Raw genomic sequence first — 115,343 nt, 5'->3', positions numbered from 1 at the left:
TTATCACTGAGATTTTGATCTTGGTTATATTTCAGATTGTATTTTCGATACTTTCGCTTTGTTCTCCAGTTTATGAAAACGAAAAGCAAGAGTGCTGCAGCGACTGGTGAAAAAAGAATAAGCCAAATCATGACAAACACCTCCTAAAGATTTATAGTGCTGTAGTAAACCTATGAAGTTAGTTTTCAGATATGCTTATAAAGTAGCAGGTCATCCACATAACGGCCGTTTAAGCAAAACTCTTTAACGAGTCGTCCTTGTTCTACAAACCCGCATTTTTTGTAAAACAGAATGGCTTTTTTATTTGTAGATAGCACGCGAAGAGAAAGCTTTGTTTTTCCGTTGTCGCGTGCGAGCTGCTCAACTGCACGCATCAGTTCTGAACCGATGTTCTGTCTATGAAAGTCAGGGTGAACGGCCATCGCTACATCTGCTACATGCTGATTGGAGGGGACGGGAATCACATCTTGGTAAAAAATGTACCCGCATACTTTCCCGTTACAGCGCGCCACAATTTGTGTGCCAGCAGGAAACTTTCTGCCGTATGCCTCTGGTGAATCCCAGCGAATGTCAGGTGCTGGTGTTGTTTCTATATTCCAGACAAGATGATCAATTTCAACAAGACCCTCATAATCTGCTGGTGTTGATAATGAAATTTCCATTGTCGTTTTCTCCATGTAACACACTCCTCACATTGGAAAATTCCATAAACAGACATAAAACTCCTTTATTTTTTCGTTGTGAATTGTTTGAGAATTGAAGGGGGTCTGTCCCCGGGACAGACCCCCTTCAATTTAGACACAATTTAAACACATGTCTGCTGCAGTTACCGCTTTGCTTTTTAATGCTTGAATCACTATAATATATAAGAAGGAATCGACCGAAGCAGTCCATGTAACGGGCTGTTTTTTATAGTTATACAGAGGGCGATTCATGTTAAAACTTTTAAGAGAAGTCAAATGACGAAGGTGAAACAAATGAAACGAGCTAGACTTATATATAATCCGAGTTCAGGAAGAGAAACGGTAAAAAAGCAGCTTCCCTATATACTGGACAGACTAGAGAACGCAGGGTACGAAACATCGTGTCACGCGACGACTCCTGAAGAGGGGTGCGCTACACGTGCGGCACGCCAAGCTGGAGAGAGAGGTTTTGACCTTGTAATAGCAGCTGGTGGAGACGGGACCATTTATGAGGTCGTAAACGGACTTGCAGGATTAGAGAGTCGTCCGATGCTAGGGATTATTCCTGCAGGAACGACGAACGATTTTGCCCGTGCGGTAGGAGTGCCACGTACAATTGAAGGTTCATGCGATGTGCTTTGCGGCGGCGTTCATATGCCAGTGGATATCGGTAAAGTAAACGAAAAGTTCTTCATTAACATAGCTGGCGGCGGACGTATAACAGAGCTTACATATGAAGTCCCAAGCAAGCTCAAAACGATGATTGGACAGCTTGCTTATTTCCTTAAAGGAATTGAGATGCTGCCATCGATCCGCCCGACATATGTAGAGATCGAATTTGATGACAAAGAGAAATACGAAGGCGAAATCATGCTGTTTTTAGTAGCAAACACGAATTCTGTAGGTGGTTTTGAAAAGCTGGCACCATCTTCTGAGTTCCACGATGGTCTTTTTGATGTCATCATTTTAAAGAAAACGAATCTTGCAGAGTTTGTCCGTATTGCTTCGCTTGCGATTCGCGGTGAACACATTCATGACGATCACGTAATCTACAAAAAAGCAAAACGCGTAAAAGTAACACCTCGCGAGAAGATGCAGATTAATCTTGACGGAGAACTAGGCGGTATACTGCCGGGTGAATTCGAAAACCTGCACCACCATTTTGAGCTGCTCGTACCAAAAGAAAGAATCAAACCAAGTTAAATAGCAAGACATATGACCTAGTCCAATATGCGGACTAGGCTTTTTTTTTGTCGAAATCGTTATACTACCATAGGCCATTCACAGTACTTGTTTTTATCCCTTTGCATGATTGAAGCTTCATTCATTTTGTTAGAAAATTAAAACAATACACAAAAATAGGAAGCGGAGGTATAACGATGAGAAAAATACTATCCATGAGTTTAGCAGTTATGTTAGCTGCTGCCTTTTTCTTACCACAGCAAGGTGCAAAAGCCGTTGAAGGTATAGAAGTGGACAAACAGCTCACAAAAGTACTTGGAGATCTTACATCCAACACACTAGTTGAAGCGGTTGTCACATATGACTCCCTGCCAAGTTCATCTGATGTGGCAGCATTAAAGAATTTAGGATTAGAGACGAAAACGTTCAGCAAGCTGCCAATGGTAGCCGTTAAAGGGACAAAACTTGAAGTGACGTCACTATTAACAAGCAGTTTGGATGTGGTTTCTGTTTACCACAATAAGAAGCTGGACTACTTGATGAAGGAAAGCCGCAAGTTGATTGGGGCTGAGAGAGTTTGGAATGAATTAGGCTATACAGGAAAAGGAACAACCGTCGCTGTTATCGATAGCGGCATTGATGCCACTCATCCTGATCTTCCGTTTGGGGAAGAAAAAGTGGTGCAGAACGTAAAGTTTTTACTTGGGGACTTTTTCTCAAACCAGCCACTCTATCTTGAAAATGTTGCAAACACGGACACTTCTTCCGGTCATGGAACACATGTGGCGGGAACGATCGCAGGACTTGGAACAGCGAGTGAAGGATTATATACAGGCGTTGCCCCTGACGCCAAACTTGTTGGTCTAGGAACAGGTGAGGGAATCAACATTTTTTGGGCACTTGAAGCATTTAACTATGTTTTAGAAAATCAACAGGAATACGGAATCAATGTCATCTCAAACAGCTGGGGAACTAGCGGTGATTATTCTGCAAAGGACCCAATCAACGTAGCAAGTAAAGAAGCGCATGATGCTGGTATGGTTGTCGCGTTTGCAGCAGGTAACGAAGGGCCTGGCGACAATACGTTAAACCCTTATTCAGCAGCACCTTGGGTCATTTCAGTTGCAGCTGGCACAAAGGACAAGAAACTAGCTAGCTTCTCATCTCGAGGAGTTGAAGGAGATAATCTGTTACACCCAGACATTACAGCGCCAGGAGTGGACATCGTTTCTACAAAATCAAAAACAGGTGTTGTGATGAACACACTTGGAACGTTAAGTGATACAGAATATATTGCACCAGAACATTTGGCGAACTACACAACGGCAAGCGGAACAAGTATGGCAACTCCTCACATTTCAGGGGTAGCGGCATTAATGCTTGAGGCTAATCCGAACTTGACACCAGACCAAGTTCTTCAAAAGCTCGAATCCACTGCTGATCCAATGCCAAGCTACAAGCTTCATGAAGTTGGAGCAGGGTATGTGAATGCATATGAAGCGGTAAGAGCGGCAGGAAAATAAAAAAAACGAAGGAACAGACTTTTTACAGGTCTGTTCTTTTTTTGCCATTTGGTGTCCACATGCAGTTGTGCTACAATCAGAAAAGCATATTGGACAAAAAGGGACGATGAAAATGACAAAGGCTGTTTTGCCTGTTCATAAGAATGAAAGTTATGAAGTAGATATAGTGGACTTAACTCATGAAGGCGCTGGAGTAGCACGTGTTAATGGATTTACTTTGTTCGTACCGAACACCTTGCCAGGAGAACGAGCAAAAGTAAAGGTAGTTGGCATAAAAAAAGGCTTCGGATTTGGAAGGCTAGAGGAGCTTATTGAAGAAAGTCCTGAACGAGTTGAGGCGCCATGCCCAATCTATAAATGGTGTGGAGGCTGCCAGCTGCAGCACTTATCCTATGAAGGGCAGCTTGCATATAAACGAAAGCAAGTAGAAGATGTCCTCACTCGAATCGGTAAACTAGAAAACGTTCCCGTCCTGCCGACACTTGGTATGGGAGAAGAACCATGGCGCTACCGGAACAAAACCCAAGTACCCGTTGGTGAGCGTGAAGGTCGAATCATCACAGGCTTTTATCAAAAACGCAGCCACGAAATCGTAGAGATGGACAGCTGCATCATTACAGGTGACACGAACGATGACGCCGTACAAGCAGTAAAAGAGATTGTGAATAAATACAATATCACCGCATACGACGAACAAAAGCATAAAGGCATGCTGCGTCATATTATCGCCCGTTACGGAAAAACAACAGGTGATTTAATGATTGTCCTTGTAACGAACGGAAAAGACTTACCAAAACGGAAAAAGATTGTTGAAGACATAACAGCAGCTCTTCCAGAGATCAAATCGATCGTACAGAACGTGAACACAAAACGCACAAATGTGATTTTTGGAGACGAAACCCGAGTGCTATGGGGCGCAGAGTACATTCATGATTACATCGGTGACATTAAGTTTGCCATCTCAGCCCGATCGTTTTATCAGATTAATCCTGATCAAACGAAAGTGCTTTATGATCAAGCGTTAAAATATGCTGAACTAAACGGTGATGAAACCGTCATTGATGCGTATTGCGGAATCGGGACTATCTCTCTGTTTCTTGCTCAAAAAGCGAAGAAAGTGTACGGAGTTGAAATTGTACCGGAAGCCATTGAAGATGCGAGACGTAATGCGGAACTGAACAACATCACAAATGCTGAGTTTGCCGTTGGTAAATCAGAAGAAGTGATTCCAGAGTGGAAAAAACAAGGCATCACACCAGACGTCATTGTTGTCGATCCACCACGAAAAGGGTGCGACGAAGAACTGCTTAAAACGATCATTGAAATGAAACCAAAACGCGTTGTGTATGTAAGCTGCAACCCAGCAACACTCGCACGCGACCTTCGGGTATTGGAAGACGGTGGATTCCAAACAGTGGAAGTGCAACCCGTGGATATGTTTCCGCAGACGACGCACGTGGAGGCAGTTGCGAAACTTGTACTCCTATGACTATAAGAGCCTTATTCCTTGGTGGATAAGGCTTTTTAGTTTACTTTTTACACAAAAATTACAGGTATAAAGCGATTGCGTGTTTAGAGTTATGCTCTTAATAATGATTTTCCATAAATTATAAATGTACAGAGTTTGATAATCAGTTAGTAGACATGATATAAGTGTAAAAGAATAATTTGTAGTAGTATCCATAGTGAGAGGAATTGAGCTTGAAATGATAGATAATTTTTGGCGTGATTTACCACGTCCATTTTTTGTACTTGCACCAATGGAAGATGTGACAGACGTTGTTTTTCGTCACGTTGTAAGTAAAGCTGGCCGGCCGGATGTGTTTTTCACAGAGTTTACAAACTCAGATAGCTATTGTCACCCAGAAGGCAAGAATAGTGTCCGCGGCCGTTTAATGTTTACAGAAGATGAACAGCCAATGGTGGCACATATTTGGGGAGATAATCCCGAATATTTCCGTCAAATGAGTATTGGTATGAAAGAGATGGGTTTTAAAGGCATCGATATTAATATGGGCTGCCCTGTACCGAATGTCGCATCGAGAGGAAAAGGGAGTGGCCTTATCCTGCGTCCTGACGTTGCGGCAGAACTGATTCAAGCAGCAAAAGCGGGTGGTCTGCCTGTCAGCGTGAAAACACGACTTGGCTTTAAAGAGGTAAATGAGTGGGAGGATTGGCTTGCGCATATTTTAAAACAAGATATAGCAAACCTTTCTATTCATTTACGTACAAGAGAGGAAATGAGCCTAGTAGATGCGCACTGGGAGCTTATTCCAGAAATCAAAAAATTACGTGACCGTATCGCACCAAATACGCTGTTAACGATCAATGGAGACATCCCTGACCGTCAAGTCGGGCTGCAGCTTGCAGAAAAATACGGGATTGATGGCGTTATGATCGGACGAGGGATCTTTAAAAATCCTTTTGCTTTTGAAAAAGAGCCAAAAGAACACAGCAGTAAAGAATACCTTGATCTTTTAAAACTGCAGCTTGACCTTCAGGATCAATATGCGGAAGCAGTGCCCCGTTCAATCACAGGACTTCATCGCTTTTTCAAAATCTATGTCAAAGGATTCCCAGGAGCTGCTGAGTTGCGAAATCAATTGATGAACACGAAATCAACAGATGAAGTGCGTGCATTGCTTGATAAGTTTGAAAAAAATATGGATGGGACGGGACAGTGAAATGATGTAATCGTCACGTTCCTTTGCAACCGAAAGATTTACGAAAAGAAGAGAAATCAGGACAAAAAAAGATCCTATCCACCAAGCGTAATGCTAGGTGGATTTTGTTTTTTAGGTGAATAACAGATGTAATGATTCAGCGCACATCTAATGTGGAAGCGTCCGTGTTGTAAGTAAAGATAATAACTGATGTAATTGTAAGAAAGAGCTTTTCAATTGGAAGGCTCGTTTATTTATACTATAAAAGGTTCCTACTCATAAAAATAAACGTTAAAAATTATTTTGAAATAATAGTTTGCAGAAGATTTGTGTCCATTCTAATGAAGGCTTCTAAAAAGAACGAAAATTAAAATAATTAAAACATCTTTAAATAAATTGTAATTCGTCGAAAGACTCACTATAATACTATTTATTAGAAGAACAGTTGTCTTTACCAGGTGGAATAATTAGATGAACTTCCATTATTCCACTGGGAAAAGATTTTATTATATTACAGGTTATTAAGAATAAACAGCAATACAATTCTAACTTAGGTTGGTGATGACATCTATGGAAAGTATACTGAAAAAGTGGAATCAGTTGAGTCTTGTTAAACAGATTATTATAGGATTAATTGTTGGTATTATCCTAGCAGTAGCGATTCCACAAGCAGCAAAACCTGTTGTTATATTTGGTTCTTTATTCGTAGGTGCTTTGAAAGCTATTGCACCTGTGTTGGTATTATTCTTAGTCATGTCGGCTATCGCCCAACATAAGGCGGGCCATCAAACGAACATGAAATCGATTATCTTCCTCTACCTTTTAGGAACATTCTTAGCAGGGTTAACAGCTGTCTTTGCAAGTTTTATTTTCCCTGTAGATTTGACCCTTGGAAAAGGCGCGGAAGGTGTAACGCCTCCAGGTGGTGTTGTAGAAGTTCTCAAGTCATTATTGATGAACGTGGTTGATAACCCTGTTAACGCCCTTGTAAATGCAAACTACATCGGTATTTTGGCTTGGGCAGTACTTTTGGGTCTTGCTTTAAGAAGTGCGAAGGACACGACTAAAACGATGATCTCTAATGTTTCAGATGCTGTCTCTAAAATCGTTACTTGGATAATTAAATTTGCACCATTAGGAATTATGGGATTAGTATTTGAGTCGATTACGGCAAACGGTATAGATTCGTTATTAAGCTATGGTAAGTTACTTGGGTTATTGATTGGTTGTATGGCTATCGTAGCGTTAGTTGTCAATCCTATCATTGTGTTCCTAGCGATTAAACAAAATCCTTATCCGCTTGTTTTCAAGTGTTTGAAAGAAAGTGGTATAACAGCATTTTTCACACGCAGCTCAGCTTCTAATATTCCCGTAAATATGAAGTTATGTGAGAAGCTTGGTTTGGACAAAGATAATTATTCCGTATCCATTCCATTAGGAGCGACGATCAACATGGCGGGTGCTGCGGTTACAATTTCAGTTTTGACACTTGCCGCGGTTCATACACTAGATATTCACGTGGATTTTCCTACTGCAGTTCTCCTTAGCATTTTATCAGCTGTTAGTGCTTGTGGTGCTTCAGGCGTTGCTGGCGGATCACTGTTATTGATTCCTCTAGCGTGTAGCTTGTTCGGTATCCCGGGTGACGTGGCGATGCAGGTAGTAGGTGTCGGCTTTATCATTGGAGTTTTACAAGATTCTTTTGAAACGGCGCTTAACTCATCGACAGACGTTCTTTTTACTGCAATAGCTGAATATAAAGAGTTGCGTAAAGAAGGAAAAGAAATCAATATCAAAAAAGCAGCATAAAGAAGTTTTCTTACGCTTCAAAATGAATGGCACCCCAACGACTTTAAAGTTGGTGGTGCCTTTTAATATGCCTTATTCACAAATACTCATTCGTTAAGAGGAATTGTTAGAAAGTATATGGAATGACTTTAAGTGATCATTGATTATCGAAAAAACAGGAGGTAGATTATGGGGAGATTAGTGCATTTTGAAATCCATGTGGATGATATGGAACGGGCAATGAAGTTTTATGGAGAGGTGTTCGGCTGGTCTTTTCAAGATTGGAGTGAATACGCAGGAATGCCTTACTATGGGGCAGTAACTGGGGACGATAAAGAGATGGGGATCAATGGGGCTCTGATGAAACGTCAAAGCGCACCGCCTGAACCTAATCAAGCTTTAAATGGGTATGCTTGTACGATGAGTGTAGCAAGTTATGATGAAACTGAGGCGAAAATTCTAGAGAATGGCGGCAAGGTAGCGATGCCAAAATACGCACTTCCCGGAATGGCATGGCAAGGATACTACAAAGATACAGAAGGCAATATTTTCGGAATTCATCAACCAGACGAGAATGCAAAATAAAAGAAGAAGAACTAAAAAGGCAGCGCAAGCAAATTTGGCGTTGTCTTTTAATTTCATCAAGTTTTCTGTCTGAATTCAATATGTAGGGGATAAGCTGTTGATTGAGCATATGAATTAGCAGCTTTTACTTTTATAGAAGGGGTCTGTGTTACAATCTAAATAAAAATTTTATTACCAAAGGTGTTTTTATATGAAAAAAATTATTGTGATTGGTGCAGGCATCCTAGGTGCTTCAACGGCTTATCACTTAGCGAAGTCTGGTGCAGATGTGACTTTAATTGATCGCCAAGATAGAGGTCAGGCAACGGATGCTGCAGCTGGAATCGTTTGTCCTTGGCTTTCGCAGCGGCGAAACAAAGCTTGGTATCAGCTCGCAAAAGGTGGAGCTCGTTACTATCCTGAGTTGATTGCTCAGTTAGAAGCTGACGGGGAAACAGATACCGGCTACAAACGTGTAGGAGCTATTAGTCTGCATACGGACCTTGATAAGCTTGAACAAATGGCAGAAAGAGCGCGAAAACGCCGGGAAGATGCTGCTGAAATCGGTGAGATTGCAATTCTGTCACCTGCTGAAACAAGAAAACTATTTCCGCCACTATCTGAAGAATTTGGATCCGTTTTTGTAAGCGGGGGAGCACGAGTAAACGGAAGAGCTTTACGAAATGCTCTAATCAATGCTGCTATCAAAAATGGCGCGACAATCATCCACGGGAATGCATCAATCGTCCACGAAGAAAACAGAGTCGTCGGAATAAAACGAGAAGGACAAACGCTGTTGGCAGATCAGGTAATTGCTACAGCAGGGGCATGGTCACAAGAACTTTTACAGCCTCTTGGCATAAACTTCAATGTTACTCATCAAAAAGCCCAAATCGTTCATCTTGAATTGCCTGAAATAGAAACAAACACTTGGCCTGTAGTGATGCCGCCGACGAACCGATACATCCTTGCATTCGAAGGTGGCCGGATTGTAGTTGGAGCCACACATGAAGATGAAGCCGGATTTGATAACCGTGTAACAGCGGGTGGAGTAAATGAGATTCTCACGAAAGCCTTAACCGTAGCACCTGGTTTATCCGAAAGCACAATACTGGAAACAAGAGTTGGCTTCCGCCCATTTACTCCAGGTTTTCTGCCGGTTATCGGACCATTGCCAAATTTTAAAGGCATTATGATAGCCAATGGTTTAGGCGCATCAGGTTTAACGAGCGGACCTTATCTAGGTAGAGAGCTAGCGAAACTCGCGCTTGATAAACCAACAGAGATTGACCTTGGTAGCTACGATGTTACAGGAGCCATTTAAATAGTAATAATAAGCAACTTCCTAGGAGGAGGTTGCTTTTTTGTGCCGCAAAACTATTTTTGCATATTTTGGTAATATATAGTACATTACAAGAGTAATGTACTAATGTGGTATGTCGGAGGTGATGTTCGTTTGATTTTGAATTCTGACAGTATGAAACCGATCTATGTTCAAATTGCTGAGTGGCTAGAAACTGAAATACTGATACAAGCCATTCAATGTGACGAGAAAATTTATTCTCAATACCAATTGGCTGAAATGTTTAATATCAACCCTGCAACAGCTGCAAAGGGAATTAACATTTTAGCTGAAGAAAATGTTCTTTATAAAAAGCGGGGATTAGGAATGTTTGTTGCAACGGATGCAAGACATATTATTCTAAATAAAAGAAAAAACACAAAGCTTAGGGCAATGGTCAATGAGCTGGCTAAAGAGGCTGTTCAGCTCCAGGTAAATGAAGAGGAACTTGTGGAAATGATTAGAGGCATGCATCAGAAGCTAAAGGGGGATCAGAAATGAAGGTTGTAGAATGCAAGAATCTTACTAAGCAATATGGAAGAGTAAAAGCCGTAAATGATCTGACTTTTACTCTAGCTGAAAATAAAATTACAGGCTTAGTTGGAAGAAATGGAGCAGGGAAAACGACACTGCTCAAAATGATAGCAGGTTATCTTCATCATAACTCTGGTAACATTCAGGTGTTTTCTGAGAATCCATTCAATAATTTAAAAGTATCTGCAAACACGATTTTTATAGATAACAGTATGAGTTTTTCACCTGCTTTAACACTTGGACAGTTGCTTGAAACGGCAGGGGAGTTTTATGTGAATTGGGATAAAAACCTTGCTAACCGCTTATTTAAATATTTTTCATTAAACCCTGATCAAAGTCATGTAAATCTATCAAAAGGAAATAAAAGTACGTTCAACATGATTATAGGCTTGGCTGCCCACTGTCCACTCACGATTTTCGATGAACCGACTAGCGGAATGGATGCTGGAACGAGAAAAGACTTTTACCGTGCACTTTTAAAGGATTATATTGCGCATCCTCGGACAATTATTCTATCCAGTCATCTTTTAGAGGAAATTGAAGATATTTTAGAAGATATTCTTCTGATTAAGAATGGTGAGAAATTACTTCATATCTCGGTAGCAGAACTAAAGGAATATGCGATTGGAATTACCGGGAAAACAGATCGGATAAATCAATGGCTATCAAATAGAGAAAGGATCTTCACGCATGAGATCGGAAATGACGACTCTTATGTTGTAATTAAAAATGAATGTTCTTCGAGTGAATTGGAAGAAGCGAGGGAAATAGGTATGAGAATTTCGCAGGTTTCTACAGAAGATATCTGCATGCATTTGACGAGTAAATCAAAAGGAGGGATTGATCATGTCTTTAGTAGAGGTTAATTCATGGGATATTGTTAAAAAGCAATACCGTTATAAACTGAAATCTTATCTAGGTGTCTTTTCTTCCTTAATAATCATTCAGGTTCTTGCTATTTTCTTCTCTTTAAACGGTACAGGGATGAGTGGAGGATCATCAGGGACATTCTCTTATAAAGTTAACTATTACTCAGGTGACTTAATTCTTGTGTTCATGATGTTATGGGGTTTTATTACGGCCATAATTATCACGACAAAGGCTTACAGATATGATGATACTTCTTTTGTAACCAACCGCCTTACCAGCCATTTTTCAAACATTTTATTTCTTATTTCAGCGAGTCTGTTTGCAGGACTAACGGTATTTCTTTCAAGTCATCTATTTCGTTTAATCACAAATATCATGAATGTTGATTCCATTATGGTTAACGAGCATACTCCGTTACAAATAGCTAAAGGGATAATTGGAGCAGGACTTTACATTTTCCTTTTTACAAGTATTGGTTATTTAGTCGGAATGCTGATTCAGAAAAATAAGCTGTTTAGCTTCTTTCTCCCAATAGTACTTGTAGGTGCAATGTATCTTGATGGTATGAATAACGACGTGTTAATCTTTCATTCCATTTCGCTATACTTTTTATCTGAAACGCTATTGTCTTTGTTAATTATAAAAATCATGTCGGTCTCTCTCTTGTTTTATGGTTTTGCTATAATACTCTCTGCTCGAATGGAGGTTAGAGCATGACGGCACTATTTTTCGTTTTACCCATACTTGTAATTATTGTATTGGTTGTAGGAATCAGCACATACGCGAGTAAGTCTAGTGAAAAAAGGCACAGCAGCCCCCAAAAAAAGAAATGGATTGTTGGAGGATACGTGACGGTCATAGTCGTTGCAACTGTTTTGTCATATACATTCTTTCCCGCTAAAAAGATTGATAGCACAATAATGCATAGGGAAGAAGTTAAAAAGCAAGAGGATGCTGAAATTGCTATCATTAATTCGGGAATGGCAGGAAAGCTGCTTGAAGTAGAAAGGGTATTTACGGATAAAAAGACATGGACCTTTTCTTACAATAAAAGAGATTTACTCATTCCGAACAACGACATGCAAGAATACTCTCCTAACGTCTTTGTAATCAGTAAACCTGTTGATGACAATTCTGTGGAAGTGACACATTACATGAGCAAAATGATTGTGGGTGGGATCGATTTTACGGAGGAAAAAGGCTCCCCAGAAATATTGATTAATGAGGAAACCCTAAAGATATATGCACCTGAACCTGTAGAAGTAACCTTCAATAAATTTACGGAAGGCTTTGCATTTAATCAATTTAGTGAAAGTAAAGACATGTACTCACTAAATAATTTATCCACTCATGGTAGTGAATTCCTATTAATTAAGGTTCCTAAAAGTGTAAAGGTTAGTGGCGCATTTAATTATGTAAAATGAACTTAAGTCTTTATTAAGCAGCTAAAACAATTGAATAGAGATAAAAGCTAAAAACTGGCTCAAAAGTGTGGCATTTCACATCATGAGAGTCAGTTTTTTTCCTGTCTATGAACTATAAGATAAAAAATAAACAAAAGTATAAATAAACCGCTTATTTAGGGGTGATATTTCTGATAGATTGTTTCTATGAGTGTATATGGAGATTCTGTGAGCAGAAATTCAGATTCTATGAGCAGATAATGGAAGTCTAAGAGTGGTTACTGGGAATCTAAGAGCATATTTTGACATTCTATGAGCAAATGTGTAACAGAAAAAAGAACACGTACCGTAAAACTGCCAAGTTCTCGGATATCACACCAAACCCCCTAATGTCTTCAAACTAAAATAATCCAAATACTCATTTACCTGCCGGACATCAAATATTTTTCTTTCTAAACAAAATTTGATGACTAAGTCACTCGTTTCACTTTCTGATAAAGAGTAGCCTCCTGACTGAAGCAGCTGATCAAAATCTTCTTCATTCAGCTCCAGAGCAAGACCAAGGGCGACGACTGTATGTTTTTTAGGATGATAACCTGAAATGGAACGTATTTTTGAGAAATGTTTACGGTCCAAGCCGGCTTTTTTATAAATCTCCGAATCTTTAATCCCCTTTTGATCAATAAAGCTGAACAAGACTTGCTGGAGCGTTGGTTTTCGATTTTCAATAATAAAATCATCTAACTCAACATGAACGATGTCTTCACATATACTCTTCTCTTCCAACAATTCCGAGGAATGGCATAATTCTAATTCAACAATAAAATGTTCCCTGATATATGACTCAAGTTCTAATAAAATTTTGTGATCAAGCAAATGGCCCACCTCCTAATCCTAAAATGTCGCTTTACAGGCGACCAAATTATGGATAAATAGCTCTATTATTATAGCATGACAAACATTTCGGAGGATGATGAAGATGAATAAGAATGTAACGGAGATTGTTTTTTTGCTGGATCGAAGCGGATCAATGGCTGGGCTAGAAAAGGATACGATTGGCGGTTTTAACGGATTTATACAAAGACAGTGCCAGCTAGAGGGAGAAACACGACTTACAACCGTTCTCTTTGATGATCAGTATGAAATTCTTTGGAAAAGTGAAGATGCAACGAAAGCGAGGTTAACGGGGGAAGAGTATTACGTAAGAGGGACAACAGCTTTGCTGGATGCAGTAGGGAAAACGATTTTGGATGTTGGCTACAGGCTGTCCGCAGCTTCCGAAGAACAGCGGCCAAGCAAAGTAGTTTTTGTGATTACAACAGATGGAATGGAAAATGCGAGCCGTGAATTTACGTATGAAAGAGTTAAAGAACTAATTAAACACCAGCAAGAAAAATATAGCTGGGAATTCATCTTTATGGGAGCGAATATGGATGTTGCGAAAGAAGCGGAAAGTCTAGGTATTCAAGAGGAAAATGCTTTTACCTTTGAAGCTACGCACGATGGTGTAGAGAATATGTACGCCATTATGAGTGAAAAGGTAACTGATCGAAGAAAGTAATTATACTTTTGAAGGCATTTCCCTGAATAAGGAGAATATGAAGATTATCTAAACTCTTTCTAAAGTATATTTAGGTTCAAAATAGTAAGAAATTTCATATTGAATTCGAAATATAAATAAGCTATAATTTCAATTAACGAAAGCGCTTTCGATAAAGAGGAGATAACAATGGTTACCATCTATGACATAGCGAAAAAAACGGGATATTCGACGACTACCGTTTCAAAAGCACTCAACAATTATTCTGATGTTAGTGAAAAAACAAAACAAAAAATTCTTCAGGCAGTGGAAGACATGGGATACTTGCCAAATGCGCATGCCCAATCTCTTTCAACAAAAAAGTCTTGGACAATTGGGGTTATGTTTTCAGAAGCAAATGAAGTCGGAATGAAACATCCTTTTTTCAGTGCCATTATAGAGAGTTTTAGAAAACATGCTGAACGAGAAGGGTATGACTTAATTTTTGCTTCTCGAAACCTTCGTAATCGAGATATTAGTTATTTAGAGCATTTTTCATATCGTGCAGTGGATGGCATTGTTGTTATTTGTTCAGATCCACAAGATACACAGGTACAAGAGATGATTAACAGCAACATCCCAATCGTAGTCATTGATATGAACAATCAAAACTGCAGTCTTGTGTATTCGGATAATATTGAAGGCGGAAAGCTGGCAGTCAACTATCTGCATTCACTTGGGCATACAAAAATTGCACATATAGCAGGTGATTCATCTACTGATGCTGGTGCAGAGAGAATTAAAGGTTACAAAAAGGCGATGAAGGACTTGAATTTGCCAATCTTAGAAGGCCATCTGACCAATGGTGGATTGTTTTCCATAAACGAAGGCAAAGCAGCAATGGAGAAGCTTTTATCCTTAAAAGATGTGCCCACAGCTGTATTCGTTGCAGGTGACCATATGGCTATTGGAGCAATGGAAGCAATTAAAGAGAAGGGTTTGAGGGTGCCTGAAGATATTTCTATTATCGGATATGACGATATTGAAATGGCAGCTTACGTTACCCCAAAATTAACGACAATAAAACAAGATACTGAGATGATTGGGTTTGAAGCAGCGCAATTATTAATGAAACAGATTCTTCAAAAGAAAAAGATGGTTATATCTAAAAAAATTCCAGTCGAACTTATGATTCGGAAGTCATGTTTAAAAATACAATAAAAAAAAGAAATTTTTTTTGGTAATTTCGAAAGCGGTTTCGAAATATCGTTCGCGCAAAAACGAAACCGCTTTCGTAACTATAAACCTGTAAAAGGGAAGGGGTATTCAGATGAAGAAGAAACTAAGTATTTTTATGGTTTTTGTATTGTTAGCTGGTGTTATCGCGGGATGTTCAAGCGACTCCCAAAAATCTGGCAAATCAAAAGATGATGTAGATCTAAGAATCTGGTCATTCACAGATGAGTTAAAAAAGCCGATCAAAACGTTTGAAGAGAAGAATGGTGTGAAAGTTGAGTTAACGATTGTTCCGATTGCAGACTACCCAACAAAGTTAAAACCTGTTCTTGAAAGCGGTGTTGGAGCACCTGATGTTTTTACAGGTGAAATTGCTTTCTTAAAGCAATGGATTAATGCGGGTTATTGGGAAAATTTATCGGAAAAGCCGTATAACGCTAACGAATTATCTGATAAATTTGTACCTTATGTATTTGACCTAGGTAAAGATAAAGACGGTGATGTACGTGCCCTATCTTGGCAAACAACACCAGGCGGTATTTATTATAAGCGAAGTTTGGCAAAGGAAGTACTAGGAACAGATGATCCAGCTCAAGTTGGAGAAATGATGAGCTCTATGGATAAGGTGTTTGAAGTAGCTGAAAAAATGAAAGAAAAAGGCTACAGCATGTTCCCGGATGAAGGTTCGATTCGCTGGTTTGCACAAGGGGATAACCCGCAGCCATGGGTAAATGAGAATAATGAATTAAAGCTTACAGACGAAAAGATTCAGTACATGGATTATTCAAAACAGCTTCGCGACAATAACTATACAGCACTTGCTCCTGAGTGGTCACCATCATGGTTTGAAGGAATGGATAAGCCGATTAAGGTGAAAGCGGATGGTAAAGAAAAAGAAACAAAAGTATTCTCTTATGTTCTTCCTACTTGGGGATTACACAGTGTATTAAAAACGAACGTAAAAAATTCTGTTGGAGACTGGGCTGTAACAAGTGGTCCTAGCCCATATTTCTGGGGTGGAACATGGCTTGGTGTTTACAACAAATCAGAGAATAAAGAGCTTGCATACAAATTTGTAAAAATGATGACTCAAGACGATGAATTCTTAACATCTTGGAGTAAAGAAACAGGCGATGTACTCTCGTATCTTCCTGTTACAAATGCAATTAAAGATAACTTTAGCGACAAGTTTTTAGGCGGACAAAACAATTATGAATTCTTCTTGGAACAATCCAAAGAAATTACACCAGGAATCGTAACGAAGTATGATCAGCAGCTTGATACACTTTATGGTAATGCGGTTCAACAGTATGTAACGGGAAAGAAATCAAAAGAAGCAGCGATTAAAGAATTCTACCAAAAAGCACAAAATGCATACCCAGACTTGAAAGTACCTAAAAAATAAAAACAATAAAACATGCATGTGGCGGGGGCCAGTTTCTCCGCCACTGCCTATCATTTTGAAAGGGGGATGAGAGATGAAAAATCTAAACCGTTACGGCTATGTTTTTATTGCTCCATTTTGGATCATCTTCTTGGTGTTTAGTATCTATCCAGTCGCTCTAACCTTTTATTATAGTTTTACAAATTATACAGGCAGCGGTACAGCACAAATAGTAGGACTTGCTAATTATAAACGTCTTTTAACAGATACGTATTTTGTAGAAGCTTTTTTTAACACGTGGAAAATATGGGGTATCAATTTTGCCCTTCAAATAGGACTTGCTCTATTACTTGCTCTGATTTTTTCTGATATGAGAATGAAGTTAAAAGGATTAGCTTTCTTTAGATCGATTTTTTATCTTCCGAATCTAATTACCATCAGTTCTGTGGCACTATTATTTGGTATCTTACTAGATTGGCAGCATGGATCGCTTAATATGATGCTGCTGAAGCTAGGAGTTATTTCTGATCCGATCAATTGGCTGAATGAACCAACGACCGCTCAGCTTTCTGTTTCCTTAATCTTAACGTGGATGTGGTTTGGCCACTCTTTTATCGTTGTAATGGCAGGGGTGTCAGGTATATCTCAAGACTATTACGAAGCAGCATTGATTGACGGTGCAAACCGGTGGCAGACGTTTTCTAAGATCACGATTCCACTATTGAAGCCTATCCTGCTTTATATCATGATTACATCACTCATTGGAGGTCTACAATTGTTTGATCTACCGATGCTCTTAACGGATGGAATCGGTTCACCTGATGGATCGCTCAATACGATGGTGCTCTATCTATACAATCAGGCCTTTAAATATAACAATTATGGGTACGCTGCTGCTGTAGCATATGGTTTATTTGTTATAACTCTCATATTTTCTGCTTTCATTTTCAAAGGAATGTATGGGAAAGAACGTAAACAACCAAGGCAGGTGTAAAGCATGATAGGAAAACCAGCGGTAAATAAAAGCATCACAAATTCAGTTCAAAAACCAAATGTAATAGAAACGAAGACCAAACCGAAAAGAAGCATGGCAAAACTAGTTCTGTACGTTGTTCTTAGTGTGATGGCCATTGTTTGTTTTATCCCCTTCTTAATGATGCTTGTGAACGCTACTAGGTCTAATGAAGCTATATTGTCAGGCTTCACCTTGATTCCTGGAAGTTCATTGGTGGAAAACTATCAGACGATGATGAGTTACATCAACATTTGGGCAGGTTTTAAAAATAGTCTATTCATCTCTGTTCTCGTTACTTTATTGTCGGGATACTTTTCAGCCCTAACGGCATATGGGTTTGCCTTTTATATCTTTAAAGGCAAAAACGCCATGTTCATTTTTATGTTAGTGATGATGATGGTCCCGGGGCAATTAGGCTTGATTGGGTTTTATGAATTAAGTAAAAATTTAGGCATACTCGATACGTATATTCCTTTAATCATACCGGCAGCGGCGAGTCCTTTTGTCGTGTTCTTTCTCCGTCAATATATTTTAACAACGCTTCATCCGAGTTTGATTGAAGCGGCTAGAATAGATGGCGCAGGTGAGTTTAAGATCTTCCATACGATTGCTGTTCCTATTATGATGCCAGCAATAGCAACGATGTCGATCTTTACCTTTATTGGTTCTTGGAATAACTACATCATGCCTTTAGTTATTTTGTTTTCACCTGAAAAATACACATTGCCTGTATTGATGGGATTCTTAAAAGGATCACAAGTGGCTCAAAACCTTGGATCGATGTATTTAGGTATCGCGATTTCAGTAGTACCAATCATGATCGCATTCCTATTTTTATCTAAGTATATCGTTAACAGCATTTCTGCAGGTTCTATAAAAGAATAGAGGAGAGAAATTCAATGCACTTTAATGAAAAGTTCGTTTTCGGAACAGCAACATCCTCCTATCAAATAGAGGGAGCGCGACTAGAAGGTGGCAGAACATTCTCCATTTGGGACACATTCTGTGACACTCCTGGAAAAGTTTATCAACAGCACAATGGAAGCATTGCATGTGATCACTATCACCGTTTTGAAGAAGACATCCAGCAGATCAAGAAACTTGGAGTAGAAACATACCGCTTTTCTGTTTCCTGGCCTCGTATTTTTCCTGAGAAAGGAAAGTATAATCCAGAGGGAATGGCGTTTTATAAAAAATTAACGCAACGTTTGAGAGAAGAGGGAATAAAACCAGCGATTACTCTATATCACTGGGATCTTCCTGTATGGGCTCATGAAGAAGGTGGATGGGTAAATCGGGAATCAGTTGATTGGTTTATGGAATTAGCTAAAGCGTGTTTCGAAGAGCTTGATGCTGAAGTGGATTCATGGATTACACATAATGAGCCATGGTGTGCAGGGTTCCTCGGGTATCACCAAGGATTTCATGCGCCAGGACATACGAACATGGATGAAGCTGTTCGTGCGGTACACCATATGCTTCTTTCCCACGGAAAAGCGGTTCAATTTTTAAAGAACGATCTAAAATCTAATACGCCTATCGGAATTACGTTAAACCTATCGCCAATGTATGCAAAAACCGATTCAGTCAATGACCTGCTTGCGGCTAATAATGCAGATGGTTATTGTAATAGATGGTTTTTAGATCCTGTTTTTAAAGGTCAATATCCTGTAGATATGATGAACTTATTCTCTAAATACGTGCATTCGTATGATTTTATTCAACAAGGAGATATGGAACTCATCTCAACTTCCTGTGATTTCTTTGGAATCAACTATTACAGCCGAGGCTTTGTAGAATTTTCAGGGGCAAGTGACTTCTTGCATAAAGGTGCTCACTCGGATTATGCCAAAACAGGCATGGGCTGGGATATTGCGCCAAATGAATTTAAGGATCTGATCAGAAGACTCCGAAACGAATATACAGATCTACCGATTTATATTACTGAAAACGGTGCAGCTTTCGATGATGAATTGGTTGATGGAAAAGTCCACGACAAGGAACGAGTAGAGTATATTGAAAAACACCTGAATGCTGTTTCAGAGTTGAATGATGAAGGAATGAACATTCAAGGGTATTATCTATGGTCGTTAATGGATAACTTCGAGTGGAGCTTTGGCTATGACAAGCGATTTGGGATCATCTATGTTGATTTTGATACGCAAGAAAGATTTTGGAAGGACAGTGCATATCGGTATGCGGAAATTATTCGAGACAGAAATAATTCAAGCAGCGGTAAAAACATGAATGATGAAACTGTTCGTTTAAGTTAACGTCCATTCGGTTCTTAAACAAATCAAATTAACAACCTTTTAGTATCTTTCATGCTAGAATGTGAGAATACTACAGCTACAGAGGTGTTAACATGATCACATTTTTGCAACACAATCCAACAAAACTTTATTTTGGAAAAGGTGAAGTACAGCAACTCTCAGCTGTCCTTGAAAAACATCTTAACGTTCTTGTCGTTTATGGCGGAGGCAGCATTAAACGGAATGGCGTATATGAAGATGTCATTGTGCAATTAAATAAAGCACAGGCTACCATTTTTGAGTTGTCTGGTGTGGAACCGAACCCTCGATTAACTACAGTTCATAAAGGTGTCGACATCTGTAAAACACAGGGAATTGATTTCATTCTGGCAGTGGGTGGCGGCAGTGTTATTGACTGCACGAAAGCCATCTCTGTTGGTGCCAAATATGATGGTGATACTTGGGATTTGATTACCCAAAAAGCACCAATTGAAGCTGCTCTCCCATTTGGAACAGTTCTAACGTTAGCGGCGACTGGTTCAGAGATGAATTCCGTTTCTGTAATTACGAACTGGGAAACAAAAGATAAATTAGGATGGGGTTCACCGCTTGTTTACCCAAATTTTTCCATTCTAGATCCAAGCTATACGTTCTCGGTTCCTCGAGATCAAACGGTGTACGGCATCGTGGACAGCATGTCACATGCTTTAGAGCATTATTTCCATCGTACTGAAAACACTCCCATGATTGACGGGTTTATTGAGTCATTGCTTAGAACGGCAATTGCTGCAGGACCTAAGCTGCTCGAAGACTTACAATCGTTTAAGCATCGAGAAACGATGATGTATGTTAGCACAACCGCATTTAACGGTACGCTTTCTAATGGTACGGATGGCGGTGACTGGGCAACACATCGAATTGAGCATGCGATCTCTGCGGTTTATGATATTCCACATGGCGGCGGGCTTTCGATTCTTTTCCCGAACTGGCTGGAACATGTGTTGGAGGAAGACCCTTCTCGTGTGAAGCAGTTAGCTGTTAGCGTGTTAGGCGTTTCACCAGAAAATAAATCAGACATTGAGGTCGCAAGAGAAGGTGCTAAAGCGCTTCGAGACTTCTGGAACTCTTTAGGAGCACCTAGCCAATTAAGTGATTATGATATCGACGACCGTGATTTTGATGCAATCATTGAAAAAACATTTATTAAACCTGGTGTTGGAACGTATAAAGAGATGGATCCTGATAGTGTACGTGACATATTAAAAAGATCTTTATAGAATACCAGCAATTAAGACAGAGAGTGTTATAAGCTCCCTGTCTTTTTTGATTGAAGTTATAAACTTATCCTTGTTGGGTATTATACCTAGGTAGGTATTTTAAACGTAATTAGTATAATCAACGGAATTTTAGGCGAAAGGAGAGTTTATTTTGTACTTTAAATCATTTTTTGATGAACAACTGGCACATATGTCTTACCTAATCGGCTGCCAGAAGACTGGAGAAGCCATCGTAATCGATCCGGCAAGGAATATTGAACCTTATCTTGAGGTTGCTAAAAAAGAAGGTTTAACCATAAACGCAGCAGCAGAAACCCATATTCACGCTGATTATCTTTCCGGGGCAAGAGAACTCGCTCACCACCATCATGCAAAATTGTATATGTCTGATGAAGGGGACAAGGATTGGAAGTACCTATATCTGTCTCAATATGATCATGAATTAGTAAAAGAGGGATCAACATTCTCTGTTGGTAAAGTTGTTTTTGATGTTCTTCATACACCTGGTCATACACCTGAGAGCATTTCATTGGTTCTAACGGATAAAGGCGGAGGAGCTAATGAGCCTATGGGAATATTTACAGGAGACTTTCTCTTTGTGGGTGATGTAGGACGCCCGGATTTACTTGAAAAAGCGGCCCAAGCAGCTGGAACTTCTGAAGAGGGAGCGAAAGAGCTGTATCAGTCTCTCCAAAAAGTAGAAGCATACCCTGACTTTTTGCAGGTTTGGCCAGCTCATGGTGCTGGAAGTTCGTGCGGCAAATCTTTAGGTGCAGTTCCAATGACAACTTTAGGGTATGAGAAAAGATTCAATTGGGCTTTCCAGTTGAAAGAAGAGGAATTGTTTAAGAAAGAATTGCTTGCAGGACAGCCAGAGCCCCCGAAATATTTTGCACAGATGAAGAGGTTAAACAAAACAGGACCTGAGTTGTTAACCAAAGAAAAAACGCCCAAACTGTCTTTACCTCTTAGTAATGGTGAAATTTTAGTAGACACAAGACCTGCCGGTGAATTTGAGAAGGGTCATGTTAAGGGTTCCTTGAACTTGCCGTATAACCGTTCATTCACAAACTGGGCGGGTTGGCTATTGAATTATGAACAAGATATTGTCTTAATTGTTAAGGAAGAAGAACTGTCTCATGTGAAAAAATCGTTGCAGTCCATTGGGCTCGATCAGGTAAAAGGCTTTATTTTACCGGAAGAGATAGGAAAGAACCTTGAAGGGTATGAATCGATATCCCCAAATGAGGCAAAAAAATTATTAGATAATGAAGATTTTTATCTGATTGATGTGCGGAATCAAAGTGAGTGGGAAAGCGGTCACATACCTGGTGCTCACCATCATATGCTTGGAAATTTGGAAGATGAGCTCGAATCTCTTCCGAAAGATAAAACAATCATTACCCATTGCCAGTCTGGCGTCCGTTCTGCAATTGGCACAAGTTTGCTTCAAGCAAAGGGATTTAAAGATGTTCTTAATATAAGAGGAGGTTTTTCTTCCTGGCAAAAAGAAGGATTACCGGTAAAAACAGATTGAAATTCAAACCCCTGTGCACCAGGGGTTTTTTATTGCCCTAAATTAACAGTGTAAAATATTTCCGTTTTGGGGAAGTTAACAAACATAGGAGGGATGAATGATGAAAAATAAAGAAAATGAATTTCAAGAAATAGCCGACAGTATACATCTAAATGACACAAACGAAGGTTCGGAAATAATAAAAAAAGCCAACATGATAAATGATAAAGAGCACTCACCGCTATGTAATGATGACTTTTTTTACGCAGATTTAAGAGCGATTGCAGAAGATGGTGCAAAAGAAGAATAGGTTTACTCCCTTTTTGTACGGCAGGATTTCCTCTCAGGGAATCCTTTTTTAAATGGATAAATGCAGATGTTACCTAACAGTTATCTGTTATGATTTATGTAAGAATATATGGATTACAAAAGGAGGGATCCCTTTTTGGGAGAAAAAAATCTGTTAAAAGAATCGTATAGAAAAACAAAGTACCAAATAACCGGCCATGGTATACGGAATGTTCAAGTTTTAAAAGATGCATTGGACCAAGTTGACGGCGAGCAAGAGAGTGATCTTTACGGTGAAGGTAAAGTAATTGAAGACTTTCAGGAAAAGATGGCTGAGTTTCTAGGGAAAGAATCAGCGGTGTTTTTCCCAAGTGGTACGATGGCACAGCAGATTGCCTTGCGCATATGGTGTGATCAAAAAGGAATAAACCGAGTCGCTTATCACCCACTATGTCATTTAGAAATTCACGAAGAAGAAGGATTAAAAAAACTGCATCATATAGATTCGGTTTTGCTAGCAGATAAGAACAGGGTTATTACATTAGAGGATGTTGTAAACATGAAGGAAGACGTTTCATGTGTATTGCTCGAATTGCCTCAGCGCGAAATCGGTGGTCAGCTGCCTGACTATGAGACACTTGTTGGAATTTCTGACTTTTGCAGAAGCAAAGAGATCAAACTGCATTTAGATGGCGCAAGACTTTTTGAAATTCTTCCATACTATAAAAAAACTGCTGCTGAGGTTTGTGCTCTTTTTGATAGTGTTTATGTGTCCTTCTATAAAGGGATCGGTGGAGTCGCTGGAGCAATATTAGCAGGCGAGAAATCTTTTACGAATCAATCAAAAGTTTGGAAAAGACGTCATGGCGGTGATTTGATCAGTCTGAATCCGTATATCATCAGTGCAGATACTAATTTTGATGAGCGAAAAGACAAGATGCAGAAGTATTTTGAAAATGCTATAGAACTTGCAGAACTTTTTAATCAATGCAACAGAGTTAAAACCATCCCTGAAGTACCTGTATCCAACATGTTTCATGTTCATTTCGATGAACCAAAAGAGAGAATGGATGACCTGCTTGCAGAAATATATAGAGCTACAAATATCGGTATGACCGGGAATTTAAGAGAGACTGGAAAGAATGAATGTTTTTTTGAAGCGAGTACCGGCGATAGCTATGACAGCATCCCAAAAGATAAATTACTGGAACTCTTTTCATTGCTGGATGAAAGAATAAAAGAAATGAATTTTATAATATAAGCAATAAAAGGACGATCCACCCAGTGATCGTCCTTTTTTCGTTCTGCTTGCTTTTCTATTAGTGATGTACGCGTCTAATTTGTCCGCGAATCTCACCGTTTATATTCTGTTCCGTATGAACGTTCACATACGTGCAGCCTTTTTTCATCAGCTTCACTAATTCTCTAACGGATTTAACACATGCATCATTTTTTACGATATCTTCGTCTGTAATGACACCTGTTACAATACCTTTACAAGTGGTTATGCCGTTTTGCTCAGCTAGTGTGTCCAAATCAGCTCCGAACAGGAAAGCAACGACTGGGCCGTTTACATCAGGTCCACCTACGTGAATGTGTGCTTGGATAAAGTTTTTAATATTTTCAACTTTTAATATAAATTTAATTTCTGTACAATCCTTGTTCACAAGAAATTTAGCTTCCCCTTTAGCATTTGTTTTTACAGGGGGTACTTCATTTCTTCCTCTAAGTTTTGCTTCAAATCTTTTTTTCATTGTTTCACCTCAAATTTTTAAACCAGACATTAAGATATCTTATTCAAGTTGTCCTATTTTGGTATAGGTGATTAGCACATTATCTGCTGAGATAAAAACGAAAGTCATTGTCTGAAGTCTTTACAAAACTTTATATGGCTGTAATGACCAGTTTATTATTCTTACATACAATCAGAATAGTTATCTTACATAATCAATAAAAGGAGTGGGTCTAGTGGGTTTTGAAAAATGGTTAAAAGACTTTTCTACTGAAAAAATGAACCGAAGAAATTTCCTTAAAACGTCGGGAAAATCAGCTGCTATAACGGCTATCGGTCTATCTGTTCCGGCCATCAATAGAACAGAGGATGTTGAAGCAACACCCGTGTTTTTAGATTCACCCTTTACACTTGGAGTAGCCTCAGGAGATCCATTACCTGACAGCGTTGTACTTTGGACAAGACTTGCACCAGAGCCTCTTGCAGAGGATGGAAAAGGCGGTATGGAAAATAAGTACGTTTCCGTTCAATGGGAAATGGCATATGATGAGGAATTTAGTAAAGTCGTTCTTTCAGGTAGTGAGATTGCAGCTCCAGAACTTGGCCATTCCGTGCACGCAGAAGTGTATGGTTTACAGGCTGGAAAAGAATACTATTATCGGTTTAAAGTAGGTAATGAGATAAGTCCAGTAGGAAGAACGAAAACAGCTCCAGAACGTGATGATAATGTAAAGAGCCTTTCATTTGGTATTGCTTCATGTCAGGCTTGGACAGGAGGGCATTTCTCGGCTTATCGCAACATGGTGGATGAAGATTTTGATTTTGTATTTCATTTAGGAGATTACATCTATGAAAAGGGAGATACAGAAACCCTGACAGATTACCGTCTGCTTCATGCGCAATATAAAACGTCACAGGATTTACAGGCAGCGCATGCAAAGTTTCCATTCATCGTTACATTTGACGACCATGAGGTAGATAATGATTGGTCAGATGATATTTCCGATCCTAACTATCCTGAAGGGGAACGTGAACGATTTCTACAAGTTCGTGCAGCCGCTTTTCAGGCGTATTATGAGCACATGCCTTTAAGACGCCGTTCAAAGCCAAACGGTCCAGACATGCTTCTTTATCGCAAGTTTACGTTCGGCAGTTTAATTGAGTTTAGTATTTTAGATACACGCCAATACCGAGATAATCAAGTAGGGAGCGGTTTTCCAAGTGGGCCACTTGACCCTGAGGCGTCTAATCCTAATCGAACGCTAGTAGGTTCTGAGCAAGGGGCATGGCTGTTAAAGAATCTCCGTGATTCAAGAACAAAATGGAACGTAATTGCTCAGCAGACCATGATGGCACAATACGATTATGATCCAGGAGAAGGCATAAGCGTCAATCATGATCAGTGGGATGGCTATTCAGCTGACCGAGACCGCCTTTTTACTTTTATAAAAAAATATAAGCCCTCTAATCCAATTGTGTTAAGCGGCGACTGGCATTCCAGCTGGGTAAATGATCTGAAGGAAGATTTTAATAATCCAAGCTCTAAAACGTTGGCTACAGAATTTGTGGGTACGTCAATCAGTTCAGGATGTGGATGGAAAAACCAAATCGAAGCGGCACTTCCTGTTAATCAGCATGTGAAATTCTTTGATGGTGATTATCGCGGATATGTGAGTTGTCATGTAACTCATAAATCATGGAATTCAAATTATCGCGTCGTTTCTTCTCCAAGCAGTACGGATGCTGTTGCAGTTACGCTTGCTTCTTTCACTGTAAAAAACGGAAAAGCTGGGGCTGTTCGAATGGGTGGAGTAGACATAACGGGAATGGCGGCGGATACGATGATGGCAGGGCAGCCGAATCCAGTAAAAGTAATGCTCAGTAATGGAACTGCAAAACCAGTAAAGGTAACGGTAAACATTCCTGTTCCAGATGGTTGGCAAAGTGAAGCTGTTACGAAGGTCATTGAACCATCAGCTGAATTAGAATTTTTGGTAATGGTCAACCCCCCAGCAGGAATACCTGCAGCTGAAAGACTCCGTGTTGAAGTGGATGCCGGAGAAACGGTTGTATATGGTCCGCCTCGTGACATTCAAGTCGTCTCAGCGCTTTCAGGCGATGATGCTCTGCTTGCACTAGATGGAGGTCTTAATTCAACACCCACTCTTGCAACTTACAAAAGTTTAGTTCCGGAAGATACATGGGACTCCGTAAAAGGCTATGGATGGGTTGGGACACTGCCATTTGGTAGAGACCGAAGCAATGCTGACTCTTTGCAGCGAGATTTAATTGCATCAAGAGAAAAGCTGATTATTTTTAGAGTCGCGGTTCCTGCGGGAAGCCATAACGTATACTTTCTTACGGGTGATTCGATGTATGGATCGGCAAATACGATTATCCGTTCAGATAACAAGCTATTAGCTGAAACTGGCCGTACATTAGATGCCGGTCAATTCAAATGGTTAAGCTTTGAGCTGGACGGAGGAAGCGCAGGTAAAGAGATTGACCTTGAAATTACAGGTCAGCTTGGAGATGGTGCTTGGCGATTAGTTGCTTTTGTTATGAACTCGCAGATTTAATAGAAATAGAGGTTCATGAGGTTGTATGGTCACCTCATGAACCTTTTTTACTGAAAAAAGAGTGCTCCAACTAGTGTCGGACACCCTTCGTTAAAATTATTTTAGCTTGTTCGCAAGTAAGGTTTATTTACAAACTTCTTATCCCTAATAGAGCCATATTCCAAATCCCTCATGACTTTACGGTAACTTTTTAGAGAATATAGTTTATCAGTATATGTTGCTTTGTACGTGGAATCCTCGCTGATAAACAGGATAGAGAGATAAGGAAAATACGTTTTGTTCATACGAAAACGAAGATCTTTCCACATCACGAAGTAACCTGTCTTAGATTTTTTTACAAAAGGATAGGCATACTCTGTTGAAGCAAGAAAATCTGATATGTCTCGTTCTTTCTTGCTGTCAGCGATCAGCTCAAGATACTCCTCTTTTTTCACTAGTTTGTGTTCAATTTTTATTTTTGTAGCTGTATAGCTCCCAAATATGAATTCTTCCTTTGTTTCAATTAAAAAGTCCCACGATAAAAGATCAGGTCTTGGAATGACCTTGATCCGTTTTGCAACAGGATAATAAAGTCTCAGATGCTTATGAATCCTCACCGCATAAACCGTTCGATACAGTAGGTGTAAAGAGATTGCTCCATAAATCCATAAGAAAATAATACCGGGCTCGAAGAAAAGCATAAGCACAAAACCCGTAACGTGAAGCCCTAATATGAGTGGGTCTACTAAAGGAATACAATCAAAGGACACCCACTTTGAGGAGAATGGTTTTAAACTCTGTGTTCCATACACGTTGAAAAGATCAAAACCAACATGCAAAATCACAGCAAGAAATGTCCACAAAAATAGATGCAAAAAGGAGGAATCAGGGAAAAAAGGATGGATGATTCCAGATATCGCAAGACCCCATAATGGAAGGGCAGGTAAAGAATGCGACCAGCCACGGTGGTTTCTGAAATAGCTTCCTTTTCCTTTCAGCTTATAGATGCAGTCCGAATCAGGTGCATTTGAGCCGATGACCGTTCCTAACACAACGGCAGATGAGAGTGAGCTGTTTGCTACCACAGGGTCTATCTGAGCAAGAGCACCTAATCCCAACCCGATTACAATATGTGAAGTTGTATCCATTTCTCTGCCTCCTAACGTGATAATGAGGATTGACGTTCGGTCTTGTGGATGGAGTAATCTGAAATCAGTTTTGCAGATTGAGCAATATGAATAGTATTTAGTCCTATTTTCATACGTCTTGCAACCTTTGTATCTTCTAGAATTCTTTCTACGTGTTCACATGTTTTAGCAACGGTGTAGGATGTTACGGAAGCTCCTTTGTTGTAAAAGTGTTTCGCGTTTTCAGCTTCTTGCCCAGGAACAGGACGATATAGAATTAAAGGAACTCGTAAAGCTGCCGCTTCCGTTATGGTGATGCCTCCTGGCTTAGTAATTAAACAATGAGTTATGGAAAAAACCTCATGAATCTCTTTTACATAACCAAACAGTTTAAACGTGTCTGGATAGATCAGCGTAAGCGGAAGAAGTTTTTCATAAAGTTCTTTGTTGTTTCCGCAAATGGTTACGAGTTGAGAGTCAGAGTTCTCTAGTAGGTTGAGGCAGATTTCTTTTACGTTTTTCAAAACGCCTTGTGCTCCTGCAAGGACGGTAACGACTTGTTTTTTTGGAGAAATCTTATACTTTTCATAAACGGCGTCCATATCCACATCTCGCTCAAATTTAGGCTGGATGGGGATTCCGCTTACGGTAATGCGTTTTTGATGAATGTTATGATCCTGAATCAGTCCGTCTTTTACAGCATCTGACGCAACAAAATACTGATCGATGAGTGGGTTGACCCAAAAGGGATGTGCGCAATAATCCGTAATAACGGTATACGTTGGTATCTTATATCTCGCTTTTTTTATTAAAAAGGGAGCTGAATTCAGGGGGAAGGTTGAGATAACAAATTGAGGCTGGTGTTTTGTAATAAGCTCTTGCAGCCTCTTTCTGCCAAGATAGCGGGAAAATTGGGCGATGCCTTTCGAATGTAATTTATTTGTCCCATAATACCACCACTTGTAAAAGGAATGGCCATAGGAGAAGCTCTTAATGAATAAAGATTGTGTGATTTGAGAAATACGTGGATAAGATTCTCCAAATAAATCCGAAATGATAGGATCATACCCTCTATTGCGAAGTTCACTTGCTAGTACATTTGCTACTTGGATATGACCGCTTCCGTAATGTGCAGTCAGTATTAAAGCAGTTGGACGTATCATAAGAAAACCTCCCCAGTCTTTTTTTCAGCATATCACGTGAATTTAAAGGAAATATGAACAGAGAAGCCTGATTTGTAAAGGATTTGAAAAGATTATATTTAGCTTAGGTTGTCAGCAATCTGACAGCACCCTATAATAAAAGAAGAAAGACTAACTTAATAGAACAATCCGATAATCTTGGTGTCTAGTAAAGACTTAAATGGGAATCTGGTGAAATTCCAGAGCTGTACCCGCAACTGTAAGTGCTGACGAAATAAGCAAAACCACTGTCTAAGGACGGGAAGGGCTTAAAGTAGAGTGAAGCACAAGTCAGGAGACCTGCCATTTTTATAGCGTTCATCTTCTTCGGGAGTTGGGAAGATAAGACGAGGGGTATTTTAATAGTCATTTTCTGTTAAGTATTCTTGCGTTTTTGTGACCCATCCTTTTGTGATGGTTTTTTTATTTGTCCCTCCTACCAACTCCCGAGAATAGTACAGGAGTAGTGATTGAACTCCGGAAAAGAGGAAAGGTATGGAGCAGACATTTTCATCCAACATTTCAAGAACGATTCAGACAAAGCTTGTATTACCTCCTGACACGAATCACATGGGAACCATTTTTGGAGGAACGGTATTATCGTACATTGATGAGATTGCAGCAATTGCAGCCATGAAACATAGCAAAAAGGTAGTTGTGACAGCTTCAATCGACAATGTGAACTTTCTATCTTCTGCAAAAGTGGGCGATATATTAATTCTGGAAGGCGTTGTGATATCAACGGGCAGAACCTCAATGGAGGTTTATGTAAAAGTGGAATGTCAGAACTTAGAGACGGGTAGCCGTACACTGAACACCACGTCTATTCTTACGATGGTTGCGATTGATAAGAATGGAAAGCCATCTCCCGTACCAAGTGTGATACCAGAAACAGAAGAAGAAGCTGCATTTTTTGAAAGTGCTCCGTTAAGAAAGGAGCGTCGTTTATTATATAAAAGTGTGAACGGAACCATTTAAGTTTGAAGGGGAAGGAAGTGAGAATTCCAATGAAAATCAAAAACATCATATTTGTAGGATTGGGATTTTTCTTTCTTGGTTTAGGGGTCATAGGAATCGTTTTACCATTAATTCCGACAACCCCTTTTTTACTGCTCGCTTCCTATTTTTTTGTGAAAGGCTCTAAGAAGTTTGAAGTGTGGTTTAAGGGTACTTCTATTTATAAACAGCATCTAGAGTCGTTTGTAAAGAACCGATCGTTGACACTCAAACAAAAGGTCCTCATTAACTTATTTGCAGACACGATGATTGCAGTCGCATTTATTCTAGCGGAGAGTACGATTGTAAGAACCGTACTGGTCATAATCATTTTTTATAAGTACTATTACTTCATCTATAAAATTAAAACGGCAAAAAGTGAAAGAGTTTGATCAAGGAAGGGTATCCCTTTCTTGATGTCGACTCTTTTTTTGTGCAAGTAGAGAGGAAAGACATAGTAAAAGGAGGAAGTGTAATTGCAGAAAGGACATAATAATGAAATGTTAATATCGAGAAGACACACCAAAATATTCCCACGTTAATTTGGTTTTATCAAACGTTATTCGGCATATATCCAACGTTAAATAGAATAATCCCACGTTATTTTGGATTTATCCAATTTCGACAAACACCAACACTACCAAGAAAAACAAAAGACCCACAAAGGTTTAAAAACATCTTTATGAGCCAAGTTTGACCGATTTATGAAAGGGGTTTGGAACAAAGCCACCAGTCATAACATTGAATCTCTCCTGCTTTTGCTTGCTCCGCTCGCTTATTGGCTTCTTGAATGGTACTTGCTGGCGGCACGATCAACCGGTCTCCAATAAGCTCATTTCTAGGCCAGTTTGCTGGAGTCGCGGCTTGATTGGCATCAGCGGTCTGTAAGGCTTTTACGCTCCTCAAAATTTCATGGATGTTTCGTCCGACACTTTCTGGGTAGGTTAAGATAATTCGAATTTTCCCTGTCGGATCAACGATAAAAACACTTCGAACCGTTCTTGTGCCCATTGTAGGATGAATCATTCCTAGTTTCATAGCAACTTTTCCTAAGCTATCTGCAATAATTGGAAAAGTAATCTCCACTTTAAGATTTTCTTTAATCCATTCGATCCATTTCATGTGCGAGTAGACCTGTTCAACGGATAAACCAATTAAAAAGGTATCCAGCTTCGTAAATTCAGGCATGAGTTTTTGAAAAGCTACAAACTCTGTCGTACAGACGGGTGTGAAATCACCAGGGTGACTGAATAATACGAACCAATGTCCTTGATAGCTTGTTGGAAGGACAATTTCCCCAAGGGTGGTATGAACCTTCATCTCCGGAAACAGATCTCCAATAAAAGGCATTGTGTATCCCTCTGTTTGTTCCATTCCTCTCTCTCCTTATCGTTGTGGCTTTCCCGGCATCTTACTCTTTTTTAACAGTTTAGATTCGCCTGTCTTTTCCCATCCTTCAACGAGTTCGATCGCTTCGTCAGGTGTGTACCCTTGCCCGACTAGTACACCAGAGAGGATGAATTCTTGAAAAAGGTGTGTGAGGTTGATCCCTTCTTGCGATTCTTTGAGTGCTCTTTTTACAAGCGGATCAATATACATCACCCATTGGTCAGGGGTGCTTGTGGCTTGAACTCCATCGTCTGTTTCATGGGCTCGAGATTGGTTGAGGGTATAGAGATAATTGTATTTCGCGCTATGCTTCATTTCATCTGTAATGATGTCGAACAAAATATCTCTGTAATACGTATTAGGAAGTCCTTTTCGAATTTCACGATATTTTTCAACTGCCTTAAGTTCTCCAAATAATGCTTTTGTAATGCCATCCACATATGAATCTGGTTTTTCGAAAGCAGCACCGTTTGTAGCGGGCACATCTTGATGCGTAATATCTTTGTAGATTTGTTTGAATAACTGATTATGTTTCTTTTCATCATTACGAATAGAAGCGATGATTAGTTTTTCTTCATTAGTAGATGCTACCGAAATTAAATATTCATAAAAGCGTGCATCATCTTTTTCACCCTGAATGGCTTCTCTGATAAGCCTTAATGATTGTAGCAGCGCATGTTGTTCATAATTCATTTGCGATCCGCTCGGTGCTTGTTGTGCATCCCGATAGTGGTAACTCATAAGCTTACCTCCAAAAAATAAAGTCGAAGTAGTCTATGCAAACGCCCATTTTTTGTTACTCTAAACTGATTTTTTAGACTGTTAGACATCATATACAGGCACTAGCCCAAAAAAAGAGGATGACCAATTGTCATCCTCTTTCATTTATGCACCTTTCTGCACGTATTCAGTTTTCTTGGATACTTCGTCAAATAAATAATTTTTTACAGCATTCGTTGAGAACTTCGCTTTTTTCACAAATAGCGGGTTTATAGCAACAATGGTTGCAAAGTTTGCCACAAGTCCCCAGAATCCTTCATAAATTCCGAAAGAGAAACCAGTTGAGTAAACGATAAACGTTACAGCTAATCCAACAACAAGACCGATAATGGTCGCTTCTCTCGTTTGGTTTCTCCAAAATAGACTCACGACGATGGCTGGGAAAATCTGCACCATGCCGGAGACGCCCAATAACTGAAGGGAAACGAGAGCTGTAGGGAAAACGAGTCCAAATAATAAGGCTAGTCCAATGACAACAAAGACCATGCCACGCGTAATCATGGTTAGTTTAGCTCCTTTTACTTTTGGATTGATCAAATCGCGGTAAATGTTATTCGCAAACAAATTGGATGCACCAATTGCCATAATCGAACACGGGATAAGTGAGGCAAGTGCAATTGTCGAATAAGCAAGACCTTGAGCGACACCCCCATAAGAGGTTTGAATCAACCGCAATAACGCAAAGCGTGGGTCGGTTCCATCTGGCAGTACCAAAAAGGCAATAAAGCCAAGAAAAACGACAAGAATAAGCACGATATTATATAGCGGTAAAAATAAAGCGTTCTTTCGAATGGCATCGGCACTTTTTGCGGTAAACACGCCTGTTGCTGCATGCGCCCACATGAACAATGCGAGAGCAGAAACGAGGGATGCCGTGATGAACCATGGAATGCCCTTAGGTCCCGCGTCCGGAATCGTAAGCAGATGTGGTGCTTCCGTTACCATCTTGTCGACCATCGGGTTCCAGCCGCCAAAATGGATGATCGGAAGGGAAACAACCATAAACAGCATGATTGCCCACACGAGGACATCTTTTAAAATTGCCGTATAAGTAGGCCCTTTGATTCCACTGAAAAACGTATAAAGAGCGACAAGGAAAAACGAGGTAATGACGACCACTTCCACATTGATAAAGCCTGTCCCAGCCACTTTTAGCGTATCTTGAATACCGCTTAGCTGCAGGCAGATATAAGGAATAAGCATAAGCACACCAACGATAGCGATAAGAGAAGAAAGGAGCTTCGAGTCAAAGCGCTCTCTCGCATAGTCTGCTAGAGTCGTCAGCTTATGGTGATTAGCCACTTTCCAAAGTTTTGGAAGGAAAAAATACGAGATAAAGTAGGCAAGAACAGAATAAGGAATTGCAAAAAAGGCAAGACTTCCTGCCGTATATGCGGTACTCGTTAACCCCAGGAATGTATAGGCGGTATAGAGGTCAGCTCCAACTAAAAACCAGACAAGCAGACCGCCAAAACGTCGCCCGCCGACAGACCACTCCTCAACAGAACTACGGGTAGCTTTGTCTCTGCCTGCAACAAATCCAATTAAAACAACGGTTAAAATGATAAGTATGGTGATGGACAGTGCTGTAAGGTTTCCTTGCATTTAATCCAAGCCTCCTTCTGATTTCTGTAGTTGATAAATACCAAAGGTGCAAAAAGGAGTTAAAACGATCCATAAAAACAACCAAAACTGAAAAAACGGCAGTCCTAAAATAATGGGATCGATCCGGTTTACGAATGGTAAAACAACGAGTTGTGCTAGAAAAGGTAAAACAATGAATAAGATCAAAAGAATTTTTTTCATGATGCTGCGCTCCTCCATAGGTGTTTTAGAAATAATGTTCACTATCATAACAGCTAAAAAGGGGCGTAACAAGGGGAATTATATAAATTTTTAAAATATTTACACTAATGTAAAAATGAAAGGGTTTACATGATTTTTAATGTAGTATAATCATAAAAAATATCAAACTTAGACGGGGTGAATATTGATGAGGATGACCATTGCGACGTGCCAGTTTCCTGTTTCGGCTGATATTAAGAAAAACCAAAAGTACATCATGAAACAGATGCGGCAAGCGAAAGAAAACGGAGCGGACGTAGCCCATTTTCCTGAAGCAGCACTTTCTGGTTATGCAGGGACTGACATGCCTTCACTTGAGGAGTTTGATTGGGTAATGCTTAAAAATTGTACAGTTGAGATTTTGGATTACGCCCGTGAACTTAGAATTTGGGTCGTTTTAGGAACAACACACCCGTTAAGCGGAAATCATAAACCTCACAATAGTTTATATATCATAAATGCTGAAGGAAAACTGGTAGATCGATACGATAAGATGTTTTGTGCAGGAGATGAAACAGAACAAACAGGGGATTTGGCTCATTATACAGCCGGGGATTATTTTTGCACGTATGAAATTAACGGAATTAAGTGCGGAACTCAAATCTGTCATGATTATCGCTACCCTGAACTTTACCGTGTGTATAAGAAAAAAGGTGTTCAGGTAATGTTTCATTCGTATCATGCCGCGAACATCGGACCGGAAAGATTAGAGGCTATAAAATCTGCAGTGGGGATAGAGAATTTAACGTATAACCACGGCGTAACATACCCTGAAATTACAATGCCAGCAACGATGACAAGCTATGCTGCAAACAATTTTATATGGATCAGCGCAAGCAACAGTTCAGCAAAAGAAAGCTGCTGGCCAGCCTTTTTTGTTAGAGCGGATGGAGTTACAATTGGGCGTCTGCGCCGGAATGTGGCCGGCGTATTAATAACAGAAGTAGATACGGCTGGAGATTTTTACGATTCAACAGTGGCGTGGCGTGACCGTTCGATAAATGGTGTTTATCATAGCGGGTCTCTTGTAAATGATACGAAATCATTTGATAGAAAGAGTTTTTGAATACCAATCGCGACGCTGAAAATGGTTGCCTTCGATTTTCTTGTCTCATCACTCGGCATTGAATAACCCGTTTGCTTAATGTTCGCAGCGTCCTTAACCCAATAAATATAAGTCCAACCTTTCACGTTATCAAATTCTACTACTAGATGATAAGGGTTGTATTGACGACCTATATTTCTAGTGATTTTCCATTCTTCACCTGGATACTTTTTCTCTAAGTATGCATGCAGCTGCTCTTTTTTAATGGACACTTGGTGATTAATCCAATGTGGACGAATAAGAAAAAAGGCAAGAACCATAACCGTTATCAAGCAGGCGAAATACAACCCGATGTTTCTTTTGAATTTCGGAATACGCATAGCAATAATGAATAAAGCACTAAGAAAAATGACGGTAAAAGTGATTTCTATTACTGTAATAGGGTGCAATGGCATGACAGGTTCTCTCCATTCTATATGTAGAAGTTATTACTATATTAATTCTACATATAGAGGTGTATTCTTCTTATAAAAGAAAACTCTTTTTCAAAAAGACACCGATTACAGGTAATCCAGAAAAAACAGAGTTGAATCCACAAATAATCATACTCAATCCAAAAGTTTTAACGCCGAATCCACAAATTTCAGGTCTCAATCCACAAATTCAAAAAAATGTCCTTCTGAAACGGACACGCCTTCATAAATCACAAAAAAAGCTGACCAACATCGGTCAGCTTCCATTCGATCTACCACAAATACGGTTTCACTACCATAAACCAGAGCATGATTAATAATAAAATAATATAGATCCATACCGCTTTTTTTAGCTTATCTGCCAACATGTACTTATCAGGCTCTTCTTCATTAAATTTCCTCAATGTCGGGGAAAAAGCACGAGCCAAAAAGAAAAGCGAACAGAATAGGATAAATAGTGTTGCTAACAACCAAGGAGTATCCCAAGTCCATGGACCGAAAATAACGAGAAGTATTCCTGATCCGACGAGAACATGACCGGCATGTTTGGCTAGCCACACGATAAAGCGAAAGGTAGCAAGATGGGCATCCATTTCTGCACCATCTGCCGTTCGCAGTTTTTTTACGATCGGAAACAAAATAAAAAATGGTCCAATGGATGCGATGACGCTAAGAATATGAATATATAAAAAAACTTTATATAATAATTCCATCAGGCTTCGTGAACTTAGCCCTTAACTGGACTGAATTCGTGTACCCATACTTGCATGTGCGGAAGCCAAGGCATTCCTGGGTGGTATGATAAAATAGCTTCTTTATAGGCTTCTACCGTTTCGAATCCTTCATGATTGGCATGTTCGTCTGTCAGTTCACCGAGTGATTGTCGATACACGTTTTCTACTACGAATTTATGCCCTTTTAACTCCATAATCTCACCGATATCGGCGTATCTGCCGTTTCGGCGCGTCGCTGTTTTCTTGCCGGCAATTACTTTTTCAACATCTTCAGGCATCGTTACAAGTCTTTCAATCGTACATGTTTTAGGTGGGAACGCATTGTTTTTTTCCTCATTCGTCATAATAAAAACTCCCTTCTTTTTCTCCACTTCTTAATGTATCACATTTCGATAATTGTCACTCTTACGCAAGTCTGCCGTTTTTGTGAACTCTATACCCATGAAGTGCCTTTGCTATGTTGTGATAGTACCTATATAATCAAGAGATAACGAAGCCGGAGGAGGACATACAAGTTTTGATACAAAGAGCAAAAGAGATGCTTCAGTTGCATTACGGCTACTCTTCATTCCGGAATGGACAGGAGCAGGCGATTCAATCTGTTTTGGCTAAAGAAGATACCCTTTGTGTGATGCCGACAGGCGGGGGGAAATCGATCTGTTATCAAATTCCTGCCCTAGTTTTTGAAGGAACAACGATTGTTATTTCTCCGTTAATTTCTTTAATGAAAGATCAAGTAGATACTTTGCTCCAATTGGGCATTTCTGCCGCCTATATCAACAGTTCGATAACGGCCAGTGAGACGAGAGACCGAATCGAGAAAACGAAACAAGGAAAGTATAAGCTTTTATATATTGCACCAGAAAGACTAGAATCCTATGACTTTATGGATCACCTAAAACAACTCCATATTCCTTTAGTAGCAGTGGATGAAGCGCATTGTATCTCGCAATGGGGACATGATTTTCGTCCAAGCTATCAGCGAATTCAGCGCATGATTGGAAATTTGCCAAAACGTCCGGTCGTTCTGGCACTGACGGCTACTGCCACACCAAAAGTTCGCCAGGATATTTGCTGGTCCTTGGATATCGATGAAAACAAGACTGTACTAACAGGATTTGAGAGGGAGAACCTCTCATTTTCGGTGATTAAAGGACAAGACCGTCTTTCATTTTTGAAGGATTTTATCAAAAAGAACGAAAAAGAAGCTGGGATTATATATGCGGCAACACGAAAGACCGTTGATCAATTGTACGAAAATTTAAAGAAGAACGGTATACACGTTTCTCGCTATCATGCGGGTATGAATGATCAGGAACGTATGGAACAGCAAGAACAGTTTCTGCAGGATGAATCCAGCGTAATGGTAGCCACATCCGCGTTCGGGATGGGAATCGATAAATCGAACATACGGTATGTGATCCACTATCAGCTGCCAAAAAATATGGAGAGTTATTATCAGGAAGCTGGCCGTGCTGGCCGTGACGGTCTTCCGAGTGAGTGTATCTTGCTGTATTCTTCGCAAGACGTTCAAGTGCAGCGCTTTTTAATCGACCAATCGAGTGAACAAGATCGTATCTCACAAGAATTAGAAAAACTTCAGCTAATGGTGGATTATTGCCACACCGAAAGCTGTTTGCAAACGTCGATCGTCCGTTATTTTAGCGAGGTTGAAACACCTCCATGCGGGCGCTGCGGCAACTGTACGGATTCACGTGAAAGTATCGAGGTTACAAGAGAAGCCCAGATCGTGTTGTCGTGTATTGTTCGAATGGGTCAGAAAAGGTTTGGAAAAACGATCATCGCTCAAGTGCTGACAGGATCGAAGAACAAAAAGGTGCTCGAGCTTAGGTTTCATAAGCTGCCAACGTACGGCATGATGAAAGAAAAAAGCTTAAAAGAAGTGACGGACTTTATTGAATTTTTTATTTCACAAGAACTTATTGCCGTTGAACATGGTTCTTTTCCAACCCTATATATAAAAGAAAAAGGAAAAGACGTTCTTCTTGGAAAAGAAATTGTGAAGCGAAAAGAAGCCGTTCAGACGAAGCAAGTGGCAGCAGATGATCCGTTGTTCGAAGAGCTTCGTAAAGTTCGTAAAGAAATTGCAGAAAAAGAAAACGTTCCACCGTTTGTTATTTTTGCAGATACCGCGTTAAAGGACATGTGTGTAAAACTGCCTGAGACAAAAGGTGAATTTTTGACCGTGACAGGCGTCGGTCAAAATAAACTTGAAAAATATGGCGAACATTTTATTGAAAGCATCACAGAATTTTTAGTGCAAAATCCTGAACGCAAAGAAAATGCCGTGAAGGGGTCTGTCCCGGGGACAGACCCCAAACCGAAAAAGTCGACTCCGGATTCTCATCTTGAAACGTACACGTTTTATAAAGAGGAGATGACGGTAGAAGAAATAGCCGAACACCGGGATTTGGCTCCGAGTACGGTGGAAAGTCATCTTATCCAATGCATGCAAGAAGGAATGGACGTCCATATGGAAGACTTAATTCCTGATGAATATATTCCTGAGATTGAAAACGCCATCCAGCAGGCTGGCGGAGAAAAGTTAAAGCCGATTAAAGAACTGCTTCCTGATGAAGTAAGCTATTTTATGATCAAAGTATTTTTATTACAAAATGAGAATGAGAAACGGGTGACATTATGAGAAAGAACGTCCGGTTAAAAGTGAAAACTTCATATGTGAAAGGTCTGAAAGCAGGATATCCGCTCATAACAGAGGATGCTGTTCAAAATATCAGCAATGTAAAAGAAGAAGGAACAATCATCGAGCTCTTTGATGAGAAAAATACTTTTCTTGGAAAAGGGTACTACGGCAAACAAAACAAGGGACGTGGCTGGGTACTTACCCAAAATCCACAAGAAGTGATCGACCAAAGCTTTTTCGAAAAGAAACTAAAACGAGCGATCGACCACAGAGAAAATCTTTTTAACGACTATGAAACGACGGCTTTCCGCGTTTTTAACGGTGAAGGAGACGGAATCGGCGGACTGACAATCGATCATTATAACGGATATTATGTGATCACATGGTACAGTGAAGGAATTTATGATTTTAAGAATGAAATCGTAGAATCGCTTAAAAATCTAGTTAAAGTAAAAGGGATTTACGAAAAGAAACGATTTGCAGTAAAAGGGAAATACATTGACGATGATGATTTTATGGAAGGCGAAAAAGCACCGAGTCCTTTAATCGTCCGTGAAAACGGCATTCACTTCGCGGTTTATTTAAATGATGGTGCTATGGTCGGTGTATTCTTGGACCAACGCGAAGTCCGTAAAACCATTCGTGATCAGTATGCAAAAGGAAAGACAGTATTAAATACGTTTTCCTACACAGGAGCGTTCTCGGTAGCAGCGGCACTTGGCGGAGCAACAAAAACGACGAGTGTTGACCTGGCGAACAGAAGCCGAAGCAAGACGCAAGAGCAGTTCAGCGTGAACGGTCTTAATTATGAAGATCATGACATCATCGTAGAAGATGTGTTCAACTACTTTAAGTACGCCGTTCGTAAGCAATTGTCATTTGATCTCGTCATCCTTGATCCGCCAAGTTTTGCCCGTTCCAAAAAACATACGTTCAGTGCAGGAAAAGATTATCCAGAGTTGCTCGCTCAAGCGATCCAAATTACGGAACACGACGGAGTGATTGTCGCATCGTCCAACTGCAGCACGTTTGGCATGAGAAAATTTAAAGAATTCATAGACAAAGCCTTTACCGAAACGGGAGGCGCTTATAAAATTATCGAAGAATTCAAGCTGCCACAAGATTTCAAAACGCATAAAGAATTCAAAGAAGGTAATTACCTTAAAGTTGTTTTCATTCAAAAGTTAAGTTAACTAAAAGCGCGGAGGACCTAAATGAATAACAATCGCCGCATATTAATCATGACATCTGTATCGGCAGAACGAGAAGCCATTTTACGTGGAATCGGTACTGATCCAAGGATCGACGTACGGCTAGCAGGCGTCGGACCGATCTCTGCTGGCATTCAAACAGCGAAAGCGTTAACGGCAAATAAGTATGATTTTGTTATCAATATGGGCATTGCTGGTGGTTTCGTTCAAAAAGCAGAGATTGGATCAGTCGTGATTGCAGATGAAATTCTTTGTGCAGATTTGGGAGCCGAGTCGGGTGAAGGCTTTATCCCATTGGACGAGCTCGGATTTGGTGAATCGACCCGAATGAAGGTAGATCACGAAAGCGTTCAGGTTTTAACAGATGCATTAAAACGAGCGGGATTATCGGCTCAAACCGGAACGATCCTGACACTATCCACTGTTACGGGAACGAGGGAAACCTCGTCAGAGTTGTTGGAGCGTGTACCTATGGCAGTAGCAGAAGCGATGGAAGGGTACGGAGTTGCGATGGCAGCTAAAGAGTTTGGTGTACCTGCTTTAGAAGTCCGATCTATCTCAAATCCGATCGGTCCTCGAGATCGTTCTGCTTGGCGGATTAAAGAAGCTTTAGATACACTGGAATCTGCTAGTAAAGTTATCGTGGAGGTACTGTAATGAGTAAAATGAGTATTGCCTTTTCTCCTTGTCCAAATGACACGTTCGTATTTCACGCATTGGTGCATGAACTGATTCCTGGGGCTCCTGAATTTGAGGTTACCTATGCAGATATCGATATTACGAACGGTTTAGCTGCGCGTTCTGACGAGCTGGATATTCTAAAGATCTCTTACGCAGCATTGCCGTGGGTATTGGATAAATACGCTCTTATTCCGTGCGGAGGTGCTCTGGGGCGTGGTTGTGGTCCGCTCGTTCTTGTTAACGAGTCTGGGGAAGTTAGGCCTAGCTTGTTGTCTGGAGCGAAAGTAGCTGTTCCAAGTGAACGTTCTACAGCTTATCTTTTGTTCAGATTATGGGCAGCACAAAATGTTCCTGGCGGTGTGGGCGAAATCATCGTGATGCCGTTCAATGAAATTATGCCTGCTGTAAAAGAAGGGCGTATTGACGCAGGTCTCGTCATCCACGAGGCTCGTTTTACGTACCAAAACTACGGACTTCATATGTTAGCGGATATGGGGAGCTGGTGGGAAGAAGATACAGATCTGCCGATTCCACTCGGTGCGATCATCGCCCGCCGGTCGCTAGATTTAGAGTCTATTACAAAATGGATCAAAGAATCCGTTGAATATGCTTGGCGTCATCCGGAAAAATCGAAGGAATATGTGATGCAGCATGCGAGTGAACTGTCACCAGAAGTGGCAGAGTCACATATTAATCTGTATGTAAATGATTTTACCGCTGATCTGGGTGAAAAGGGCTTTGAAGCAATCACAACATTGTTGAACAGAGCTGGGGAAGAAGGCATCGTGCCGAAGCTGAATTATGAAAATCTATTAAAATAATTAGTGGCTGGATGATTTGTTAAGGCGTTCACCAATGTTAACCACTTCTACCACAAGCGCATATCTTATCTCAAGCAGAAAATCTGTTAGGAGGAGGCGCAATATGTCTAATACGAATGTGTTAACATTGATTGGTGCTTTATTAGCTGGTTATTTTCTACTTGGTTTACCCGTTGGCGGAACATTCTTAGCTGCATTCGGTCCAGCGATTAAGATTATCGCTATTCTAACTGTTCTTGTTTTTGCAGCGGTATTGATTTATAAAGGTATATTGGACTTATTAGGAAGACATTAGTGATAAAACAAAAAAATTGAACCCGCTTCAAGGAGCGGGTTCTTCTTATTTTTATTGATAAGGCTTATTTTTGTTTCGTTGTGGCTAACCTTCCAATCTCCTGGTCTATTTGATTTTGAATGGCTTCTACCTTTGAGAAATTCATTGCCTTCACGTAATACGCTTCTAACTCATCATGCTTTCGCTTTGCTTCTGCCAAAAAGCTGATTGCTTCCTTCATTTTTTCAGAATATCGATTGCTGATTTCTCTTAGATCGTCTAAATGTTTCTCATCTGTGCCTGGGGCGATTGTCTTTTCATACATATCAATGATTGAGTCACCAGACCGTTCGGGGAAATATTCATGTGGTGCCGTACTGTCAAAGATCGCAAAGCCTAATTCTCTAACAATCACCATATCGAGACTGTTGGGATCGAACCCGCAATGATAAATTTCGACATCATACCCGGATGCTTCTGCATTTGCCGCTAGTTTCTTTAATAAGGTTGACTTTCCTGATCCAGGACGTCCTTTTATAAAAAACCTTTCCTTTAACCCATCAGTCAGGTTAGGAACAAAATCAACAGCTCCTAAAGGAGTAGCTGCTCCTAAAAAGCGGTGATAAACATTGGCTTGTTTGTTTATTTTTTTAGAGAAAAAGTTATGCATTAATTCATCTGTGAGGTTATTTGCCTTTTCGTAATCCATGTTTTCAATATAGATCTTTTCCCATTCGTCGTGGACAAGGAGAGCTTCATAAAAAATAGAATAAGCGGTTTGAAAATCTGCAGATATTTCATCGCAAAGGTGAAGAATTTCTTTTTTATTTTTGGATAATTGTTCTGAATCCCAAGCTTCGCCTAAGTTCACGTATTCCTCAACAGCTCCAGGTGCTTTTGGCTCAATAACATGAGGAGAAGTTCCGTCAACAATTCCGACCTTTAGATCGCGTAGGATGACGCCATCAATGGAACCATTATCAGAAGCACAGTGAATGTATTCTACATCATATCCTTTATCGTTCCACTTTTGTCCAATGGTCTTCATTAAGGTTGACTTTCCTGTTCCGGGTCCGCCTTTAAGAATAAAAAGACGCTCAAGACCATTTAGATTCGATTCAAACAAATTATGAAAACCCCTCGCTGTATTTCCGCCCGCATAATAATTTAGGATTTTTCCAGTCAATTAAAAAACACTCCTCTTATCATTAGTTGAGTTTCTAAAGCATACTATGAGAGAAAGGTGGAATAGGTGAAAGCCTAAAAACAACATTGAATAATTAAATTGTTGAAATATGATGAAATAAAAAGAAATTTTACGAAAGAAGAAGGATGAGAAACAAAAGTGGAATAAAATCACCTCAAATTACATAATATTGATTATTCTGAATATTTAAATAAAATTCAGAATAGGTTAATATGTAATTAACAAATGAAACACAACCTTTACAAAAGAAAGGCGCGTGATTCCAATGACGTAAGTTAGCGAAGCATATCAACATCACATCCAGGTAGAGATCGGCCAGTGAAAACTGATTTCGAGATGTGTGGATATGTGGGAACGCGCAATACACATAACGGAAAGAGGATGATTCCAATGACGTATGTGAGCGAAGCATGCTAAAATCATGTTGCAGATGGAAATAGCCGGTGAAAACTATTTTCGCAGCATGTGGGCGTGTGGGAATTTACCAGATGAAGAGTAAGGTAAGGTTGTATAAGAAGGAAAAAAAGTAAGTTTAAAGATTATCAAAATCTGAAAAGAAAAAATATGGATCTAATGCAAGGCAATTGATTGAACGAACAATTAATTGAAGTCTAGTTATGGGATAAATAACTAGCATTGTGTATTAGTAAGAAGGGAAAGAAAGTTTAAGTGAATATGGTGAGTTTAAGCTAAAGGCGCTGTTTATGTGATATATACATATTCAGCGTCTTTGTTTTGTATTAACATAGTGGAGTAGGCATAAGTCAAAGATGGAAGGTGAGGGGTAATCTTTATGGAGACTTTACTTATTTATCAAGATAAAACTTCCAATAAGTTTTGGAAGATCAGCCAAAAAGAAAATTCTTTCATGGTTACCTATGGAAAAGTAGGAACGATTGGAGCAATAAAAACAAAAACGTTTGATTCCGAAGATGAATGCCGTAAAGAAATAGATAAACTCATCCGCTCAAAGATGAAGAAAGGGTATGTCCCTGCAGATTCAGCAAACCAAATTTTAAAAGACACCACCATGACAGAACAACTGTTTTGGGAACTGATTGATACATGCAAAGAAAAAGGCGATGATGCCGAAGAGCAGATGGAATGGCTTACATACCAACTTTCCAAAAGGCCAGTAAAAGATATTGTCACTTTCGATTCTATATTAAATAAATATTATTCAAAGTCTTACACATCAGACCTATGGGCTGCGGCATACATCATAATGGGCGGCTGCTCAGACGATTGTTTTGATTATTTTAGAGCATTCCTGCTATATCTCGGAAAAGAACCTTACAAAGCTGCCATTAAAGATCCAGAGACCCTGATGCCCTATCTAAAACGGATAGAAGAGCAAGATGAAATGCCGCAGCTTGAAGAATTATTATTTGTAGCATGTGAAGCGTTTGAAGAAAAGACGGGTCAGGACGATGAAGATTATTATGATTTGTACGAAAAGTTAACGAATGATGAATATAATCAGCCAGAGCTCGAATTTGACTGGGATGAAGATGATGAAGAAGGTCTTAGAAAAAAGTTTCCGCTTTTATGGGAAGCTTATGGGAAAGCTCCGCTTGAATTCTAATTAAATTACATAGAAAATCAAAACTCACCATATTTAAAGGTGAGTTTTTTTTATAAAATACGCCTCAAGTCTTAGAACACATTACTTCCTCGTGCTATGGTTATTTTAGGAAGGTTTCTGTAAGGTAATACTAGAAAGATACTAAACGTAAACTTTTTCATTCGAAAACGAAACTCTGAAACTTGTACTTCCGTATGAATAATAAAGAGTTTATGTCAGGAGTCGATTACAATGAACGGATTATTAGCCTTTTTTATCCGCATGTTTGTTGCGATCCCATCTTCTATAGGGGTTTGGCTCGCAAGTATAGTTGGATATGACCAAACCTATCTTATGTCATCAGGTATCGCTATTGCAGGTGGCGCTGCTGCCTATTCCGCGACTTCACTCTTACAAAAACAACGATTTCTTAGTAAGCAGCAGCTAACCAGAAGAGAATATAAATACATTAGAAAAAATTTAGATGAAGCAAAACCTAAGATCTTTAGACTGCAAAAAGCATTGCTGTCTGTTAGAGAACTGCAAACGTTTAGACAGAGGGTCGAGCTGGTTCGCATCGTTAGAAAGATCCAAAGCTTAACCCGGAAAGAACCTAGACGCTTTTACGAGGCAGAATCCTTTTACTTTTCTCATTTGGATTCAGCTGTTGAGCTAACAGAAAAATATGTATTTTTATCCTCACAGCCTAAAAAAAGCAAAGAATTGACTGAGGCACTCGTTAAGACAAAACGAACGCTCGATGAACTAAAAGAGTCTATTGAGAAGGATTTGTACCAGGTGATATCAAATGATATAGAAGACCTACATTATGAGATCGATGTAGCGAAGCATTCGATCAAGTCCATTAAAGACTCCCAATTCACGAAAAAGGCAGGAGATATACATGAAAGAAAATAAGGCACCACAATTTAATCATACAGATGAACCGGTTAATCTGATGGATGATTTACTAGCTAATCCATTTGGTGAAGATAAAGAGTCCAATCTGCAAGGAAGTAAAAGTGAACATAAGCAGATCAGGCTTATCGATGTACTTCCCGAAGAAAATAAAGAAAAAGCCTATCAGCTGGCAAAGCAAATTGATCCAACCAATCACCAGACGATGATTACGTACGGAGCTCCAGCACAAGCCAAGCTGCATTCTTTTTCAAACACGATGCTTGAGCATGTGAAACGGAAAGATACAGGTCAAATTGGTGAAATCATCGGTGACTTAATGAGAAAGTTACAAGATGTAAATCCGGAAGAACTGAAATCAAATAAACCCACTTTAATCGGGCGCATGTTCGGAAAAATCTCAGGCTCTGTTCAAGAAGTACTTTCGAAGTATCAAAAGACAGGTGCTCAAATTGACCGTATTTCCGTTAAGCTAGACGGCAGCAAAAATGTGCTAATGTCAGATATCGTGATGCTCGAAAAGTTGTATGAAAACAATAAAGAATACTTCCAAGCCCTAAATGTTTACATTGCAGCGGGTGAATTAAAGCTGGATGAACTGAATCAAGTCACTATTCCTGAGATGAGGAAAGTGGCTGAACAAACAAACGATCAAATGAAGTTTCAGGACGTAAATGATATGGTTCAGTTTGCGGATCGTTTGGATAAACGTGTTCATGACTTAAAGTTGAGCCGTGAAATTACGATCCAAAGTGCTCCTCAGATCCGTTTAATTCAAAACACGAATCAGGCGCTCGTGGAAAAAATTCAGTCGTCCATCATGACAGCCATTCCTCTTTGGAAAAACCAAGTTGCCATTGCGCTGACACTTATCAGACAACGAAATGCGGTAGAAGCTCAAAAGCAAGTTTCTAAAACAACGAATGAACTTTTATTAAAAAATGCAGAGATGCTGAAAACGAACACGATCGAGACAGCAAGAGAAAATGAGCGCGGCTTGATCGATATCGAGACATTGAAGAAAACACAGGAAAATCTGCTATCAACACTTGAAGAAACACTTCGCATTCAAGAAGAAGGCCGTGTGAAGCGCAGGTTAGCAGAGGAAGAACTTGCAACGATGGAGATTGGTTTAAGGCAGAAGCTTTTGGAGATTAAAGGGGAATAGAGGGAAAGAAGTACCCGTTATTAACGGGTGCTTTTTTTTATGAAGGGTTGATTGTTTAAATGAATCCCAATACCAATCCGATTCCTATAAAGAGTATAACTACTCCTAAAACCATAAAAAGTGTAGTCCAATTCAATTGGATCCAGAATACATCTGTCAGGTGGTCTAAAAGGAGTAATGTTTTCTCTTTCCAGTTTGCTCCTTTTAATTCACGGAAGATGTAACGCATGGTAAAAAACATAATTAATACACCAACGCCGATTACCAAATAGCCTAAAAATTCCACAAAGCCATCCTCCACATGTGTTAAATAAACAATCCCATCATAACGGTGTTATAGTACTTTCCTTCAATAAGATTATCCTTTTTCATTAATCCTTCCACTTCAAAACCTAACTTCTTATAAAGGTCAATAGCTCGGATATTGTCTTCTCTTGTAACGAGACTGATCTTTTTAGTGATACCATTCTGCTTCGCCCTGTCAATGAGATCAATCATTAGAATTTTTCCTAGTCCCAGTCCGGTGTATGTCTTAGAAATTACGATCCCAAGCGTTCCAATGTGTTTCGTTCTTTCTTTTTGTGATGAATTTATGGTTGCGATACTGATAATCTCTGAATCAATCAAAGCGAGCAAGATGATGGAATTTGGCTCTTTAGAAGTAGCGGCAATATAATCCTCGTATTCTTGAAGGTCCCGTTTAAATTCATTAGCTCCAAAGGAAAGAAAATCGGTTTCACCACCAACTACATTGTAAAAATCAATCATGTTTTGGGCATCTTCTTTTGTGGCTCTTCTAATTGTCACTTCTATATTGTTTTTTAGAATAACGTTCCGCATCTGTTTTCATCCTTCTATTAATATTTTGCTTATTTCAATATAACCTACCAGTCTATTCATGGTACAACCCTATTATTCATGATTTTTTTATTAAAATTTTAACAAAAAGGTAATGCGTAACCCGTTTCTCCGCATAAGATAGGAGGATTTTATATTTCTGATGGAATAGGAGAGAAGGAATGAAAACGAAAAAAATAGTGATTGGGTTACTTGTCTTATGTTTTATGTTCTTTTTAGTGCAGCCGGCAAAAGCAGCAGCTTCTTCTTTTATTATAATAAATAAATCCACAAACGAACTGGCTTATTTTGAGAATAATGCTGTAGCGAAAGTGTTCAAGGTGGCGACTGGTAAGCTGCCTTCTTACACACCGGAAGGCAGATTTAAAATTGTAAACAAGATCACAAACAGGCCTTATTATACCGGTAATATACCAGGTGGAGATCCTCGGAACCCCCTAGGCAACAGATGGCTCGGTTTAAATGCAAGAGGAACGTGGGGAACGACTTATGCAATTCATGGGAATAACAATAGCAGCTTAATCGGTAAATATGTAAGTGCTGGGTGTATCCGTATGTACAACAACGACGTGCAATGGCTGTATGCGAGGATTGCAGTGAATACCCCAGTCATTATTACGACTTCAGGAAAATCGTTTACTGCCATCGCCTCGGCGAATGGGTATAGAGTGACAAATGGTTCAAGCATTCCGGTATATTCTATTGTGAACTTAAAAAAAGGCAGCCGGGGTGCCGAAGTGAGAGAACTGCAGACGAAACTTACGAACCTTGGGTATAGTACAAAGGGAATTGATGGCGTTTTTGGGGTAAACACCGATGCAGCTGTGCGGAAATTTCAGAAAGCAAAAAAACTAACAGTGGATGGAATTGTAGGTCCGGCGACAAAGAAGGCATTGGGAATGTTTTAATTAAACAACTGTTTAACTAAAGAGCTCATTTTGAGTTCTTTTTTATTTTATAAAACCTTTTCCAGTTTATAGGGTCTAATATATAGGTAAGGGGTCAGGAGGCGAGAAGTTGGATATAGAACAGTTAGTCATAAGAATTAATTTATATCAGATTTTCCTACTAATAATCACCCTTTTTGCGAAAAGCCCAACAACCCTCTATAATTCTAGTCAATAGCAAAAAGAGGTGAGTGCATATGCGATTGGATCATACAGGCATTGCCGTAAGAAGAATAGATGAGGCAATTGAATTTTATACAGAGGTGTTAGGCGGTAAATTGACGGAACGATATACGAGTGAAAAACCGGGAGTGGAAACGCATATCGCCGTTATAGAGCTTGAGAATCAGGTAATTGAATTGCTCGAACCGACAAGCAGGACTTCGCCCATTGAACGCTTCATCCGTCAGAACGGAAAAGGTGTGCATCATCTTGCCTATGAAGTGGATAATCTGCTAGAGACAATTAAAGACTTTGAGAGCAGAGGATATACCTTTCTAAAAGATACGTACCGCATTAATCCTTATGGTAGAAGATTAATTTATATGAACCCTGCTCATTCCCAAGGCCAAATTATCGAGCTGTGTGATTATCCTGAGGAAAATAGCTAGAGAAAGCTGACTCAAAAGTGGTTTTACAACCGCCGATGAGCCAGCTTTTGTGTTTTTTTTAGGTGTATATGACGTTGGAATACTAATGTCGTGGAAAGCGAGCAACCTGGAGCGGAAATTAACTACATTCAAAAACAACAAAGTTTACGAAAACAGCCTAAAATAAAAGAACGTACGGTACATGACACCGATCGACCCAAGTGCTACATATATAAAATATCTATTCACCTCTAAACGACCTATAAATACCACTTCCATTAGCACCCAAATTTCTTTACAATAAATTATAAGAATATTCTGTTAAGGGTGATAAGATGAAGTGGAATGATGATTTGGAACATTTTCCGTATCCTTTTAAAGGGTCTGTGTACCGTTATTCAAACAACTCCATTCCGATGAACACGCCAATCAGTATAGAGATCACCCCTGATTACAAAGATGAGATGTTGTTGAAACGGAATCTATTAACGCATCATCCTGAACGCTGTTATCAATCGCTTTCTCATACAACAACGGGCCAATGGGAAATCGTTAATCTTGTCATTGATCAACTTGTTACATATTATCCGCAACATTTTTCCGTGGAGAAGAAGGATGCGGAGTGGACGTTTCACAATAAAATTTTTGATGAAACACATAAATTCACCTTCCAAGATGAACGTACTCTGCCATGTGAACCGTTAGCGTTTATCAGTCATCATGTGCAGGAGGATCTACTTTTTATGATGCAGCGGGATGGTGATTTGTATTTGGATGCGGGTCAGCTCTGTTTTCCGGCTAACTGGTCGCTCGCGTTTAATTTAGGTATGAAGTTCAAAAGCATTCACCATCCTATTCCAGGTTTTAAAGAAGAAGGAATGGATGATCGGATTTTGCAATTTCTTATGAGGCTTGAAGCGGGGAATCCTTGGGAACGAAAAAACTGGTCGCTCATGGCGGGTGACAGGCTAGACACATCACTTGAGACCTTTGATAAATGGGGAAAGCTGAGAAAACAAGTGACGAGAGAGAATGCAGGAGAGCTTGTTCACCTTCGTGTAGAAGTACAGAAATTGTTTCGACTGCCTCGAACGAACAGTATTCTTTTTACGATTCATACGCATTTGCTTTCGCTCGAAAAACTGGCATCCAATCACGAATGGCTGAAGCAGTTTTACGACATTCTATCTGAACTGCCTGCCCACATTTTGGAGTACAAAGGAATCTCTTTATATAGAGATGAAGTGCTAAATTTTTTAAACCACCGTTTAAAAGGCGGAAAAGTGCGATGAATAAGGAAGCCGTGTTCATTCCTCATAAAAGGAAGTATTTGTTTTGCGCTGATCAACAGGGGATGAAACTCTTAAGTGATGTAATTGAGCAAGTAAAGAGAAGTGAATGCTCTTATGATTTGTTTGTATTTGAAGGAGATCCTGACTGGAAACCGTTCTTCAACTTTTTAAAGAAACAGAAGATGGGCACATATCTATATGTAGCGTTGAATAATCAAGTGTTAGGTCATGCACAAACACTTGCTGAAGAGATCGGTTTTTCTGCTGAGGAAGCACAATATGTTGTGTACGGAGAAGTAGTCAGGAAAATATTTTGCTGCAGATGTCATGGTATAAACGAAGCGAAAGAAAAAGAAATTGAAATTACGTGTGAGCAGTGTGGATTAGTCCTTTCCATATCTGATCATTACTCTACTCACCATCATGCTTTTTTAGGTTATGTGGCGAAACTTTAGGAGTGAGTGTCACTTGTATAAAGAAAAAACAATACCTGTCTATATAAAGGAAATCTACCAAGAAACAAATGACGTTAAGAGGTTTATTCTTGCTTCTGTTGAGGGAAAATTACTTCCGAGGTTCAATAGTGGCGCACATATTGCTACCTATCTTAAAAGGGAAGATGGGTTCATCATCAGGCAATACTCCTTAACTAGCAATCCAGATAAAACTGATCAATATCAAATTGCTGTTCGGTTAAGTAATGCTTCAAAGGGTGGATCTCTTTTTTGGCACGAACAGATAAAGGTTGGGGACGAGCTCCATATCAGCTACCCGAAAAATGACTTTCCATTGAGCTTTAAAGCAAAGCATCATGTGTTTTATGCGGCTGGAATCGGAATTACGCCATTTTTGTCAATGATTCAAGAACTGAGCGACAAAGGTTCGTCATTTGAGCTTCACTACGCGTCAAAATCAAAAGAGGTGTGTGCTTTTTATGATTATTTACGGAAACACTTCTCAAATCAGAGTCACTTTTACTTTTCGAAGCAACATAATCGTGTTTCCACATCCTCACTAGAAAAGCATCCGATTGGAACTCATATCTACTTTTGCGGTCCAGTTTCATTTATTCAGGAATTTACAGAGGCTGCTCTCGGCATAGGCTATCCGAAATCATCCATTCATTTGGAGCATTTTGTTCCGGTACAACCAATGAATGTAGAGCCTTTTCAAGTCATAACGAAAAACGGAGAGGTTATACAAGTTGCAAAAGAACAAACATTGTTAGAGGCGCTTCTTCACAATAATGTTGAGGCACCTTATTCATGCCGAATGGGTCGTTGTGGAACTTGTGAGATACCTGTATTAAAAGGGGAGATCGATCATTGCGATTCGTTCTTAACAGAAGATCAAAAAAACGCACAAAGAAGCATTTTAACATGTGTATCTCGAGCAAAATCAGGTAAACTAGTAATTGGAATATAACACTTTTATCAGACGAGATAACGAAAAAGGAAATGATTGCATGTACTTAACAATAAAAGAAACAGCGGAATACTTATCAATGCCAGAGACAGTGGTAGAGAGCTTAATTCAGCAGAGGAAAATACGAACAACCTTTGATGGGACTCAGCATCTCATTAATAAGGAGCAGTTCAACACACACTTTGAACAACTAGAAAAATATAAAAAACTAGTAGAAGACTATTTAAGTGAACCGATCCCGGAAGATTGGGACGCGAAGGATGAAGATTAACACCTGCCAAATAATTGTAAAAAGATTTACTGAGAGATATGATTGAGGAAGTACGTCACACAGAGAAATAGACGTTATGAAAAAGGGGTGTAAAAGATGCCAAAAAATGAAAAATTATATTCTTTTTTGATTGATAATACGTGGCGACTGACAGAGGAATGGTATGATTCTATTGATAAAAGCACGGCTTCAGGAGTCTATGCGTCTACTAACCCTAAAATCATTGCCACATTAAAGAAACAAAATCATGATTTTCATCTGCATTGTTGCGAAGTATTCATCAAAGAGGAAGAAGAGTTCTTAAAAGACTTCGAGGAATGGGTTGTAAGAGTTGCTCAAGACGAAGAACATTTAAACACCCCACTAACAGGTGTCATGCAGGAATTCTTTAGAGTAGAGAAACAATATCGTGCTCTTATAAAAGAATTTGTTGCTCTACATAAGGGCGATTATTCTGAAGAAGAAATCGATTTATGGTTTGAAACCGTTAATGATACGTTCAGTAAACTTATTTCATGGTTTGTGGAAGAACACCAAAAATTCGCTCAGCAAAAATTAAACGCACAACAAGAAATGATTGATGAATTAAGTTCACCCGTCATAGCTCTTAATGATCATATGGGCCTGCTTCCACTCATCGGAATAATTGATACCACAAGAGCGAAATTAATCGTTGAAAACACGTTAGAACAGTGTACGGAAAAAGAAATTTCACATTTATTGATCGACTTATCTGGAGTTCTTATAATTGATACGATGGTTGCGCAACAAATTTTTCAATTGATTGAAACACTTGGGCTTATCGGTGTTAAAGCGACTCTTTCCGGGATCCGTCCTGAAATCGCGCAAACGGCTGTACAGCTAGGTCTTTCTTTTGAAAATGTAGCCATTAAATCGAATCTTGCCCAAGCGATTTCTTCCAAATAACACTATACAAAACCTACAAAGATCAGGGATTGACCTGGTCTTTTTTAGTGGATAACGTTTTGTATTTACTATCTCTTAAAATGAAGATTATGGTAAATTTAAAGAGGGATGTATAAGTTGAAATTGAGTACATGGAGCTTGGTGGATTTAAACCGAAAGTGATAAGTGAAGAGCGCTTTAATAAATTGCAAGAATAATGGAGGGAATTGCCTCAAGTGAAATCGATGAAAACCATTCTTTTTGTATTAATTTTAGGAGTTATATTTTATTTTGTAATAGATGAAATGCGAAAGAAGAACGTGCCGATGCCAACGCAGCTTCATCCGATTGTTGCAGAAAAAAGAGACCAGCTGATACAAAGAGCTGCTCAAAAAGGAATAACAATCGTGATAACGGATGATTTCCGTTCAGCCGAGGAGCAGGATGAACTTTATGCGCGCGGACGGACTGAGGAAGGAACAGTTGTGACTCATGTGGAAGGTGGGGAGTCATACCATAATTATGGCCTTGCGATAGATTTCGCACTTCAGCTAAAAGACGGAACGGTTGTGTGGGACTTGAAGCGGGATGATAATAAGAATGGAAAGTCGGATTGGATGGAAGTCGTGGCAATTGCGAAGGAGCAAGGATTTTCATGGGGTGGAGATTGGTATGGCTTTAAGGACTATCCCCACCTAGAGATGGATTTCGGCTTAAGTATTCGTGAGCTGCAGTATGGGGAGAGACCACCAGTAAGATAGTGAAGAGTTTGTTCGGTTTACTTTGTCGAAAAGCCTATAAATTTATTTGAAGGATCATAAAAACTTTTGAAGGACCATAAAAAATTTTCAAGGCTCATAAACAAATTTGAAGGATCATAAATATTTTTGAAGGATCATAAAAAATTTCAAGCTCATTTCAATTATGCTCAAAAAAAAGCAGGTTCTCCTCGAGGGAACCTGCTTTTTACATATCATTAGAGCTTAAACGAACTCTTCAACGAAACAATTTGGTTAAAGACAAGCTTGTCTTTTGTAGTGTGCTTCGGATCCACGTTGAAGTAGCCGTGACGGAAGAATTGGAACTTGTCTTGTGGTTTAGCGTCCTTCATGTTGCCTTCAATAAATCCTTGTTGAACGATTAGTGAATCCTTATTTACATAATCTAAGAATGTCTTTCCTTCACTTTCGTCATCGTCGTTTTCCATATCAGCATCTAGAATAAGAGGCTCATACAGGCGGAACTCAGCTGGAACGGCTTGTGTGGCTTCGACCCAATGGAGTGTTCCTTTTACTTTGCGGCCGGTAAATCCAGTGCCAGATTTCGTTTCCACATCATACGTACAATGAAGCTCAACTACATTGCCGTCTTCATCTTTAATAAAGTCTTCGCATTTAATAAAGTAAGCATGCTTCAAACGAACTTCGTTTCCTGGGAACAAGCGGAAATACTTTTTTGGAGGATCTTCCATAAAGTCTTCACGTTCAATATAGATTTCGCGTGAAAACGGAATTTGACGTGTACCCATATCCGGATTCTCCGGGTTGATCTCAGCATCAAGCATTTCAACCTGACCTTCAGGATAGTTGGTGATGACGACCTTTAAAGGATCCACAATCCCCATCGTGCGTGGTGCCTTTACTTTTAGGTCTTCACGAATAAAATGCTCAAGCATCGCCGTATCAGCAGCACCTGACCCTTTTGAAACACCAACTGCTTTTACAAATTCAACGATTGATTCTGGTGTGTAGCCTTTTCGGCGTAAACCAGAAATCGTCGGCATGCGCGGATCATCCCATCCATCCACGTAGCCTTCTTCAACAAGTTTTCTTAATTTACGTTTACTCATAACCGTATTAATGAGTCCTAAGCGTCCAAACTCGATTTGCTGCGGCTGGCTTTCCATCTCACATTCTGCAACAACCCAGTTATAAAGGGGGCGCTGATCTTCAAACTCTGTTGTACAAAGGGAGTGAGTCACACCTTCAATCGCATCCTCGATCGGATGTGCGAATGCATACATGGGATAGATGCACCACGTGTCTCCTGTGTTGTGGTGTGTAGCATGAGATACACGGTAAATGACCGGGTCACGCAGGTTGATGTTCGGTGAACTCATATCAATCTTGGCACGAAGTACTTTAGCTCCATTTTCGAACTCGCCTTTTCTCATGCGGTCAAACAAGTCCAAGTTTTCTTCAACAGAACGGTTTCGGTATGGACTCTCTTTTCCAGGCTCAGTCAAAGTTCCGCGGTACTCTCGAATTTCGTCTGCTGTTAAATCATCAACGTATGCTTTGCCTTTTTTGATTAAAAGAACTGCGCGGTCATACATTTCTTCAAAGTAATCAGATGCAAAACGCAGGCTTTCCCACTCGTATCCAAGCCATTCTACGTCTTTCTTGATGGCATCCACGTATTCTTGATCTTCTTTTAATGGGTTCGTATCATCAAAGCGTAAATTGGTCTCCCCGCCAAATTCATCCGCTAGGCCGAAGTTGATGACAATCGATTTTGCGTGTCCGATGTGTAGATATCCGTTAGGTTCTGGAGGGAAACGTGTAACGACTTTCTTATGTTTTCCGGACTCCAGATCGCCTTGTATGATTGTTTTTATAAAATTTGAAGAGGTATTGTTATTCTCCATCCCGTATCAAGCCTTTCCTTATATGTAAACTAGATTATACTTTACATTATAACAAAAACTATTTTCAACTAAACTTATTCTTTTAATGGATAAGGAATATATTTAATTGCCTGCAATCTTTTAAAGAGTTAAGATGATCGAGATTATTTAGAAATATGAGGTGAGTTAATCAATGAATGTGATTGATTTGCATTGTGATGCATTACTGAAATTATGGGAAACAAAGGGGAAGCTGCGATTTGCGGATGCCAAAGAACTAGAAACGAGTAAGGTACGCCTTCAAAAAGGGCAAGTAAAAGTGCAGTGCTTTGCCATTTTTATAGAGCCATACATCCCTTCTGACCAAAAATTCCAGGCTGCTCTAGAGCAGATTGACTTTTTTTACAGAGAAGTACTCGGGAAAAATCCGGAGATGAAACATGTAAAAGAGTGGTCAGATTTTGATGCGTTAGCAGAGAATGAAATAGGCGCCATGCTTACACTTGAAGGGGTGGAAGCGATTGGTGATGACTTAACAAAACTTAACATTCTTCATGAACTTGGTGTTCGATCGATCGGACTTACTTGGAACCATGCAAATCTTGCTGCAGATGGAGCTCAAGAGCCTCGCGGTGCAGGATTGACGTTATTCGGCAAACAAATCGTAAAATTCAATAATGAGCACCAAATTTTGACGGATGTTTCTCATTTGTGTGAAAAAGCCTTTTGGGATGTAATGGCTATTGCGAAGTATCCGATTGCAAGTCATTCTAACGCAAGAGCGCTTTGCGATCATCCACGCAACTTGACGGATGAGCAAGCAAAAGAGATGTTCCAAAAAGGCGGACTCATCCATGTAGTATATAATCCTCCATTTACGGTAAATGAAGGTTCGGCAAATATTTCTGACTTAATTAAGCATATTGACCATTTTTGCGGACTTGGCGGAGTGAAACAAATTGGTCTCGGTTCTGATTTTGACGGAATTGCTCAATTTGTCTCTGAGCTTGAAGATGCCTCTAAAACCCAGAATTTGATTAATGAGCTGTTAAAACATTACTCAGAAGAAGAAGTGCGAGGGTTTGCTAGTGAAAATTTCATGAACAACCGGCCGAAGCAGATTACAGGAGTTTAATAAAACAAGCAGTTTCCTTATAAAAAAAGCGTTTGCCATCTTAGGCGAATGCTTTTTTTGTGTAGGATCAAGACATTTCTTCTTTTATTAAAAAGAAATGCATAGCTTGTAGGGTATAGAAGGGAAAGGAGTAAGCCTATGTATTACAGTCAGCCGACCTATCAAAATGGGAACAGTGCACAGACGTATTTACCTACAAAACAAAATCGTTTAACGGTAACGGGAGAAGGGTCCGTATTTGCGGTACCTGATCAAGCAGTGATTACGATCGGCGTCATTACAGAAGATCAAAATGTAAGTACTGCACAAAAAGAAAATGCCAATAAGATGTCTGCTGTCATCAACACCATGTTGACATTAGGAATTGCAAGAGAGGACATTCAAACCAATTCTTATCGGGTCGAACCACAATATAACTATGAAAATGGACAGCAGATTTTCAAAGGATACAAGGTAGAGCATCAGCTTCAGGTCACGATAAAAGATTTGAATAAAATGGCACAGGTGATTGACGGTGCAATCGCAAGCGGGGCAAACTTTGTATCGTCCATTCAGTTTTCGGTGACAAATCCAGACGCTTTTTATAACCAGGCACTGACCATCGCCATTCAAAACGCACAGCAAAAAGCAATCGCTATGGCGAGAGCTCTGCAAGTTACACTTCATCCAGTGCCGATTAATGTACAAGAAACTTCACAAGCATTACCCCCAAGGCCGATCCCTTTTTATGGAGCGATGCTCGCTCAAGAGAGCGGAACCCCCATTCAGCCAGGTGAAAATAAATTAACAGCGACGGTAAAAGTAGAATATACGTTTATGTAAAACTCAAAATTGACAATAGCTATCATTGAGTTATATATTTAACCAAATGGTTAAATATAATGCAGATAATTTAAACGATGTATTTTCTGTTCTGTCAGACCCGACAAGACGGAGTATAATTGAGCAGCTGTCAAAGGGAGAAAGGAGTGTGCAGGAGCTGGCTGAACCTTTTGACATGTCTCTCCCTGCTATCTCAAAGCACTTAAAGGTTCTCGAGAATGCAGGTCTTGTAGCGCAGCGGAAAGAAGGGCGTTACCGCTATTACTCTATCAAACCGGATTCAATAGATGGTGCGTGTGAATGGATGGACGCATTAAAGCAGTTGTGGTTAAGGGTTGGAGATATGTTTTGCAGCGGCAACAATACTAAAAAGAAGTGAAGATTACGTTTGGAGTGTGAAAAATGGAGTCTCAGCAAGAAATTATTTCTGTAGAGGGCTTAGTAAAACGTTATGGAGATTTCACTGCAGTTGATGGCAGTGAGTTCAAGGTACATAAAGGTGAAGTGTTCGGTTTGCTTGGTCCAAATGGAGCAGGGAAGACGACGACGCTTGAAATGTTGGTAGGCCTTCGCAAACCTGATGAAGGAACAGCGATTGTCGGTGGTTTTGATATTATGCGTGAACTAGATAAAGTGAAGGAAGTAATCGGTGTTCAGCTTCAATCCACAACGCTATTTGAATTGTTGACGGTTGATGAAATCCTTCATCTGTATGGAAGTTTCTATCGTGAACACATCTCGATTCCTGATTTAATCGAGGACATGTTGTTAAGTGAAAAAAAGAACAGCCGTATCAAGGGCATGTCAGGCGGCCAAAAGCAGCGGCTTGCAATTGCGCTCGCTCTCGTTCATGACCCTCAGATCATCTTTTTGGATGAACCGACTACAGGACTGGACCCCCAAGCACGCAGGACATTATGGGATATAATCCTTCGTTTAAAAGAACGAGGCAAAACGGTTGTGCTGACGACCCATTACATGGATGAAGCGCATGTATTATGTGACCGTATCGCGATTATGGATCAAGGAAAACTGATCGCCCTTGATACGCCGGGCGAACTTGTAAGAAACCTCCAGTCTGACAGTGCCGTTGAATTCCGTTTTAAAGATAATGTTGATATGGACTTGTCTAAAATTGAAGGAGTTAAGCAAGTAGGAAGCCAAAAGGATGTGCATGTTCTTTATACGGATAACTTGCAGAAAACACTTACTAGCTTGATCTCTTTAGCTTCGGAAAAAGAGCTAAAGCTCGTAGATTTGCAAACGAGGACAGCGACGCTTGAAGATGTATTTATTCATATGACAGGAAGAAGGTTAAGAGAAGGATGAGAGCATACTACCAACTCACTTTAGCACAGCTTCGGATTTTCCTTCGAAACCGTCAAGTCTTGTTCTGGACACTAGCATTTCCTATCTTTTTGATGATTATGTTAGGAGCATTCTTAGGAAACGGAAACGGCATCTCATTATCTGTTGCCATTGTAGATGAAGATAAGAGTGAACAATCCAAAGAACTAGTAAAAGAGCTTTTGAAAAATGAGGCGATTTCACTTGAAAAAGATCTTAACGAGAAAGAAGCATTAAAACATTTGAAAAAGGGAGATATGTCATTAGTTGTGATCATTCCTAAAGGTTACGAATCGAGTGTAGTTAACGGTGTACAAGCTAATCCATTTAAACTGCCAGTCTATTACAATGAGACGAATTTAGCGGTTTCACAGGTTGGCTTGCAGCTTGTTAACAATGCCGTTGATACAATCAGTAAAAAGCAAGTAGATTACAAGCCTGTTGTTGTAACAGATTCTAAAGGGGTAGATGCATTGAACCTTCGTTACATCGACTTCCTTGTTCCGGGAATCGTTGCGATGATGATTATGAGCAACAACATGAACGGAGTTGCAGGACAGATTTCCTCATGGCGCGAACGTGGAATTTTACGCAGAATGCAAGGAACAACATTGAAGGCATCAACGTTTATAGCAGCTCAAATCACAGCCCGATTCATGCTGAATGGACTGCAGGCGATGATCGTCCTGGGTGTTGCTTGGCTTGTGTTCGGCATCGAGGTTCGGGGATCGTGGCTAACGGTCATTTCGTTCGTCACGCTTGGTACTTTAGCGTTTATGGCGATTGGGTTTATTATTGCAGGTATTGCGAAAACGCCTGAGAGTGCTGGTCCTATCGCAGGATTCTTATCCTTTCCGATGCTGTTTTTAGGAGGTGTGTTTTTTCCGATAAAAGACATGCCAGAATTTTTGCAGCCGATTGTACAGATTTTACCGATCGCGCACTTGAGTCACGCACTGCGGGAAACGATGAATGTTGGAGCTTCAATTTTGGATCTCGGACTTGAAGCAATCATTCTTGGCGGATGGCTGATAGGTGCTTTTATCGTTGCCAGCTTCACGTTTAAATGGGAATAAATAAACAGAGAAAGAGGAGAAATGATGAACACACAAAATTATAAAAACCATGCACGTATTCACCCGATCTTCCATTATGTATTGTCTTTACTTGTAGTAGGAGGTTTAATCGTTAGTATCGTGTATCTGTTTAGAGCAGATGATCTATTTCTTGCGGTTCTTTTAGTCGTCATGTCACTAAGTATGGCAATCACGTTCGCTCTATTGAGACTTTACCCGTTAAGAGCGCAAGACCGTGCCATTCGTGCAGAAGAAAACCTTCGTTTTTACGTGTTAACTGGAAAGCTTCTGGATCCCAAGCTGACTCCAGGGCAAATCGTTGCATTAAGATTTGCACCAGATGAAGAGTTCCCAGAGCTTGCTGAAAAAACTGCAGCGGTAAACATGCCTCCAAAAGAAATTAAACAAGCGATTAACAACTGGAAAGCAGATCATCATAGAATATAAAGAATGAAGAAGTTGATTCAAAAGTTCAAGAAACTTTTGTTTCAGCTTTTTTTTGTGTTTTTTCTGAGATTGGAAAATTTCTTGTACATCTTAAGTTGATTTATTTAAAAATTTGTTCCTCTATTGGTGTTACTCTAATAAAGAGAAGAAACGAAGACAAATAGCAATAAATAAAATGAATTGAAACTTTTTTAGGCAAAAATTCCTCTAATGTATGAAAAGGGGGCACGGAATTGCTAGATATTAAAGTGATTAAACAAGCGATTAAAGGGAATGAAGATGCTTTCGAACAGTTAATTAAGTATGAAAGCGGCAAATTATATAAAACGGCTTTTCTTTATGTTCGAAACAAAGAAGATGCGCTAGATGTATTGCAGGAAACGGTCTGTAAAGCCTTTGTAGGCATTAAAAAGTTAAAAGAACCAAAGTACTTTAGTACGTGGCTCGTAAAAATTTTAATCAGGACGGCTTATGAGGTACTTCAGAAGAAAAAGAAGGTGGTACTAACAGGTGAGGCGTTCATACATAGCCTTACAGAGAATGTTTACCACAGTCCGGAAGAAGATCTGGATTTAACGCAAGCCATTTCTAATCTGGATCAAAACTATCAAACGGTCATCATCTTATTTTATTTTCATGATCTATCCATTAAGAAAATTGCGGAAACCATGCAGAAACCTGAAGGGACAATTAAAACATACTTACACCGAGCGAAGATTGAGTTGAAACGTTTGCTGGAAGGAGCGGGGACGTATGGACAAAGAATGGTTTGATAAAACCCTACAAGATTCAGAATTACCAAAAGAAGATATTATGAGAGCGATTCAAGATGGGATGAACGATGGAAGGAAGATTAAACGAAAAAATAAGGTGAAGTCACGAATGAAGCTGTCTGCATGGGTAACTGGAACAGCAGCATCTGTTGTACTTGCCTCAGGTTTTGTATTTTCCCCGGTCAATACCGTTTTAGCAGAAATGCCATTAATCGGAAAACTTTATGAAACATTTAACTTTGAAATCGGAAAAGAGCTGTCTGCAAGTAATCTCGTAACAGAACTTAATCAAAAAGCGACGAGTAATGGCGTGGATGTTACAGTCACGAGCGCGTATTACGACGGTAATGTTATCGGTGTGACGATTAAAGCTGAAGGGGAAGACCTTTCGTTGGAAGAAATGGATAAGGGACATGGTCCAGAATCCGGTTATGCCCTTGGTGGAGATGATCGTGAACAACTTGCAGGGGCAAGAGGTGTACTCAAAAAGGCTAAGGATGGCAGTTATGTAGCGGCACTGGAATTTGAAATGCGGAATGAAGAACTGCCTAAAGATTATACTCTCTCCTTTTCTTTTATCTCAATGGCCAATATAAGAGGTGATTGGCAGTTTGATGTACCTGTGAAACAGTTGTCGCTTGAAAAATTTATGGTAAATGAAAAAGGTTCTTCTAAAGATGGCAATTATACAATGGAGATAAAATCCTTATCCATAGGGAAAGCAACGGCAACATTAGAATACACTTCCACACATCCTTTAAATGAAATGGATGAAGGGGTAAATATAAAAATTTTAGATGATCAAGGAAATGAAGTTTCGTTAAGAAGTAATGGAGTATTAAAACAAATAGAAGATCAAAATTCCATAAGAAAACTTGGTGAGGTACATCTAGGGAAAATTAAGGATAGCTCGAAATTTTTAACTGTTTACGCTGAAGTTGTAAAGAAAAATGAAAGAATTTACCTCGCACCGATTAAAATAAACTTAACTAAATGATCGGTACGCATAGGTGGCTTTGTTTATGTCATGTTTTAACTGATTTTCGTTCTAGTAGATAGGTTCAAGTTCGGGCTATGAGTAAATTTTTGAGTCCTATGAGCAAACTTTGGATTTCTATGAGCAAATTCTGCAATTCTATGAGCAGACATCGGATTTCTATGAGCAAACGTGTAATATTTATAAGAACACGTACCGTAAAAAAGCCAAAAAAATCCGTTCAACACAGGTTGGACGGATTTTTCACGTTTTATGAGAGCGTTAGACCGTATCCCGCTCAATTAATCGGACGGGAATTTCTTCGTGTGTAACATTTTCACCATCCATAGCTTGGAAAAAAAGCTTCCTCCCTACTTCAACAAGCGGGATCTCAAGAGTAGTAATACGCATCACTTTTGAGATCGGCTGGTTATCAAAACCCATAATGGCAAGGTCTTTAGGTATAAAAATATTTCGATCCTTGCAGCATGTTAAGATTCCTGCAGCAACCTGGTCGCTCGTTACAAGTAAAGCGGTAGGACGATCATTCAGCTGAACAAGCCTCTCTACAACCAACTCTCCGTCTTCGAAGTTAAAACACCATGGAAAAATAAAGTGAGGATTAAAAGGTATTCCATGTTTCTCTAAAAAGTCTTTATACGCTTTACTTCTTTGAGCACTGTTTGTTCCAGATTTTCTTCCGATGGTATAGCCGATTTTCTTATGGCCTTTTTGGTAAAGATACTCCAAAGCAGCTGTGAAGCTTTTATAATGATCCACAAAAGTAGAGGATACGTTATTTCCACGCGCATCCTCACAGAGCACAATAGGTCCGTACTGTGTAAAATCCCCGATAACACTCCACTCGCAAATCCGCGAACAGATGATCAGCGCATCAATTTGCTTATCTTTCAACATAGCTAAAGCTTCGATTTCTTTATTTTCCTCATAATTGGTTTGAATCAAAACGAGTTTGTAGTTATGTTGTAACGCCTCATTTGCCATTCCTTCTATTAACAACCCGAAATATGGGTGATTGGAAAAAGGAACGACTACTCCAACTAGAAATGTTTTGCCCTTACTTAAGTGAACGGCATTAATGTTCCGTTGGTAGTTGCAGAGCTCCATCGCGCGCCGGACAGCTTCTTGTTTTTCAGCACTCACATAAGGATGATTATTAATGACCCGAGAGACAGTCGTTACAGAAACGCCAGCCATTTTTGCGATATCTTTTATATTCGCCATTTCTTCTCCTTGTTTCTAAAAAAGTTTTTCTTGCTCTGAAACGCGTTTCATACAATATGCTTTCGGTGTAAAGAAAAGGAGGAATTCCATTGGTAATTGTAACGGGTATTTTATGCTTGGTGTTCTTATGTACGTCCATCTTGATCTTGTCCTCATTCCCGATTTCGCTGCATGAGAAAAGGGATGTTGTTAAGAAGAAACCGAACCATAAAGACGATTACAGCTATTTATTTGAGGTCTATAAATAATGATTCTTTTTCACTTATTGTAGTAACATTGGTAAACATGTTCAACTCCATTGCCCAACAACCCCCAATCAGTTAAACTGTAAAAATATTAAGTGTCCGTTTTTAGGTAAGAATGAAGGGTAAGTATGAAATTGGAGAGTATGCGCAATGGAGACGGAAAGACAAGAAACGTATGACATTATGGCAGTCTGTTTACTCGCTGGTAAAATTATGCTGCAAAGCGGAGCGGAGACGTACCGTGTTGAGGATACGATGATGCGTATTGCAGCCTCTTTTGGTGCTTATCAATCACATCCTTACGTAACACCGACCGGTATTCTCTTTTCGGTGGAAGGCTCTGAACCTACAAAAACAAAATTGATTCGAATTGTAGAGCGCACAACAGATTTGGAAAAAGTTGCGAGTGTGAACGGGATCTCTCGTAAAATAAGTGCGGGTGAATACACAATTGAAGAAGCGTACAAGGAACTTAAGAAAATTAGTGAATCCGGTTCTCCGTATTCGTTGTGGGTTCATGTTTTTGCAGCAGCCATAGCTTCAGGCTGTTTTTTAATCATGTTCCAAGGCAGCTGGGATGACTTTCTTCCAGCATTTATAACTGGAGGGCTTGGATTTCTTTCGTTACTCTATTTCCATCAGCTTGTACCGATTAAGTTTTTTTCGGAGTTTTCCGCGTCACTGCTGATTGGCTTGCAGGCGCTTTTTTTCGTCTCAATCGGAATTGGCGGGGAACTTGATAAGATCATCATAGGATCTGTCATGCCTCTTGTTCCAGGGTTATTAATTACAAATGCTGTGCGTGATTTGATGGCAGGGCATCTTATCTCAGGTTTAGCGAAGGGTGCTGATGCGTTTCTGACCGCATTTGCGATCGGATCAGGGATAGCAGTGATTTTTTCATTTTTTTAAAAAGGAGCGTGCACGATGACGATTATTGAACAATTACTTACAAGCTTCATTGCGTCTGCGGCTTTTGTTATTATTTTTAATGGCCCAAAACGCTCATTGTTTCACTGCGGTCTTGTCGGAATGGTCGGTTGGATGTTTTATTTCCTACTAGAAGCAAATGGTGTAGATATGGTCTTGTCGACAGTCATCGCTTCATTTTCGATTGCGATTGCCTCACAATATTTTGCGAAAAAATATAAAACCCCGGTCATTATCTACAGTGTTGCTGGAATTATTCCTCTTGTTCCTGGAGGAATCGCTTACAATGCGATGCGCAATTTTGTTCAGAATGATTACAATCTGGCCATTAATATGGCCGCAAAAGCGTTTATGATCTCAGGCTCCATCGCGATTGGGCTTGTATTCTCAGAAGTGATCAATCAAATTATTCGAAAATCAAAATTAAAAACAATCGTAAATAAGTCTCAATGAAGAAACCAGTGTAAAAGTATATATGCTGGTTTTTGCTTTTTCTATATATATTTTACTAGTTTTATGTATTTTTATAGGCTTCAACTCACATCTTGCACGCTACTAAAGATACAAATGTCCGCCTAGGAAAGAATTTCATCTTGTTTTCTATATTCCCCTCCATTCATAATAGGAATAACGTATTCGTACTTTTTTTGTCACAATTTGTAATCATATATGATTTATTTTATAATTACCAATAGAGAAAATTTTCTGTAAATAAGAGGGGGAATTGTATTGGAGACCAGCATTGAAACGTTTGTAGGAGAGTTAGTAGGGATTCTTTGGAGTCAGCCTATGATCTATTTTTGTTTAGGTGTAGGGCTATTATTTTCTATTTTAACAAGATTTTTGCAAGTACGTCATTTTAAAGAAATGATCAAACTTATGTTTGAAGGAAAAAGCTCAAAGGCCGGTGTTTCCTCTTTCCAGGCTCTAGCGATTTCCCTTTCTGGCCGCGTTGGGACGGGTAATATTGCTGGAACGGCAACGGCAATAGGATTCGGTGGACCTGGAGCCGTTTTTTGGATGTGGATGATTGCCTTTATCGGTGCGTCCAGCGCGTTTATTGAATCCACTTTAGCGCAAGTTTATAAAGTGAAACAAGATGGTGAGTATCGAGGTGGTCCAGCCTACTACATTGAAAAGGGAATCGGCTGGAAGTGGTATGGTATTATTTTTGCCGTTTCTGCCCTTTTGGCAATGAGCTTATTAATGCCAGGTATTCAATCTAATTCGATCGCAGTAGGACTCGAAAATGCGTTTAACATGGAAACTTCAGTTACTGGTATTATTCTTGTATTACTAATTGGAGCTATTATTTTTGGCGGAGTGAAACGAATCGCCAATGTTGCACAGTTTGTTGTTCCGTTTATGGCAATTGGCTATGTGCTCGTTTCATTGATTATCATTGCTGCTAATATTGATCAAGTTCCTGGAGTACTCGCCCTTATTTTTAAAAGTGCATTTGCCATGGATTCAGCTTTTGGAGGAATCGTGGGAGCTGCGATTTCATGGGGAGTGAAGCGTGGTATCTATTCGAATGAAGCAGGACAAGGGACAGGACCTCATCCGGCAGCAGCTGCAGAAGTATCGCATCCAGCGAAACAAGGTCTTGTGCAGGCATTCTCTGTATACATCGACACGTGGCTTGTATGTTCTGCTACAGCGTTCATGATCCTATTTACAGGAATGTACAATGTACAGAATGAAGGAGACAAGTCGTTCATCGTTCAAAACCTTCCGGGTGTTGAAGCAGGACCTACTTATACGCAAGAAGCGATTGAATCTGTTATCCCAGGCTTTGGTGCTGGGTTTGTAGCGGTATCACTGTTTTTCTTCGCCTTCACAACGATTATGGCGTATTACTATATTGCGGAAACGAATATCGCGTATCTTGTGAGGGGACGTAATAATAGAATTCCTATGTTTCTACTAAAACTCGCTTTATTAGGAACAACCTATTATGGAGCTGTGAAGACAGCTGATTTGGCTTGGGCGCTTGGTGACATTGGACTTGGAATAATGGTTTGGCTGAACTTGATTGCCATACTCATCCTAGCAAAACCAGCTTTACGAGTTTTAAAAGATTACGAAGAGCAAAAGAAGGCTGGCTTAGATCCTATGTTTGATTCGACCAAGCTTGGCATTAAGAATGCAGAGTATTGGGAAGGCGGCTATAAAGAAGGAAAAGGGAATACGGAAGAAAACGTATCTTAAATATGTATGCTTGAGGTGACACCAATGAACTTGATTTTCTTGGTGTTGCCTTTTTGAGTGCACGATAACATGAACGAGCGGGGTTTAAATTTTACGAATTACAGGAATTCTTATAAAAGGACAGAAAAACAGGAGTGGAAGAGACCTTTGATTAATCTATTGAAAAAAGGAAACAAATCATCCGGAATCGCTGCATTAGGGAACACCGTACTCGCTATTGCGAAAGGTATTGCAGCCGGGATAAGCGGAAGTGGCGCCATGTTTGCGACCACCCTCCATTCAGCTGCAGATGCTTTAAACCAGTTTTTTGTTTTTTTTGGAAGTGCTCTTGCTGAAAAAGAGCCAACGAAACGATTTCCTGCAGGCTTTGGCCGAGTCGTGAACTTATTCGTATTAATCGCGGTTGTCGTCGTATCAATCATGGCTTATGAAACAATCATTAAAGGGTGGCATTTGATTCAAGACCCTCATCCTTCATCAAATCTCCTGTTAAACATCGGGATTATGATTTTAGCGATCGTGGTTGATGGATTTATATTGATTAAAGCGATGAAAGAAATCGTGCATGAAACAAGAAGTGAAGCGTCAGGCTTTGCGATCGTAAAAGAATCTTTTAAGAATGTCAGTCTTGCTGCACCGCCGACCCGTCTCGTTTTTTATGAAGATCTCATCGCTACTTTTGGTGCAATCTTGGCGCTCGTCTCCATCGTCCTTGCTGACCTAACGGGGGCATATATCCTTGACGGCATCGGTACACTTTTAATTGGATTGCTTTTGGTCGTTGTTGCGTTTAAGTTAGGTTTTGAGAATACACAAGGATTGATCGGTGTTGCTGCACCAAAGGTGGTAGAAGACAGAATTGCAGAAACGATCCTTTCCGATAAAGATGTCGTGGACATTAAGGAATTGCGAATTTTGCAAGAAGGTCGACGATATCATGTTGAAAGCTATATTGAACTGAAAGAAGGATTCACTTTAGCGGATGCAGATGATATTAAATACCGTGTAAGAGATTCCCTTTTAAATGACCCTGACATTGGAGATGTTACGATGGGTATACTTGAAACAGATCATGTGAAGACTTGGCCAACCGAGGCGGAGGTTGAAGTAAATGGACATAAAGAAAATAAAAGTCCCTGATAAGGGGCTTTTTTTATTGAAAAAAATAGGATAAGAAGTCGAAATAGTTAAATATTTTCTATGAAAGGGATAGAATAGATATAGATTGTTAAGTTTGTTAAACATCTGAGAAGTTCGGAGGATCTGATATGTGGAAAGTATTTTCATATTTAAAAGCATACCGGTTTGCGATAACAGTCGCTCTTTTTCTGACCTTATTCGAATTAGCAGTAGAGCTGTTGCAGCCATTAATTATGGCTAAAATTATTGATGATGGTATTTTAAAAGGCGATCTTGATGTAATCAAGTATTGGGGAGCTATTATGTTCGGGCTTGCTCTTGCCGCCTTTGCAGCAGGAGTAGCGAATTCGTTCTTCTCAGCACATGTAAGCCAAAACTATGGATTTGATATTAGACGGCGTGTGTTTAAGAAAGTCCAGTCCTTCTCGTTTGTTAATTTTAATCAATTTCCTGCTTCATCATTGATTACAAGAATGACTCATGATGTAACGCAGCTTCAAAATACGGTGTTTATGAGTTTGCGCATCATGCTAAGAGCACCGTTGTTGTTAGCAGGCGGAGTAATTATGTCGCTCATCGTAGACTGGAAATTAGCTATAGTCCTTGTAATCATCTTGCCGTTTCTAATTTTCTTTTTAAGATGGGTGCTCCAAAAAGCAAGTACGATGTTCCGGGAGGTTCAAGAAAAGCTCGATGGGGTTAACCGTGTGATGCGTGAAAATTTGATGGGAATGCGTCTTATTAAAGCCTTCTTAAGACGCGATCATGAGACCGCGCGTTTTAGTAAGGCGAGTGATGAGCTAAAAGTCCAAACCGTTTCTTCGCTACGCCTCATTGAAGTATCTATCCCTGTACTCATGTTTGTTATGAATATTGGGATACTGATTATCTTGTGGTACGGAAGCCGACAAGTGAATGTTGGAACGATTGAAGTGGGAGAAGTTGTTGCAATCGTGAATTACTCGTTTCGTATCTCTTCCGTATTAACGATTATTTCGTTTATCATTATGGCATTTTCTCGTGCAAAAGCCTCCGCACAGCGGATTGGTGAAGTACTTGATACAGAAGTGGATCTTGTTGAATCTGCTGAAGCTGATCAGACATTATCAGTCCAAAAGGGAGAAGTTGCGTTTAAGAATGTTTCGTTTCACTATCCAGATAGTGAATCTCCCGTCCTGCAGGATGTTTCATTTTCTGTAGCAGCAGGAGAGACCCTTGCTCTTTTAGGTTCAACGGGATCTGGAAAAACGTCGCTGTTTCAGCTGATTCCACGCTTGTATGAAGCAACTGAAGGCGAAGTGCTGATTGATGGGAAAGACGTGAAGTCTTATCCGCTTGAGAAGCTGCGCAAAGCGATCGGTGTCGTTCCTCAAGAAGCAGTCCTTTTTACAGGCTCTGTTGCTGAAAATATTGGTTGGGGAAAAGAAGGAGCTACACAATCAGAAATTGTTCAAGCCGCTACGGATGCCCAAATCCACGAGACGGTTGAAAAGCTGCCGAACAAATATGAAACAAGAGTGGGACAGCGAGGCGTCAATCTTTCAGGAGGACAAAAGCAAAGGTTGTCCATCGCCCGTGCATTAGTGCGAAAACCAAAACTATTAATGCTTGATGACAGTACAAGCGCTCTTGATCTAAAAACAGAAGCAAAGCTATTAAAAGCATTGAGAAGCTATTCATGCACTACTTTTATCATTACACAAAAGATTAGTACGGCTATGGAGGCCGACCGTATATTACTTTTAGATGATGGCCGTGTGCAAGCATGGGGGACACATGAGGAATTGCTTGAAACTTCACCTTTGTATGTGAAGATCGTGCAATCACAGTTTGGAGAGGAGGGTTATCAACATGTCAAAGGGTTCAAACAAACCTCATCCACATAGTCATTTGTTCGGTGAAAAAGTAAAGCCTAAAAACTGGATCAGTACAGTTAAGCGTATAGGCCGTTATTTTTCGGATCAGAAATGGCTTTTAAGCGCTGTATTATTTATGGTGATTATCAGCTCATTCTTAAGCTTGCTGGGCCCGTTCTTAATAGGTGTTGCAATTGACAGCTACATTGTTAAAAAAGATGCTGAAGGGTTATGGAAGCTTTTAATAGGTCTGATTTTCGTTTTTGCAGGGCATTCCGTTTCAATCTGGCTGCAGAACTATTGGATGATCGGAATTGCTCAGCAAACGGTATATAAGATGAGAAACAACCTGTTTAAGCAATTTCACCGTTTATCGATCTCTTTCTTTGATAAAAGACAACATGGAGAGCTGATGAGCCGGGTAACGAATGATATTGAAAACGTCAGTTCAACGCTGAACAGCTCATTTATTCAAGTGTTCTCAAGTATTTTGACACTAGCAGGAACAGTTGGGGTGATGCTTTATCTAAGTCCCCTGCTTACGTTGATCTCACTTTCCATCGTGCCGCTCATGTACTTTGGCCTGAAATGGATCACGAAACGTACAGGTGCAAGATTTAAAGAGCAGCAGCGGAATCTGGGGGAAATCAACGGTTATGTAGAAGAAATCACCTCCGGACAGCGAATCGTAAAATCGTTTTCGCAGGAACAACGAGTCATAGAGGAGTTTATGGTAAAAAACGAAAAGCTGAGAGAATCAGGATACTGGGCACAAACCTTCTCTGGTTTTATTCCGAAGTTAATGAATGTCTTAAATAACGGCAGCTTTGCATTGATAGCAGGAGTTGGCGGGGTGCTCGCGTTAAACGGAAAAGTATCGATCGGAGTTATTGTAATCTTTGTGGAGTATTCAAGACAATTTACACGTCCGCTTAATGATTTAGCAAATCAGTTTAATACTTTATTATCAGCAGTAGCTGGAGCAGAGAGGGTATTTGATATTCTGGATGAATCCCAAGAGGAAAGTGATGAAGGGGGAGCAATCGATTTATCTTCTGTAAAAGGAAGGGTTGACTTTCAGGATGTTGCTTTTTCGTACGAAAAAGATGAACATACGGTTTCAAATCTTAGTTTTTCTGTAGAAGAAGGAGAGACCGTAGCTTTAGTCGGTCCAACGGGTGCAGGGAAAACAACGGTTGTAAATTTGCTATCGCGTTTTTATGACACTGATAAAGGCAAGGTTTTACTGGATGGTCATGATATTAAAAAGATAAAAAGAAGCAGCCTCAGAAGTCATATGGCGTTTGTTCTGCAAGATTCCTTTTTGTTTGAAGGATCAATTTTTGAGAACATCCGGTATGGAAGGCTGAATGCAACGGATGAGGAAGTAATGGAAGCGGCGAAACTTGCAAATGCTCATTCTTTTATTCAAAAGTTTCCTAAGGGCTACAATTCTATTTTAAATCAAGAAGGAAGCGGTATCAGCCAAGGACAGAAGCAGCTGCTTTCAATCGCACGCGCAATATTGGCAGATCCTTCATTGCTGATTTTGGATGAAGCGACAAGCAGCATCGACACAATCACGGAAATGAAGATTCAAGAAGCTTTGCAGCGCTTGATGAGAGGCAGAACAAGCTTTGTGATCGCTCACCGCTTAAACACGATTCAGCAAGCTGATTTAATCCTTGTCCTTCATGATGGCGGTATATTAGAAAAAGGCACTCATGAACAATTGTTGCATCAAAATGGCTTTTATTCCTCGTTGTATCATAGTCAGTTAAAACGAGACGCTTAGTACTACGAAATGACTAGTTTGAATGACGAAAAACCATACTATCGTCATATTTTGAAGGAGATTCTTGAAGGAATCTCCCTTTTTTTGTCGTAATTATAGTACACAAGCCATTTTAGACTGGAGAGTAAAGAATGATTGTAGAAAAACTACTTTTTCATGTATTGATTGTACTCGCGCCTGTTCTAAGTTATAGCTTTTTCTTTGAAAAGTGGAAGATAGGAAGATCGCCATACTTTTTAGGTATTTTATACGGTGCTTCTGCATCACTCTGTATGTATTTTGCTTATTTTGATTCGGGTTTGTATTGGGACTTGCGTTATGTTCCTTTAGTATTAGCCATTTTTTATGGTGGACCTATTTCAGGAATTATTACTTTGTTTGCTTTGTTGGCAACAAGAACGGCAATGGGTGGAGACGCTCTTCTTTATGCATACATAAGTGCTGCGATAGCCTGTATAATTCCTTTTTTTCTTTATAACTATTTTTGGAAATCACCTCCTCGAAAAAGGATTTACTTGTCGATTGTAGCTGGATTTTGGCCAGCTCTCGTACAATTAATCGTTCTTCTAACCTATCTATTCGTTAGTGAAACAGTTACGATATTGGAAGAAAAAATGTATTTGTACATAGCTATTTTTGGATTTATTCAGATTGTAGGAGTGGTCTTTGCCGCTATATTGAATGAATCTATAATCGAACGGAACTTAATGAAAGACGAAATTCGGCGTTCGGAAAAGCAGCATACGCTTGGAGAGCTGGCAGCTTCTATCGCTCATGAAGTACGCAACCCTCTTACGGTTGTAAAAGGTTTTTTGCAGCTGATGGAGGGTGAAGATGAGAGGCATAGACATTATTACCCTCTTATCTTAAGTGAATTGGGGAGAGCAGAGAATATTATTAATGATTACTTGAATTTTGCCAAACCAGAGTTTAAAAAGATAGAAACCTTTTCCATGGCAGAGCTCGTTATCGACCTAAGTATTCTCTTGAATCCTTATGCCTTAAAAGAAGGAATTACACTTACTCATATTATAGAATCAGATGCTGAAATCGTAACGGACCGTAATCAGTTAAAACAAGCTTTGATCAATATATTAAAAAATGCTGTTGAGGCAACACCCAAGGAGGGACGAGTCTCGATCAGGCTTATTTCAGACAATGAACAGATCAAGATTATCGTTCGGGATACCGGAATCGGGATGACGAAGGAACAGCTTTCTCGGATTGGGTCATTGTTTTTTTCAACGAAAGAACAAGGTACGGGCCTTGGAACGATGGTATCCATTCGAATCATTGAATCGATGGGTGGTAAAGTTGAATATACAAGCAAAATTGGAAAAGGGACGAAGGTTAGTGTCACTCTTCCTGTTAAGAAATCAGTAGAAGAAGAAACCGTTTAGAATCTGTATGAAAGGGGAAAATGCTGAAAAGAGGTGAAACAGCATGGACAACTTTATTGCAGATTCTTTTAAATTTTTAGGCGGCTTTTTAAACGTCAGCTTATTGTTGGTTATTCTTATCGTAATACTCATTGTGCGCCAGACAAGAAAGAAAAAGCCAAAAAATCAGGAAGAAAGCTATCTTAATCATAAAAATGATGAAGAATCTAATGGAACAAACAAACTATAAGAGCCTGCAAAAAAAGCAGGCTTTTTATATTTTGTGAAAAATTGTGAAACTTTTTAGAGGTTTTTATTTAAGAAAAGAACCATCAGTTCTTCATCATAATAGGTTTCTTTTACCTTTAAAGCTTTTTCTTCAAATCCAAAAGTTTTAAATCCTAATGATGTATATAGTTTTTTTGCATTTTTATTAGTTGATACAACGGTTAAATTTAATTTGATAATATTGGGAATTGTTTTGGCATGATTGATTGCTTCGTTTAATATTGCTCTTCCTGTACCTTTATTACGATAGTCAGGAGTTATATACATAGCATAAATATTGCCTCTATGCTTCATTTTAATGGTTTTTTCTGCAACTAATGTAACAACACCGATAAGTTCATTGTTCTGAAAAGCTCCAAATGTAAAAGACCCATCTTCGTTTAGTCTATTTGTAACTTGTTCAATTGGATTTTTTCTTTGAACAGATTCTTCATAACTTGTTGAAAAGGCTTCAGGATTTATTTTCAATGCCTCTAAACGAAGGTCCCAATATTTTTTTGCATCAGGTGGAGCAAGCAGCCGAATTTCCATACATAAACCCCCATATCATGTTTTAATTGGTAGTGTATCATACCTCACTTTGCAAAACTATGTAATTTAGTTATCCTAATTTTAAAAACGGAAAAATAAAGCTTTCCTTTTTTGAGTACAGAATCGGAGCTAACATGTCGGGTAATTACTCCATTCAGGTTGGGAATAGATTATTGGGGTTAGACCCGGTTCAGAGCTCCTTTGATTGAAAACATCATTAGTAGCGCATGCTGTTTAGAAGAGGTAAAGTGTAAAAGTAGGTTTTTTCGGAGATATAGTAATAACAGTTGGAGGGGGGAACCATACTTGGATATACCAAAAGATCTTACAGAGAAACGGAAAACAGAGCATATCAGGATTAGCTTAGAGGAAGATGTGGAAGGCAAGAACATTACAACAGGATTTGAGAAGTATGTGTTCCTTCCAAATGCACTGCCTGAAATTGCTTTTAAAGATGTGTCTTTGGCAACGGCGTTCATAAATAAAAAAGTCCGTACTCCTTTTTTGATCAGTTCCATGACAGGAGGTACGGAAACTGCCTATAAAATTAATCAGAATCTGGCTCTTGCCGCACAGGAAAGAGGCTGGGCAATCGGTCTTGGGTCTATGAGGGCAGCTGTTGAAAAAGAGGAGCTTGCTTATACGTTTCAAATTAGAAAGTGGGCACCTGATGTACCAGTGATCGCAAATATTGGAGCGGTCCAGTTAAATTACGGGTTCGGTGCGGACGAATGCTGGCGGGCTGTGGAAATTGCTGAAGCAGATGCTCTCGTTCTGCATTTGAATACTTTACAGGAAGTGTTTCAGCCAGAAGGGGATACCGATTTTTCAAACTTGCTAAAAAAAATAGAGAACCTAGCAAAAGAACTAGCTGTTCCAATTGGAGTGAAGGAAGTAGGAATGGGGATTGATGGCGATACAGCTAAAAAGCTGATTTCTGCAGGTGTTTCTTTTATTGATGCAGCTGGAGCTGGTGGAACGTCGTGGGTTCAAGTGGAAAGCTATCGTTCAAAGGATGAAACAAGAAAAAAAGCAGCTGAGGCGTTTTTAGACTGGGGACTCCCAACAGCAGAGAGCATTGTGAGTGTTCGTGAAGTAACCAAAGAAATACCCTTGATTGCTAGTGGCGGGTTGAAGCATGGCGTTGATGCAGCAAAGTCCATTGCTTTAGGAGCAGATCTTGCAGGGTTTGGCCGTACATTACTGCATTCTGCTATTGAGAAAGATGCAGAGAGTTTACATTTACAAATGGATCGGATTGAGTTTGAATTTAGGGCTGCTATGTTTGGAATCGGCGTTTCGACCATTCAGGAACTGGCATCAACTAAACGTTTGTTTAAAAAATCATAATAAAAAGCGCTCCTGAAAATAGGAACGCTTTTTTTGTATTAATTTGTGTTGTTATCTAACGTTTCTTCCATATCATCGAACTGGTCTTGTACTTTATTCGATGGGTCCTTCGTTACTAAGCTTACGATTATAACCGCTAGCATACTTAGGAAGAATCCTGGAATCATTTCATAAACAGCTTCTTTTAAGGCTGGGAACTGTACCCATGTTAAAACAGTAGCCGCACCAACGATAATACCAGCTAGTGCTCCCCATTTTGTCATGCGTTTCCAGTAAAGGCTTAATAAGACTAATGGACCGAATGCTGAACCGAAACCAGCCCATGCATAACCGACAAGACTTAGGATCGTGTCGTTCGGATTGAGTGATAACATCACGGCTATAACCGCAACCGTCAATACTGCAAGTCTTCCGATCAATACAAGCTCTTTATCAGAAGCATTCTTTTTTAAGAATTGCTTGTAAAAGTCTTCTGTTACAGCTGATGAAGTAACGAGCAGCTGTGAAGAGATCGTACTCATGATGGCTGCTAATATGGCTGCTAATAAGAAGCCTGTAATGAACGGGTGGAACAAGATGTTTGCAAATACGATAAACACCGTTTCCGGATCATCGAGCGTTCTCGCTGATTGTTCAAACCATGCGATCCCGATTAAGCCAGTTAGCAAGGCTCCGATAATGGAGATAATCATCCAGCTCATACCGATTCTTCGGGCTGTTTTAATTTCTTTTACAGAAGTGATGGCCATAAATCGAACAATGATGTGAGGCTGGCCAAAGTACCCTAATCCCCAAGCTAGCAGAGACAAAAGACCAAGTGTTGTAAGTCCTTTTGATACCTGAAGCAGGGAGGGATCTACTGATCGGACAGTATCAATTAAAGTTTGAGTGTCGCCAACTTCCGTAAATGCAACGATTGGCACTAAGATAAGAGCGATAAACATGATACAGCCTTGTACAAAGTCTGTCCAGCTTACGGCTAAAAATCCGCCGAAAAGGGTATAGGCAACGACAACTCCGACTGTAATCAGCATTCCGGTCAAATAACTCGTCCCGAACGCACTTTCAAATAACTTTCCTCCAGATACAAGTCCTGCAGAAGCATATAGAGTAAAGAAGATGATAATAACGAGTCCGGATACAATTCGTAATATTTTTTGCTTATCATTAAAACGGTTTTCGAGGTAATCTGGAATCGTAATCGAATCATCAGCGACTTCCGTATACGTACGTAAGCGCGGTGCAACAAGGATATAGTTCAAATAAGCACCGACCGTTAGACCGACAGCAATCCAGATGCTGCTTAAACCATCTGCATACATGGCACCAGGAAGTCCCATGAGCATCCATCCACTCATATCTGATGCACCAGCAGATAATGCGGTAACACCTGGACCCAATCCTCTTCCACCAAGCATATAATCAGACAGATCCGATGTTTTCTTATATGCCCAGTAGCCAATATAAAGCATACCAATCATGTAAATAATTAAAGAAATAAGTACTTCTAATTGCATGTAAAAAAATCTCTCCTTTTCGTTTTTCATGAAATGGGTCACGTTAGTTTGCTCAACGGATAACAAGATTATGAAAAAGGTAACAGGTTGGGTAAAACTAGAGCTTTTTATGCAATAGAGCATAGAGGAGTGAAAAAAACTTGAAGTTAAAAGCGCGGTAAAAAACGCAAGAATATAGCACCGATTTTTGCGGTCGGTACTCACAACAAGATAAAAGCCAAGCCGAACTACGGGCGAAAATAGCGGCATCCGTTTTGAGCTTTAAAACGTGCCCACTCCTTTTCAGACATATAAACACTATAACAAAGATAGCATCAGAACCCAAATCATTAGGCAAAGATGCTATTCTGACGGGGTTGAGCTACAATAGAAGAAAGACTTTTACGGTAAGGAATGATTTTGTTTGAGTATTATACAAGTAGAAAAATTATATAAAACATATGGTGAGAAAACGCTCTTTGACGAAATCTCATTTTCCATAAGCGAAAAACAACGAATCGGCTTAATTGGCCCGAACGGAACGGGCAAGTCATCTCTATTAAAAGCACTTGCTGGACTGGAGTCTGCAGAAAAGGGCACCATCCTTCACGCCAATCAGTTTCAGATCGAGTACGTCGCTCAGGAGCCTGAACTAGAAGTGGAGCTTACTGTTCTGGACCAGATCTATTATGGTGAATCTCTCATTATGCGAACGATGCGCGATTATGAACAAGCTTTAATCGATCTTGAAGCGGATCCTTCAAATGAGAAAAAGCTGCAGCGATTAATGCAACAACAGCAAAAAATGGACGAATATGAAGCATGGGAAGCCAACACGGTTGCTAAGACCGTATTAACAAAGCTAGGACTGCGCGATTTTTCACGTAAAGTAAAGCATTTGAGCGGTGGTCAAAAAAAGCGTGTTGCGATTGCAAAAGCATTGATTCAACCAGCCGACCTTCTTATTTTGGATGAGCCGACAAACCATCTTGATAATGAAACGGTGGAATGGCTGGAAACCTTTTTAGCGAGCTATAAAGGTGCTTTGCTCATGGTTACCCATGACCGTTATTTCCTAAATCGCGTAACGAACTTCATTTTCGAGCTGGATAACGGCAGCCTCTATGCATATGAGGGCAATTATGAAACGTATTTGGAAAAAAAGGCAGAACGTGAAGAAATCGCCATGCAGAATGAAGATAAAAGGCAAAACACGCTGCGGAGGGAATTAGCTTGGTTACGGCGAGGAGCTAAAGCTCGTTCGACAAAGCAAAAAGCGCGGATCCAGCGGGTAGAGAATCTGCAGGAAGAGTCTGGCCCGGCCGTAAAAGGATCCATTGAATTTGCAATAGGCTCACATCGTCTCGGAAAAAAAGTGATCGAAGTGGAAGCTCTGTCGAAAAGTCTGGATGGCAGACAGCTCGTTAAGGATCTTGATTATTTGATAGTTCCTGGCGAGCGGCTTGGGATCATCGGTCCTAACGGGAGCGGAAAAACGACGCTATTAAATATGCTGGCAGGCAGAATGAAGCCTGATTCCGGGAATATAGATGTCGGCGAAACGGTGAAAATTGGCTACTACACCCAAGATCATGATGAGCTTGATGGAAATTTACGAGTCGTAGATTATGTGAAGGAAACTGCACAGGTTATCAGTACGGTTGATGGACAGTCCATTACGGCAGAACAAATGCTGGAGAGATTCCTCTTTCCACGGTATATGCAATACACTTACATTCGAAAGCTGTCAGGCGGAGAGAAGCGCCGTCTTTATATGTTGAAAGTGCTTATGGAAGAGCCTAACGTGTTGTTTTTGGATGAGCCGACAAACGATCTGGACATTCAGACTCTGGGGATTCTAGAAGAGTATTTGGAACATTTCCCTGGCGTTGTTTTGACCGTTTCTCATGATCGTTATTTTCTTGATCGCGTAGTCGATCATCTGCTTGCTTTTGAAGGAGAGGGTCAGGTTGTTCGCTTTCAGGGCAGCTATTCGGACTATATGGATGAGAAAAAAGAACGAGATGAGCTAGCTGCTTCTTTGAAAAAAGAAAGTGATGCAGAGAGTGTTGCAAGTCAGCCCCGCAAAGAGAAGCGGAAGAAGCTATCTTATAAAGAGCAGCAAGAGTGGGATACCATTGAAGACCGGATTATGCAGCTCGAAGAAAAGAAAGAGCAGCTAGAGGCTGACATCGTTGCTGCAGGAAGCGATTTTGGACGGATCAGTGAGCTTTTTGCGGAACAAAAGAAAGTCGAAACAGAGCTTGAGACAACGATGGAGCGCTGGGAAGAGCTTTCCCTGATCGTAGAAGAACTGAATAATTAATTGATTACCTCTTGCTATTACGGCAGGAGGTTTTTTTATGAGGAGGGACTCGGGCAGTGAATGAGTTACAGATTTTTAATGGGGGGCGATAAGTGTCGAAAAGCCTATAAAATAATTTGAGGGATCATAAAAAAAATTAAAGGATCATAAACTTTTTTGAAGGATCATAAAAAAATTTGAAGGATCATAAATCTCCGTTTAGGGCTCATAAATTTTTTCGCTTCTATAGAAGGTAATTTGCTAACTTGTAAAGAACTCTTTTTTGTTGGTATTTTTGTTGATATGTAAGGAAGAGGTGATAAGTTGATTAGAAAGGCTAGATCCAAACCAATAAAATTGTTAAAACTTGAAGTGTTGCTTGAACGAATGGTACCAAATCATACTAAAAAACAACAGATTGTAGGAGATTTTGTAAAAGTGAATGCTGGATTTAAAGGTGAGATGTCATTAGACTTTCACTTGACTGACTTGCTTAACGATCACTACGATATTTTCCAGGATTTAAGACTTCCAAGAGATAAAAATAAAGATCTCTTCTTCCAAATCGATTCTTTAATTGTCCACAGCCGATTTTGTGTGTTGCTAGAAGTAAAGAACCTCATTGGTAATCTATATTTTGACCATCAATTTGATCAAATCATTCGTACAAGAGACGGAGTAGATGAGACGTTTCCAGACCCAATAAATCAGGTAGAACTTCAAGCCAAGTATTTTGCCGAATGGCTTGCCGCACATAAGCTTCCTTCTGTTCCTCTCTATACCCTCGTTGTAATTACAAATCAAAAATCGTATATAAGAACATCTTCAAAATACGGAAAGAAAGCACAAAAAATTATTCGAGGAAATAACTTAGCAAAAAAAATTAATAACTATGAAAAATTACACGAAGAAGCTTTACTCTTGAATAAGGAAAGAAACAAATTATCCTCTCTCCTAAACAAGCAACATACGCCCCATAACCCTGATATTTTAAAAAGTTACCATATCAATACAGGTGACATACTAACAGGTGTCTCTTGTCCTTCTTGTAATACGATACCTATGGTGCGGATCAAGAGAAACTGGTTTTGCAAACACTGCTCGACCAAATCTATGAATGCACATGTTAAGGCATTACAAGACTATGCACTTTTGTTCGACCCGATTGCTAAAAATAAGGATATACGAGAATTTTTGCATATCGAATCACGATCATCCGCTAAAAAACTCCTCTCCGCGATGAATTTAACACCAACAGGGTTAAGAAAATCCGCTACCTACACACTTCCAATTCCAAAATAAAAAACCCCCGCCTTAAAAAGGGAGGGAGGTAACACTAAAACACTTTCGTCGTCCAGCTTTCGCAATTCCATACGTCGTTTGCGACTTCTTTATAAAATTCCGGCTCATGGGAAATGAGCAGAACGCTTCCTTTGAAAGCTTTCAAAGCGCGCATCAGTTCATTTTTTGCTTCGACATCCAAGTGGTTTGTCGGCTCATCCAGCACGAGAACATTATTTTCGTGGTTAATCAGCTTACAAAGACGAACCTTCGCTTTTTCACCACCGCTTAGCACTTCCACTTTGCTCTCGATATGTTTCGTTGTGAGACCGCACTTGGCAAGTGCAGCGCGAACCTCGTGATGTGAGAATCCAGGAAACTCACTCCAGATTTCTTCGATACACGTGTTATAGTTAGCTGACTTTATTTCTTGTTCAAAATAGCCGATCTCTAAGTTTTCACCGCGATCTACTGAACCGGAAACAGGTTTGATCTCACCTAAAATACTGCGAAGCAATGTTGTTTTACCGATACCGTTCGCACCGACGAGAGCAATTTTTTGACCGCGCTCCATACGCAAGTTGAGCGGCTTAGACAATGGCTCATCATAACCGATGACAAGCTCCTTTGTTTCGAAGATCAATTTGCTAGGTGTACGTGCTTCTTTAAAGTTAAATTCGGGCTTCGGTTTTTCTTTTGCCAGTTCGATAACATCCATTTTATCCAGCTTTTTCTGACGGGACATCGCCATGTTTCGAGTGGAAACACGTGCTTTGTTGCGAGCTACGAAATCTTTTAACCCGGCAATCTCCTGCTGCTGGCGCTTAAAAGCAGCCTCCAGCTGAGATTTTTTCATCTCATGAACGGATTTAAAATGGTCGTAGTCGCCAACATAGCGATTCAGCTCCTGATTTTCCATATGATAGATCAAGTTGATTACACTGTTCAAAAATGGAATGTCATGTGAGATCAAAATAAACGCATTTTCATATTCCTGCAAATAGCGCTTCAGCCATTCGATATGCTGTTCGTCCAAGTAGTTGGTCGGCTCATCGAGCAGAAGGATTTCGGGTTTTTCTAATAAAAGCTTGGCAAGCAAGACTTTTGTACGCTGACCACCGCTCAAGTCATGAACGTCACGGTCTAGCCCGATATCGTCGAGCCCAAGACCACGTGCGATCTCTTCTACTTTAGCATCGATCACGTAAAAGTCGTTATTCGTAAGAGTATCCTGGATAACCCCAACATCCTCAAGCAATTTTTCGAGCTCTTCAGGCGTAGACTCTCCCATTTTTTCATACATGTTGTTCATTTCCGTTTCCATATCAAGCAGATACTGAAACGCACTCTTTAATGCATCGCGGATCGACATTCCTTTTTCTAAAACGGTATGTTGGTCGAGATAGCCGACACGTACCTTTTTAGCCCATTCCACTTTACCCTCATCTGGCTTAAGTTTGCCTGTAATAATATTCATGAAGGTGGATTTACCTTCTCCGTTTGCACCGATTAATCCGATATGCTCACCTTTTAAAAGACGGAAAGAAACATCGTTAAAAATTGCCCGGTCGCCGAAACCGTGGCTTAAGTTTTGTACCGTTAAAATACTCATCTATATAACACCTATTTCTGTCAGTAATTTGTACCCTCTTGATTATAGTATTGAATGGGGAAAGAACTCAATAGGTGCAGAGAGAATCGTGACAATGAAAAAGCACCCAAGGATGAATATTCCAAGAGTGCTTCCAATCTTATTCGTTGTCTTCCGTCCGGTTTTTAAAAGCTTCTTTTGTTACAAGTGACGTTGAATCTGTTTCATCGTTTTTTTGAACCAGTCTGTTCTGAAGGGTGTTATTAGGGAAACGGCCAGGGTGACCTTGTTTTTTATGTTCAAATGATTTGCCGCGTGACATGTTTTTTCACTCCTCATCTCTTTACACCGTATTGTGTCCAAGAGTGAGCGCTTTTATGAGGAGTTAAAACGGTTTTACCACCATTAAAAAAATGAGTACAAAAGCCAAACTGTGAAGAAGGTATACATATGGATCGAGCTGTTTGTTGACAGTCCGAAAAGATTCTGGCAGTTCCTCGCCCTCATGTGAGGCAAGAATGTCTTCCATTTCCTTTTGTTTTTTAGGTATGATGCCAATTACAATAATTTGGGATAACGCATAAATCACAAGTGATGAGATATACCAGATTTCGTTAAAGAGCGCAGTATTTAACGCGCCAAGCAGAAGGCCTGTTGCAAGCAATGATAAACTGCCAATCTTCGGAAGGGTTTCAATTTTCTTGTTCAAATGAAGAACGAACTGTGCCTGACTGGCGGTTTTTGCAAATTTGTATACAACAGGCATCGCAAAGCTGGCACCCAAACCGGCAACAGCTGCGATAACATGAAGCACTACAAGTGTTTCATAAAGTGTCATACATAATAACCCCCATTCCATTTTTCTTCCCTCACTCAATGTATTGTGAAGAGCAGGAGAATAGTCCTTCGATTATTTGGGACTTTTGGCTTGAAGGATGGGGCCGGTGGTTTGTGCAAGTTTAGCACCTGCTCATAGGAATATGCCATATAAAAAACGCATAATTTCTTTGGAACAAGAATATATCTGAAACACAACTAAATAAACTCACAAAAATTGAAGCACACATACACTAAGGCTATTTCTTTTTATTTGAGAAGAAATGGCCTTTTTTGTGTAAAAGGAGGTGAGTTATAAAATTAACCTAAATTAATCCTACTTGACAGATAGGTTTAATTGTATTAATTTGATTTAGTTAACTAAAGGGGGGACTTGTAGGTGACTACCTATTTGGTTTTATCGAATATTGCTATTATGTTTATACTTTTAAGTGTTTTGTATTACATGCAAAAAAAGCACGTTTCCTTTTCTAAACGTGTATTTACGGGCCTTGGATTAGGAATTCTCTTTGGTCTTGGACTTCAATATGGTTATGGTGCTGATTCTGAAGTGGCAGCAAAGTCTACAGAATGGTTTAACCTTGTTGGCGGTGGTTATGTAACGTTCTTGAAAATGATCGTTATGCCACTCGTGTTTATTTCAATCCTTGCAGCATTCACGCGTTTGAATCTAAAAGGCAACATTGGAAAATTAAGCGGATTGATTATCGGAATTCTTATAGGTACAACAGCGATTGCTGCTGTTGTAGGGATTGGAACTTCTGTAGCGTTCGATCTAGAAGCGGTTCAGATTGAACAAGGTGAAGCTGAAACGGCTCGTGGCGAACAGCTAGAAGGTACTTTTACAGAAGTGAAAGACTTAACACTTCCACAGCAGATTCTGTCACTTTTACCTGCAAATCCGTTTTTGGATTTTACAGGAGCTAGACCTACGTCGACGATTGCGGTTGTTGTTTTTGCCGCCTTTATTGGCATAGCCTACCTTGGTGTGAGACGAAAACAAGAAGAACATGCAGAGCTTTTTGCTAAAATAGTGGATGCGTTTTATTCCGTAATCATGCGCGTTGTTACATTGATACTTCGCTTGACACCGTACGGGGTACTTGCATTAATGACTAAAACGGTAGCCCTAAGTGATATGGGAGCAATCGCAAAGCTTGGCAAGTTTGTTATTGCATCGTATGTCGCATTGCTGATCATGTTTGGGATTCATTTGCTGCTTCTGACGTTTGCGGGATTAAATCCGATTACGTATATGAAAAAAGCATTTCCTGTACTTTCATTTGCCTTTACGTCACGCACAAGTGCAGGAGCGCTTCCATTAACGATTCGTACACAAAAAAGTATGGGTGTGTCTGATGGAATTGCAAACTTCTCGGGATCATTTGGACTTTCAATCGGCCAGAATGGGTGTGCCGGAATATATCCTGCCATGTTAGCGGTAATGATTGCTCCAACAGTTGGAATTGATCCGTTAACACCGTCCTTCTTACTGATGTTAGTTGTCGTAGTCGCATTAAGCTCTTTCGGTGTTGCAGGAGTTGGAGGCGGTGCAACGTTCGCTGCTATTCTTGTGCTTTCCGCTATGGACCTACCGATTGCGCTTGCAGGTTTATTGATTTCTGTTGAACCATTGATTGACATGGGCCGTACGGCAGTCAATGTTAGCGGTGCGATGACCTCTGGATTATTAACCAGTAAAGTGCAGAAGCAATTAGATACAGACGTTTACAATGACAATGGTAACCAAGTCGAAGTAAGTGCTTAAGACATCATTTAAAAAAGCGGTCTCGCTCACTGAAGCGGGATCGTTTTTTTATTTTGTAAATAGACCTTAAAAAGGTGTGAACGCCCCTCAAATAGGGTACAAATTATAAACTGAAATTTTAAAAAAAGAATCCCGTGTTACCAATAGAAGAAGGCTCTTCCAAAATCGTGAACATTGTATGGCGAAGTTGTGATAAAGTTGTGAGCTTTATTTGAAATTCTCGTGACACTTCTATGGTTAGAGGTTTCTTGATCAGCCGTTTTGATATGATGAGGGCACAGGTTTCATACTTTTTGTTTTGTGTGCGAAAAACATTGTGATATACTTCACAATGCATTCAGGGTTTAAAAATATAGTTCATTTAAAAGAATGCTTTAAATAGAGAGAGGAAGGTGGACATAGTGATGCGACGGTTAAAGCCGTTTTTAACATTCGGGGTAATCATAGCCGTGTTTATGCTTAGCGGCTGCAGCAATATGGTGGTTCTAGATCCAAAGGGACCTGTTGGTGAACAGCAGAAGGACCTTATTTTGTATTCGATTGGTTTTATGACATTTATCTTACTAGTTGTTTATGGGTTGTTTGCTTTTATCGTTTATAAGTATCGAGACCACAAAAATCATAAAGGCTATGATCCAGATAATGAAGGCAGTCATTTGCTTGAAACGATTTGGTGGGTCATTCCTATTATTATTGTTATTGCCCTATCTATACCAACAGTTAAAACAATCTATTCTCTAGAGGGTCCTCCCGAGGAGACTAAAGATCAAAAACCATTAGTTATCCATGCAACATCTGTGAACTGGAAATGGGTGTTCTCTTATCCAGAACAGGATATAGAAACGGTTAACTATCTTCATATCCCAGAAGACAGACCTGTTCTATTTAAATTAACATCAGCTGATTCAATGGCATCGTTTTGGATTCCAGCCTTAGGTGGCCAAAAGTACGCCATGGCGGGCATGGAAACAGAGCTTTATTTGCAGGCAGATGAACAGGGAACGTTTGAAGGCAGAAACTCCAACTTTACTGGAGAAGGATTCACAGATCATACCTTTGAAGTTCATTCTTTAACTGACGATGCTTTCGACAAGTGGGCGGATGAAACGAAAAGTGGTGCTCCGGAATTAACGAAGGAGCAGTATGACAAGCTGATGCTTCCTGGTCATGTAAAGGAAATGACTTTCTCATCTACTCACTTAGAGTGGGTAAATCATGCTGATGAAGCTGATTATGCAGTTAAAACACGTGAACGATTAGGCTACGAGCCGAAAGTTCCGCATTCGAAAGAAGCAAAAGAAGAACGAAAGAAGCTTAAAGAAGAGAAGCTTAAAGAAGAGAAACAACAACAAGAATCGGAGTCTCATGGGGATTCACATGCCCATTAACAGAGGAGGCATTTTATAATGAAATGGGATGAATTTTTCGTAACAGGAGATCCACTGATTTATGGGGCGGATGTTTCTATTGCCCTTACAACAGCGGGTATTCTGTTTTACCTAACTTATTTTAAAAAATGGAAGTGGTTGTGGACAGAATGGCTCACAACTGTTGATCATAAAAAACTAGGAATTATGTATATTGTTTCAGCTGTGCTCATGCTTTTCCGAGGCGGGGTCGATGCGTTATTAATGCGTACTCAGCTCGCGGTTCCTGAGGCGAAGTTCCTTGATTCACAGCACTACAATGAAATTTTTACAACACACGGAACGATCATGATCATTTTCATGGCGATGCCGTTCTTGATAGGTTTGATAAACGTCGTCGTTCCTCTTCAAATTGGAGCTCGAGACGTAGCCTATCCTTATTTGAACGCAGTAAGTTTCTGGACGTTCTTTATCGGTGCAATGCTGTTTAACATCTCGTTTATTATTGGTGGATCACCATCAGCAGGATGGACGAGTTACATGCCACTCGCAAGTAACGAAATGAGTCCGGGACCTGGTCAGAACTATTACTTGCTAGGCCTGCAGATTGCCGGTATCGGTACATTGCTGACGGGTATTAACTTCCTTGTAACGATTCTTAAAATGCGTGCACCTGGAATGACATTATTCCGTATGCCGATGTTTACTTGGTCATCACTCGTAACAATGGTTATTATCATTTTTGCTTTCCCGATCCTAACGGTAGCACTTGCTTTAATGACATTTGACCGTTTGTTCGGAAGCCATTTCTTTACGCTTCAAGGGGAAGGAATGGATATGCTTTGGGCCAACCTTTTCTGGTTATGGGGACACCCTGAAGTTTATATCGTAATTTTACCAGCGTTTGGTATGTTCTCAGAGATTATCTCTACTTTCTCAAGAAAAACGTTGTTTGGTTATAAGGCGATGATATGGTCTATGCTTCTAATTGCTGGATACAGCTTTTTGGTTTGGGTCCATCACTTCTTTACAATGGGCTCAGGAGCAGTAGTAAACTCTGTATTCTCGATTACAACCATGGCGATCGGTATTCCGACAGGGGTTAAAATCTTTAACTGGCTGTTTACGATGTACAGAGGAAAAATTGAATTTGCGACCCCGATGCTCTGGTCACTAGGATTTATCGTGAACTTTGTAATCGGTGGGGTGACAGGTGTCATGCTTGCGATGGCAGCTGCTGACTATCAGTATCACAACACATACTTCCTTGTATCTCACTTCCACTATGTGCTGATTGCAGGAACAGTGTTTGCATGTTTCGCAGGTCTTGTTTACTGGTATCCGAAAATGTTCGGCTATAAGCTGAACGAACGTATCGGGAAATGGGTATTCTGGTTGTTTACGATCGGATTTAACATTTGTTTCTTCCCGCAATACTTCCTTGGTCTTGATGGAATGCCAAGACGTGTATACACGTACAGTGAAGAATCAGGCTGGGGTCCATTGAACATGGTCTCAACTATCGGTGGATTCATGATGGGTGTTGCGTTCTTAATTCTTGTATACAACATGTACTACAGCTTCCGTTACGCGAAACGTGAGACGCATGGAGATGCTTGGAATGGCCGTACATTAGAATGGTCAACTCCATCAGCAATGCCTCCATTCTATAACTTTGCAAAAATTCCAGTAGTTAAGAGTCTGGATCACTTCTGGAGACAGAAACAAGAAGGTAAAGTTGAGAAGTTAACGATAAAAGATATTAAGCCGATTCACATGCCTAGCAACTCAGGCGTACCGTTCATCATGGCGTCATTCTTCTTTATCGCTGGATTCGGAATGGTATTTGAGTGGATGTGGATGGGTGCACTCGGACTCATCGGTGTATTTGGAACATTGATCTACCGCTCATTCGAGTATGACGATGGATATTATGTAAGTGAAGAAGAAATTATTAAAACAGAAAAGATTTCTAATTAAGGAGGCGTGAAAAAATGGCACATGCAGAAACACACGACCCCAACACGCCTTTAGAGTATCGTTCAGAAACGGGGAGATTAAACATCCTCGGTTTCTGGATTTTCCTAGGGGCAGAAATTGCATTGTTCGCAACGTTGTTTGCAACGTATATGGTATTAACACACCGTATAGCAGACGGTCCAGCTCTTGGTGCTCTGTTCGAAGTCAAGAGTCTTTTGATTCAAACGTTTTTGCTTCTCACAAGTAGTTTTACTTGTGGACTGGCGATTCATGAAATGCGCCGCCATAATGTAAAAGGCTTAATGACATGGATGATCGTTACACTTGGATTAGGTCTCGGATTCTTATATTTCGAGATTCAAGAGTTCTTACACTTTATCCATGAGGGAGCAAATATCGGAACGAGTGCGGCATGGTCAGGATTCTTTGTCTTGGTAGGTACTCACGGTGCCCACGTAACGTTCGGTATCTTTTGGGTCATCATGATCTTGATTCAAGTGGCTCGTCGAGGTCTAACTCCAGCCACTTCGGCAAAAGTTTTCATCTCCAGTCTTTACTGGCACTTTTTAGACGTCGTATGGATCTTTATCTTTACAGCCGTTTATTTGATGGGGATGGTGATGCAGCATGGCTAATAAATCTGCGGCTACAGAACACGGCGGATTTCCGTGGAAGCATTTAATCGGATTCGTTCTTTCTATTGTGCTCACCCTTTTCGCCTTATGGATTGCATTGGGAACGGATTTATCCGTTACTTGGATCTTAATCATTATCTTTGGATTTGCGTTTTTGCAGGCTGCCCTGCAGCTATTGATGTTCATGCACGTGACGGAGAATTCGAGAAAGGGCGGATTCAGCGGACGTATTCAAATAGGGAACGTACTATTTGGCGCATTCGTGGCAATCGTCATCGTCATCGGTTCTGTTTGGGTCATGTCTGCTGGTCATGCTAAGCATGATAAGCACGACGCCCCGAAAACTGAGAACCAAGACGGCAGTCATGAGTCTGAGGAACATGGCAGTCATTAATAAGGAAGCCTCTTGCTTGATAAGCAGGAGGCTTTTTTATATAAAAATTGTTTAATTTGGAGGGCTCTCGTGTGACGAGAGCCGTCTATTTTGCATTTTGTTGAATTAAAAAGTCACAAAAAAACAGCCCATTTAAGGACTGCTTTCCAACTGCTTTCCGAATATCCTTACCTCACTTGGCCATCGCCAGTCATTCGGTATTTAATTGTTGTTAATGCAGGTAACCCCATAGGCCCGCGAGCGTGAAGCTTCTGTGTAGAGATGCCGATCTCTGCACCGAATCCAAGCGCTGAGCCGTCCGTAAAGCGCGTTGAAGCATTATGGTAAACAGCGGCCGCATCGACTCCGTTAAGGAAATGCAGTGCCGTCTTACTGTCTTCTGTTACCACAGCTTCTGAATGTTTTGTTCCATAGCACTCAATATGTTCCACTGCTTCTTCTACGGAACTTACCACTTTTACAGCTACAGCAAGGCTTAAATACTCTTCCGCCCAATCTGTTTCGGTAGCTGGAATAACATCGGGAAAGAATTCTGCTGCTTTTTCGTCACCATGCACTTCGATATCATGCTTCTCAAAAAGTGCCTGAGCTCTATCTTTATGTTGCTGGAGCCACGCTTCGTGAAAGATGAACGTCTCGGCTGCATTACATACTGCAGGGCGGTCTGTTTTGGCGTTTTCCATGATTGATAGTGCTTTTTCAACATCCGCGAACTGGTCCACGTAGGTGTGGCAATTACCTACACCAGTTTCCAAGACGGGTACTGTTGCATTTTCCACAACCGTTTTGATTAACGCTCCACCGCCTCTTGGGATGAGAACATCAATGTGTTCCTTCATCGTAAATAACTGTCCAGCTGCTTCACGATCGGTTGAAGCAATAAATTGAACGGCATCCTCTGGAATTTGAGTGTTTCCAAGTGCTTTATGAATGACAGATACGATCGCAGAGTTTGAATGAATCGCGTTTGACCCGCCTTTAAGTACGATAGCGTTCCCGGATTTTAAAGCGAGACCTGTTGCATCGACTGTAACGTTTGGACGGGCTTCGTAGATCATTCCGATTACACCGAGCGGAACGCGTACTTGTTCTACTTTTAACCCATTCTCTAAGGTCCAGTCTGATAAAATTTCTCCGACAGGGTCATCCAGCTCGACCACTTCGCGCAAGCCGTTCGCAAATTCTGTTACACGAGAAGAGGTTAGGCGCAAGCGATCCATGAGAGCATCTGAAAAACCATTTTCTTCGCCATTTATTAAATCTTTTTTGTTTTCTTCTACTATAAAAGCAGAGTGTTCTTCCAATGTGTCTGCAATGGTCAGTAAAGCTTCATTCTTTTTCTTTTGGGACAGCAAGGCAAGCTTTTTTGAAGCTTTCTGTGCCCGTTCTGCCTGTTCTTTTACGTTTATTTGTTTGGTTGTACTGTTAAAAGTACTCATCCAACGCCTCCTTGTTATTTTTAAACACTTGTTTTAATTGTATTTTTAGTGAATCGGTACTGCCAGTCGTGTGTGGCAGACTAAATCGTTGTTATTAATAGCCTCTTCTGGACCAAGATCTGTTAATTCGTCTGAAGTGAAGCCTTTGATTTTAATCAGCTGTTTTGATGAATAATTAGAAACGCCTAGTCCGACTTCATTCCCATCAAGGTCTTTAATACGTACGACAGATCCTTTCTTGAATCGGCCGCTTACATAACGGATTCCTGTCGGGTAGAGGCTTTTAAGTTCATCGATGCCTTTTTTGGCTTTGTTCGTAACAACAATTACCCCTTCAGGACCAGAATGGAACGCGATCCATTGACGTTTTGTATCGAGGTTAAATTCATTGTTTTCAGGAATAAAATAAGTTCCTCTCGCGATGCCTGCTACGGCTTTATGAATGATATTCGATGATGTTGCGTTACCGAGGAAAGAGGAAATTCCTGAGGCCATGGCAATTTTAACAGCATCGATCTTAGAGCGCATTCCGCCTGTGCCGACTTCACTGCCTGATTCACCTGCAGAGTCCTCGATCTCTTGTGTGATTTCGTTTACCTTTGTTAAAAGCTGCGCCTCCGGATTTTTTCGAGGGTCCTCTGTATAAAGACCATCAATATCAGAAAGGATGATAAGCTGGTCGGCATCGACTAAACCGGCCACTTTTGCAGAAAGGGTGTCGTTATCTCCGAACTTTAGGCGTTCCACCGTTACCGTATCGTTCTCATTGACGATCGGGATAATTCCGCGATCCAATAAGACATTGATGGTGTTTCTGATATTGTGATAGCGGTCTCGATCTGAAAAATCACTTCTTGTGATCAGGATCTGTGACGCTGTATAACCATGTGAGATGAAGCGTTCAGAATAGGATTCCATTAGAAGTCCTTGGCCGATGGAAGCGGCTGCCTGCTTTTCTGCTAATGTTGTCGGGCGGTTCAGACAGCCAAGGCGTCTGTATCCTGCTGCAACAGCACCAGATGAAACAAGTAACACTTCATGACCTTCATCTTTTAGTTTGACGACTTCATCTACAAGCCGTTCTAATTTTCGTCGGCTTATATCTCCAAGCCGGCTCGTTAATGAGCTGCTTCCAATCTTTATAACAATACGTTTAGTAGCTGTTTCGTTTACATCCATTATTGGTGTTAATCACTCCTGTTTTTTGCTTAATCTTTTTATTAGGCCGGTTCAAAAATTCAACGTTACTGAGTATAACATGGCTGAATTCCAAGGCAACAGGAAGTGGTGAGATAGTGTAGAAAATGGGCAAAAAGTGAAGAAAACGGAAGGAAATAGAGATATATACGCCATAGCGGGTGAGGGGGGATGAGAGAGGAATGAGACATGATATATGGAAGAATTTTTTAGTGGTTTTTCCCATAAAATGAAAAATCCCCTCTACAAGTATAGAGGGAATCTATATTTTAGATTAATATTTGGCTTTTTCCATTTTACGTTTTGCAAGATATGGGCGTCCCCAAACAATATAAGCTGCATAGTGAGCGAAGATTACGTTCGCGATAAACACCGTTATGAAGAAACTATGAACAAATAAACTTAAGCTGTCATATGCCATGAATAAAATAACGTAAGTCCATAACAGGGCGATGAACGGTGTTTGCCAGAGTGCGAGCTTGCGACTATCATTCCATAAAAATAACGGTGTCGCTGTCGCTACAAACAAATAAACCATAAAAACATCCATTACTGATCAACCCCTTGAAGTATTGATTGCGCTTACAATTTTGACAATATAGCGTCTAAAATGTGAACGATTTGTTACATTTAGTATACCACAATAGGAGAAAAATGCCACATGGATCTGCACATTTTTTAGAAAATTCAAGTATTACAGCATAAAAAAGAATCCGAAACCCTATTGGATCCCGAATTCAAGTATTGATTACACTGGATAGCGCCAGAATCTTTCATTTTGTACCCATGCGAGCATCTTTGGATCTTTTTCTACTACACTATCAACAAGCCACTGGGTTTGAGATTTATGTGCCTTAATACAGTTCATTTTTTCTTCAAAGACATCAGACACATCATTCACGATGTGCGGAGCGCCGAGATCTTCTTCTGAATTTTTGGCAAAAGCTACGCATAACAGCTCTGGGCGTTCATTTTCGGGCAAGCTCTGAACAGCTCGAACGACAGCTCTTCCAGTGGCTTCATGGTCGGGATGCACACTATAGCCTGGGTAAAACGTGATAAGAGTCGCAGGGTTTACTTCTTTTATAACTGTAAGGAATCGCTCAGCCAGAACTTTCTCGTCTTCAAATTCAATGGTTTTATCACGAAGGCCAAATCGACGCAAGTCAGTAATTCCAACAGCTTCGCAAGCATCCTCAAGCTCTTTTAACCGGATAAGAGGCAGGGACTCACGTGTTGCAAAAGGGGGATTTCCCATGTTTCTGCCCATTTGTCCGAGTGTAAGGCAGACATACGTTACTGGCAATCCTTTTTTCGTATGTTGTGCAATCGTTCCTGATACGCCAAATGCTTCATCATCAGGGTGAGGGAAGATAACTAATAAGTGATTGTTCATAATTGAATTTCTCCTTTACACATCAAATGGGGAAGAGCTTAGTTGAAGGGCTACAGCTAAACGCCCTTCATGATCATGACCAGCTAAAAGCAGACGTCCTTCTGAGTCAATCTCCCAGTGAGTGAGTCCTTCAGCATATATCCAACCTAGTTCAATTTTTAACCCGACCCGAAATGGACCGTTACCCATGATTTTTCCTGACAAAGGAGTTACTTTCCCGTTTCGGATATAGGCATTGACCGTTAGTACACGATCATTATTGTGATTGGCATAAGCGCCATTTGTAGTTTCTAAATGTAAATAAAGTTCTTTTCCGATAAAGTGATCCAAAGCGGATTGGACCTCATGAGCTTGTATGTGTTGCATACCTTCACTCTCCTGTAAACGAGATGTACTTATTATAATTCAAATCATTCAATTGCGTGTATGATATGCCTGTTGAAACAAAAAGAAGAGCTGATCTAAATATCAGTCTCTCCTTCTATATGCTAATTATTTAGTTTGTCTCGATAAGCGCCATGCCAAGTTGGTCCAACGTATTGATTTAACTCAAAACCTGCTGCTATCGCTTCAGTAATAAAATCTTTTGCTGTTAAAATCGCTTCTCGAACGGGTTTTCCTTTTGCAAGTTCAGCTGTGATGGCAGCAGAGAATGTACAGCCAGCTCCGTGCGTCCACGTCGTTTCAATTCGATCTGATTCTAACACTTCAAATTCGTTTCCATCATATAGCACATCAACTGCATTTTCATGATCCAGCTTTCCGCCGCCTTTAACGACCACATATTTGGCACCGTTAGCCTGAATTTTATGAGCTGCTTCCATCATTTGTTCCACTGTCGTGATCGGTTCCATCCCTGCTAATTGTGCAGCTTCAAATAAATTGGGTGTTACAACAGTTGCTTTTGGAACAAGTACGTTTTGCAAAGTACTAGCTAGCTCAGGGTGAAGCGGTTCTGCGCCTTTACAAACCATCACTGGATCAACGACTACATTTTGAAGGTTGTGCTTTTCAATCCATTCAGCTGTTGTTTGGATTACCTCAACAGATGCAAGCATTCCTGTTTTTAATGCATCTACCCCAATACCTGAAACGACAGTCTCTAACTGTGAACGGAACAGGTCAAGAGGCAGCAAAAATACTTCATGAAACCAGTCGCGATGGGGATCTTGAGCAACTACTACGTTCAAGGCAGTCATGCCATAAACGCCTAGCTCTTGAAAAGTTTTTAAGTCTGCTTGAATTCCTGCTCCTCCACTTGTATCAGAACCTGCAATTGTAAGTACTTTTTTTGGTGACATCATCTTATCTCCTTTTTGATCCATTCTCTGTAACAGATTATAGCAAAAGAAAATCAGAAAAGGAAAAGTTGTGGTTACAGGTAAATATCGCCATCGGAAAGGTGTTAGTTGACTTATTTGTATATACAGGTTAAATTAAATTCATAATATGTATATACAAGTTTCTGTTAGGATCATGAAAATGAAAACGCTTTAGGTTAGTGTGTTTGTTTTTATTAAAAGATATTTAAGGGTATACGATTCGTAGGTCCTTTTTTATTTAAAATAATGGAAACGGTTTCCTAGGAGGGAATAGTGATGAGCAAAATCCGCGAATCCGCTGAGCAAATCGTTGAAGCTCTAGGCGGAAAAGATAACATTTCTGCTGCAACACATTGTGTTACAAGACTTCGCTTAGCCTTAAAAGATGAAGGAAAAGTAGACAAGGAAGCATTGGAAAACGTTGATCTTGTAAAAGGTTCGTTCTCTGCGAATGGTCAATATCAAGTGGTTATCGGACAAGGTACAGTGGACAAGGTATACAACGAATTTATCGATATTACAGGTTCAGGTCGTGCTTCTAAAGAAGACATTAAAGATGAAGCGAGTAAGAAGCTAAATCCTTTGCAGCGTGCGATTAAAGCGTTAGCTGATATTTTTATTCCGATTCTGCCTGCGATCGTTACAGCCGGTCTATTAATGGGGATTAACAATATTCTCACAGGGCCAGGCATCTTTTATGACGAGAAGGCGTTTATTGATGTGCATCAAAATTGGAAGGATTTCGCTGACATCATCAACATGATTGCCAATACCGCTTTCGTGTTTTTGCCTGGATTAATCGGCTGGTCAGCTGTGAAGAAATTCGGAGGCAGTCCATTACTAGGTATTGTTCTAGGACTTATGCTCGTTCATCCGGGGCTTCTTAATGCTTGGGATTACGGGAAAGCTGAAGACATTCCAACTTGGAACTTGTTTGGGTTAACGATTGAGAAGGTCGGGTATCAAGGCCAAGTATTGCCTGTGCTGATCGCTTCTTATGTGTTGGCGAAAATTGAGATCTTTTTGAAAAGACGTATTCCTGATGCATTGCAATTATTACTTGTAGCACCTATTACTTTATTAGTAACAGGATTTTTAGCTTTTATTGTCATCGGTCCGATCACATTTACGATCGGTAATACGATTACAGAATTTTTTGTTGCTATCTTTGATAACTTTGCATGGTTAGGCGGGTTGATCTATGGCGGTTTCTACTCGTTACTCGTTGTAACAGGAATGCATCACACGTTTCTGGCGGTGGATTTGCAGCTGATATCCAATACAGGAGGAACGTTTCTGTGGCCAATGCTTGCACTTTCTAACATCGCCCAAGGTTCTGCAGCACTTGCTATGTTCTTTGCCACACGTGATGAAAAGCTTAAAGGCTTGTCAGGTACATCAGCACTTTCCGCATATTTAGGAATTACTGAACCAGCGATGTTCGGGGTGAACTTGCGATTTAAATATCCGTTTATTTTTGCTATGACTGGCTCTGCAATAGCAGGGATTGTTATTACGATTGCAGGAGTCCGCGCATCTTCTATCGGTGTTGGCGGTATACCAGGATTCCTTTCCATCCTGCCAGGCAGCTGGGGAGCATTCTTTATCGGAATGGGAATCGTGCTCGTAGTACCATTCTTATTAACGTTTTTCTATGCAAAAGTAAAAAAACTGAAATAAAACAGCAACCGGGTGGCTTTTTTGCCATACTCCGGTTGTTTTCAATGGAAGACTAAGACTATGAATACGGCGGTGAAAAAGTATGAAAAAAGAACCATGGTGGAAAAGGTCGGTAGTTTATCAGATCTATCCAAAAAGCTTTAATGATACAACCGGAAACGGAACAGGTGACATTCAAGGAATTATTGATAAGCTGGATTATTTAAAAAATCTTGGAGTGGATGTGCTCTGGCTAACTCCCATTTATGATTCACCGCAGCGGGACAACGGCTATGACATCCGTGATTATTACAAGATTTTTGAAGAGTATGGAACGATGGAAGACTTTGATCGTTTATTAACAGAAGCACATAGACGAGACTTGAAGATCATCATGGATATCGTAGTCAACCATACGAGTACAGAGCATGATTGGTTTGTACAGTCTCAATCTTCTATAGATAATCCGTACCGTGACTTTTATATATGGAGGGATCCGATTGACGGGGAAGAGCCGACTAACTGGGTTTCTAAATTTGGTGGTTCTGCATGGAAATTAGATGAAGAAACCGGGCAATATTACCTGCACTTGTTTGATGTGACGCAAGCTGATTTGAACTGGGAAAACAAAGAGGTTCGTCAGAAGGTTTATGAGATGATGAACTATTGGTTTGATAAAGGAGTAGATGGATTCCGGCTGGATGTTATTAATCTAATCTCTAAAAATCAAAAGTTTCCAAATGATGATGGTTCTGTAGCACCTGGTGATGGACGGAAATTTTATACGGATGGTCCGCGTGTGCATGAATATATGCAAGAGATGAACAGAGAAGTTTTCTCAAAATATGATGTGCTGACGGTAGGAGAAATGTCTTCAACCACGATTGATCACTGTGTGAAGTACACGAATCCAGATCGAAACGAGCTGAGCATGACCTTTAATTTTCATCATTTAAAAGTGGACTATCCGAACGGAGAAAAGTGGAGCGTAGCAGACTTTGACTTTTTGAAGCTAAAAGAGATTCTATCTACTTGGCAAGTTGAAATGCATAAAGGAGGAGGCTGGAATGCCCTTTTCTGGTGTAATCATGATCAGCCTCGAATCGTTTCCCGTTATGGTGACGACGGGGAGTATCGGATAGAGTCGGCCAAAATGCTCGCAACAACCATTCACATGATGCAAGGTACACCTTACATTTATCAAGGTGAAGAGTTCGGTATGACAAATCCGAAGTTTGATTCAATCGATCAATATCGTGATGTGGAGTCATTGAACATGTTCAAGCTGTTAAAAGACGAAGGGCGCAGTGAAGAAGACATTCTAGACATTTTAAAACATAAATCACGAGACAATTCCCGTACCCCTGTTCAGTGGAATGATCATTTGAATGCAGGCTTCACAACAGGAGAACCATGGATACCGGTTGCTGATAACTATAAAGAAATAAATGCGGAAGCAGCTGTAGAGAATGTCGACTCCATTTTTTATCATTATCAAAAATTAAACGGGCTCAGAAAAGAACTGGATATCATAACATACGGGGATTATGAGCTTATTTTAAAGGACCATCCTGACATTTTTGCTTTTATACGAAACGGTGATCAGAGTGAAAAGCTGCTTGTCGTCAATAATTTTTATGGAAAAGAAACCAAGTTTAAGCTGCCAGAAAATATAGCTGTCGAAGGTTATCAATCAAACGTACTGATCGGTAATTATGATTCCGCGCCAAAGAATTTTTCTGCTTTTACAATGAGACCATATGAATCTGTCGTATTTCACTTGAAAAAATAATGCTACAATAAGCATGGTGAATAATGATGCGAAAAAACAAATTTAAAGAAATCTATCAAGAGCTTTCCACACAAATTCAAGAAGGAATCCTGCAGGCGAACACCCAGCTTCCTTCAGAACACGAACTTGCGGACCGTTATGAAACATCAAGAGAAACCGTAAGAAAAGCGTTGAACTTATTATCGCAAAATGGATTTATTCAAAAAATTCGCGGTAAAGGATCTATCGTACTTGAAGCAAATAAGTTCAGCTTTCCTGTTTCTGGTTTAGTCAGTTTTCAGGAACTATCAGAGTCTATGAGCAAAGAAAGTGTAACAACCGTTCATGATTTTGGATTAATAGAGCCTGACGGATTTTTGCAGCAGCAACTTCAAGCTGATTCTAAAGACTTGATCTGGAAAGTGCTTCGTTCAAGACAAATTGACGGAGAGACGATCATTTTAGACAAAGACTACTTCTTGAAAAAGTACGTCCATTCCCTGTCTAAAGAGGTAGCAGAAAAATCGATCTACGCTTATCTGGAAAAAGAACTTGGTTTGAAAATCAGCTTTGCCAAAAAGGAAATTGTAGTTGTGGACGCAACGGAAGAAGATAAACGTTTGCTTGACTTAAAAGGGTTTCAGCATATTGTGGCAGTAAAAAACTATGTGTATTTAGAGGATGCTAGTCTTTTTCAGTATACTGAATCGCGGCACCGTCTAGATAAGTTTAGGTTTGTGGATTTTGCAAGACGTGGACGGTAAAAAGGCTATAAAGGAGTGAAGGTCAATGTGCCTTCACTCTTTTTTTATGTGATGGGAGGGATGTCGATGTATGTCGAAAATTGGATAAATCCAAAATAACGTGGAATTAATTGAAATAACGTGGGATAAATCCAAAATAACGTGGGATAAATTGAGGATAACGTGGAATTATTCGGAACAGTGCTCAGTTGATAACCTCCAACTACGTTTTCTCCTGTAATTTACCATTCTGCAGATGTTGACAGCATCTGTAAAGTCCTTTATCATGAAAAACAGTTACCGCTATACTTCAACGCATAAAAGCGTTTAAGTGTGTAAGTGATATAGCGATAAAAAAACGAACGGAGAGATTTCATCATGAAAAAACAAATTTCTTTGCCCATTGCACTAGTAGTATTCGCGGCGATTTTCGCTGTTATGTTCACTAGTCTGGTTTATATAAAGGTAGAACCTCATATTCCACTGTTGGCTTGTTTAGTTTTATTAGCTGCAGTTGGAGCGGCATTTGGCGCAAGCTGGAAAACGATTGAGAAAGGTATATTTAATGGAATTGTCTCTGGTCTGCAGCCTATTATGATTCTTTTAACGGTTGGACTCGTGATTGCTAGCTGGATGTTAAGCGGTACTGTTCCAACATTGCTTTTTTACGGAATGGACATCATTCAGCCTGAGTGGTTTGCAGTCAGTGCCTTATTGATTACTGTAATCGTATCGTCGTTTACGGGAAGTTCGTTTACAACAGTTGGTACGGTTGGAGTGGCATTGATGGGGATCGCCCATGTGCTTGGCGTAAATCCAGCACTGGCAGCGGGAGCGGTTGTATCTGGAGCGTGTTTTGGTGATAAAATGTCACCTCTATCCGACTCAACGAACTTCGCTCCAGGTGTTGTAGGTGTTAATATGTTTGAACACATCCGCCATATGATGTGGACGACAGTACCGGCATTCGGAATAACGGCGATCGTCTTCTTTATTTTAGGAGGTAAAGGAACAGGAAGCTCTAATCTTGGGGAGATTCAACAAATTCAATCGATCCTTTCTAGTGAGTTTCCGATTCATCTCTTAACATTAATTTCACCTATTGTTGTTCTTGTTCTTGCGTTTCGGAAGCTGCCGATCATTCCTATTTTATTAACAGGTGTTATCGTATCAATCGCTGTTTCATTTTTCTTAGTACCAGATTTAACAGTACAAAAAGTGATGAATGTTATGCAAAATGGACTTCAGATGGAAACTGGAAATGCGACGGTAGATAGCATTGTTAACAAAGGCGGCCTGTTGTCTATGATGTGGTCAATCTCACTAGTTCTTATTGCGTTAGGGCTGGGAGGCGTTATACAAGCGCTTGGATTGTTTGATCTATTATTTGCGGCGGTTAAAAACACCACCCAAAAAGCAGGGAAGCTTATTGCTACGACATTAGCGTCTTCTGTAGGAATTAACTTGCTTGCAGGTGAGATGTACTTGTCTATTCTTTTACCAGGCCAGGCGTTAAAGGATGCATACGTAAAGTCAGGCGTTCCCTTAAAGAACTTATCAAGAACAGTGGAAGATGGGGGAACTCTCGTTAACCCACTTGTACCTTGGAGTGTAAGTGGTGCATTCTTCGCATCTACTTTAGGGGTATCGGTTCTTGAATACATGCCATTTGCTTTGTTCCTTTGGCTGTCGCCGATGTTCACACTTTTATTGGCATACACAGGCATTAGTATCGGACAAAAAAAGAACCATCCTCACGATCGTGAACATGCAGCGGCATAAGTCGATAAAGTCCTCTTTCTTAAGAGGGCTTTTTCTTATGAGGAAATGAGGTCAAACAATCATGACCAAAAAATACCATACGCCTGTTATAATGAAAAAAGTCTTAAATTTTTTGAAGAGAGTGAGAGTTATGGAGCTACAAACGGATTTTCCAAAAACAAGAACATCATTAACTAAAGACTTAAGAAATCTTGGTGTAAAAGAAGGAATGACGATAATCACTCATTCCAGCTTAAAATCACTCGGATGGGTGGTCGGCGGACCTGTCGCGGTCGTACAAGCATTAATGGATATCGTAACAGAAGAGGGAACACTTGTGATGCCGACACATACGGCACACTATTCAGACCCTGCAGGCTGGGAGAATCCGCCTGTGCCAAAGGAATGGTGGCCCGTTATACGAGATGAGATGCCTGCATTTGATCCGAAAATAACGCCTACCTATTTTATGGGAGCCATTGTTGAAGCTTTCCGGACGTTCCCTGAAGTAATAAGAAGTAATCATCCCACTGATTCGTTTGCTGCATGGGGAAAATATAAAGAGGACATCATTAAGGATCATTCTCTGGATTTCGGACTAGGCGACCAGTCACCTATAGGAAAAATGTACGACCTTAATGGATACATTCTCTTATTAGGAACAGGCTATGATTCCAATACAACGATGCATTTAGCTGAGCACCGTTTACCACATTCAAAAACAGAAGAGAATGGCGGACCTTTGTATAATGGCGAGGAAAAGATATGGAAGACCTTTACCCAAATCTCATACAGAGAGGAACTGTTTGAAGAGATTGGAAAGGCATATGAAGAAGGAGGTCATCCGGTGCTAAAAGGGAAGATAGGCTTAGCGGATTGCCGTCTTATCCCACAAAAGAATTTAGTGGATTTCACTAAAGACTGGCTTATGCAATACGATAACAAGTGCGAACGAACGACCAATGCTTAATTTACGGAATTTACGGGTATGTTAAAAGCAAATCTAATGAAAAGAGGGATTTGCTATGAGACGTTCCGTACCTGCAACAATTATTTCGTTTATCGTTGGCATTATACAGCTTATTTTAGTTTTAAGATTCGTCTTTCAATTGTTTAACGCAAATGAAGGAGCAGCATTTGTTCAGCTTATTTACGGTTTGAGTCAACCGCTTCTACTTCCTTTTGCAGCCATTTTCCCGAATATTGAACTGAACAACGGTTTTATCCTAGAACTGTCTACCATCATTGCAATCATCGTTTATGGGGTAGTTGGAATGCTGCTTAAGCGCTTGTTCTTAGTTAAGAAAGAACCTGTTCAAAGGGAAACCGTAATCAGAGAGGAACCAACACACCGCGAAAAAACAGTCATTAAAGAAGAACGCCGATAATATAAAGAAAACGCGCACCCCACATGTGAAGAGGAGTGTGCGTTTTTTTGTTGAAAAAGGATGGACTTATTCGATCCATATCTTTTTCATGCAGTATGTATTACGCGATCGTGATCACTTCGTATTTAGCGGAGAGTTCAACGAAATGCGCCATTCCTGAAATTTCTCCAGCTGCAAGTTCATTTTCCACATTGTAATGATCCACGCAGGTTTTACATCCGAACACTTTAACGCCTTTTTCTTCGATCTCTTTTAAGTGAAGGGAACAAAGAGATTGTTCAGTGAGACAATATACGCCACGGTTCATAAAAAAGATTGCAGCCGGCAGATCGGATTGTTGCTTTAATACAGTAAAATACGTTTCCATTACATTTTCACCAAGAGCAGGATCATTGCCAGTACCAAATGAATCGGTTGTTACTAAAATGATTTTATTTTGCATAAAAAAACTCCTCTCATTTTTAAAAAGTATAACATGCTTTTTTGTTGTAAAGGCAGGAGAGAAAAAGAAAAAGGCTCCTCAATGAAAGAGGGCCTCTATTTTTTATTCTTCAAAATCACCATTTGGAGTATCTTCTGAAACCTCGATCGGAATGGTTGGATTCACCATATCCCCATCATTTTTGTTCACGGTAATCATTAGGATTCCGTTATTGTATTGGGCATTCACATCTTCATTTCGAAACACAAAAGGAAGCTGTACAAAACGTTCCGTTCGTTTCGTTGCTTTTCTTTCTTGAAAATGACCCGTTTTTTTATTTTTCATCGATTGAATTTCGTCTCTTTGAGCCTTGATCTGCAGTCCTTGATTTACAACTTCTATTTGAATATCTTCCGGCTTATATTCCTTTAAATTCGCATAGATCTTGTAATTCTCTGGTGTTTCTTCGGTATCCACTTCAAATGCTAATCGATCTGCATATTGCTCAAATTGAGTGATTCCTTTGTTCACAAACTCATCAAACGATTTTAGCCAGTCATCCATATTACGGTTATTAAAAAAAGGCAGCGGCCCTTTTCCAAACATCCACAACACCTCCTAGGCATTACCGGCATTGTTAGAATCGAATACATCAGGGTCCAGTGTATTTGTGGCACTGATGACTGAGATTGTTTGAATGAAGTTCCCTGTATTTCCGCCGCCAGCTCCGTTATACCCTTTACCTGTTGACTTAGGATTAATGACTAAAGTATCACCGAAGTTAACAACTCCCTCTGCTGCATTTATGCTGATCGGTGCAACAATTAAACAGGGCACTTTCTCACCTCCCCTTTCCATTACATACAATCCAACGAGTGTGACGTCGTCCTTTACATACAGCTTATGTAGGTAGAAGCCTAAAGGTGAATGGAGCTGTTACGCACAAGAAGTTGGGCGGATGCATAGTATAAGAGGAGTAATTAAAAAAGGGATGAGCGTGTATGCCAGCTATCGTAGGATCGATTGCCGTCAACTCAATATCAAGCGGTGCCGTTTTTCATATCGGTGACGTCCAGACCATCTGCCCGGTCAGTTATGCCAAAACTTATGCAGGTGCAGGTTCGTTCAACACGGGTGATAATCTTCGCGTGCAGAACGGCTATAACGTTACGTATACGCAAGACCCAGATGTTAATGACAGCAACAATGCTACAAATTTTTGATCTCCATGCAAATTCCTTAGGAAGAAGGCATACATCTTACTAAGGAGATGATTGTATGCATGAAGAGAATAACTATTATATAAGTAAGATGAAACAGATGATAGAAGAGCAAAATGAGAAGTTAAAGGAAATGGAGTTACAGATAAAAGCTCTCAAAAGACAGGTTAATGAGTTATCATCCAAACCACAAACGGTAGAATACAAGTTTGAACAGTTAAAGATAGAAAAATTAGAAGGTACACTTCATATTGGAACGGGCAATTCGGCCGACAGCAAAGACTTGATCGAGCAGTTTAATGTCGGTCAGAATACCGTTCAAATGCCGCAGCAAATGCAGCGAAGTGTTATCGAAAACCCAAACTACCGTGAAATGATAAAAGCAATGGATGAGTTTTTTGTTAAAGAAGCTCCTGTTTATTTAAAATCACTTGAATCCAAGACGAATGTACCGTTGGAAGAATCGTATCGCATTTTTATTTTAGAAGATGTTCAACGTCAGGTTCCAGGAAGAATTAAACATTATTTAACAAAATACGAACCAAAAGATGAGAAGGGAAGAAAAGATATTCTCCAAAGGACGAAAGAAGATATTTATAGAGGTATTGAGACATTTATTGGTCATTTAAAAGATTCACAGTCTACAGGAGGTGATCAAACTGAACTTCCACGTGACCAATCATGAATTGTTTGTCGGAAGCATCTATATTGTCGGGGTCGGATTATCTTCAGTCGTTTTAATAGGAGATACCGATTGTATCAGCCTTGGTTCTGCCTTTGATACGCCTCCTGAATCATTAGTTTTAGGTACATCACTCGTTCCACTCTAGAGGTGAGCTATGTACAGAACATCAGTAGTAGACGAGGTGAAAGTAAATTCATTGGATTTATCCGCTGTTTTCCAAACTGGGGATACGGAAAAGATTCAATGCTATTCAGCGGCTCTTGCTATTCAAAGAGAAAGCACAAAGTTTGGGACATTTGATATCAGTCTAAATAAATATAGTATTTTTTCAGAAGAAGTGACTGTTCCTGTCTGTCCTGTCATCAATATTAAAAAGACTTTTCATGCCAATCCTTTTATTAGAGTAGGAAAAGTCGATATTATAGGGATTTCCAGCTCAGCCCTTCTTCATATCGGCTCTGTACAACAAATGAGTTTGCAATCAAGGGTTAAACATATCAGGAATTTTATGACTAATCCTTATCAAGATGGTGAGGAGGAAGAGGAATGAACTTATTTGTAAGCCAAACGATTGTTATCCAACAGCTTAAGGTAGAAGGCATTCAAAACTCCTCTGTACTCCAGATTGGAAGTGCTGGTGTCATTCAACCGGTCTCGCAATTATTTAACACAGGCGGTTTTACAGGCCCTGCACCTCTAATACCTGATCCTGATGCTCCTTCAGTTCCTCTAGGGCCGCCTTCATAAGAGGTGAATGGGATGGATACATGGAAACAAATGATGGACTGGAAACGAATGGCCGACCAATACTTTGGAGATCAATTTTTCACACCATCACAAGGGCAAAGGCAGGAGCCGGAAGTAAGGCAGGAAAACGAAACACCCCTTTGCAATATCTATGAAACCGCACAGGAAATTTGCTGTGTCTTAGCATTGCCTGGACTCAATCGGACAGAGGATGTCGATGTTTTCGTAGATTCGGTAAAGCTGACAGTGCAGGGGAAACTATCTATTGTGCTCGAGTCCTATAAAGTAAATCAGGAGGAATTTCAACTTGGTGAATTTAAGCGTGAGATTACCCTACCTGTAAAAGTGCATCCTGAACCTGTTCAGGCGTTTTACCGAAAAGGCTTGTTGTTTATCCGAATGCTCAAAGACCATAGAGCAGGAGAGAATCGGCGTAAGGTAAACTTAAATTGGGTGCAGGAATGATGATTATGAGGCTTGACGTTCTGTTGCGTTATCGCTTACAATTTAGAAAAATAATGGAAGGAACAGGTGTAACGTCCAATGCGCAACTAATCTTATCTTTAGCCATTTACTTGAAATAATAAAGTAGAACGCTAGATAGGATTTCTCTGCCCATTTTTGGACGTAACGATATGCCTGTTTTTTTGTTGTTAAAAAGCTTTCTTATTTGTGGCTTTTTAGGCGAATATTTGGCATGGGCAGACCTCTCTAGTGAAACGGGAGGTTTTTTTATGCTTTTATTAGACGCGAACGGACTTGAAAAATCATATAAAGGAAAATTGATTCTGAAACAAAGAGATAGATTGCAGCTGTTTAAACAAGATCGAGTTGGATTAGTAGGATTAAACGGAACGGGCAAATCAACGTTCTTAAAGCTGCTGACAAATATGGAGGATGCCGATTGTGGAACCGTACAGCATTACGGGACATTCAGTGTAGTGAATCAGTTTGAAGAAACTGCGCATAGAATCACTTCAAAAAGTGAAGGTATGTGGAACTTGGAGGGGAAGAAATTTGAAACGATGAGCGGCGGAGAACGAACGCGTGCCCAGATTGCAGCAGCTCTTGAACAAAAGCCTGACATTCTGTTCTTAGATGAACCGACCAGCCATCTCGATATTGACGGGATGGATCAGCTGGCAAAAGCTTTGAACCATCATCATGGCGCGATATTGCTCGTATCGCATGACCGAGTTTTTTTGGATATGGTGTGCACAAAAATCATAGAACTGGATCAAGAAAGCTTTACCACCTATCAAGGAAATTACTCAGAATATCTCCTTCAAAAAGAAAAGAAACAAGAACGCCAGCAATTTGAGTATGAACAATATAAGAATGAAAAAACAAGACTCCAAAAATCTGCCGTTAATCTATCATCTAAAGCGAAATCATTAAAAGATAAACCTGCACGCATGTCCTATAGTGAAGCGAAATTAGGGAAAGGTAAAGTTAAGGGAGCACGAAAATCATTAGAGAAAAGTTCGAAGGTCATTGAAAAGAGAATTGAAATGCTGAATCAAAAAGAAAAGCCGAAAGAGCGTCCAAACATCGAATTTGATATTCAACGGTTCTCTGTGATTCATGGCAAACAGGTGTTGGCTATAAAGGAACTTTCGATTGCTTTCGGAGAACGTCAGTTGTTTAACGATTTGTCGTTTGCCATAAAACCTGGAATGAAAGTCGTGTTAGCAGGTAAAAATGGCACCGGAAAATCAACGCTATTAGAAGAAATCTACAGGGGTCATGAGAGAATTGAAAAATCAAAACAACTGAAAATCGGTTATTTTCATCAGCACGTGAACATTATAGATGAAGAAAAAAGCATTTTAGAAAACGTTATGGAGAATAGCTTGTACGATGAGACTTGGGTGAGGACCATATTAGCTAGACTTCTTTTTAAGCGTGAAGAAGTGTTCAAAAAGGTAAAAGTGCTTAGTGGGGGAGAAAAGATGAAAACCGCTTTAGCCAAACTATTCTTGAATGATTATAATCTTTTGTTGCTTGATGAGCCAACCAATTATTTGGATGTGTTTACAAGAGAAGCGTTAGAAGACGTTCTTTCAGCATACCCGGGAACATTTATTCTTGCTACTCATGATAGAAAGCTAATGAATAGCACAGGGACACATGTTTTAGAACTAGATCCGCCATATGCGAAGTGGTTTGAAGGGAGCTATCAAGAATTCAAGGAGTCGGGAGAAAAGCCAATAAAAAAGCAGGCAAACGAAGAAATACTACTGAAACGTGAATTTGAAATAACTGAATTGATTGGTCAGCTCTCGATTTGTACAAATATAGAAGAAAAAACCGAACTTGAACGAAGGTACGAAGAATTGTTAAAAGAGATCAGAAAGTTAAAAGCATAGGCTGTTTTAGTTTAATTAGCATTAGTGAAAGCTAAATAAACAACTAAAGCAGAAAAGAGCCGTTCCACAGGAGCGGCTATTTTTGTTCCTTTTCACCAGCGATCGTTGGAGGTTCTTCTTGTGAAGTAATGCCAGAGTCATATCCAATCTGTTTTAAGTCTTCGGTGTCAGCAACAGTACCTCCAGCCATTCCTTCATTGATCATTCGGTCAATATCTAAGTACAAATCTTCTTTTCCTTCGTATGCCTTATCTTTATTCGTCATGAGAAACACCCTTTCTTTGTAGTAAAAAATACTCATAATTATAGAAGAAATATATTGTTGTCTTTCTTTTTTATCCTTATAATAGAAATTAATGGAATATTTTTAAGCTGTTCTAATCGTAAACACAGCTTAAGGAAGCGAGGAAGCACACTTTTCATTTGGGCATCTATAAGTGTGTGGAGCTAGTGATGCAACCGGCCGGCAAAAAGGAAGATCGTGATCTTCTATTGTGGGCTTTTTTTATTTTGTCCTAAAAAGAAAAGAACAAACACATAAAAATAATCAATTAGGGAGGGTTTCAAGATGATAACCAATACGGCTTTTATTAGTTCATATGAGAAAGGGAACCATTATGCATTTGGACGCAATAAATCCGAACATGTAAAAAAGGTTCAGCATCTTGAAGCAATTACTAATAAAAAACCTGAAAAAGATACCAAAAAAGAAGATACGTATGAGAAAAAGAATGCTGGAGATCATGTTTCATTTAAAACCTACTCTAAAGGTGATGTGGAAAAATACCATAAGGCTGCTAAAGAAGCCGTTCGTATCTATAGTAACTGGAGGAAAGATCTTGCTGAAGAAGCAGCTGACTTTATAGCTACAGCAACAGAGGATATCATGGAATCCAAAGCCCCACTTGATGATTTGATGAAGCAAAAAGTGTTTGGATCTCTGGATAAATTTATTTCTGAGAACGAAGAGAAATTGGAAGTGCTTTTAGAGAGATTGCCTAAAGGACAAATAAAGAAACGTCTAACATCCGCTCAAGAACTGTTAGGTACCATTCGAGAATTAATCTATCATCAAATGGAAAAAGTTATGAAAGACCATACTTCATTGAATCCTATAGATAACGATAACGTAGGGCAGGATAGTGGGATTAACGCGCCTATTGGAGGAAACAATCCGCCGATTATGAGTACTCCTCTACAAAATACAGTCGGTGCCCTTTTACCAAACCAAGTGTTTTCTTCAGGTACGTTTAAAATGGATATTAAAGTTGGAACCCTCACTTCAGAATTAATGTTTATTGATCCTAAACAAAAGTCAGGTGCGCCTCCGATGTTCTATGTCGTAGACGGATACGGAAACCGAAAAGCTGTTGATATCAAGTTTTCGAATGAGTCGGTGCAAAAGCTTTTTGACGAACGATTAAAAAGTTCAAAACTATTTAAAAAAGATATCTCCCTTGAACAATTCAATAGGGTGATAAAGAAAATTGAATCGTATATGAAAGAACTGGCTTCCATCGATCCAGAACGTTTAAAATCAAAAGTTCATGGAGAAAAGGAAAACGTCAAGTTAAATAAGATCATCGATGATATTACAGAACTTTTTTATTCGATTCGCTCATAAAGAGAAACTTTAAATCGTTTTAAACGTAATTTAAACAGTGGTAAAAATAAACGCTCTGGAGGAATCCGGCGTTTTTTTATTACAATAATAAGGTCTCTTAGGAGGACAACATGAAAAAAATAATGATAACTGGACTTTTAACTTTTACACTTTTAACAGGATGTTCGGCTGTAACAGACGTTTCAAACGGGTTAAAATACGTTCCTGAAGCAACAGATTATATTAACGATGTTCAGCAATTTGCGAACGATATTCCAGCACTTGCTGAGACCGCTATTACAGATCAAACTGCGAGAATAGAGCTAGAAAAGCTATTAAAAGAAATGAAATCCGATATACAGGATTTTAAAGAACTGACACCTCCATCTATGTTTGAAGACGTCCATAACCAAGTCATCGAGCATAATAATGCGTTCCAAGAGGGAATTGACAACTATTTAACTGCCATAAAAGATGGGGCTTTGAACAAGGATCTTCTTGAACAAAGCGGTCTGTTGGATGATGTGGCTGTGTATACCGATTTGTTGAACCAGATTAAAAAGTTAGGTGAATAAAGGGATGAAACAGTTACAATCAGTAGCTGTTTTTTTTTGCACTTTTATCTTTTTTTCATGGTTTATGTTACAATCCGACTATTTTCGGGAATATGACAATGAGATTACTGGTGAGGGTGGGTATTTAGCATGAATGACGATTATCATCTTATGATTGAAGTTTACTTGGAGCTATTAAAGAAAAGGTATAAAAAAGGGAAAATGCAAGCAAAGCAATATCAAAAACGAATGGAGCTCATCCATTTGTGGCAGATTCGTGGAGTTGTGAAAGCTCCTAAAGAATAACTTAAGGAAGAAGGGCTCTTTGACGATAAATGTATAAACACGACTAGATTTGGCAGGTGCATCATGATCCTTATGGGCAACACATCTTTAAAAACAGAGCATTCTAAACGAGATTACTTTTTTCATATCGCGTTTGCCGTTCTACTTTGTTTGTATAGTTTTCTTATATTGTTTTCGAGCAGGTTACTCGGTATTATATTTTTCAGTTGTGGATTGGCTTTGTTAGGTTTTACAGTATGGAGAGGCATCAGAAGGGTTCTATCACTTATTGGAGTTTTAGTTGTATTGTGTTTATTATTTTTCAGCCGGATTGTTTGGATGGATGCCTTTCAGGTATTACCTGTAACCTTTTATGATATCTTTCAAATCGTTTTTTTTATTGAGTTCAGTATTGGAATACTATTGCTGTACAGCTTAACCGTAAAGTCTGCACCTCTCTCAAATTCAAAAATGACACACGTTGTTCACGTCGCATACTTTCTTACAGGAATACTTTTGGTTCCGTATACGTGGCTCTGCAGCTATGGAGCGGTGATTCAGCGTGAATTTAACGGATTGTTCTGGGCGGCACTCACCCTTTGTATGTGGAGCTGTTTATATTACGTTCAACTTACTGCTCATAAAAATCGCATCATGCAGATTGCGCTGTACTCTGCTAATGTTGGAGTGGGCTGCTGGGCTTTATACCGCTGGATGACGATTTTTTCATAAAGAAAGAGAAGCCTTGTTGCGGGCTTCTCTTTTTTAGCGTCTCAATTTTGCCAACAGATGAAGAATCTCGAAATAAAGCCAAACGAGTGTAACCATCAGACCAAAGGCTCCATACCACTCCATATATTTAGGTACTCTTTGACTTGCTCCATATTCGATAAAATCAAAATCAAGTACTAAGTTTAACGCCGCGATGGCTACAATAAATAAACTTATTCCGATGCCAATGGGCCCTGAACTATGAAGGTAGGGAACGCTTATTCCGAAAAAACCTAATATAAAACTGGTCAGGTAAACAAGCATAATACCAGCCGTAGCCGAGAAAACAATCAGCCTGAAATTGTGGGTTACACGAATAATACGAAAAGCATAAGCAAATAAAAGAGCAATAAGCGTACCGAATGTTAGAGCGACAGCCTGAAGCGTAATCCCGTTAAACTGAGATTCAAAGCTTGCAGATATTGCGCCTACAGCGAGACCTTCAAGCGCTGCATACACCGGAGCAAGCAATGGTGCAGCTTTAGGAACGAAAGCTATAACGAAAGCGGATACCAATCCGCCGACTAGACCGATCATAATGAAATGGCCAATCGGATTTCCGATCTTGTATTGGTGCCAAGTATAGAATGTAGAAGCCATCAAAATAATCAATAAAATAAATGTCTTGTAAACTGTACCGGAAAGTGTCATCTCATGACCAACGGATTGTCCCCTAAATTTTTCAAAGGTTGCACTTTTTAAAGCAGGATTAGCACTTCTCAAGAAAAACTCCCCCTTCAATGTATATGTCTTTAAACTATACGAAATAAAATGTTGAAAGTTTCTAGGGAAAATTGTTTATGAGCCTTCAAAGAAATTTATGAGCCCTCAGCTAATTTTATGGTCCTTCAAAAAAAATTATGGTCCTTCAAATATATTTATAGGCTTTTCGACAAAATAAACGTAATTCTACTATCCCCACCCACATCGACTACACGTAAACATTCTAATCAAAACCCAATTTAACATCCTACAGGCAAACGATGAGACAAGCTCTTAGAAAATTGCATAGATTAAAGAATAACTATATATTCCAACGTTTTCTTTTAAAGCAACGGGGAACTATATTCATGATGAACAAAAGGAGGTGGGTTAGTTGTTGAAAGTAGGCGATCGGGCACCTGATTTTACGTTGCCATCCACACTGCAAAAGGATATATCATTATCTGATTTTATAGGTAAAAAAAATCTGTTGGTAGCTTTTTATCCGCTTGATTTTACACCTGGCTGAATAAAGGAAATTACCTCTTGGAAAGAGGATTACCAGCGATTTGTAGATGCCAATACAGAAGTGCTTGCGATTAGTGTTGATCATATCTATTCGCACAATGTCTTTTCTGCTAGCCTTGGAACGCTTCCGTATCCACTTTTAGCGGATTGGCATAAAAAAATTACCAATCTGTTTGGTGTATTGAACGAAGAAGATGGAACGGCTATGCGATCTTGTTTTGTTATCGATCAGAATGGAATCATCCAATATTGCAACCATAAGTTTGACGCCAATGAAAGAATGCAATACGAAGAAGTGTTGAAAGCTTGTGAAACTTGCGGGAAGGAAAGTGAATAATGGACAAGGAACAGAAACAGAACAAACCTTATGAAGATCCAACTGCACATGCGGAGCAAGAAATAAATGAGTTTTTTTATGATGAGAATCGTGAGGATGATGGCCATCCCACGGATTATATGAATAGTGGGATGCCGGCTGTAAATATTGCAAAACCAGACGACGAAAAGTAAGGCTGCTATGAAGCGGCTTTATTTTTTTGCCAAGAATTCCTAATTCATATGAAAACTGCTCCATCAAAAGGATGATGTGTTACTATATAGAAGATATGTTGATATAGATATAGGAAGGAACGGCTTAATGAATATTTTTCTTACCGGAGCAACCGGATTTTTAGGTGGACGCTTTATTCAAAATTTAGCTCGTGAAGGTCATACGTTATTTGTGTTGGCCAGAAACTTGCAAAAAGCTGAACAGCTGCTTCAAAAGGTAGCCGATTCTAAAGGCAAAATTCATATTATTCAAGGTGATATTACAGTCTCTGACTTAGGCTTGGATAATGTGACACAGCAGGAGCTTGTGAATAAGATCGATGTGTTTTATCACATGGCTGCCCTTGTAAAATTTGATCAGGATCTAAAAGAAGAACTTTTTCATATAAATTATCATGGTACACAGCATGCACTTCAGGCTGCAAAAAAAATGGGTGTTTCTCATTTTTATTATGTAAGTACTGCTTATACATTAGGCAAGGAAGAGTATGCAATGGAAGAGCTTCATTCCTTAGAGCAGACTTTTAACAATCCTTATGAAGAAAGTAAATGTAAAGCGGAACATTCTTGTATGGAATATTTGGATTCTTTTCATGTAACCATTTTAAGGCCAGCGATTATTATTGGTGATTCAAAAACGGGTGAAGCGGATTCGAAATTTACTCTTTACGGGTTGATGAGAAGTCTTGAAGTTTTTAAGAAAAGGTTTCAGCGAAAAGGGCTTGGCGACAGAAAGTTTCATCTGCTCTGTGAAGAAGGAAGTACACAAAATTTAGTACCAGTCGATTATGTCGCTGATATTTTATCTGACGTTTTAAAAAAGGGCCGAGAGAATAAAATTTATCACATCACAAACAGCAATCCGCCATTAAGTTCTGATGTATTTCAAATTATGAGAGATAAGGCTGATCTTCAACCGTTTATTCTTGCTCCTTATGATTATGAGCCGTATTTGAACAACGAAGAAAAGCAGTTAAACAGTGTTGTTGATGTATATAAAAATTATTTGAACCGAAATATAACGTTTAATGATTCAAATACACAACATTTGCTGAAGGAGCTTGATAAAAAGCCTCTTCATATGGATAAAGATATGATTAAAAGAATTATAACAGGTTACCACCAAACGTCATTATTATCAAAATAATATCAAAATAATGGGCAAGTGCTTATTTACAAAAAATGCATAAAATGGTATAGTGAATAAGTGGAATTATTCTAAAACGAACCCAAGGAGGTATGTATGATGAGACAACTTATTGGATTGACATCAGAGAGTGTAATGTTTCGTATACAGCCTATTGGGACAATGAAGATTAGCAGATAACTTTATTTGTGACTCTTCGATTAAACTTGTCATTTTAACCATGGGCTGTATACACAGTTCATGGTTTTTTATATGAGGAAAGGGTTGTTCTGCACCCTTCTTTTATAAAGAACCTTTATCAGAGGTTCTTTTTTATTTACAAAAAAATGACAACATTTATTCGGAGGGTATTACATTGAATTTAAAATCATTAGGTTGGAACGAAACATTTGAAGAAGCATTTAACGAATATAAAGGCCAAAAACTAGTTCCAGGGAGGATTAGTGTCGAACACAAGGGATTATATGATGTTCTTACTGAGGAAGGCGAATTGCTTGGAGAAATTACAGGTAAAATTCGCTACAATGCAAAGGGAAGACACGACTATCCTGCAGTTGGAGACTGGGTTGCCGTTCAAGCTGTACCTCAAGAAGGTAAAGCTTACATCCATGGCGTACTGCCCCGTAAAAGTAAATTTTCACGAAAAGCAGCAGGGGCGACAACAGAAGAACAAATCGTAGCGACAAACGTTGATACTGTCTTTTTAGTAAACGCGTTAAACCAGGACTTTAATTTGCGCAGGCTTGAACGCTATTTGTTAATGGCATGGGAAAGTGGTGCTACACCTGTCATCGTATTAAGTAAAGCAGATCTATGCGAAAATGTGCAGAGCTTTATAGATGAAGTAGAAACGATAGCATTTGGAGTTCCTACGTTCGCTGTTAGTGTGGAAAGCGGAACAGGTCTTGATAAACTATTATCTTTTATAAAAGAAGGAGAGACGGTAGCACTATTAGGATCTTCAGGTGTAGGAAAATCTACACTAGCCAATTATCTTTTCGGTCAGGAAGTATTAAAAACGAAGGATATTCGAGAAGATGATGGGAAAGGAAAGCATACGACCACTCATCGAGAACTGCTTGTGTTGGAAAATGGGGGCATATTAATTGACACCCCCGGGATGAGGGAGCTCCAGCTTTGGGAAGGTGACAGCAGCATAAATCAAAGCTTTCAGGATATTGAAGCCTTCGCAGAACAGTGCCGTTTCCGTGATTGTACACATCAAAACGAGCCAGGTTGCCAAGTACAAGCTGCCATTGAAAACGGTGATTTGAAAGAAGATCGCTATGCGAGTTATGTAAAGCTTCAGCGTGAATTAGCCTTTTTTGCCAGAAAAGAGGATCAAAAGCTGGCACTTGCTGAAAAAGCGCGGTGGAAAAAGCTCGCAGGTGACAGAACGAGGGTTCATCGAAAATAATAGATAAGAAAATGAGCTGACTCCAAGTGATATGCTCCCCTTTAGGTAGACAGATGAAATAAAAAATCTGTTTTACCTTAAGGGGAGTTTTATTTATGGGGTATTCTAAAGAGTTTAAGTATAATGTGTTGCTCACTTATGAACAT

Annotated in this window: 121 protein-coding genes and 2 riboswitches (1 of these 123 running past the window's edge); of the genes, 87 read left to right on the top strand and 34 right to left on the bottom strand. The window is 39.8% G+C overall.

Translation table 11 applies throughout. From position 1 onward, the window contains the following. Positions 1-131, bottom strand: the 5' portion of a protein-coding gene (locus KUV80_RS16295; protein ID WP_222463806.1) for a hypothetical protein. Its footprint begins 85 nt before the window's first position; the window shows 131 of its 216 coding nt (coding positions 1-131); its start codon is at positions 129-131; its stop codon lies beyond the left edge, outside the window. A 54-nt stretch (positions 132-185) separates the two neighbouring features. Next, positions 186-677 (bottom strand): GNAT family N-acetyltransferase, encoded by a 492-nt coding sequence (locus KUV80_RS16290; RefSeq protein WP_222463805.1) that lies wholly within the window; start codon positions 675-677, stop codon positions 186-188. A gap of 300 nt (positions 678-977) precedes the next feature. On the opposite strand from KUV80_RS16290, the gene KUV80_RS16285 reads away from it, so the two are divergent. The 11 genes from KUV80_RS16285 (at position 978) to KUV80_RS16235 (ending at position 12,573) form a co-directional block, all read left to right on the top strand. Further along, a complete protein-coding gene (locus tag KUV80_RS16285) occupies positions 978-1,886 on the top strand; it encodes a diacylglycerol kinase (protein WP_222463851.1) in 909 nt (302 codons plus the stop codon). Between the two features lie 176 nt (positions 1,887-2,062). Continuing rightward, positions 2,063-3,388 carry a S8 family serine peptidase gene (locus tag KUV80_RS16280; RefSeq protein ID WP_222463804.1) on the top strand — a complete coding sequence of 442 codons (1,326 nt, stop codon included), beginning with the start codon at positions 2,063-2,065 and terminating at the stop codon, positions 3,386-3,388. A 112-nt stretch (positions 3,389-3,500) separates the two neighbouring features. Next, on the top strand, positions 3,501-4,877 hold the full coding sequence (gene rlmD, locus KUV80_RS16275) for a 23S rRNA (uracil(1939)-C(5))-methyltransferase RlmD (protein ID WP_425309037.1): 1,377 nt from the start codon (positions 3,501-3,503) through the stop codon (positions 4,875-4,877). Positions 4,878-5,094: 217 nt separating this feature from the next. Beyond that, the gene (locus tag KUV80_RS16270) at positions 5,095-6,072 is read left to right on the top strand and encodes a tRNA dihydrouridine synthase (protein ID WP_222463803.1); all 978 of its coding nucleotides are present in this window, start codon (positions 5,095-5,097) and stop codon (positions 6,070-6,072) included. Between the two features lie 549 nt (positions 6,073-6,621). Beyond that, positions 6,622-7,860: a serine/threonine transporter SstT gene (gene sstT, locus KUV80_RS16265; RefSeq protein WP_222463802.1), complete on the top strand. Its 1,239-nt coding sequence runs from the start codon at positions 6,622-6,624 to the stop codon at positions 7,858-7,860. Between the two features lie 168 nt (positions 7,861-8,028). Further along, complete coding sequence (locus tag KUV80_RS16260) at positions 8,029-8,424, top strand: VOC family protein (RefSeq protein WP_222463801.1); 396 nt, start codon at positions 8,029-8,031, stop codon at positions 8,422-8,424. Positions 8,425-8,614: 190 nt separating this feature from the next. Next, positions 8,615-9,727 carry an NAD(P)/FAD-dependent oxidoreductase gene (locus tag KUV80_RS16255; protein WP_222463800.1) on the top strand — a complete coding sequence of 371 codons (1,113 nt, stop codon included), beginning with the start codon at positions 8,615-8,617 and terminating at the stop codon, positions 9,725-9,727. Positions 9,728-9,859: 132 nt separating this feature from the next. After that, the gene (locus KUV80_RS16250) at positions 9,860-10,246 is read left to right on the top strand and encodes a GntR family transcriptional regulator (protein ID WP_222463849.1); all 387 of its coding nucleotides are present in this window, start codon (positions 9,860-9,862) and stop codon (positions 10,244-10,246) included. Next, positions 10,243-11,145 (top strand): ABC transporter ATP-binding protein, encoded by a 903-nt coding sequence (locus KUV80_RS16245; protein ID WP_222463799.1) that lies wholly within the window; start codon positions 10,243-10,245, stop codon positions 11,143-11,145. Before KUV80_RS16250 ends, KUV80_RS16245 begins: the two co-directional genes overlap by 4 nt. Further along, positions 11,126-11,866 carry a hypothetical protein gene (locus KUV80_RS16240; RefSeq protein ID WP_222463798.1) on the top strand — a complete coding sequence of 247 codons (741 nt, stop codon included), beginning with the start codon at positions 11,126-11,128 and terminating at the stop codon, positions 11,864-11,866. Before KUV80_RS16245 ends, KUV80_RS16240 begins: the two co-directional genes overlap by 20 nt. Beyond that, positions 11,863-12,573 (top strand): hypothetical protein, encoded by a 711-nt coding sequence (locus tag KUV80_RS16235; protein ID WP_222463797.1) that lies wholly within the window; start codon positions 11,863-11,865, stop codon positions 12,571-12,573. The genes KUV80_RS16240 and KUV80_RS16235 overlap by 4 nt, the downstream gene beginning before the upstream one ends. Before the next feature lie 351 nt (positions 12,574-12,924). Here the strand turns inward: KUV80_RS16235 and KUV80_RS16230 are convergent, their stop codons facing one another. Continuing rightward, a complete protein-coding gene (locus KUV80_RS16230; protein ID WP_222463796.1) occupies positions 12,925-13,428 on the bottom strand; it encodes a hypothetical protein in 504 nt (167 codons plus the stop codon). A 103-nt stretch (positions 13,429-13,531) separates the two neighbouring features. On the opposite strand from KUV80_RS16230, the gene KUV80_RS16225 reads away from it, so the two are divergent. The 10 genes from KUV80_RS16225 (at position 13,532) to KUV80_RS16180 (ending at position 24,300) form a co-directional block, all read left to right on the top strand. After that, positions 13,532-14,113: a vWA domain-containing protein gene (locus KUV80_RS16225; protein WP_222463795.1), complete on the top strand. Its 582-nt coding sequence runs from the start codon at positions 13,532-13,534 to the stop codon at positions 14,111-14,113. Positions 14,114-14,281: 168 nt separating this feature from the next. Next, positions 14,282-15,292: a LacI family DNA-binding transcriptional regulator gene (locus KUV80_RS16220; protein WP_222463794.1), complete on the top strand. Its 1,011-nt coding sequence runs from the start codon at positions 14,282-14,284 to the stop codon at positions 15,290-15,292. A 109-nt stretch (positions 15,293-15,401) separates the two neighbouring features. Next, positions 15,402-16,712, top strand: a complete 1,311-nt coding sequence (locus KUV80_RS16215; RefSeq protein ID WP_222463793.1) for an ABC transporter substrate-binding protein — start codon at positions 15,402-15,404, stop codon at positions 16,710-16,712. A gap of 73 nt (positions 16,713-16,785) precedes the next feature. Beyond that, on the top strand, positions 16,786-17,685 hold the full coding sequence (locus KUV80_RS16210; protein ID WP_222463792.1) for a carbohydrate ABC transporter permease: 900 nt from the start codon (positions 16,786-16,788) through the stop codon (positions 17,683-17,685). 93 nt (positions 17,686-17,778) lie between these two features. Further along, positions 17,779-18,591 carry a carbohydrate ABC transporter permease gene (locus KUV80_RS16205; RefSeq protein WP_246625273.1) on the top strand — a complete coding sequence of 271 codons (813 nt, stop codon included), beginning with the start codon at positions 17,779-17,781 and terminating at the stop codon, positions 18,589-18,591. 14 nt (positions 18,592-18,605) lie between these two features. Beyond that, a complete protein-coding gene (locus KUV80_RS16200) occupies positions 18,606-19,979 on the top strand; it encodes a GH1 family beta-glucosidase (protein WP_222463790.1) in 1,374 nt (457 codons plus the stop codon). 92 nt (positions 19,980-20,071) lie between these two features. Next, a complete protein-coding gene (locus KUV80_RS16195) occupies positions 20,072-21,235 on the top strand; it encodes an iron-containing alcohol dehydrogenase (protein WP_222463789.1) in 1,164 nt (387 codons plus the stop codon). 151 nt (positions 21,236-21,386) lie between these two features. Next, complete coding sequence (locus tag KUV80_RS16190; protein WP_222463788.1) at positions 21,387-22,772, top strand: MBL fold metallo-hydrolase; 1,386 nt, start codon at positions 21,387-21,389, stop codon at positions 22,770-22,772. Between the two features lie 100 nt (positions 22,773-22,872). Continuing rightward, complete coding sequence (locus KUV80_RS16185) at positions 22,873-23,061, top strand: hypothetical protein (RefSeq protein ID WP_222463787.1); 189 nt, start codon at positions 22,873-22,875, stop codon at positions 23,059-23,061. Positions 23,062-23,196: 135 nt separating this feature from the next. Then, positions 23,197-24,300, top strand: coding sequence for a threonine aldolase family protein (locus KUV80_RS16180; RefSeq protein WP_246625268.1), 1,104 nt, complete (start codon positions 23,197-23,199; stop codon positions 24,298-24,300). 58 nt (positions 24,301-24,358) lie between these two features. On the opposite strand, the gene KUV80_RS16175 is transcribed toward KUV80_RS16180, so the two are convergent. Beyond that, positions 24,359-24,793 (bottom strand): CHRD domain-containing protein, encoded by a 435-nt coding sequence (locus KUV80_RS16175; RefSeq protein ID WP_222463785.1) that lies wholly within the window; start codon positions 24,791-24,793, stop codon positions 24,359-24,361. 214 nt (positions 24,794-25,007) lie between these two features. Here KUV80_RS16175 and KUV80_RS16170 point away from each other — a divergent pair, with 214 nt between their 5' ends. Beyond that, complete coding sequence (locus tag KUV80_RS16170) at positions 25,008-27,350, top strand: alkaline phosphatase D family protein (protein WP_222463784.1); 2,343 nt, start codon at positions 25,008-25,010, stop codon at positions 27,348-27,350. Between the two features lie 101 nt (positions 27,351-27,451). On the opposite strand, the gene KUV80_RS16165 is transcribed toward KUV80_RS16170, so the two are convergent. Together KUV80_RS16165 and KUV80_RS16160 are read right to left on the bottom strand one after the other, a co-directional pair. Beyond that, complete coding sequence (locus tag KUV80_RS16165; protein ID WP_222463783.1) at positions 27,452-28,477, bottom strand: metal-dependent hydrolase; 1,026 nt, start codon at positions 28,475-28,477, stop codon at positions 27,452-27,454. 11 nt (positions 28,478-28,488) lie between these two features. Then, positions 28,489-29,619, bottom strand: coding sequence for an MGDG synthase family glycosyltransferase (locus tag KUV80_RS16160; RefSeq protein WP_222463782.1), 1,131 nt, complete (start codon positions 29,617-29,619; stop codon positions 28,489-28,491). 161 nt (positions 29,620-29,780) lie between these two features. Next, positions 29,781-29,959: riboswitch (cobalamin riboswitch) on the top strand. A 173-nt stretch (positions 29,960-30,132) separates the two neighbouring features. On the opposite strand from KUV80_RS16160, the gene KUV80_RS16155 reads away from it, so the two are divergent. Both KUV80_RS16155 and KUV80_RS16150 read left to right on the top strand, forming a co-directional pair. Further along, on the top strand, positions 30,133-30,615 hold the full coding sequence (locus KUV80_RS16155) for an acyl-CoA thioesterase (protein ID WP_222463781.1): 483 nt from the start codon (positions 30,133-30,135) through the stop codon (positions 30,613-30,615). A 29-nt stretch (positions 30,616-30,644) separates the two neighbouring features. Then, entirely contained in the window at positions 30,645-31,025 is a 381-nt protein-coding gene (locus KUV80_RS16150) for a YbaN family protein (RefSeq protein ID WP_222463780.1), read from the top strand. A gap of 310 nt (positions 31,026-31,335) precedes the next feature. On the opposite strand, the gene KUV80_RS16145 is transcribed toward KUV80_RS16150, so the two are convergent. The 4 genes from KUV80_RS16145 to KUV80_RS16130 form a co-directional block, all read right to left on the bottom strand. Beyond that, positions 31,336-32,007, bottom strand: a complete 672-nt coding sequence (locus KUV80_RS16145; protein WP_222463779.1) for a peroxiredoxin — start codon at positions 32,005-32,007, stop codon at positions 31,336-31,338. Positions 32,008-32,019: 12 nt separating this feature from the next. After that, positions 32,020-32,763: a ferritin-like domain-containing protein gene (locus KUV80_RS16140; RefSeq protein ID WP_222463778.1), complete on the bottom strand. Its 744-nt coding sequence runs from the start codon at positions 32,761-32,763 to the stop codon at positions 32,020-32,022. A 144-nt stretch (positions 32,764-32,907) separates the two neighbouring features. Beyond that, positions 32,908-34,407, bottom strand: coding sequence for a sodium:solute symporter family protein (locus tag KUV80_RS16135; RefSeq protein ID WP_222463777.1), 1,500 nt, complete (start codon positions 34,405-34,407; stop codon positions 32,908-32,910). Then, complete coding sequence (locus KUV80_RS16130) at positions 34,408-34,608, bottom strand: DUF3311 domain-containing protein (RefSeq protein ID WP_246625267.1); 201 nt, start codon at positions 34,606-34,608, stop codon at positions 34,408-34,410. A gap of 187 nt (positions 34,609-34,795) precedes the next feature. Between KUV80_RS16130 and KUV80_RS16125 the strand changes: the two genes are divergently transcribed. Next, positions 34,796-35,713, top strand: a complete 918-nt coding sequence (locus KUV80_RS16125; RefSeq protein WP_222463776.1) for a carbon-nitrogen hydrolase family protein — start codon at positions 34,796-34,798, stop codon at positions 35,711-35,713. Here the strand turns inward: KUV80_RS16125 and KUV80_RS16120 are convergent. From KUV80_RS16120 to KUV80_RS16110, 3 genes are all read right to left on the bottom strand, one after another. Then, a complete protein-coding gene (locus KUV80_RS16120) occupies positions 35,659-36,147 on the bottom strand; it encodes a hypothetical protein (protein WP_222463775.1) in 489 nt (162 codons plus the stop codon). The genes KUV80_RS16125 and KUV80_RS16120 overlap by 55 nt on opposite strands. Positions 36,148-36,437: 290 nt before the next feature. Beyond that, positions 36,438-36,878: a hypothetical protein gene (locus KUV80_RS16115; RefSeq protein ID WP_222463774.1), complete on the bottom strand. Its 441-nt coding sequence runs from the start codon at positions 36,876-36,878 to the stop codon at positions 36,438-36,440. 14 nt (positions 36,879-36,892) lie between these two features. Continuing rightward, positions 36,893-37,243 (bottom strand): ASCH domain-containing protein, encoded by a 351-nt coding sequence (locus KUV80_RS16110; RefSeq protein WP_222463773.1) that lies wholly within the window; start codon positions 37,241-37,243, stop codon positions 36,893-36,895. 173 nt (positions 37,244-37,416) lie between these two features. Between KUV80_RS16110 and recQ the strand changes: the two genes are divergently transcribed. The 5 genes from recQ to KUV80_RS16085 all read left to right on the top strand — a co-directional run bounded on the left by recQ (position 37,417) and on the right by KUV80_RS16085 (position 42,572). Beyond that, on the top strand, positions 37,417-39,564 hold the full coding sequence (gene recQ / locus KUV80_RS16105) for a DNA helicase RecQ (protein ID WP_222463772.1): 2,148 nt from the start codon (positions 37,417-37,419) through the stop codon (positions 39,562-39,564). Next, the gene (locus KUV80_RS16100) at positions 39,561-40,757 is read left to right on the top strand and encodes a class I SAM-dependent rRNA methyltransferase (RefSeq protein WP_222463771.1); all 1,197 of its coding nucleotides are present in this window, start codon (positions 39,561-39,563) and stop codon (positions 40,755-40,757) included. Before recQ ends, KUV80_RS16100 begins: the two co-directional genes overlap by 4 nt. Positions 40,758-40,778: 21 nt before the next feature. Further along, positions 40,779-41,432: a futalosine hydrolase gene (locus KUV80_RS16095; RefSeq protein WP_222463770.1), complete on the top strand. Its 654-nt coding sequence runs from the start codon at positions 40,779-40,781 to the stop codon at positions 41,430-41,432. Between the two features lie 8 nt (positions 41,433-41,440). Continuing rightward, positions 41,441-42,277: a 1,4-dihydroxy-6-naphthoate synthase gene (locus KUV80_RS16090; RefSeq protein ID WP_222463847.1), complete on the top strand. Its 837-nt coding sequence runs from the start codon at positions 41,441-41,443 to the stop codon at positions 42,275-42,277. 103 nt (positions 42,278-42,380) lie between these two features. Beyond that, positions 42,381-42,572 carry a hypothetical protein gene (locus KUV80_RS16085; protein ID WP_222463769.1) on the top strand — a complete coding sequence of 64 codons (192 nt, stop codon included), beginning with the start codon at positions 42,381-42,383 and terminating at the stop codon, positions 42,570-42,572. Between the two features lie 64 nt (positions 42,573-42,636). Here KUV80_RS16085 and KUV80_RS16080 read toward each other — a convergent pair whose 3' ends face one another. Continuing rightward, positions 42,637-43,737, bottom strand: a complete 1,101-nt coding sequence (locus tag KUV80_RS16080) for a PRK06851 family protein (protein ID WP_222463768.1) — start codon at positions 43,735-43,737, stop codon at positions 42,637-42,639. Positions 43,738-44,551: 814 nt separating this feature from the next. Here KUV80_RS16080 and KUV80_RS16075 point away from each other — a divergent pair. The 3 genes from KUV80_RS16075 to KUV80_RS16065 all read left to right on the top strand — a co-directional run bounded on the left by KUV80_RS16075 (position 44,552) and on the right by KUV80_RS16065 (position 47,408). Further along, positions 44,552-45,343, top strand: a complete 792-nt coding sequence (locus KUV80_RS16075) for a DUF4240 domain-containing protein (RefSeq protein WP_222463767.1) — start codon at positions 44,552-44,554, stop codon at positions 45,341-45,343. Positions 45,344-45,574: 231 nt separating this feature from the next. Then, positions 45,575-46,240 (top strand): 5-bromo-4-chloroindolyl phosphate hydrolysis family protein, encoded by a 666-nt coding sequence (locus KUV80_RS16070; protein ID WP_222463766.1) that lies wholly within the window; start codon positions 45,575-45,577, stop codon positions 46,238-46,240. Beyond that, positions 46,227-47,408, top strand: coding sequence for a toxic anion resistance protein (locus KUV80_RS16065; protein WP_222463765.1), 1,182 nt, complete (start codon positions 46,227-46,229; stop codon positions 47,406-47,408). Before KUV80_RS16070 ends, KUV80_RS16065 begins: the two co-directional genes overlap by 14 nt. 55 nt (positions 47,409-47,463) lie before the next feature. Here KUV80_RS16065 and KUV80_RS16060 read toward each other — a convergent pair whose 3' ends face one another. Next, on the bottom strand, positions 47,464-47,694 hold the full coding sequence (locus KUV80_RS16060) for a hypothetical protein (protein ID WP_222463764.1): 231 nt from the start codon (positions 47,692-47,694) through the stop codon (positions 47,464-47,466). 20 nt (positions 47,695-47,714) lie between these two features. Then, positions 47,715-48,248 (bottom strand): GNAT family N-acetyltransferase, encoded by a 534-nt coding sequence (locus tag KUV80_RS16055; RefSeq protein ID WP_222463763.1) that lies wholly within the window; start codon positions 48,246-48,248, stop codon positions 47,715-47,717. A 179-nt stretch (positions 48,249-48,427) separates the two neighbouring features. Here KUV80_RS16055 and KUV80_RS18795 point away from each other — a divergent pair, with 179 nt between their 5' ends. The 8 genes from KUV80_RS18795 to KUV80_RS16015 all read left to right on the top strand — a co-directional run bounded on the left by KUV80_RS18795 (position 48,428) and on the right by KUV80_RS16015 (position 54,458). After that, positions 48,428-49,174 carry a L,D-transpeptidase family protein gene (locus tag KUV80_RS18795; RefSeq protein WP_222463762.1) on the top strand — a complete coding sequence of 249 codons (747 nt, stop codon included), beginning with the start codon at positions 48,428-48,430 and terminating at the stop codon, positions 49,172-49,174. A gap of 236 nt (positions 49,175-49,410) precedes the next feature. Beyond that, positions 49,411-49,824: a VOC family protein gene (locus tag KUV80_RS16045; protein WP_222463761.1), complete on the top strand. Its 414-nt coding sequence runs from the start codon at positions 49,411-49,413 to the stop codon at positions 49,822-49,824. Between the two features lie 314 nt (positions 49,825-50,138). Beyond that, a complete protein-coding gene (locus KUV80_RS16040; RefSeq protein ID WP_222463760.1) occupies positions 50,139-51,095 on the top strand; it encodes a heme-dependent oxidative N-demethylase family protein in 957 nt (318 codons plus the stop codon). Next, a complete protein-coding gene (locus KUV80_RS16035; RefSeq protein WP_222463759.1) occupies positions 51,092-51,550 on the top strand; it encodes a dimethylamine monooxygenase subunit DmmA family protein in 459 nt (152 codons plus the stop codon). The genes KUV80_RS16040 and KUV80_RS16035 overlap by 4 nt, the downstream gene beginning before the upstream one ends. A gap of 13 nt (positions 51,551-51,563) precedes the next feature. Further along, the gene (locus KUV80_RS16030; protein WP_246625266.1) at positions 51,564-52,520 is read left to right on the top strand and encodes a PDR/VanB family oxidoreductase; all 957 of its coding nucleotides are present in this window, start codon (positions 51,564-51,566) and stop codon (positions 52,518-52,520) included. Between the two features lie 40 nt (positions 52,521-52,560). Then, the gene (locus KUV80_RS16025) at positions 52,561-52,791 is read left to right on the top strand and encodes an excisionase family DNA-binding protein (protein WP_222463757.1); all 231 of its coding nucleotides are present in this window, start codon (positions 52,561-52,563) and stop codon (positions 52,789-52,791) included. 96 nt (positions 52,792-52,887) lie between these two features. Continuing rightward, positions 52,888-53,718, top strand: a complete 831-nt coding sequence (locus tag KUV80_RS16020) for an STAS domain-containing protein (RefSeq protein WP_222463756.1) — start codon at positions 52,888-52,890, stop codon at positions 53,716-53,718. 224 nt (positions 53,719-53,942) lie between these two features. Continuing rightward, the gene (locus tag KUV80_RS16015) at positions 53,943-54,458 is read left to right on the top strand and encodes a M15 family metallopeptidase (protein WP_222463846.1); all 516 of its coding nucleotides are present in this window, start codon (positions 53,943-53,945) and stop codon (positions 54,456-54,458) included. A 215-nt stretch (positions 54,459-54,673) separates the two neighbouring features. Here KUV80_RS16015 and KUV80_RS16010 read toward each other — a convergent pair whose 3' ends face one another. Next, positions 54,674-56,344, bottom strand: coding sequence for a glutamine--tRNA ligase/YqeY domain fusion protein (locus tag KUV80_RS16010; protein WP_222463755.1), 1,671 nt, complete (start codon positions 56,342-56,344; stop codon positions 54,674-54,676). Positions 56,345-56,516: 172 nt separating this feature from the next. Here KUV80_RS16010 and KUV80_RS16005 point away from each other — a divergent pair, with 172 nt between their 5' ends. From KUV80_RS16005 to KUV80_RS15970, 8 genes are all read left to right on the top strand, one after another. Next, a complete protein-coding gene (locus tag KUV80_RS16005) occupies positions 56,517-57,458 on the top strand; it encodes a dipeptidase (RefSeq protein WP_222463754.1) in 942 nt (313 codons plus the stop codon). 138 nt (positions 57,459-57,596) lie between these two features. Continuing rightward, positions 57,597-58,280: an SIMPL domain-containing protein gene (locus KUV80_RS16000; RefSeq protein ID WP_222463753.1), complete on the top strand. Its 684-nt coding sequence runs from the start codon at positions 57,597-57,599 to the stop codon at positions 58,278-58,280. A gap of 46 nt (positions 58,281-58,326) precedes the next feature. Then, positions 58,327-58,659, top strand: coding sequence for an ArsR/SmtB family transcription factor (locus KUV80_RS15995; RefSeq protein ID WP_222463752.1), 333 nt, complete (start codon positions 58,327-58,329; stop codon positions 58,657-58,659). Positions 58,660-58,682: 23 nt separating this feature from the next. Next, on the top strand, positions 58,683-59,609 hold the full coding sequence (locus KUV80_RS15990) for an ABC transporter ATP-binding protein (protein ID WP_222463751.1): 927 nt from the start codon (positions 58,683-58,685) through the stop codon (positions 59,607-59,609). Continuing rightward, on the top strand, positions 59,606-60,703 hold the full coding sequence (locus KUV80_RS15985; RefSeq protein ID WP_222463750.1) for an ABC transporter permease: 1,098 nt from the start codon (positions 59,606-59,608) through the stop codon (positions 60,701-60,703). Before KUV80_RS15990 ends, KUV80_RS15985 begins: the two co-directional genes overlap by 4 nt. Before the next feature lie 24 nt (positions 60,704-60,727). Beyond that, positions 60,728-61,150 (top strand): DUF6526 family protein, encoded by a 423-nt coding sequence (locus KUV80_RS15980; protein WP_222463749.1) that lies wholly within the window; start codon positions 60,728-60,730, stop codon positions 61,148-61,150. 233 nt (positions 61,151-61,383) lie between these two features. Further along, positions 61,384-61,923: a sigma-70 family RNA polymerase sigma factor gene (locus KUV80_RS15975; protein ID WP_222463748.1), complete on the top strand. Its 540-nt coding sequence runs from the start codon at positions 61,384-61,386 to the stop codon at positions 61,921-61,923. Further along, positions 61,904-62,920 (top strand): DUF4179 domain-containing protein, encoded by a 1,017-nt coding sequence (locus KUV80_RS15970; protein ID WP_222463747.1) that lies wholly within the window; start codon positions 61,904-61,906, stop codon positions 62,918-62,920. The genes KUV80_RS15975 and KUV80_RS15970 overlap by 20 nt, the downstream gene beginning before the upstream one ends. Positions 62,921-63,181: 261 nt before the next feature. On the opposite strand, the gene KUV80_RS15965 is transcribed toward KUV80_RS15970, so the two are convergent. Next, positions 63,182-64,144 carry a LacI family DNA-binding transcriptional regulator gene (locus KUV80_RS15965; RefSeq protein ID WP_222463746.1) on the bottom strand — a complete coding sequence of 321 codons (963 nt, stop codon included), beginning with the start codon at positions 64,142-64,144 and terminating at the stop codon, positions 63,182-63,184. 89 nt (positions 64,145-64,233) lie between these two features. Here KUV80_RS15965 and KUV80_RS15960 point away from each other — a divergent pair, with 89 nt between their 5' ends. From KUV80_RS15960 to KUV80_RS15920, 9 genes are all read left to right on the top strand, one after another. Continuing rightward, complete coding sequence (locus KUV80_RS15960; RefSeq protein ID WP_222463745.1) at positions 64,234-64,392, top strand: hypothetical protein; 159 nt, start codon at positions 64,234-64,236, stop codon at positions 64,390-64,392. A 147-nt stretch (positions 64,393-64,539) separates the two neighbouring features. Continuing rightward, positions 64,540-65,301 carry a threonine/serine exporter family protein gene (locus KUV80_RS15955; protein ID WP_222463744.1) on the top strand — a complete coding sequence of 254 codons (762 nt, stop codon included), beginning with the start codon at positions 64,540-64,542 and terminating at the stop codon, positions 65,299-65,301. A 15-nt stretch (positions 65,302-65,316) separates the two neighbouring features. After that, positions 65,317-65,772 carry a threonine/serine exporter family protein gene (locus KUV80_RS15950; protein ID WP_222463743.1) on the top strand — a complete coding sequence of 152 codons (456 nt, stop codon included), beginning with the start codon at positions 65,317-65,319 and terminating at the stop codon, positions 65,770-65,772. A gap of 288 nt (positions 65,773-66,060) precedes the next feature. Continuing rightward, a complete protein-coding gene (locus KUV80_RS15945; protein ID WP_425309052.1) occupies positions 66,061-67,530 on the top strand; it encodes an alanine/glycine:cation symporter family protein in 1,470 nt (489 codons plus the stop codon). A gap of 147 nt (positions 67,531-67,677) precedes the next feature. Further along, a complete protein-coding gene (locus KUV80_RS15940; RefSeq protein WP_246625265.1) occupies positions 67,678-68,670 on the top strand; it encodes a cation diffusion facilitator family transporter in 993 nt (330 codons plus the stop codon). A gap of 128 nt (positions 68,671-68,798) precedes the next feature. Continuing rightward, the gene (locus KUV80_RS15935) at positions 68,799-70,556 is read left to right on the top strand and encodes an ABC transporter ATP-binding protein (protein ID WP_222463741.1); all 1,758 of its coding nucleotides are present in this window, start codon (positions 68,799-68,801) and stop codon (positions 70,554-70,556) included. After that, positions 70,522-72,321, top strand: a complete 1,800-nt coding sequence (locus KUV80_RS15930; RefSeq protein WP_222463740.1) for an ABC transporter ATP-binding protein — start codon at positions 70,522-70,524, stop codon at positions 72,319-72,321. Before KUV80_RS15935 ends, KUV80_RS15930 begins: the two co-directional genes overlap by 35 nt. A 131-nt stretch (positions 72,322-72,452) precedes the next feature. Then, on the top strand, positions 72,453-73,721 hold the full coding sequence (locus KUV80_RS15925; protein WP_222463739.1) for an ATP-binding protein: 1,269 nt from the start codon (positions 72,453-72,455) through the stop codon (positions 73,719-73,721). 43 nt (positions 73,722-73,764) lie between these two features. After that, the gene (locus KUV80_RS15920) at positions 73,765-73,950 is read left to right on the top strand and encodes a hypothetical protein (protein ID WP_222463738.1); all 186 of its coding nucleotides are present in this window, start codon (positions 73,765-73,767) and stop codon (positions 73,948-73,950) included. A gap of 53 nt (positions 73,951-74,003) precedes the next feature. Here the strand turns inward: KUV80_RS15920 and KUV80_RS15915 are convergent, their stop codons facing one another. Next, the gene (locus tag KUV80_RS15915) at positions 74,004-74,519 is read right to left on the bottom strand and encodes a GNAT family N-acetyltransferase (protein ID WP_222463737.1); all 516 of its coding nucleotides are present in this window, start codon (positions 74,517-74,519) and stop codon (positions 74,004-74,006) included. 306 nt (positions 74,520-74,825) lie between these two features. Between KUV80_RS15915 and fni the strand changes: the two genes are divergently transcribed. Further along, on the top strand, positions 74,826-75,869 hold the full coding sequence (gene fni / locus KUV80_RS15910; RefSeq protein WP_222463736.1) for a type 2 isopentenyl-diphosphate Delta-isomerase: 1,044 nt from the start codon (positions 74,826-74,828) through the stop codon (positions 75,867-75,869). A 38-nt stretch (positions 75,870-75,907) separates the two neighbouring features. Here the strand turns inward: fni and putP are convergent, their stop codons facing one another. Beyond that, positions 75,908-77,386 carry a sodium/proline symporter PutP gene (putP, locus tag KUV80_RS15905; protein ID WP_222463735.1) on the bottom strand — a complete coding sequence of 493 codons (1,479 nt, stop codon included), beginning with the start codon at positions 77,384-77,386 and terminating at the stop codon, positions 75,908-75,910. Positions 77,387-77,789: 403 nt separating this feature from the next. Here putP and KUV80_RS15900 point away from each other — a divergent pair, with 403 nt between their 5' ends. Together KUV80_RS15900 and KUV80_RS15895 are read left to right on the top strand one after the other, a co-directional pair. Continuing rightward, entirely contained in the window at positions 77,790-79,691 is a 1,902-nt protein-coding gene (locus tag KUV80_RS15900) for an ABC-F family ATP-binding cassette domain-containing protein (protein WP_222463734.1), read from the top strand. Between the two features lie 303 nt (positions 79,692-79,994). Then, the gene (locus KUV80_RS15895; protein WP_222463733.1) at positions 79,995-80,972 is read left to right on the top strand and encodes a nuclease-related domain-containing protein; all 978 of its coding nucleotides are present in this window, start codon (positions 79,995-79,997) and stop codon (positions 80,970-80,972) included. Positions 80,973-81,006: 34 nt separating this feature from the next. Here KUV80_RS15895 and KUV80_RS15890 read toward each other — a convergent pair whose 3' ends face one another. The 3 genes from KUV80_RS15890 to KUV80_RS15880 all read right to left on the bottom strand — a co-directional run bounded on the left by KUV80_RS15890 (position 81,007) and on the right by KUV80_RS15880 (position 83,380). Then, positions 81,007-82,563 (bottom strand): ABC-F family ATP-binding cassette domain-containing protein, encoded by a 1,557-nt coding sequence (locus KUV80_RS15890; protein ID WP_222463732.1) that lies wholly within the window; start codon positions 82,561-82,563, stop codon positions 81,007-81,009. A gap of 139 nt (positions 82,564-82,702) precedes the next feature. Then, complete coding sequence (locus KUV80_RS15885; protein ID WP_222463731.1) at positions 82,703-82,864, bottom strand: hypothetical protein; 162 nt, start codon at positions 82,862-82,864, stop codon at positions 82,703-82,705. 63 nt (positions 82,865-82,927) lie between these two features. Next, entirely contained in the window at positions 82,928-83,380 is a 453-nt protein-coding gene (locus KUV80_RS15880; protein WP_222463730.1) for a DUF2269 family protein, read from the bottom strand. Positions 83,381-83,794: 414 nt separating this feature from the next. On the opposite strand from KUV80_RS15880, the gene KUV80_RS15875 reads away from it, so the two are divergent. From KUV80_RS15875 to qoxD, 5 genes are all read left to right on the top strand, one after another. Next, the gene (locus KUV80_RS15875) at positions 83,795-85,147 is read left to right on the top strand and encodes an L-cystine transporter (protein ID WP_222463844.1); all 1,353 of its coding nucleotides are present in this window, start codon (positions 83,795-83,797) and stop codon (positions 85,145-85,147) included. 401 nt (positions 85,148-85,548) lie between these two features. Then, positions 85,549-86,535 carry a cytochrome aa3 quinol oxidase subunit II gene (gene qoxA, locus KUV80_RS15870; RefSeq protein WP_338083515.1) on the top strand — a complete coding sequence of 329 codons (987 nt, stop codon included), beginning with the start codon at positions 85,549-85,551 and terminating at the stop codon, positions 86,533-86,535. Between the two features lie 18 nt (positions 86,536-86,553). Further along, complete coding sequence (qoxB, locus tag KUV80_RS15865) at positions 86,554-88,494, top strand: cytochrome aa3 quinol oxidase subunit I (RefSeq protein WP_222463728.1); 1,941 nt, start codon at positions 86,554-86,556, stop codon at positions 88,492-88,494. A 14-nt stretch (positions 88,495-88,508) separates the two neighbouring features. Continuing rightward, positions 88,509-89,129, top strand: coding sequence for a cytochrome aa3 quinol oxidase subunit III (gene qoxC / locus KUV80_RS15860; protein WP_222463727.1), 621 nt, complete (start codon positions 88,509-88,511; stop codon positions 89,127-89,129). After that, entirely contained in the window at positions 89,122-89,523 is a 402-nt protein-coding gene (gene qoxD / locus KUV80_RS15855; RefSeq protein ID WP_222463726.1) for a cytochrome aa3 quinol oxidase subunit IV, read from the top strand. Before qoxC ends, qoxD begins: the two co-directional genes overlap by 8 nt. Before the next feature lie 167 nt (positions 89,524-89,690). Here qoxD and KUV80_RS15850 read toward each other — a convergent pair whose 3' ends face one another. From KUV80_RS15850 to pdxK, 6 genes are all read right to left on the bottom strand, one after another. Then, a complete protein-coding gene (locus KUV80_RS15850) occupies positions 89,691-90,962 on the bottom strand; it encodes a glutamate-5-semialdehyde dehydrogenase (protein WP_222463725.1) in 1,272 nt (423 codons plus the stop codon). 45 nt (positions 90,963-91,007) lie between these two features. Beyond that, entirely contained in the window at positions 91,008-92,141 is a 1,134-nt protein-coding gene (gene proB, locus KUV80_RS15845; RefSeq protein ID WP_222463724.1) for a glutamate 5-kinase, read from the bottom strand. A gap of 292 nt (positions 92,142-92,433) precedes the next feature. Next, positions 92,434-92,709, bottom strand: a complete 276-nt coding sequence (locus KUV80_RS15840; protein ID WP_222463723.1) for a spore morphogenesis/germination protein YwcE — start codon at positions 92,707-92,709, stop codon at positions 92,434-92,436. 198 nt (positions 92,710-92,907) lie between these two features. Beyond that, positions 92,908-93,555: a bacillithiol biosynthesis deacetylase BshB2 gene (gene bshB2, locus KUV80_RS15835; protein WP_222463722.1), complete on the bottom strand. Its 648-nt coding sequence runs from the start codon at positions 93,553-93,555 to the stop codon at positions 92,908-92,910. 15 nt (positions 93,556-93,570) lie between these two features. After that, positions 93,571-93,921, bottom strand: a complete 351-nt coding sequence (locus KUV80_RS15830) for a YojF family protein (RefSeq protein WP_222463721.1) — start codon at positions 93,919-93,921, stop codon at positions 93,571-93,573. A gap of 122 nt (positions 93,922-94,043) precedes the next feature. Next, positions 94,044-94,856, bottom strand: coding sequence for a pyridoxine/pyridoxal/pyridoxamine kinase (gene pdxK, locus KUV80_RS15825; protein WP_222463720.1), 813 nt, complete (start codon positions 94,854-94,856; stop codon positions 94,044-94,046). 297 nt (positions 94,857-95,153) lie between these two features. Here pdxK and treP point away from each other — a divergent pair, with 297 nt between their 5' ends. The 6 genes from treP to KUV80_RS15795 all read left to right on the top strand — a co-directional run bounded on the left by treP (position 95,154) and on the right by KUV80_RS15795 (position 102,199). Then, entirely contained in the window at positions 95,154-96,557 is a 1,404-nt protein-coding gene (gene treP / locus KUV80_RS15820; RefSeq protein WP_222463719.1) for a PTS system trehalose-specific EIIBC component, read from the top strand. 82 nt (positions 96,558-96,639) lie between these two features. Then, positions 96,640-98,328 carry an alpha,alpha-phosphotrehalase gene (gene treC / locus KUV80_RS15815; RefSeq protein ID WP_222463718.1) on the top strand — a complete coding sequence of 563 codons (1,689 nt, stop codon included), beginning with the start codon at positions 96,640-96,642 and terminating at the stop codon, positions 98,326-98,328. Between the two features lie 26 nt (positions 98,329-98,354). Further along, positions 98,355-99,071, top strand: coding sequence for a trehalose operon repressor (treR, locus tag KUV80_RS15810; RefSeq protein ID WP_222463717.1), 717 nt, complete (start codon positions 98,355-98,357; stop codon positions 99,069-99,071). A gap of 357 nt (positions 99,072-99,428) precedes the next feature. After that, entirely contained in the window at positions 99,429-100,832 is a 1,404-nt protein-coding gene (gene nhaC, locus KUV80_RS15805) for a Na+/H+ antiporter NhaC (protein ID WP_222463716.1), read from the top strand. A gap of 130 nt (positions 100,833-100,962) precedes the next feature. Continuing rightward, positions 100,963-101,781: an aminoglycoside N(3)-acetyltransferase gene (locus KUV80_RS15800; RefSeq protein WP_222463715.1), complete on the top strand. Its 819-nt coding sequence runs from the start codon at positions 100,963-100,965 to the stop codon at positions 101,779-101,781. 55 nt (positions 101,782-101,836) lie between these two features. Beyond that, the gene (locus KUV80_RS15795; RefSeq protein WP_222463714.1) at positions 101,837-102,199 is read left to right on the top strand and encodes a YggT family protein; all 363 of its coding nucleotides are present in this window, start codon (positions 101,837-101,839) and stop codon (positions 102,197-102,199) included. 100 nt (positions 102,200-102,299) lie between these two features. On the opposite strand, the gene KUV80_RS15790 is transcribed toward KUV80_RS15795, so the two are convergent. The 3 genes from KUV80_RS15790 to KUV80_RS15780 form a co-directional block, all read right to left on the bottom strand. Continuing rightward, positions 102,300-102,641 (bottom strand): DsrE family protein, encoded by a 342-nt coding sequence (locus KUV80_RS15790; protein WP_222463713.1) that lies wholly within the window; start codon positions 102,639-102,641, stop codon positions 102,300-102,302. 102 nt (positions 102,642-102,743) lie between these two features. Beyond that, positions 102,744-103,226, bottom strand: coding sequence for an Hsp20/alpha crystallin family protein (locus tag KUV80_RS15785; protein WP_222463712.1), 483 nt, complete (start codon positions 103,224-103,226; stop codon positions 102,744-102,746). Between the two features lie 12 nt (positions 103,227-103,238). Then, complete coding sequence (locus KUV80_RS15780) at positions 103,239-103,457, bottom strand: spore germination protein (RefSeq protein WP_338083514.1); 219 nt, start codon at positions 103,455-103,457, stop codon at positions 103,239-103,241. A 164-nt stretch (positions 103,458-103,621) separates the two neighbouring features. Here KUV80_RS15780 and KUV80_RS15775 point away from each other — a divergent pair, with 164 nt between their 5' ends. The 7 genes from KUV80_RS15775 (at position 103,622) to abc-f (ending at position 107,641) form a co-directional block, all read left to right on the top strand. Further along, entirely contained in the window at positions 103,622-103,843 is a 222-nt protein-coding gene (locus tag KUV80_RS15775; RefSeq protein WP_222463710.1) for a spore germination protein, read from the top strand. Positions 103,844-103,898: 55 nt separating this feature from the next. Beyond that, the gene (gene gerPC / locus KUV80_RS15770) at positions 103,899-104,525 is read left to right on the top strand and encodes a spore germination protein GerPC (RefSeq protein WP_222463709.1); all 627 of its coding nucleotides are present in this window, start codon (positions 103,899-103,901) and stop codon (positions 104,523-104,525) included. Continuing rightward, entirely contained in the window at positions 104,500-104,670 is a 171-nt protein-coding gene (locus KUV80_RS15765; protein ID WP_222463843.1) for a spore gernimation protein GerPD, read from the top strand. Before gerPC ends, KUV80_RS15765 begins: the two co-directional genes overlap by 26 nt. 9 nt (positions 104,671-104,679) lie before the next feature. Continuing rightward, complete coding sequence (locus KUV80_RS15760; protein ID WP_222463708.1) at positions 104,680-105,075, top strand: spore germination protein GerPE; 396 nt, start codon at positions 104,680-104,682, stop codon at positions 105,073-105,075. Continuing rightward, positions 105,072-105,272: a spore germination protein GerPB gene (locus KUV80_RS15755; RefSeq protein WP_222463707.1), complete on the top strand. Its 201-nt coding sequence runs from the start codon at positions 105,072-105,074 to the stop codon at positions 105,270-105,272. Before KUV80_RS15760 ends, KUV80_RS15755 begins: the two co-directional genes overlap by 4 nt. A gap of 12 nt (positions 105,273-105,284) precedes the next feature. Then, positions 105,285-105,737, top strand: coding sequence for an Hsp20/alpha crystallin family protein (locus tag KUV80_RS15750; RefSeq protein ID WP_222463706.1), 453 nt, complete (start codon positions 105,285-105,287; stop codon positions 105,735-105,737). Between the two features lie 269 nt (positions 105,738-106,006). Next, positions 106,007-107,641, top strand: a complete 1,635-nt coding sequence (gene abc-f, locus KUV80_RS15745; protein WP_222463705.1) for a ribosomal protection-like ABC-F family protein — start codon at positions 106,007-106,009, stop codon at positions 107,639-107,641. Positions 107,642-107,717: 76 nt separating this feature from the next. Here abc-f and KUV80_RS15740 read toward each other — a convergent pair whose 3' ends face one another. Continuing rightward, complete coding sequence (locus KUV80_RS15740; RefSeq protein WP_222463704.1) at positions 107,718-107,906, bottom strand: hypothetical protein; 189 nt, start codon at positions 107,904-107,906, stop codon at positions 107,718-107,720. Positions 107,907-108,030: 124 nt separating this feature from the next. Beyond that, positions 108,031-108,112: riboswitch (cyclic di-GMP riboswitch) on the top strand. 97 nt (positions 108,113-108,209) lie between these two features. Here KUV80_RS15740 and KUV80_RS15735 point away from each other — a divergent pair. The 4 genes from KUV80_RS15735 to KUV80_RS15720 all read left to right on the top strand — a co-directional run bounded on the left by KUV80_RS15735 (position 108,210) and on the right by KUV80_RS15720 (position 110,815). Then, complete coding sequence (locus KUV80_RS15735) at positions 108,210-109,265, top strand: hypothetical protein (protein ID WP_222463703.1); 1,056 nt, start codon at positions 108,210-108,212, stop codon at positions 109,263-109,265. 110 nt (positions 109,266-109,375) lie between these two features. Then, entirely contained in the window at positions 109,376-109,819 is a 444-nt protein-coding gene (locus KUV80_RS15730) for a DUF6376 family protein (protein ID WP_222463702.1), read from the top strand. 129 nt (positions 109,820-109,948) lie between these two features. Beyond that, entirely contained in the window at positions 109,949-110,104 is a 156-nt protein-coding gene (locus tag KUV80_RS15725) for a hypothetical protein (protein WP_222463701.1), read from the top strand. A gap of 63 nt (positions 110,105-110,167) precedes the next feature. Then, complete coding sequence (locus KUV80_RS15720) at positions 110,168-110,815, top strand: hypothetical protein (RefSeq protein WP_222463700.1); 648 nt, start codon at positions 110,168-110,170, stop codon at positions 110,813-110,815. 33 nt (positions 110,816-110,848) lie between these two features. Here KUV80_RS15720 and KUV80_RS15715 read toward each other — a convergent pair whose 3' ends face one another. Beyond that, positions 110,849-111,577: a Bax inhibitor-1/YccA family protein gene (locus KUV80_RS15715; RefSeq protein WP_222463699.1), complete on the bottom strand. Its 729-nt coding sequence runs from the start codon at positions 111,575-111,577 to the stop codon at positions 110,849-110,851. Positions 111,578-111,950: 373 nt separating this feature from the next. Between KUV80_RS15715 and KUV80_RS15705 the strand changes: the two genes are divergently transcribed. The 4 genes from KUV80_RS15705 to rsgA all read left to right on the top strand — a co-directional run bounded on the left by KUV80_RS15705 (position 111,951) and on the right by rsgA (position 115,197). Continuing rightward, positions 111,951-112,421: a redoxin domain-containing protein gene (locus tag KUV80_RS15705; RefSeq protein WP_338083513.1), complete on the top strand. Its 471-nt coding sequence runs from the start codon at positions 111,951-111,953 to the stop codon at positions 112,419-112,421. Beyond that, positions 112,421-112,594, top strand: coding sequence for a hypothetical protein (locus tag KUV80_RS15700; protein WP_222463697.1), 174 nt, complete (start codon positions 112,421-112,423; stop codon positions 112,592-112,594). Before KUV80_RS15705 ends, KUV80_RS15700 begins: the two co-directional genes overlap by 1 nt. Before the next feature lie 127 nt (positions 112,595-112,721). Further along, positions 112,722-113,780, top strand: coding sequence for an SDR family oxidoreductase (locus tag KUV80_RS15695; protein ID WP_222463696.1), 1,059 nt, complete (start codon positions 112,722-112,724; stop codon positions 113,778-113,780). A 355-nt stretch (positions 113,781-114,135) separates the two neighbouring features. Next, positions 114,136-115,197 carry a ribosome small subunit-dependent GTPase A gene (rsgA, locus tag KUV80_RS15690; RefSeq protein ID WP_222463695.1) on the top strand — a complete coding sequence of 354 codons (1,062 nt, stop codon included), beginning with the start codon at positions 114,136-114,138 and terminating at the stop codon, positions 115,195-115,197. Positions 115,198-115,343: the final 146 nt, after the last annotated feature.

Origin of the sequence: Fictibacillus nanhaiensis (assembly GCF_019801215.1) — a bacterium.
Taxonomy (GTDB): Bacteria; Bacillota; Bacilli; order Bacillales; family Fictibacillaceae; genus Fictibacillus; species Fictibacillus nanhaiensis_C.
This window is presented reverse-complemented; position numbering and strand designations above follow the sequence as displayed.

Excerpts from the sequence above, each read along its gene's own strand:
- KUV80_RS15700 (WP_222463697.1), top strand. The coding sequence starts at position 112,421 with ATGGACAAGGAACAGAAACAGAACAAACCTTATGAAGATCCAACTGCA.
- KUV80_RS16165 (WP_222463783.1), bottom strand. The coding sequence starts at position 28,477 with ATGGATACAACTTCACATATTGTAATCGGGTTGGGATTAGGTGCTCTT.
- KUV80_RS16220 (WP_222463794.1), top strand. The coding sequence starts at position 14,282 with ATGGTTACCATCTATGACATAGCGAAAAAAACGGGATATTCGACGACT.
- KUV80_RS15890 (WP_222463732.1), bottom strand. The coding sequence starts at position 82,563 with ATGAGTATTTTAACGGTACAAAACTTAAGCCACGGTTTCGGCGACCGG.
- KUV80_RS16280 (WP_222463804.1), top strand. The coding sequence starts at position 2,063 with ATGAGAAAAATACTATCCATGAGTTTAGCAGTTATGTTAGCTGCTGCC.
- treC (WP_222463718.1), top strand. The coding sequence starts at position 96,640 with ATGAAAAAAGAACCATGGTGGAAAAGGTCGGTAGTTTATCAGATCTAT.
- KUV80_RS15785 (WP_222463712.1), bottom strand. The coding sequence starts at position 103,226 with ATGTTTGGAAAAGGGCCGCTGCCTTTTTTTAATAACCGTAATATGGAT.
- KUV80_RS16145 (WP_222463779.1), bottom strand. The coding sequence starts at position 32,007 with ATGGAACAAACAGAGGGATACACAATGCCTTTTATTGGAGATCTGTTT.
- KUV80_RS15880 (WP_222463730.1), bottom strand. The coding sequence starts at position 83,380 with ATGACACTTTATGAAACACTTGTAGTGCTTCATGTTATCGCAGCTGTT.
- KUV80_RS16225 (WP_222463795.1), top strand. The coding sequence starts at position 13,532 with ATGAATAAGAATGTAACGGAGATTGTTTTTTTGCTGGATCGAAGCGGA.
- qoxD (WP_222463726.1), top strand. The coding sequence starts at position 89,122 with ATGGCTAATAAATCTGCGGCTACAGAACACGGCGGATTTCCGTGGAAG.
- KUV80_RS15915 (WP_222463737.1), bottom strand. The coding sequence starts at position 74,519 with ATGGAAATTCGGCTGCTTGCTCCACCTGATGCAAAAAAATATTGGGAC.
- KUV80_RS15955 (WP_222463744.1), top strand. The coding sequence starts at position 64,540 with ATGGAGACGGAAAGACAAGAAACGTATGACATTATGGCAGTCTGTTTA.
- KUV80_RS16110 (WP_222463773.1), bottom strand. The coding sequence starts at position 37,243 with ATGACGAATGAGGAAAAAAACAATGCGTTCCCACCTAAAACATGTACG.
- KUV80_RS15775 (WP_222463710.1), top strand. The coding sequence starts at position 103,622 with ATGCCAGCTATCGTAGGATCGATTGCCGTCAACTCAATATCAAGCGGT.
- KUV80_RS16210 (WP_222463792.1), top strand. The coding sequence starts at position 16,786 with ATGAAAAATCTAAACCGTTACGGCTATGTTTTTATTGCTCCATTTTGG.
- KUV80_RS15875 (WP_222463844.1), top strand. The coding sequence starts at position 83,795 with ATGTTTATACTTTTAAGTGTTTTGTATTACATGCAAAAAAAGCACGTT.
- KUV80_RS16120 (WP_222463775.1), bottom strand. The coding sequence starts at position 36,147 with ATGCCATTGCACCCTATTACAGTAATAGAAATCACTTTTACCGTCATT.
- KUV80_RS16175 (WP_222463785.1), bottom strand. The coding sequence starts at position 24,793 with ATGAAAAAAAGATTTGAAGCAAAACTTAGAGGAAGAAATGAAGTACCC.
- KUV80_RS15840 (WP_222463723.1), bottom strand. The coding sequence starts at position 92,709 with ATGGATGTTTTTATGGTTTATTTGTTTGTAGCGACAGCGACACCGTTA.
- KUV80_RS16045 (WP_222463761.1), top strand. The coding sequence starts at position 49,411 with ATGCGATTGGATCATACAGGCATTGCCGTAAGAAGAATAGATGAGGCA.
- KUV80_RS15950 (WP_222463743.1), top strand. The coding sequence starts at position 65,317 with ATGACGATTATTGAACAATTACTTACAAGCTTCATTGCGTCTGCGGCT.
- rlmD (WP_425309037.1), top strand. The coding sequence starts at position 3,501 with ATGACAAAGGCTGTTTTGCCTGTTCATAAGAATGAAAGTTATGAAGTA.
- KUV80_RS15755 (WP_222463707.1), top strand. The coding sequence starts at position 105,072 with ATGAACTTATTTGTAAGCCAAACGATTGTTATCCAACAGCTTAAGGTA.
- qoxC (WP_222463727.1), top strand. The coding sequence starts at position 88,509 with ATGGCACATGCAGAAACACACGACCCCAACACGCCTTTAGAGTATCGT.
- KUV80_RS15965 (WP_222463746.1), bottom strand. The coding sequence starts at position 64,144 with ATGGCGAATATAAAAGATATCGCAAAAATGGCTGGCGTTTCTGTAACG.
- KUV80_RS16255 (WP_222463800.1), top strand. The coding sequence starts at position 8,615 with ATGAAAAAAATTATTGTGATTGGTGCAGGCATCCTAGGTGCTTCAACG.
- KUV80_RS16040 (WP_222463760.1), top strand. The coding sequence starts at position 50,139 with ATGAAGTGGAATGATGATTTGGAACATTTTCCGTATCCTTTTAAAGGG.
- KUV80_RS16160 (WP_222463782.1), bottom strand. The coding sequence starts at position 29,619 with ATGATACGTCCAACTGCTTTAATACTGACTGCACATTACGGAAGCGGT.
- KUV80_RS16125 (WP_222463776.1), top strand. The coding sequence starts at position 34,796 with ATGAGGATGACCATTGCGACGTGCCAGTTTCCTGTTTCGGCTGATATT.
- KUV80_RS15800 (WP_222463715.1), top strand. The coding sequence starts at position 100,963 with ATGGAGCTACAAACGGATTTTCCAAAAACAAGAACATCATTAACTAAA.
- KUV80_RS16070 (WP_222463766.1), top strand. The coding sequence starts at position 45,575 with ATGAACGGATTATTAGCCTTTTTTATCCGCATGTTTGTTGCGATCCCA.
- KUV80_RS16135 (WP_222463777.1), bottom strand. The coding sequence starts at position 34,407 with ATGCAAGGAAACCTTACAGCACTGTCCATCACCATACTTATCATTTTA.
- KUV80_RS16150 (WP_222463780.1), top strand. The coding sequence starts at position 30,645 with ATGAAAATCAAAAACATCATATTTGTAGGATTGGGATTTTTCTTTCTT.
- KUV80_RS15740 (WP_222463704.1), bottom strand. The coding sequence starts at position 107,906 with ATGACGAATAAAGATAAGGCATACGAAGGAAAAGAAGATTTGTACTTA.
- KUV80_RS16035 (WP_222463759.1), top strand. The coding sequence starts at position 51,092 with ATGAATAAGGAAGCCGTGTTCATTCCTCATAAAAGGAAGTATTTGTTT.
- KUV80_RS16020 (WP_222463756.1), top strand. The coding sequence starts at position 52,888 with ATGCCAAAAAATGAAAAATTATATTCTTTTTTGATTGATAATACGTGG.
- KUV80_RS16195 (WP_222463789.1), top strand. The coding sequence starts at position 20,072 with ATGATCACATTTTTGCAACACAATCCAACAAAACTTTATTTTGGAAAA.
- gerPC (WP_222463709.1), top strand. The coding sequence starts at position 103,899 with ATGCATGAAGAGAATAACTATTATATAAGTAAGATGAAACAGATGATA.
- KUV80_RS15720 (WP_222463700.1), top strand. The coding sequence starts at position 110,168 with ATGATCCTTATGGGCAACACATCTTTAAAAACAGAGCATTCTAAACGA.
- KUV80_RS15985 (WP_222463750.1), top strand. The coding sequence starts at position 59,606 with ATGAGAGCATACTACCAACTCACTTTAGCACAGCTTCGGATTTTCCTT.
- KUV80_RS18795 (WP_222463762.1), top strand. The coding sequence starts at position 48,428 with ATGAAAACGAAAAAAATAGTGATTGGGTTACTTGTCTTATGTTTTATG.
- KUV80_RS15990 (WP_222463751.1), top strand. The coding sequence starts at position 58,683 with ATGGAGTCTCAGCAAGAAATTATTTCTGTAGAGGGCTTAGTAAAACGT.
- KUV80_RS16185 (WP_222463787.1), top strand. The coding sequence starts at position 22,873 with ATGAAAAATAAAGAAAATGAATTTCAAGAAATAGCCGACAGTATACAT.
- KUV80_RS15750 (WP_222463706.1), top strand. The coding sequence starts at position 105,285 with ATGGATACATGGAAACAAATGATGGACTGGAAACGAATGGCCGACCAA.
- KUV80_RS16010 (WP_222463755.1), bottom strand. The coding sequence starts at position 56,344 with ATGGAGAATAACAATACCTCTTCAAATTTTATAAAAACAATCATACAA.
- bshB2 (WP_222463722.1), bottom strand. The coding sequence starts at position 93,555 with ATGAACAATCACTTATTAGTTATCTTCCCTCACCCTGATGATGAAGCA.
- KUV80_RS16055 (WP_222463763.1), bottom strand. The coding sequence starts at position 48,248 with ATGCGGAACGTTATTCTAAAAAACAATATAGAAGTGACAATTAGAAGA.
- treR (WP_222463717.1), top strand. The coding sequence starts at position 98,355 with ATGCGAAAAAACAAATTTAAAGAAATCTATCAAGAGCTTTCCACACAA.
- KUV80_RS16065 (WP_222463765.1), top strand. The coding sequence starts at position 46,227 with ATGAAAGAAAATAAGGCACCACAATTTAATCATACAGATGAACCGGTT.
- KUV80_RS16245 (WP_222463799.1), top strand. The coding sequence starts at position 10,243 with ATGAAGGTTGTAGAATGCAAGAATCTTACTAAGCAATATGGAAGAGTA.
- nhaC (WP_222463716.1), top strand. The coding sequence starts at position 99,429 with ATGAAAAAACAAATTTCTTTGCCCATTGCACTAGTAGTATTCGCGGCG.
- KUV80_RS16200 (WP_222463790.1), top strand. The coding sequence starts at position 18,606 with ATGCACTTTAATGAAAAGTTCGTTTTCGGAACAGCAACATCCTCCTAT.
- KUV80_RS16270 (WP_222463803.1), top strand. The coding sequence starts at position 5,095 with ATGATAGATAATTTTTGGCGTGATTTACCACGTCCATTTTTTGTACTT.
- KUV80_RS16005 (WP_222463754.1), top strand. The coding sequence starts at position 56,517 with ATGAATGTGATTGATTTGCATTGTGATGCATTACTGAAATTATGGGAA.
- KUV80_RS15795 (WP_222463714.1), top strand. The coding sequence starts at position 101,837 with ATGAGACGTTCCGTACCTGCAACAATTATTTCGTTTATCGTTGGCATT.
- KUV80_RS15735 (WP_222463703.1), top strand. The coding sequence starts at position 108,210 with ATGATAACCAATACGGCTTTTATTAGTTCATATGAGAAAGGGAACCAT.
- KUV80_RS16290 (WP_222463805.1), bottom strand. The coding sequence starts at position 677 with ATGGAGAAAACGACAATGGAAATTTCATTATCAACACCAGCAGATTAT.
- KUV80_RS16115 (WP_222463774.1), bottom strand. The coding sequence starts at position 36,878 with ATGGAATTATTATATAAAGTTTTTTTATATATTCATATTCTTAGCGTC.
- KUV80_RS16130 (WP_246625267.1), bottom strand. The coding sequence starts at position 34,608 with ATGAAAAAAATTCTTTTGATCTTATTCATTGTTTTACCTTTTCTAGCA.
- KUV80_RS15925 (WP_222463739.1), top strand. The coding sequence starts at position 72,453 with ATGATTGTAGAAAAACTACTTTTTCATGTATTGATTGTACTCGCGCCT.
- KUV80_RS15725 (WP_222463701.1), top strand. The coding sequence starts at position 109,949 with ATGAATGACGATTATCATCTTATGATTGAAGTTTACTTGGAGCTATTA.
- KUV80_RS15970 (WP_222463747.1), top strand. The coding sequence starts at position 61,904 with ATGGACAAAGAATGGTTTGATAAAACCCTACAAGATTCAGAATTACCA.
- KUV80_RS16260 (WP_222463801.1), top strand. The coding sequence starts at position 8,029 with ATGGGGAGATTAGTGCATTTTGAAATCCATGTGGATGATATGGAACGG.
- KUV80_RS16075 (WP_222463767.1), top strand. The coding sequence starts at position 44,552 with ATGGAGACTTTACTTATTTATCAAGATAAAACTTCCAATAAGTTTTGG.
- KUV80_RS16000 (WP_222463753.1), top strand. The coding sequence starts at position 57,597 with ATGTATTACAGTCAGCCGACCTATCAAAATGGGAACAGTGCACAGACG.
- KUV80_RS16025 (WP_222463757.1), top strand. The coding sequence starts at position 52,561 with ATGTACTTAACAATAAAAGAAACAGCGGAATACTTATCAATGCCAGAG.
- KUV80_RS16140 (WP_222463778.1), bottom strand. The coding sequence starts at position 32,763 with ATGAGTTACCACTATCGGGATGCACAACAAGCACCGAGCGGATCGCAA.
- KUV80_RS15830 (WP_222463721.1), bottom strand. The coding sequence starts at position 93,921 with ATGCAACACATACAAGCTCATGAGGTCCAATCCGCTTTGGATCACTTT.
- KUV80_RS15850 (WP_222463725.1), bottom strand. The coding sequence starts at position 90,962 with ATGAGTACTTTTAACAGTACAACCAAACAAATAAACGTAAAAGAACAG.
- proB (WP_222463724.1), bottom strand. The coding sequence starts at position 92,141 with ATGGATGTAAACGAAACAGCTACTAAACGTATTGTTATAAAGATTGGA.
- pdxK (WP_222463720.1), bottom strand. The coding sequence starts at position 94,856 with ATGTCACCAAAAAAAGTACTTACAATTGCAGGTTCTGATACAAGTGGA.
- KUV80_RS15920 (WP_222463738.1), top strand. The coding sequence starts at position 73,765 with ATGGACAACTTTATTGCAGATTCTTTTAAATTTTTAGGCGGCTTTTTA.
- KUV80_RS16235 (WP_222463797.1), top strand. The coding sequence starts at position 11,863 with ATGACGGCACTATTTTTCGTTTTACCCATACTTGTAATTATTGTATTG.
- KUV80_RS15760 (WP_222463708.1), top strand. The coding sequence starts at position 104,680 with ATGTACAGAACATCAGTAGTAGACGAGGTGAAAGTAAATTCATTGGAT.
- KUV80_RS16155 (WP_222463781.1), top strand. The coding sequence starts at position 30,133 with ATGGAGCAGACATTTTCATCCAACATTTCAAGAACGATTCAGACAAAG.
- treP (WP_222463719.1), top strand. The coding sequence starts at position 95,154 with ATGAGCAAAATCCGCGAATCCGCTGAGCAAATCGTTGAAGCTCTAGGC.
- KUV80_RS15885 (WP_222463731.1), bottom strand. The coding sequence starts at position 82,864 with ATGTCACGCGGCAAATCATTTGAACATAAAAAACAAGGTCACCCTGGC.
- KUV80_RS16205 (WP_246625273.1), top strand. The coding sequence starts at position 17,779 with ATGGCAAAACTAGTTCTGTACGTTGTTCTTAGTGTGATGGCCATTGTT.
- KUV80_RS15790 (WP_222463713.1), bottom strand. The coding sequence starts at position 102,641 with ATGCAAAATAAAATCATTTTAGTAACAACCGATTCATTTGGTACTGGC.
- KUV80_RS16095 (WP_222463770.1), top strand. The coding sequence starts at position 40,779 with ATGAATAACAATCGCCGCATATTAATCATGACATCTGTATCGGCAGAA.
- sstT (WP_222463802.1), top strand. The coding sequence starts at position 6,622 with ATGGAAAGTATACTGAAAAAGTGGAATCAGTTGAGTCTTGTTAAACAG.
- KUV80_RS16215 (WP_222463793.1), top strand. The coding sequence starts at position 15,402 with ATGAAGAAGAAACTAAGTATTTTTATGGTTTTTGTATTGTTAGCTGGT.
- KUV80_RS15695 (WP_222463696.1), top strand. The coding sequence starts at position 112,722 with ATGAATATTTTTCTTACCGGAGCAACCGGATTTTTAGGTGGACGCTTT.
- KUV80_RS16015 (WP_222463846.1), top strand. The coding sequence starts at position 53,943 with ATGAAAACCATTCTTTTTGTATTAATTTTAGGAGTTATATTTTATTTT.
- KUV80_RS15935 (WP_222463741.1), top strand. The coding sequence starts at position 68,799 with ATGTGGAAAGTATTTTCATATTTAAAAGCATACCGGTTTGCGATAACA.
- abc-f (WP_222463705.1), top strand. The coding sequence starts at position 106,007 with ATGCTTTTATTAGACGCGAACGGACTTGAAAAATCATATAAAGGAAAA.
- KUV80_RS15730 (WP_222463702.1), top strand. The coding sequence starts at position 109,376 with ATGAAAAAAATAATGATAACTGGACTTTTAACTTTTACACTTTTAACA.
- putP (WP_222463735.1), bottom strand. The coding sequence starts at position 77,386 with ATGCAATTAGAAGTACTTATTTCTTTAATTATTTACATGATTGGTATG.
- KUV80_RS16085 (WP_222463769.1), top strand. The coding sequence starts at position 42,381 with ATGTCTAATACGAATGTGTTAACATTGATTGGTGCTTTATTAGCTGGT.
- KUV80_RS15980 (WP_222463749.1), top strand. The coding sequence starts at position 60,728 with ATGAACACACAAAATTATAAAAACCATGCACGTATTCACCCGATCTTC.
- qoxB (WP_222463728.1), top strand. The coding sequence starts at position 86,554 with ATGAAATGGGATGAATTTTTCGTAACAGGAGATCCACTGATTTATGGG.
- KUV80_RS16285 (WP_222463851.1), top strand. The coding sequence starts at position 978 with ATGAAACGAGCTAGACTTATATATAATCCGAGTTCAGGAAGAGAAACG.
- KUV80_RS16090 (WP_222463847.1), top strand. The coding sequence starts at position 41,441 with ATGAGTATTGCCTTTTCTCCTTGTCCAAATGACACGTTCGTATTTCAC.
- KUV80_RS15930 (WP_222463740.1), top strand. The coding sequence starts at position 70,522 with ATGTCAAAGGGTTCAAACAAACCTCATCCACATAGTCATTTGTTCGGT.
- KUV80_RS16100 (WP_222463771.1), top strand. The coding sequence starts at position 39,561 with ATGAGAAAGAACGTCCGGTTAAAAGTGAAAACTTCATATGTGAAAGGT.
- KUV80_RS16240 (WP_222463798.1), top strand. The coding sequence starts at position 11,126 with ATGTCTTTAGTAGAGGTTAATTCATGGGATATTGTTAAAAAGCAATAC.
- KUV80_RS15995 (WP_222463752.1), top strand. The coding sequence starts at position 58,327 with ATGGTTAAATATAATGCAGATAATTTAAACGATGTATTTTCTGTTCTG.